The sequence below is a fragment of the Collimonas sp. OK607 genome (assembly GCF_900111995.1).
Lineage (GTDB): Bacteria > Pseudomonadota > Gammaproteobacteria > Burkholderiales > Burkholderiaceae_D > Collimonas.
This window is the reverse complement of the sequence record NZ_FOKF01000019.1, coordinates 1-102,101: the sequence shown is the minus strand read 5'-3', so window position 1 is coordinate 102,101 and position 102,101 is coordinate 1. Positions and strand designations below refer to the sequence as shown.

At 55.0% G+C, this 102,101-nt stretch carries 113 protein-coding genes, 1 tRNA gene and 3 pseudogenes; 48 read left to right on the top strand and 69 right to left on the bottom strand.

The genetic code is table 11. From position 1 onward, the window contains the following. The first annotated feature begins 480 nt into the window (after positions 1-480). The 4 genes from BM029_RS14575 to ada all read left to right on the top strand — a co-directional run bounded on the left by BM029_RS14575 (position 481) and on the right by ada (position 3,745). A complete protein-coding gene (locus BM029_RS14575; RefSeq protein WP_092437155.1) occupies positions 481-1,224 on the top strand; it encodes a 2OG-Fe(II) oxygenase in 744 nt (247 codons plus the stop codon). Positions 1,225-1,234: 10 nt separating this feature from the next. Next, positions 1,235-1,888: a DNA oxidative demethylase AlkB gene (gene alkB, locus BM029_RS14570; protein ID WP_092437154.1), complete on the top strand. Its 654-nt coding sequence runs from the start codon at positions 1,235-1,237 to the stop codon at positions 1,886-1,888. Positions 1,889-1,908: 20 nt separating this feature from the next. Beyond that, complete coding sequence (locus BM029_RS14565) at positions 1,909-2,568, top strand: DNA-3-methyladenine glycosylase family protein (RefSeq protein ID WP_092437176.1); 660 nt, start codon at positions 1,909-1,911, stop codon at positions 2,566-2,568. 97 nt (positions 2,569-2,665) lie between these two features. Continuing rightward, a complete protein-coding gene (gene ada, locus BM029_RS14560; protein WP_092437152.1) occupies positions 2,666-3,745 on the top strand; it encodes a bifunctional DNA-binding transcriptional regulator/O6-methylguanine-DNA methyltransferase Ada in 1,080 nt (359 codons plus the stop codon). A 63-nt stretch (positions 3,746-3,808) separates the two neighbouring features. On the opposite strand, the gene BM029_RS14555 is transcribed toward ada, so the two are convergent. From BM029_RS14555 to BM029_RS14530, 6 genes and pseudogenes are all read right to left on the bottom strand, one after another. Then, entirely contained in the window at positions 3,809-4,180 is a 372-nt protein-coding gene (locus tag BM029_RS14555; RefSeq protein ID WP_092437151.1) for a cupin domain-containing protein, read from the bottom strand. A gap of 48 nt (positions 4,181-4,228) precedes the next feature. Next, positions 4,229-4,636, bottom strand: a pseudogene (locus tag BM029_RS14550) (cupin-like domain-containing protein); the annotation flags it as partial. 63 nt (positions 4,637-4,699) lie between these two features. Beyond that, entirely contained in the window at positions 4,700-5,155 is a 456-nt protein-coding gene (locus BM029_RS14545) for a GNAT family N-acetyltransferase (RefSeq protein WP_244545054.1), read from the bottom strand. Positions 5,156-5,177: 22 nt separating this feature from the next. Then, positions 5,178-6,638: a metalloprotease TldD gene (tldD, locus tag BM029_RS14540; RefSeq protein WP_092437149.1), complete on the bottom strand. Its 1,461-nt coding sequence runs from the start codon at positions 6,636-6,638 to the stop codon at positions 5,178-5,180. Between the two features lie 113 nt (positions 6,639-6,751). Further along, entirely contained in the window at positions 6,752-7,585 is an 834-nt protein-coding gene (locus tag BM029_RS14535) for a carbon-nitrogen hydrolase family protein (RefSeq protein WP_092437147.1), read from the bottom strand. 77 nt (positions 7,586-7,662) lie between these two features. Continuing rightward, complete coding sequence (locus BM029_RS14530; protein WP_244545053.1) at positions 7,663-11,868, bottom strand: YhdP family protein; 4,206 nt, start codon at positions 11,866-11,868, stop codon at positions 7,663-7,665. Positions 11,869-12,252: 384 nt separating this feature from the next. Between BM029_RS14530 and glnE the strand changes: the two genes are divergently transcribed. Beyond that, a complete protein-coding gene (gene glnE, locus BM029_RS14525; RefSeq protein ID WP_092437144.1) occupies positions 12,253-15,015 on the top strand; it encodes a bifunctional [glutamate--ammonia ligase]-adenylyl-L-tyrosine phosphorylase/[glutamate--ammonia-ligase] adenylyltransferase in 2,763 nt (920 codons plus the stop codon). Positions 15,016-15,196: 181 nt separating this feature from the next. Here glnE and gap read toward each other — a convergent pair whose 3' ends face one another. The 3 genes from gap to tkt are packed head-to-tail and all read right to left on the bottom strand — an operon-like array spanning position 15,197 to position 18,834. Continuing rightward, on the bottom strand, positions 15,197-16,210 hold the full coding sequence (gap, locus tag BM029_RS14520) for a type I glyceraldehyde-3-phosphate dehydrogenase (protein ID WP_092437142.1): 1,014 nt from the start codon (positions 16,208-16,210) through the stop codon (positions 15,197-15,199). Positions 16,211-16,267: 57 nt separating this feature from the next. Next, positions 16,268-16,843 carry a GNAT family N-acetyltransferase gene (locus BM029_RS14515; RefSeq protein ID WP_092437140.1) on the bottom strand — a complete coding sequence of 192 codons (576 nt, stop codon included), beginning with the start codon at positions 16,841-16,843 and terminating at the stop codon, positions 16,268-16,270. Next, positions 16,840-18,834: a transketolase gene (gene tkt, locus BM029_RS14510; RefSeq protein ID WP_092437138.1), complete on the bottom strand. Its 1,995-nt coding sequence runs from the start codon at positions 18,832-18,834 to the stop codon at positions 16,840-16,842. Before tkt ends, BM029_RS14515 begins: the two co-directional genes overlap by 4 nt. Before the next feature lie 193 nt (positions 18,835-19,027). On the opposite strand from tkt, the gene BM029_RS14505 reads away from it, so the two are divergent. The 8 genes from BM029_RS14505 to BM029_RS14470 all read left to right on the top strand — a co-directional run bounded on the left by BM029_RS14505 (position 19,028) and on the right by BM029_RS14470 (position 28,370). Continuing rightward, a complete protein-coding gene (locus BM029_RS14505; RefSeq protein ID WP_092437136.1) occupies positions 19,028-19,753 on the top strand; it encodes a 16S rRNA (uracil(1498)-N(3))-methyltransferase in 726 nt (241 codons plus the stop codon). A gap of 275 nt (positions 19,754-20,028) precedes the next feature. Further along, positions 20,029-20,469 (top strand): YidB family protein, encoded by a 441-nt coding sequence (locus BM029_RS14500; RefSeq protein ID WP_092437135.1) that lies wholly within the window; start codon positions 20,029-20,031, stop codon positions 20,467-20,469. Between the two features lie 236 nt (positions 20,470-20,705). Beyond that, positions 20,706-21,683 (top strand): bifunctional riboflavin kinase/FAD synthetase, encoded by a 978-nt coding sequence (locus BM029_RS14495; RefSeq protein WP_092437133.1) that lies wholly within the window; start codon positions 20,706-20,708, stop codon positions 21,681-21,683. Positions 21,684-21,769: 86 nt separating this feature from the next. Next, positions 21,770-24,667: an isoleucine--tRNA ligase gene (ileS, locus tag BM029_RS14490; protein ID WP_092437131.1), complete on the top strand. Its 2,898-nt coding sequence runs from the start codon at positions 21,770-21,772 to the stop codon at positions 24,665-24,667. Between the two features lie 109 nt (positions 24,668-24,776). Then, positions 24,777-25,286 carry a signal peptidase II gene (lspA, locus tag BM029_RS14485; protein WP_092437129.1) on the top strand — a complete coding sequence of 170 codons (510 nt, stop codon included), beginning with the start codon at positions 24,777-24,779 and terminating at the stop codon, positions 25,284-25,286. A gap of 67 nt (positions 25,287-25,353) precedes the next feature. Next, positions 25,354-26,559: a bifunctional phosphopantothenoylcysteine decarboxylase/phosphopantothenate--cysteine ligase CoaBC gene (gene coaBC / locus BM029_RS14480; RefSeq protein ID WP_092437128.1), complete on the top strand. Its 1,206-nt coding sequence runs from the start codon at positions 25,354-25,356 to the stop codon at positions 26,557-26,559. Between the two features lie 249 nt (positions 26,560-26,808). Further along, complete coding sequence (gene dut / locus BM029_RS14475; protein ID WP_092416411.1) at positions 26,809-27,258, top strand: dUTP diphosphatase; 450 nt, start codon at positions 26,809-26,811, stop codon at positions 27,256-27,258. A gap of 11 nt (positions 27,259-27,269) precedes the next feature. Continuing rightward, positions 27,270-28,370: a M48 family metallopeptidase gene (locus BM029_RS14470; RefSeq protein ID WP_170851084.1), complete on the top strand. Its 1,101-nt coding sequence runs from the start codon at positions 27,270-27,272 to the stop codon at positions 28,368-28,370. A gap of 97 nt (positions 28,371-28,467) precedes the next feature. Here the strand turns inward: BM029_RS14470 and clpA are convergent, their stop codons facing one another. Both clpA and clpS read right to left on the bottom strand, forming a co-directional pair. Next, the gene (clpA, locus tag BM029_RS14465) at positions 28,468-30,768 is read right to left on the bottom strand and encodes an ATP-dependent Clp protease ATP-binding subunit ClpA (protein WP_092437125.1); all 2,301 of its coding nucleotides are present in this window, start codon (positions 30,766-30,768) and stop codon (positions 28,468-28,470) included. After that, positions 30,765-31,073, bottom strand: coding sequence for an ATP-dependent Clp protease adapter ClpS (gene clpS / locus BM029_RS14460; RefSeq protein WP_014007243.1), 309 nt, complete (start codon positions 31,071-31,073; stop codon positions 30,765-30,767). Before clpS ends, clpA begins: the two co-directional genes overlap by 4 nt. Before the next feature lie 338 nt (positions 31,074-31,411). Here clpS and BM029_RS14455 point away from each other — a divergent pair, with 338 nt between their 5' ends. Beyond that, complete coding sequence (locus BM029_RS14455) at positions 31,412-31,615, top strand: transcription antiterminator/RNA stability regulator CspE (protein ID WP_009665919.1); 204 nt, start codon at positions 31,412-31,414, stop codon at positions 31,613-31,615. Positions 31,616-31,742: 127 nt separating this feature from the next. On the opposite strand, the gene icd is transcribed toward BM029_RS14455, so the two are convergent. After that, positions 31,743-32,996, bottom strand: a complete 1,254-nt coding sequence (gene icd / locus BM029_RS14450) for an NADP-dependent isocitrate dehydrogenase (RefSeq protein WP_092437123.1) — start codon at positions 32,994-32,996, stop codon at positions 31,743-31,745. Positions 32,997-33,188: 192 nt separating this feature from the next. On the opposite strand from icd, the gene BM029_RS14445 reads away from it, so the two are divergent. The 3 genes from BM029_RS14445 to BM029_RS14435 all read left to right on the top strand — a co-directional run bounded on the left by BM029_RS14445 (position 33,189) and on the right by BM029_RS14435 (position 34,763). Then, entirely contained in the window at positions 33,189-33,758 is a 570-nt protein-coding gene (locus BM029_RS14445; RefSeq protein WP_092437121.1) for a pseudouridine synthase, read from the top strand. Positions 33,759-33,921: 163 nt separating this feature from the next. Beyond that, positions 33,922-34,155, top strand: a complete 234-nt coding sequence (locus BM029_RS14440; RefSeq protein ID WP_092437119.1) for a hypothetical protein — start codon at positions 33,922-33,924, stop codon at positions 34,153-34,155. A 146-nt stretch (positions 34,156-34,301) separates the two neighbouring features. Beyond that, a complete protein-coding gene (locus tag BM029_RS14435) occupies positions 34,302-34,763 on the top strand; it encodes a DUF192 domain-containing protein (RefSeq protein ID WP_170851085.1) in 462 nt (153 codons plus the stop codon). Between the two features lie 186 nt (positions 34,764-34,949). Here BM029_RS14435 and rpsT read toward each other — a convergent pair whose 3' ends face one another. Next, entirely contained in the window at positions 34,950-35,219 is a 270-nt protein-coding gene (rpsT, locus tag BM029_RS14430; protein WP_038486574.1) for a 30S ribosomal protein S20, read from the bottom strand. Between the two features lie 344 nt (positions 35,220-35,563). Here rpsT and murJ point away from each other — a divergent pair, with 344 nt between their 5' ends. Continuing rightward, positions 35,564-37,114 carry a murein biosynthesis integral membrane protein MurJ gene (gene murJ, locus BM029_RS14420; RefSeq protein ID WP_092437115.1) on the top strand — a complete coding sequence of 517 codons (1,551 nt, stop codon included), beginning with the start codon at positions 35,564-35,566 and terminating at the stop codon, positions 37,112-37,114. A gap of 41 nt (positions 37,115-37,155) precedes the next feature. Here murJ and BM029_RS14415 read toward each other — a convergent pair whose 3' ends face one another. Next, entirely contained in the window at positions 37,156-37,815 is a 660-nt protein-coding gene (locus BM029_RS14415; RefSeq protein WP_092437114.1) for a class I SAM-dependent methyltransferase, read from the bottom strand. Between the two features lie 71 nt (positions 37,816-37,886). Continuing rightward, the gene (locus BM029_RS14410; protein ID WP_092437112.1) at positions 37,887-38,627 is read right to left on the bottom strand and encodes a siderophore-interacting protein; all 741 of its coding nucleotides are present in this window, start codon (positions 38,625-38,627) and stop codon (positions 37,887-37,889) included. Between the two features lie 38 nt (positions 38,628-38,665). Here BM029_RS14410 and BM029_RS14405 point away from each other — a divergent pair, with 38 nt between their 5' ends. Both BM029_RS14405 and BM029_RS14400 read left to right on the top strand, forming a co-directional pair. Next, the gene (locus BM029_RS14405) at positions 38,666-39,130 is read left to right on the top strand and encodes a MarR family winged helix-turn-helix transcriptional regulator (protein ID WP_092437110.1); all 465 of its coding nucleotides are present in this window, start codon (positions 38,666-38,668) and stop codon (positions 39,128-39,130) included. Between the two features lie 120 nt (positions 39,131-39,250). Next, positions 39,251-40,102, top strand: a complete 852-nt coding sequence (locus BM029_RS14400; RefSeq protein ID WP_092437108.1) for a SirB1 family protein — start codon at positions 39,251-39,253, stop codon at positions 40,100-40,102. A gap of 9 nt (positions 40,103-40,111) precedes the next feature. On the opposite strand, the gene BM029_RS14395 is transcribed toward BM029_RS14400, so the two are convergent. Beyond that, complete coding sequence (locus BM029_RS14395; protein ID WP_092437106.1) at positions 40,112-40,699, bottom strand: GNAT family N-acetyltransferase; 588 nt, start codon at positions 40,697-40,699, stop codon at positions 40,112-40,114. An 87-nt stretch (positions 40,700-40,786) separates the two neighbouring features. Continuing rightward, on the bottom strand, positions 40,787-42,679 hold the full coding sequence (locus tag BM029_RS14390) for an ATP-binding cassette domain-containing protein (RefSeq protein WP_092437104.1): 1,893 nt from the start codon (positions 42,677-42,679) through the stop codon (positions 40,787-40,789). A 404-nt stretch (positions 42,680-43,083) separates the two neighbouring features. Here BM029_RS14390 and BM029_RS14385 point away from each other — a divergent pair, with 404 nt between their 5' ends. Further along, entirely contained in the window at positions 43,084-43,848 is a 765-nt protein-coding gene (locus BM029_RS14385; protein ID WP_092437102.1) for an MHYT domain-containing protein, read from the top strand. A gap of 42 nt (positions 43,849-43,890) precedes the next feature. Here BM029_RS14385 and BM029_RS14380 read toward each other — a convergent pair whose 3' ends face one another. Further along, on the bottom strand, positions 43,891-44,958 hold the full coding sequence (locus BM029_RS14380) for a hypothetical protein (protein ID WP_092437100.1): 1,068 nt from the start codon (positions 44,956-44,958) through the stop codon (positions 43,891-43,893). A 199-nt stretch (positions 44,959-45,157) separates the two neighbouring features. Further along, positions 45,158-45,232 (bottom strand) — tRNA-Arg (locus tag BM029_RS14375). A gap of 183 nt (positions 45,233-45,415) precedes the next feature. Here BM029_RS14375 and BM029_RS14370 point away from each other — a divergent pair. From BM029_RS14370 to BM029_RS14360, 3 genes are all read left to right on the top strand, one after another. After that, entirely contained in the window at positions 45,416-46,468 is a 1,053-nt protein-coding gene (locus BM029_RS14370; protein WP_092437098.1) for a tyrosine-type recombinase/integrase, read from the top strand. Positions 46,469-46,522: 54 nt separating this feature from the next. Next, the gene (locus BM029_RS14365; protein WP_139217252.1) at positions 46,523-47,407 is read left to right on the top strand and encodes a hypothetical protein; all 885 of its coding nucleotides are present in this window, start codon (positions 46,523-46,525) and stop codon (positions 47,405-47,407) included. A gap of 256 nt (positions 47,408-47,663) precedes the next feature. Further along, positions 47,664-48,701 carry a hypothetical protein gene (locus tag BM029_RS14360; protein ID WP_092437095.1) on the top strand — a complete coding sequence of 346 codons (1,038 nt, stop codon included), beginning with the start codon at positions 47,664-47,666 and terminating at the stop codon, positions 48,699-48,701. A 63-nt stretch (positions 48,702-48,764) separates the two neighbouring features. Here BM029_RS14360 and BM029_RS14355 read toward each other — a convergent pair whose 3' ends face one another. The 10 genes from BM029_RS14355 to BM029_RS25635 all read right to left on the bottom strand — a co-directional run bounded on the left by BM029_RS14355 (position 48,765) and on the right by BM029_RS25635 (position 53,182). Beyond that, a complete protein-coding gene (locus BM029_RS14355) occupies positions 48,765-49,031 on the bottom strand; it encodes a hypothetical protein (RefSeq protein ID WP_244545052.1) in 267 nt (88 codons plus the stop codon). Next, positions 49,028-49,354, bottom strand: a complete 327-nt coding sequence (locus tag BM029_RS14350; RefSeq protein ID WP_092437093.1) for a hypothetical protein — start codon at positions 49,352-49,354, stop codon at positions 49,028-49,030. The genes BM029_RS14355 and BM029_RS14350 overlap by 4 nt, the downstream gene beginning before the upstream one ends. Continuing rightward, entirely contained in the window at positions 49,347-49,523 is a 177-nt protein-coding gene (locus BM029_RS25925; RefSeq protein WP_170851083.1) for a hypothetical protein, read from the bottom strand. The genes BM029_RS14350 and BM029_RS25925 overlap by 8 nt, the downstream gene beginning before the upstream one ends. Before the next feature lie 8 nt (positions 49,524-49,531). Then, positions 49,532-51,499, bottom strand: coding sequence for a replication endonuclease (locus BM029_RS14345; RefSeq protein ID WP_092437092.1), 1,968 nt, complete (start codon positions 51,497-51,499; stop codon positions 49,532-49,534). Then, positions 51,496-51,834 (bottom strand): hypothetical protein, encoded by a 339-nt coding sequence (locus BM029_RS14340; protein WP_092437090.1) that lies wholly within the window; start codon positions 51,832-51,834, stop codon positions 51,496-51,498. Before BM029_RS14340 ends, BM029_RS14345 begins: the two co-directional genes overlap by 4 nt. A gap of 107 nt (positions 51,835-51,941) precedes the next feature. Beyond that, entirely contained in the window at positions 51,942-52,160 is a 219-nt protein-coding gene (locus BM029_RS14335) for a hypothetical protein (protein WP_092437088.1), read from the bottom strand. Between the two features lie 133 nt (positions 52,161-52,293). Further along, the gene (locus tag BM029_RS14330) at positions 52,294-52,545 is read right to left on the bottom strand and encodes an Ogr/Delta-like zinc finger protein (RefSeq protein WP_092437086.1); all 252 of its coding nucleotides are present in this window, start codon (positions 52,543-52,545) and stop codon (positions 52,294-52,296) included. Beyond that, complete coding sequence (locus BM029_RS14325) at positions 52,542-52,730, bottom strand: hypothetical protein (protein WP_092437085.1); 189 nt, start codon at positions 52,728-52,730, stop codon at positions 52,542-52,544. The genes BM029_RS14330 and BM029_RS14325 overlap by 4 nt, the downstream gene beginning before the upstream one ends. Positions 52,731-52,769: 39 nt before the next feature. Then, the gene (locus BM029_RS14320; RefSeq protein WP_092437083.1) at positions 52,770-52,967 is read right to left on the bottom strand and encodes a hypothetical protein; all 198 of its coding nucleotides are present in this window, start codon (positions 52,965-52,967) and stop codon (positions 52,770-52,772) included. Between the two features lie 17 nt (positions 52,968-52,984). Continuing rightward, positions 52,985-53,182, bottom strand: coding sequence for a hypothetical protein (locus BM029_RS25635; RefSeq protein ID WP_139217251.1), 198 nt, complete (start codon positions 53,180-53,182; stop codon positions 52,985-52,987). A gap of 85 nt (positions 53,183-53,267) precedes the next feature. Between BM029_RS25635 and BM029_RS14315 the strand changes: the two genes are divergently transcribed. Beyond that, positions 53,268-53,693 carry a helix-turn-helix domain-containing protein gene (locus tag BM029_RS14315; RefSeq protein ID WP_244545051.1) on the top strand — a complete coding sequence of 142 codons (426 nt, stop codon included), beginning with the start codon at positions 53,268-53,270 and terminating at the stop codon, positions 53,691-53,693. A 420-nt stretch (positions 53,694-54,113) separates the two neighbouring features. Next, positions 54,114-55,874: a P-loop NTPase fold protein gene (locus BM029_RS14305; protein ID WP_092437077.1), complete on the top strand. Its 1,761-nt coding sequence runs from the start codon at positions 54,114-54,116 to the stop codon at positions 55,872-55,874. A gap of 64 nt (positions 55,875-55,938) precedes the next feature. Here the strand turns inward: BM029_RS14305 and BM029_RS14300 are convergent, their stop codons facing one another. From BM029_RS14300 to BM029_RS14240, 13 genes are all read right to left on the bottom strand, one after another. After that, positions 55,939-57,213, bottom strand: a complete 1,275-nt coding sequence (locus tag BM029_RS14300) for a contractile injection system protein, VgrG/Pvc8 family (RefSeq protein ID WP_092437076.1) — start codon at positions 57,211-57,213, stop codon at positions 55,939-55,941. After that, positions 57,213-57,740, bottom strand: coding sequence for a phage tail protein (locus BM029_RS14295; protein ID WP_092437074.1), 528 nt, complete (start codon positions 57,738-57,740; stop codon positions 57,213-57,215). Before BM029_RS14295 ends, BM029_RS14300 begins: the two co-directional genes overlap by 1 nt. Positions 57,741-57,752: 12 nt before the next feature. Next, positions 57,753-60,473 carry a phage tail tape measure protein gene (locus BM029_RS14290; RefSeq protein ID WP_092437073.1) on the bottom strand — a complete coding sequence of 907 codons (2,721 nt, stop codon included), beginning with the start codon at positions 60,471-60,473 and terminating at the stop codon, positions 57,753-57,755. Positions 60,474-60,487: 14 nt separating this feature from the next. Next, positions 60,488-60,604 (bottom strand): GpE family phage tail protein, encoded by a 117-nt coding sequence (locus tag BM029_RS14285; RefSeq protein WP_092437071.1) that lies wholly within the window; start codon positions 60,602-60,604, stop codon positions 60,488-60,490. Between the two features lie 8 nt (positions 60,605-60,612). Continuing rightward, positions 60,613-60,948, bottom strand: coding sequence for a phage tail assembly protein (locus BM029_RS14280; protein ID WP_211482480.1), 336 nt, complete (start codon positions 60,946-60,948; stop codon positions 60,613-60,615). Between the two features lie 80 nt (positions 60,949-61,028). Next, positions 61,029-61,538, bottom strand: a complete 510-nt coding sequence (locus BM029_RS14275; protein ID WP_092437069.1) for a phage major tail tube protein — start codon at positions 61,536-61,538, stop codon at positions 61,029-61,031. A gap of 21 nt (positions 61,539-61,559) precedes the next feature. Beyond that, the gene (locus BM029_RS14270; protein ID WP_092437068.1) at positions 61,560-62,732 is read right to left on the bottom strand and encodes a phage tail sheath protein; all 1,173 of its coding nucleotides are present in this window, start codon (positions 62,730-62,732) and stop codon (positions 61,560-61,562) included. Positions 62,733-62,758: 26 nt separating this feature from the next. Continuing rightward, positions 62,759-63,322, bottom strand: a complete 564-nt coding sequence (locus tag BM029_RS14265) for a tail fiber assembly protein (RefSeq protein WP_092437066.1) — start codon at positions 63,320-63,322, stop codon at positions 62,759-62,761. Beyond that, positions 63,322-64,863: a hypothetical protein gene (locus tag BM029_RS14260; RefSeq protein WP_092437064.1), complete on the bottom strand. Its 1,542-nt coding sequence runs from the start codon at positions 64,861-64,863 to the stop codon at positions 63,322-63,324. The genes BM029_RS14265 and BM029_RS14260 overlap by 1 nt, the downstream gene beginning before the upstream one ends. 4 nt (positions 64,864-64,867) lie before the next feature. After that, the gene (locus BM029_RS14255; protein ID WP_092437062.1) at positions 64,868-65,422 is read right to left on the bottom strand and encodes a phage tail protein I; all 555 of its coding nucleotides are present in this window, start codon (positions 65,420-65,422) and stop codon (positions 64,868-64,870) included. Continuing rightward, positions 65,419-66,309 carry a baseplate assembly protein gene (locus tag BM029_RS14250; RefSeq protein WP_092437060.1) on the bottom strand — a complete coding sequence of 297 codons (891 nt, stop codon included), beginning with the start codon at positions 66,307-66,309 and terminating at the stop codon, positions 65,419-65,421. Before BM029_RS14250 ends, BM029_RS14255 begins: the two co-directional genes overlap by 4 nt. Beyond that, the gene (locus tag BM029_RS14245) at positions 66,306-66,650 is read right to left on the bottom strand and encodes a GPW/gp25 family protein (protein ID WP_092437058.1); all 345 of its coding nucleotides are present in this window, start codon (positions 66,648-66,650) and stop codon (positions 66,306-66,308) included. Before BM029_RS14245 ends, BM029_RS14250 begins: the two co-directional genes overlap by 4 nt. Beyond that, positions 66,647-67,321 (bottom strand): phage baseplate assembly protein V, encoded by a 675-nt coding sequence (locus BM029_RS14240; RefSeq protein ID WP_092437056.1) that lies wholly within the window; start codon positions 67,319-67,321, stop codon positions 66,647-66,649. The genes BM029_RS14245 and BM029_RS14240 overlap by 4 nt, the downstream gene beginning before the upstream one ends. A 248-nt stretch (positions 67,322-67,569) precedes the next feature. Here BM029_RS14240 and BM029_RS14235 point away from each other — a divergent pair, with 248 nt between their 5' ends. The 3 genes from BM029_RS14235 (at position 67,570) to BM029_RS14225 (ending at position 70,072) form a co-directional block, all read left to right on the top strand. Further along, positions 67,570-67,782, top strand: coding sequence for a Com family DNA-binding transcriptional regulator (locus tag BM029_RS14235; RefSeq protein WP_092437167.1), 213 nt, complete (start codon positions 67,570-67,572; stop codon positions 67,780-67,782). Then, positions 67,754-68,521, top strand: coding sequence for a DNA adenine methylase (locus tag BM029_RS14230; RefSeq protein ID WP_092437054.1), 768 nt, complete (start codon positions 67,754-67,756; stop codon positions 68,519-68,521). Before BM029_RS14235 ends, BM029_RS14230 begins: the two co-directional genes overlap by 29 nt. Positions 68,522-68,683: 162 nt before the next feature. Beyond that, on the top strand, positions 68,684-70,072 hold the full coding sequence (locus BM029_RS14225) for a phosphatidylinositol-specific phospholipase C domain-containing protein (protein ID WP_092437052.1): 1,389 nt from the start codon (positions 68,684-68,686) through the stop codon (positions 70,070-70,072). A 760-nt stretch (positions 70,073-70,832) separates the two neighbouring features. On the opposite strand, the pseudogene BM029_RS26500 reads toward BM029_RS14225, so the two are convergent. Next, positions 70,833-70,940, bottom strand: a pseudogene (locus tag BM029_RS26500) (hypothetical protein); the annotation flags it as partial. 387 nt (positions 70,941-71,327) lie between these two features. Beyond that, positions 71,328-71,612, bottom strand: coding sequence for a hypothetical protein (locus BM029_RS14205; protein WP_092437048.1), 285 nt, complete (start codon positions 71,610-71,612; stop codon positions 71,328-71,330). Between the two features lie 503 nt (positions 71,613-72,115). Here BM029_RS14205 and BM029_RS14200 point away from each other — a divergent pair. Together BM029_RS14200 and BM029_RS14195 are read left to right on the top strand one after the other, a co-directional pair. Beyond that, complete coding sequence (locus tag BM029_RS14200; RefSeq protein WP_092437046.1) at positions 72,116-72,577, top strand: Imm51 family immunity protein; 462 nt, start codon at positions 72,116-72,118, stop codon at positions 72,575-72,577. Between the two features lie 328 nt (positions 72,578-72,905). Further along, positions 72,906-73,184 carry a hypothetical protein gene (locus tag BM029_RS14195; protein ID WP_092437044.1) on the top strand — a complete coding sequence of 93 codons (279 nt, stop codon included), beginning with the start codon at positions 72,906-72,908 and terminating at the stop codon, positions 73,182-73,184. Positions 73,185-73,289: 105 nt separating this feature from the next. Here the strand turns inward: BM029_RS14195 and BM029_RS14190 are convergent, their stop codons facing one another. The 12 genes from BM029_RS14190 to BM029_RS14140 form a co-directional block, all read right to left on the bottom strand. Continuing rightward, the gene (locus BM029_RS14190) at positions 73,290-73,757 is read right to left on the bottom strand and encodes a phage virion morphogenesis protein (protein WP_092437042.1); all 468 of its coding nucleotides are present in this window, start codon (positions 73,755-73,757) and stop codon (positions 73,290-73,292) included. Continuing rightward, a complete protein-coding gene (locus tag BM029_RS14185; protein ID WP_092437040.1) occupies positions 73,754-74,242 on the bottom strand; it encodes a phage tail protein in 489 nt (162 codons plus the stop codon). Before BM029_RS14185 ends, BM029_RS14190 begins: the two co-directional genes overlap by 4 nt. Continuing rightward, on the bottom strand, positions 74,220-74,447 hold the full coding sequence (gene lysC / locus BM029_RS26290) for an Rz1-like lysis system protein LysC (protein ID WP_244545050.1): 228 nt from the start codon (positions 74,445-74,447) through the stop codon (positions 74,220-74,222). The genes BM029_RS14185 and lysC overlap by 23 nt, the downstream gene beginning before the upstream one ends. Next, entirely contained in the window at positions 74,341-74,763 is a 423-nt protein-coding gene (gene lysB, locus BM029_RS14180) for an Rz-like lysis system protein LysB (protein WP_092437038.1), read from the bottom strand. The genes lysC and lysB overlap by 107 nt, the downstream gene beginning before the upstream one ends. After that, entirely contained in the window at positions 74,754-75,221 is a 468-nt protein-coding gene (locus tag BM029_RS14175) for a D-Ala-D-Ala carboxypeptidase family metallohydrolase (protein ID WP_092437036.1), read from the bottom strand. The genes lysB and BM029_RS14175 overlap by 10 nt, the downstream gene beginning before the upstream one ends. Further along, entirely contained in the window at positions 75,218-75,487 is a 270-nt protein-coding gene (locus tag BM029_RS14170) for a phage holin family protein (RefSeq protein ID WP_092437034.1), read from the bottom strand. Before BM029_RS14170 ends, BM029_RS14175 begins: the two co-directional genes overlap by 4 nt. Then, positions 75,480-75,836: a putative holin gene (locus tag BM029_RS14165; RefSeq protein WP_092437032.1), complete on the bottom strand. Its 357-nt coding sequence runs from the start codon at positions 75,834-75,836 to the stop codon at positions 75,480-75,482. The genes BM029_RS14170 and BM029_RS14165 overlap by 8 nt, the downstream gene beginning before the upstream one ends. Positions 75,837-75,850: 14 nt before the next feature. Then, positions 75,851-76,060 (bottom strand): tail protein X, encoded by a 210-nt coding sequence (locus BM029_RS14160; protein ID WP_092437030.1) that lies wholly within the window; start codon positions 76,058-76,060, stop codon positions 75,851-75,853. Next, on the bottom strand, positions 76,060-76,554 hold the full coding sequence (locus BM029_RS14155; protein ID WP_092437028.1) for a head completion/stabilization protein: 495 nt from the start codon (positions 76,552-76,554) through the stop codon (positions 76,060-76,062). The genes BM029_RS14160 and BM029_RS14155 overlap by 1 nt, the downstream gene beginning before the upstream one ends. Before the next feature lie 113 nt (positions 76,555-76,667). Further along, complete coding sequence (gene gpM, locus BM029_RS14150) at positions 76,668-77,381, bottom strand: phage terminase small subunit (RefSeq protein ID WP_092437027.1); 714 nt, start codon at positions 77,379-77,381, stop codon at positions 76,668-76,670. A gap of 1 nt (position 77,382) precedes the next feature. Next, positions 77,383-78,390: a phage major capsid protein, P2 family gene (locus BM029_RS14145; RefSeq protein ID WP_092437025.1), complete on the bottom strand. Its 1,008-nt coding sequence runs from the start codon at positions 78,388-78,390 to the stop codon at positions 77,383-77,385. Between the two features lie 60 nt (positions 78,391-78,450). Further along, positions 78,451-79,305, bottom strand: coding sequence for a GPO family capsid scaffolding protein (locus BM029_RS14140; RefSeq protein ID WP_092437024.1), 855 nt, complete (start codon positions 79,303-79,305; stop codon positions 78,451-78,453). A gap of 239 nt (positions 79,306-79,544) precedes the next feature. Between BM029_RS14140 and BM029_RS14135 the strand changes: the two genes are divergently transcribed. From BM029_RS14135 to BM029_RS14120, 4 genes are all read left to right on the top strand, one after another. Further along, the gene (locus BM029_RS14135) at positions 79,545-81,278 is read left to right on the top strand and encodes a terminase ATPase subunit family protein (protein WP_092437165.1); all 1,734 of its coding nucleotides are present in this window, start codon (positions 79,545-79,547) and stop codon (positions 81,276-81,278) included. Next, positions 81,275-82,339, top strand: a complete 1,065-nt coding sequence (locus BM029_RS14130; RefSeq protein ID WP_092437022.1) for a phage portal protein — start codon at positions 81,275-81,277, stop codon at positions 82,337-82,339. The genes BM029_RS14135 and BM029_RS14130 overlap by 4 nt, the downstream gene beginning before the upstream one ends. Continuing rightward, positions 82,336-82,545, top strand: a complete 210-nt coding sequence (locus BM029_RS14125) for a hypothetical protein (RefSeq protein ID WP_092437020.1) — start codon at positions 82,336-82,338, stop codon at positions 82,543-82,545. Before BM029_RS14130 ends, BM029_RS14125 begins: the two co-directional genes overlap by 4 nt. Positions 82,546-82,884: 339 nt before the next feature. After that, entirely contained in the window at positions 82,885-83,196 is a 312-nt protein-coding gene (locus tag BM029_RS14120; RefSeq protein WP_139217250.1) for a DUF2471 family protein, read from the top strand. 28 nt (positions 83,197-83,224) lie between these two features. Here the strand turns inward: BM029_RS14120 and BM029_RS14115 are convergent, their stop codons facing one another. The 4 genes from BM029_RS14115 to merR form a co-directional block, all read right to left on the bottom strand. Then, on the bottom strand, positions 83,225-83,728 hold the full coding sequence (locus tag BM029_RS14115; protein ID WP_092437018.1) for a hypothetical protein: 504 nt from the start codon (positions 83,726-83,728) through the stop codon (positions 83,225-83,227). Beyond that, positions 83,712-84,029 carry an STAS-like domain-containing protein gene (locus BM029_RS14110; RefSeq protein ID WP_244545049.1) on the bottom strand — a complete coding sequence of 106 codons (318 nt, stop codon included), beginning with the start codon at positions 84,027-84,029 and terminating at the stop codon, positions 83,712-83,714. The genes BM029_RS14115 and BM029_RS14110 overlap by 17 nt, the downstream gene beginning before the upstream one ends. Next, positions 84,013-84,954: an ATP-binding protein gene (locus BM029_RS14105; protein ID WP_139217249.1), complete on the bottom strand. Its 942-nt coding sequence runs from the start codon at positions 84,952-84,954 to the stop codon at positions 84,013-84,015. Before BM029_RS14105 ends, BM029_RS14110 begins: the two co-directional genes overlap by 17 nt. 420 nt (positions 84,955-85,374) lie before the next feature. Next, positions 85,375-85,779 carry an Hg(II)-responsive transcriptional regulator gene (merR, locus tag BM029_RS14100; protein ID WP_092437015.1) on the bottom strand — a complete coding sequence of 135 codons (405 nt, stop codon included), beginning with the start codon at positions 85,777-85,779 and terminating at the stop codon, positions 85,375-85,377. 203 nt (positions 85,780-85,982) lie between these two features. Between merR and BM029_RS26285 the strand changes: the two genes are divergently transcribed. The 3 genes and pseudogenes from BM029_RS26285 to BM029_RS26100 form a co-directional block, all read left to right on the top strand. After that, the gene (locus tag BM029_RS26285; protein WP_092437013.1) at positions 85,983-86,195 is read left to right on the top strand and encodes a GDCCVxC domain-containing (seleno)protein; all 213 of its coding nucleotides are present in this window, start codon (positions 85,983-85,985) and stop codon (positions 86,193-86,195) included. Next, entirely contained in the window at positions 86,090-86,368 is a 279-nt protein-coding gene (locus tag BM029_RS25920) for a hypothetical protein (protein ID WP_170851081.1), read from the top strand. Before BM029_RS26285 ends, BM029_RS25920 begins: the two co-directional genes overlap by 106 nt. A 16-nt stretch (positions 86,369-86,384) precedes the next feature. Then, positions 86,385-86,687: pseudogene (locus BM029_RS26100) on the top strand (hypothetical protein); the annotation flags it as partial. Between the two features lie 650 nt (positions 86,688-87,337). Here the strand turns inward: BM029_RS26100 and BM029_RS14080 are convergent. Together BM029_RS14080 and BM029_RS14075 are read right to left on the bottom strand one after the other, a co-directional pair. Further along, positions 87,338-87,763: a surface-adhesin E family protein gene (locus BM029_RS14080; RefSeq protein WP_092416386.1), complete on the bottom strand. Its 426-nt coding sequence runs from the start codon at positions 87,761-87,763 to the stop codon at positions 87,338-87,340. Between the two features lie 150 nt (positions 87,764-87,913). Next, positions 87,914-88,210 (bottom strand): PsiF family protein, encoded by a 297-nt coding sequence (locus BM029_RS14075; RefSeq protein WP_092437011.1) that lies wholly within the window; start codon positions 88,208-88,210, stop codon positions 87,914-87,916. 282 nt (positions 88,211-88,492) lie between these two features. On the opposite strand from BM029_RS14075, the gene BM029_RS14070 reads away from it, so the two are divergent. Then, positions 88,493-88,672: a hypothetical protein gene (locus tag BM029_RS14070; protein WP_092437009.1), complete on the top strand. Its 180-nt coding sequence runs from the start codon at positions 88,493-88,495 to the stop codon at positions 88,670-88,672. A gap of 466 nt (positions 88,673-89,138) precedes the next feature. Here the strand turns inward: BM029_RS14070 and BM029_RS14065 are convergent, their stop codons facing one another. From BM029_RS14065 to BM029_RS14035, 7 genes are all read right to left on the bottom strand, one after another. Then, positions 89,139-89,399, bottom strand: coding sequence for a hypothetical protein (locus BM029_RS14065; protein ID WP_092437007.1), 261 nt, complete (start codon positions 89,397-89,399; stop codon positions 89,139-89,141). 276 nt (positions 89,400-89,675) lie between these two features. Further along, positions 89,676-90,677: a 2-dehydropantoate 2-reductase gene (locus tag BM029_RS14060; protein WP_092437159.1), complete on the bottom strand. Its 1,002-nt coding sequence runs from the start codon at positions 90,675-90,677 to the stop codon at positions 89,676-89,678. Between the two features lie 26 nt (positions 90,678-90,703). Beyond that, entirely contained in the window at positions 90,704-91,159 is a 456-nt protein-coding gene (locus BM029_RS14055; protein WP_092437005.1) for an Mpo1 family 2-hydroxy fatty acid dioxygenase, read from the bottom strand. A 129-nt stretch (positions 91,160-91,288) separates the two neighbouring features. Continuing rightward, positions 91,289-92,236 (bottom strand): cupin-like domain-containing protein, encoded by a 948-nt coding sequence (locus BM029_RS14050; RefSeq protein ID WP_092437003.1) that lies wholly within the window; start codon positions 92,234-92,236, stop codon positions 91,289-91,291. A 114-nt stretch (positions 92,237-92,350) separates the two neighbouring features. Continuing rightward, complete coding sequence (locus BM029_RS14045; protein ID WP_092437001.1) at positions 92,351-93,613, bottom strand: hypothetical protein; 1,263 nt, start codon at positions 93,611-93,613, stop codon at positions 92,351-92,353. A 388-nt stretch (positions 93,614-94,001) separates the two neighbouring features. Then, positions 94,002-94,394: an SRPBCC domain-containing protein gene (locus BM029_RS14040; RefSeq protein WP_092436999.1), complete on the bottom strand. Its 393-nt coding sequence runs from the start codon at positions 94,392-94,394 to the stop codon at positions 94,002-94,004. 180 nt (positions 94,395-94,574) lie between these two features. After that, on the bottom strand, positions 94,575-94,799 hold the full coding sequence (locus BM029_RS14035) for a VF530 family protein (protein WP_092416380.1): 225 nt from the start codon (positions 94,797-94,799) through the stop codon (positions 94,575-94,577). Positions 94,800-95,127: 328 nt separating this feature from the next. Between BM029_RS14035 and BM029_RS14030 the strand changes: the two genes are divergently transcribed. The 9 genes from BM029_RS14030 to BM029_RS13990 all read left to right on the top strand — a co-directional run bounded on the left by BM029_RS14030 (position 95,128) and on the right by BM029_RS13990 (position 101,801). Further along, positions 95,128-95,784, top strand: coding sequence for a response regulator (locus BM029_RS14030; RefSeq protein WP_092436997.1), 657 nt, complete (start codon positions 95,128-95,130; stop codon positions 95,782-95,784). A 26-nt stretch (positions 95,785-95,810) separates the two neighbouring features. Continuing rightward, complete coding sequence (locus tag BM029_RS14025; protein ID WP_092437157.1) at positions 95,811-97,115, top strand: sensor histidine kinase; 1,305 nt, start codon at positions 95,811-95,813, stop codon at positions 97,113-97,115. A 202-nt stretch (positions 97,116-97,317) separates the two neighbouring features. Next, the gene (locus BM029_RS14020; RefSeq protein WP_092436996.1) at positions 97,318-97,602 is read left to right on the top strand and encodes a BrnT family toxin; all 285 of its coding nucleotides are present in this window, start codon (positions 97,318-97,320) and stop codon (positions 97,600-97,602) included. Beyond that, on the top strand, positions 97,586-97,858 hold the full coding sequence (locus tag BM029_RS14015; protein ID WP_092436994.1) for a BrnA antitoxin family protein: 273 nt from the start codon (positions 97,586-97,588) through the stop codon (positions 97,856-97,858). The genes BM029_RS14020 and BM029_RS14015 overlap by 17 nt, the downstream gene beginning before the upstream one ends. 115 nt (positions 97,859-97,973) lie before the next feature. Beyond that, positions 97,974-99,461, top strand: a complete 1,488-nt coding sequence (locus tag BM029_RS14010) for a DegQ family serine endoprotease (RefSeq protein WP_092436992.1) — start codon at positions 97,974-97,976, stop codon at positions 99,459-99,461. Positions 99,462-99,489: 28 nt separating this feature from the next. Further along, on the top strand, positions 99,490-99,807 hold the full coding sequence (locus BM029_RS14005) for a hypothetical protein (protein WP_092436990.1): 318 nt from the start codon (positions 99,490-99,492) through the stop codon (positions 99,805-99,807). 514 nt (positions 99,808-100,321) lie between these two features. After that, entirely contained in the window at positions 100,322-100,765 is a 444-nt protein-coding gene (locus tag BM029_RS14000; RefSeq protein WP_092436988.1) for a YciI family protein, read from the top strand. 34 nt (positions 100,766-100,799) lie between these two features. Further along, a complete protein-coding gene (locus BM029_RS13995; RefSeq protein WP_092436986.1) occupies positions 100,800-101,324 on the top strand; it encodes an SRPBCC family protein in 525 nt (174 codons plus the stop codon). Between the two features lie 66 nt (positions 101,325-101,390). After that, a complete protein-coding gene (locus BM029_RS13990) occupies positions 101,391-101,801 on the top strand; it encodes a VOC family protein (RefSeq protein WP_092436984.1) in 411 nt (136 codons plus the stop codon). Positions 101,802-102,101 lie beyond the last annotated feature (300 nt).

Here is a 102,101-nt window from a genome sequence, read left to right as displayed (position 1 = left end):
AACTTCCTATTGCCCAGTAGGCGATCGCAGCGTTTGATACGATGACGTATCGGTGTGGCACTGTCCAAATGCCGGCTCAAGCCCATCAAACTTAACCCACCTTGTAGCGCTGCCTGAACCAACGCAGCCACGCTTTGTGCCCGTTTGGCGTGAACACCAGGACACCTTTCTTCCAACAATTTCTGTATGATTCTTCTTGCATGCATGAGTGCTCTTTCTCTGTCGCAGTTTGGTCGCTACGTAGGAGAAAGTTAACAGCTCATGCATGCAACTGACAATTCAAAATCATTAGCCCTTTGATTTTTATCGATTATTTGAGGGGAAGGGTCAGGGTCAGAGTAATTTACGACGATAAACCTGTCGTAAAAAAACTCTGACCCCATTTAACTGCTTTGTTGCTGAATTCGACCGCAAGAGTCGGGGTGCAGTAGCCAGGTAACGTGCCTAGAGTAAGTACTTTCAATCACTCAGGAGCAAATGATGAGCGCCGTCATCCGTAACGCCACCCAGGCCGTCGACACCATCACGGACCGACTCCAGCGCATCGACTGGGAAAATGTTTATCAAGATCTGGACAGCTACGGTAGCGCGCTGCTGCCTCGTTTGATAACACCCGAGGAATGCGCCGCACTGACCGCGCTTTATCCGTGCGATGATATCTTCCGCAGCCGGGTCGTAATGGAACGCCATGGCTTCGGCCGCGGCGAATACAAATATTTCAGCTATCCCCTGCCCGAGCTGATCGGCGACTTGCGCAACGCCCTCTACCCTTTGCTGGCCCCACTTGCAAACCGCTGGAACGAAATCATGAATATCGCCACCCGCTTTCCGCAACGACACGCCGATTTTATCGCTCGCTGCCACGCTGCAGGTCAATTGCGGCCGACGCCGCTCATGCTGAAGTATGGTCCGGGCGACTACAACTGCCTGCATCAAGACCTGTACGGCGAACATGTTTTCCCGCTCCAGGCAGCAATCCTGCTATCCACACCAGGACGCGATTTCAGCGGCGGCGAATTCGTGATGACAGAACAACGGCCGCGCATGCAATCCCGCCCCGAAGTAATCCTCCTGAACCAAGGCGACGCCGTGATATTCGCCGTCCATAATCGCCCGGCGCAAGGCCAACGCGGCGCATATAGGGTAAATTTACGACATGGCGTCAGTCGCATCCGCTCCGGATCGCGGCACACGCTAGGCGTGATTTTCCACGACGCATTATGAAGAGCATTACATGACTTTAGATTTGTTCGCCGCAGAAGAATTGTCCGATACGCGCCAGCAACAATTAGCGCAAGATGCATTCGTATTACGCGGTTTCGCGACGCCTTACGTAGCGCAATTGTTGCCGTCACTGACAGCAATTCAACAAGCATCGCCGTTCCGCCACCTGGTGACGCCCGGTGGCTTCCGCATGTCGGTGGCCATGACTTGTTGCGGCCCGCTCGGCTGGACCAGCGACCGCCGCGGCTATCGCTACAGCGCTGTCGATCCGGAGCACGGCCGCAACTGGCCACCCATGCCGGAGATTTTTTTACAGCTGGCGCAAGCCGCGGCAGCGCAAGCCGGTTTCGACGGTTTCCAGCCCGATGCCTGCCTGATCAACCGCTACGATCCAGGCACCAAATTGTCGCTGCATCAGGACAAGGATGAGCAGGACTATGCTGCACCCATCGTTTCGGTATCTCTGGGCATTCCCGCGATATTCCTGTTCGGCGGCCAGGAACGTAGCGACAAGAGCGTCCGCGTACCGCTGTTCCACGGCGACGTCGTGGTTTGGGGCGGCGCCGACCGGCTGCGTTATCACGGCGTGCTGCCGCTGAAGGAAGCCGAACATCCCCTGCTCGGCAGGCAAAGGATCAACCTGACTTTTCGCAAGGCAGCCTGATGTCGGGTTCGCCAGCTTCAATCATGATCGCAACGGATATATCCGAGAACGCATACCGTAAAGCAGAGAAATTCCTCGCAGCGCAGGACTCTGACTGGGCTCGCCACATTGCCCGCATCGGGCCGTGCCGCCACGCGTCAAAACCGGCACGTGAACCGTATGAAGCGCTGGTGCGAGCGATTGCTTACCAGCAGTTGCATGCCCGCGCAGGCGACGCCATCCTGGCCCGCATGCTGGCCCTGTTTGGCGACAGCGCCTTTCCGACTGCCCGGCAATTACTCGATACACCCGTCGACATATTGCGCGGCTGCGGCTTCTCCGCCAGTAAAATCGCGACGATGCATGGCATTGCGCAAGCTGCCCTGGATAACGTGGTTCCGCTACGTGCCGAAGCGCTGGCAATCAGCGACGACGCCCTCATCGAACGGCTGACAAGCCTGCGCGGCGTCGGCCGCTGGACCGTCGAGATGCTGTTGATCTATACATTGGAACGCTCTGACATTTTGCCGGCCGATGATTTCGGCGTTCGCGAAGGCTATCGGCGCCTGAAAAACCTGGAACAGACGCCGACCAGAAAACAGATCCGCGACATCGGCCTCGCGTGGAGTCCCTATCGAACCGTGGCCGCCTGGTATCTGTGGCGCTTGCCGAAGAATCCGCCGGCTGACGACACCGCCTGATACTGTCTGATATTGTCTGAATTCGAAAGCAAGACTCGGAGTGCCAGGCGTCCGGCGCATTGCTAAAGTACAGCTACGATACGCCATTGGAGCCGATATGCGAACACTGACACAACAGCAACAGATTGCCATGCAAAGCGCCGAACGCGATCCGCGCTGGGCTGCTGTGCTGGCCAGAGATCCTGCAGCCGACAAGCAATTTGTCTATGCCGTCAAAACTACCGGCGTGTATTGCCGCCCGAGTAGCCCGACACGCCTGCCGCGCCCGGAGAACGTCGAATTTTTCGATACCCCGGCGGCGGCCGAGGCGGCCGGCTATCGGCCAAGCAAGCGCGGCGCCGATCAAACCTCGGTAGCTGCCCATCATGCCGAACTGGTGGCCGTCGCCTGCCGCAGCATCGAGAGCGCGCTGGAGTTACCCAGCCTGGAGACGCTGGCTGCCGAGGCCGGTCTCAGCCTGTTTCATTTTCACCGTGTGTTCAAAGCTGTCACCGGACTCACGCCCAAGGCTTATGCCAATGCGCACCGGGCTAAAAAAGTGCGCGACCATCTCAGCCATAGCCATTCAGTTACCGAGGCGATCTACGACGCCGGCTTCAATTCGAACAGCCGGTTCTATGAAGCCTCAGGCAAGGTGCTGGGCATGACGCCGACCGACTATCGCGCCGGCGGCGCCAATACCGATATCCGTTTTGCGATCGGCGAATGTTCACTGGGCGCGATCCTGGTGGCACAGAGCGATCGCGGTGTATGCGCCATCTTTCTTGGCGATGATCCGAACGCGCTGGCGCACGATTTGCAGGACAAATTCCCGCGCGCCCATCTGATCGGCGCCGACCGCGATTTTGAACAACTGGTGGCGCAAGTAGTAGGTTTTATCGAAGCCCCGGCCCTCGGCCTGGATTTGCCGCTGGATGTACGCGGTACCGCTTTCCAGCAACGTGTGTGGCAAGCACTGCGTGACATACCGGCAGGCAGTACTACCAGCTACGCTGAAATTGCCGCCCGCATCGGTTCGCCCAAAGCGGTGCGCGCCGTGGCCCAGGCTTGCGCCGCCAACAGCCTGGCAGTGGCGATTCCCTGCCATCGCGTGATACGCAGCGATGGCAGCGCTTCAGGTTATCGCTGGGGCGTGGAACGCAAGCAGGCGCTGCTGGCGCGCGAAAGCAGGAAGTGAATATCGTTGCAAAAACAAGAAGTCGTGACTCAACCAGGCTATTTCAAACTAGCCTGCCGAGCATCACAGCGGGCGTAACTGCTCGTCCAGCGAACGGGTTTTTTCGCTGACGACGTCACCGGTATGTAGCGTCGTTTTGCGCTCGATCAGCATGAGATGACACTCTTCCTCCGCCACCGGGTTATGTCGCACACCTTTGGGGACGACATACATTTCACCCTCTCCCAGCTCGACATTACCTTGTTCCATTTCGATGCGCAGATGGCCTTTGAGTATCAGGAACAATTCATCTTCATGCTCGTGACTGTGCCAGGCCAGAGAACCTTTGACCTTGGCAACCTTGACATAAGAATCGTCGACTTCGGCTACCACACGCGGCGACCAGTGTTCTGTCAGTGATGCGGCTATTTGTTTAGGTGAGCTGACGTTTGACATGATTTTCCTTTGATCTGGTATTGAAGAATGTTGAACGCCGCGCGCCCATCACTGGCTTTTGAGTTTATTGGCCAGGTAGTTCCGCACCTGCTGCTCCTGCTCCGTTGACATGTCGCCCAGGACGCCATGCCGATGTGGCGGGATATGCGCAGTCAGATCCTCGTTTTCATCGAATACATAATGCTGGAAGACGGTGGCCCAGGCTTGCCGATAAGCTGGCGCACGCCGCTTCAGATTAATCAGCGCCAGCATCAGGCTGTCAAACCCGGAGTGGATCGAATCCGCGGTACCGACCGCACCGCCCCACCAATAATTGACCAGGATATTGCATGCCTGCAGCGACTCGACATGATGCCACCACAGCGGTGGTATGTAGAGCGCATCGCCCGGCTCCAGTTCAGCCGTTTGAGCTGCCTTCAACGCATCTTTAAACTTGGGAAACTTCTCGGGATGAGGAAATTCAAAATCCTGAGGCTAATGCGGCCCTAACCAAATGAATTGATCTTAAATCAACACAAATCATGCAGAACTCGACGGCGCAATCATATGGATGTGTGAAATGCCATCTTCGTCATACAATTCACCCACCGGCTTAAAGCCAAAGCTGCCATAAAAACGCTGCAGATGCGCTTGCGCGCCAATCTTGATGTCATGTCCAGGAAATAGTTTGGCGGTTTGCGCCATCGCTTGCTGCACCAGTTCGTTGCCGGCACCCTTGCCGCGCAATTCAGGTGCCGTCACTACCCGCCCTATCGACGGCAGGTGAAACGCCTTACCCGGCGGTACGATGCGCGCATACGCACCCAGTTCGCCGTTCGGCAGATAACCCAAACCGTGCCATGAATGCAGATCGATACCGTCGGCATCCTGGAACACGCAGGTTTGCTCCAGCACGAACACACGCTGCCGCAATTGCATCGCTGCATACAATTGCACAGTACTGAGCTCGTGGAATGGCAGCCAGTGCCATTCCATTATCGTTGCTTCTGCCATGCCGTTAAGCGGTGCCGCCGACAGTCACGCCGTCAATGCGCAAAGTTGGCTGGCCGACACCGACCGGAACGCTCTGTCCTTCCTTGCCGCAAACGCCGACACCAGGATCGAGCTGCATATCATTGCCGATCATGGAGACCCGGTGCAAGACGTCCGGACCGTTGCCGATCAGGGTTGCACCCTTGACCGGATAAGTGACCTTGCCGTTTTCGATCATGTAGGCTTCGCTTGCCGAGAACACGAACTTGCCGTTGGTGATATCGACCTGGCCGCCGCCGAAATTGACTGCATACAAACCGTTTTTCACCGAAGCCAGGATCTCCGCCGGATCCTTGTCGCCGGCCAGCATGTAGGTGTTGGTCATGCGCGGCATCGGCAGATGGGCGAACGATTCGCGCCGCGCATTGCCGGTCACCGGCATCTTCATCAGGCGCGCGTTCATGGTGTCTTGGATATAACCTTTCAGGATACCGTCTTCGATCAACGTAGTGCATTGGCTTGGATTGCCTTCGTCGTCGATATTCAACGAACCGCGACGATCGGCGATGGTGCCGTCATCGACCACGGTGACGCCTTTGGCTGCCACGCGCTCGCCGATGCGGCCGGAAAATGTGCTGGAGCCCTTGCGATTGAAATCGCCTTCCAGGCCGTGGCCGATCGCTTCGTGCAGCAGGATACCTGGCCAGCCAGGTCCAAGCACCACGGTCATCGGGCCAGCCGGGGCCGGCCGTGCATCCAGGTTCACCAGCGCCGAAGCAACCGCGTCGGCAGCATACTGTTCCAGTATGGCTTCATTGAAATAGGCGTAGCTATAACGTCCACCGCCACCGCTGCTGCCGGTTTCGCGGCGGCCATTCTGTTCGACGATGACTGTTACCGAGAGTCGTACCAGAGGCCGGATATCGGCGGCAATCACGCCGTCGCTACGTGCCACCAGCACCACATCGTATTCTCCGGCCAGGCCGGCCATCACTTGCACCACACGCGGATCCTTGGCGCGCGCCATGCGCTCTACCCGTTCCAACAGTTTGACCTTTTCGGTGGCGTCCAGCGACACCAGCGGATCGTGCGGCAAATACAGGGAGCGGCCGCCGTTTTGTTGCATGCCGCCGGCAATCTTGATCTTGCCGGCGCCTTGACGGGCGATGGTGCGGGTTGCTACCGCGGCATCGTGCAAGGCGCGTTCGGAGATTTCATCGGAATACGAAAAAGCGGTCTTGTCGCCGGAAATGGCGCGCACGCCTACACCCTGATCGATAGAGAAACTACCGGTCTTGACGATGCCTTCTTCCAGGCTCCAGCCTTCGCTCTTGGTGAACTGGAAGTACAGGTCGGCGTAATCGACCTTGTGCGTGAACATGGTCCCCAGCGCTTTCAGCAAGCTCGATTCGTCGAGGCCGAACGGAGTCAACAGAATATCGCGCGCAACGGCTAAAGTGCTCAGGTTTGGTTCAAATGGTTTCATTGGTATTCCGGTTTTACTGTGATGTTAAGTGGGATTGTAGAGCATCCCGGGCTGAGCTGGCCGAAGCGGTAAAAATAGCAATACTTTATAGTAATATTGTATTGCTATTAACCCTATAACTTGCGATGCAGCAATGCCGGCAAACTGGCCCGCACTCCCTTAAGGAAATGGGGGTCGATAGTGCCGCTGACAAGGCCCTCGCCTTCCGTCAGCACCGATTTAATTTCACCCCAAGGGTCGATCAGCATGCTGTGGCCCCAGGTACGGCGGCCGTTCGGATGTTTGCCGCCTTGTGCCGCCGCCAGCACATAACACTGGTTTTCGATGGCGCGGGCGCGCAACAGGGTTTCCCAATGGGCTTTGCCAGTGGTGTAGGTAAAAGCGGCCGGCACCACGATCAAGCTGCAATCGCCAAGTGCCCGGTACAACTCGGGAAAACGCAGGTCGTAACAGACCGACAAGCCCACCTTGCCAAACGGCGCCTCGAAACTGCCCACTTCCTTGCCGTAAACAATGGTGCGCGCTTCGTCATAGGATTCTTCTCCTTGACTGAAACTGAACAGATGGATCTTGTCATAGCGGCTGACACGCTGGCCGTCGGGACCGTAGACTAGCGTGGTGTTGAGCACTTTGCCAACCTCATCGGCAATCATCGGCAAGGTACCGCCGATCAGCCAGATGGCATGCTCTCTTGCCAGTTGCGCCATGAGAGTCTGGATCGGCCCTTGATCAAGGGCTTCGGCGCAGGTCAGCTTGTCGGCTTCATGCATGCCCATGATCGGCCAATATTCGGGCAATAACACCAGTTGCGCGCCCTGCCCGGCAGCATCGGCCACCAGGCGCCGCGCTGTATTGAAGTTTTCTTCCAGCACCGGCGTCGATACCATCTGGATAGCGGCAACTTTGAAACTGGCTGAGCTGTCTTGCTGCAATGGTGCCTGACTCATAGTGCTGAACTCCTGCGCTGGTGAGAGAAATTGACTGAGATAAATTGACTAATACAAATTGACTGATACAGATTGAATTAGCGGCCGGAAGACAGGTCCGGCGTATTCGCTGCCGGCGCTTCGGTCTTGTGATCCAGCTTGGTGACCACCGGATCGGTCCAGCCGCCACTGATATTATATTCAAAGGTGAAGGCGCGCATCAGCGGATCGCGCAAGAACAGTTGCGCCAGGAAAGTGCCAATGCCGATTACCGGATTGATCGCCAGCAGCGCCACCGAGGCTGTACCGGCATTAATTTCGGGCAGCACCGCAACATGCAAATCCTGGGTTTCATGCGCAATATCTGCGACGCCGTCTATCAATACCGTGGCGCTCACACCGCGCATCTTGAAATTATCGGTACGCGCCTTGCCCTGCGCGATGGAGGCTGTGCCGACTACGCTGTCGAAGGCGAAACCTTCAGAAAAAATATCGCGGAAATCCAGTGTCAGGCGACGCGGCAAGGATTGCAAACTCAACACCCCGAGCAACTTGGCGACGCCTGGATCGACCTTCAGGAACTGGCCTGACGCCATATCCAGATTCACCTGGCCGGACAGCGAAGGAATATCCATGGTGAACGGCAAACCCTTCCAGCTGACCTCGCCATCCATGCGTCCTTTGGCTGCACGCAACACATGCGCAAAACCGAAGCGGTCCAACAGCTTGCCGGCGTCGGTGATATCCATGGCATAGGTCAGGCTGGTAGTGTTGTCACCGTTGACAGTGGTCCATTTGCCGTCTGCCTTCAATTCTGCATCTGGATTCTTGATCGATAATTTATGGATGCGCCACTCGTTACCGACATTCGCGCGTACATTGTTGGCGGTCAGTTCGAGGCGTCCAAGTTTCTTGCCAAGCAACTGGAAATCCTCGGCAATAATGTCCAGCCCCGGGATTTGGGTCGAGCTTCCTTTGCCTTCGAGTACCTCGCCAACGTCCGACTCGCCACCCTGCGGAATGATCAGCGAGGACAGGCGCGCCGTGACTTTACCGAGGCCGCGTCCGGACGGCGATGCATTCCAGGTGACATAGCCCGAAGCCTGCTTGGAATCGACGTTGACTTGCCACGCATTCTTTTGATACGAAGCGCCAAGCACCACGTTGTCCAGCGTCTTGCCGAGCAAGATCAGCTGGTTGGCCCTGACCGAGACCAGATTCGGCTCCGCGTACTGCGCCAGGCCAGACAACGCTGCTTCCTCCCCGGCTTTGGCAGTGGCCTGGTCGTTCAAGGCGCCGGTCAGACTGTTCCAGGCATCGATATTCAAGGACTTGGCATTCATATTGACCGCCACGCCGCTATCCGGTTCAGGCGCAGGGGCATTGATGCCGATGCCGCCGCGCAGTATTTTCCAGTCAGCAGCCTTATTGGGACTGTTAGTATTGTTGAGAGGTTTTTGCCGCTGATAGCGGGCGACGATGGCCGTCCCCAACGTCAGCTTGAGCTCATCACGCAACATTGCCGCATCGTCGGAAGCCACGCCCAGCCATTCGAATTTGAGCGGCATGGCCTCACTGGCGCTCTTGCGCAATGGTTCCGGAAAATCCAGGCCCATGCCTTGCAGGCTGGACTCGACCACCAGCTCGGTATGATGATCGCGGATCGCGATGTTGGCGGTGTAACGGCTGCTGCCGCTGGCATGCGACAGCAGTTTTTGCATCGACGCGGCTGGATACATGGCCCGCACGCCGTCTATAGCGGCGCTACCTTCCACTTTGACCAGGGTCTGGTGATCTGCCTGGGTGCCGCCGCTGACCTGTGCCGCCCCGCCCAGCATATTGCCTTTGATGCCGTTCAGGTTGAAGCCTTTTTCATTGAACTCAAGCTGGCCGGTGGCATTGGCGATAGGCGGGATGGCTTTTTGCAGGATCACGTCATTGTTCTGGAACTGCAATGCACCGGTGACCTTGCTATCGATAAGATGGGCCAGCGGTAATTGCAGGTTCAATTCCAGCTTGGCGTTGCCTTTGGCTTGCGATTCGTCGGTAAACCCGCCGATCCAGTGCTGCACCGGACTATTCCTGGTGAACTGCACAAAATTCTGCAAAGCACCCGCTGCACTGCCATCGATCAGCAACATCTCGTCGTGCGATGACAGATCAGGTATCGTCGCCGTCACATCGCTCACCGTCACACCTGAAGTTTGTGCACTGGCGGCCTTGATCTGCAAACGCGTGCGGTCCAGCGCGATGGTACCGTCTATCTTTTCCAGCAAAGGCCACAAGGGCTGCTTGCCATCCTGGCCGAAATGACCGGGATCGTATTCCAACGTGCCGTTTTCTATTTTTCCGGCAATGCTGAATTCCCCCTGCGCTTTGGGGTTGGCTTTGGGGTTGGCTGGATCGGTGCGGAACGGGAAATCGGCGAGATCGCCCTTGAGTCGGATCGTGACATCTTTTGCCTTGCCGTCTTTAAGCGCGCCGACCAGCCAGCTGCGTAAATGTTCAGGAGTATGCAGCGGCAGATAGTTGCCGATCTTCTTGACGTCGAATTCGCTGATGCGGCCGGTCATGTCAATCACTCCCAGCGCCGCACCATGCCGGTCTTGCAGAGGCAACAGGTGACTACCAGACAGCGATCCAATCAAACCGTCCTGCACAAAACTCATGCTATCGATTTGCAACAGCACATTATTTTGCTGAAAACTCCAACGCGCCTGCATATCGAGTTTGTCGAAGGCCTGTAGCGACGCCCCAAAAAAACCTGGCAGATCCAGCTGCGTCTTTTCCGATTTCAGGGTCAGGCTGCCGCCGTCCTGGCTGGCGTTGATGCTGCCGGTTAGATTGTCGACGCCGGGAATCCCTGGCACCGCGGCTTGCGCCGGCTGGCTGGCCGTCTTCGGCTGCGCTGCATGCGGCGCCTGGGCATTGATGGTCAAACCCTCGAAGCTGCCTTTTGCGCTGTATGTTGCAATCGCCGGGTAAGCGCCCTGCCATTGCGCGGAAAAATCCCGCAGCTGGCCGCGCGGCGCGAAATCGTCGATCATCTTGATCTGCGCGGCACTCAGGGGCAAACGCTGGACAAAACTTGCTATGGTTTGTAAATCCAGCAACTTGGCCTGCAAGCTGTATTTCTCTGCCTGCTTGCCTTGCGCCGGCACATAAGATTCGCTGATGGAGGTACGCGGCAAACTCAGGCCATCCGCGGTTTTCAATGAAAAATCAGTGAGCGTTACCGCATGGCCGTTGGCGCCGAAAGTCGGCGTGCCATCTTGCGGCGCCTGCCCTGATTCTTCATGCCCGGAAATCCGCCCGCTGACATTTGCCAAAGCCAATGGCTGCAAGTCGGGCCGCAACCGCATGGTCAGATCATTCAGGTCAAGATCGGCGGTAAAGTTGGTCACCTTGGCGTGATCCAGGTCAAGCCACGCTTGTACCGCGCCCTTGCCTTGACTGACCTCGAAGGGATAATCGAAATATGGTTTCCACACGGTCACATCGGCATCGTGCAGATTGGCGTAGAGGGTGCCGGTCCAGCGTTTGAAGTCGGCGGTCTTTTCGGCAAATGCAGGATGGACAAAATTGGCCCGCAGATCCAGCGGTGCCGCAAAAGAAGCAGGTGGCGTTGCACGCGCCGAGAACTGATGGCGGCGCCAGCGATTTTGCAGCACCAGATCGATATTGGTCAGGATCAGATCCGGCGCCTTGCGCAGATCGTCGCGCCAGCGCACCTGGCCGTCGCGAATCACGATCTTGCGTTGGGCCAGCAGCCATTCGGCGCCGGCGCCATCGTTTTCCTGTTTGGAGTTGACCAGAATGCCGGCGACGAACAGGTTGCCCTGGGCATCGCGCTCGACTTGCAGATCGGGTTTATTGATTTCCAGTGATGTCAGCCGGACCCCGCCCACCAGCGCGGAACGCCAGGAAATGGTGGCAGCTACCTGCGGCAAGGTCAGCGCAGACTGGCCCTCTTTATCGTGAACCACGACGTTGTCCAGCACCAGGCGCGGCTGCAATCCATGCCAGGATGCCTGGATCGCGCCTATCGTAATCGGATTGCCCACCGTTTTACTAACGATATGCTCGACCTCTGCCTTGTAGTAACCGACATTCGGCAACACTACATAACGCAAACCCAGGAACAGTCCGCAAAACAGGAAATACGCCACGATCAACAACGTCAACAAGGCTCCCAGCAGATGATGGGTCACCAGGTTAATGTGTTTGTAGGTGGCAATTCCGGCGCGCCAGCAGATGGCAAGTTTGCTAGCCGGAGGCGGAATTTTTGCTTGTTCTTCCAACATCAATCAGAATGGGTAAAATTAATCATTGTGAGACAGGGTAAGGCACAGTTAACAGAGCCGCCAGGAAACTTGCGGCGAGTCACCCTACACACTGTCCCCCAACTGACCGGGGATAGGAAGTAAAATAAATCGACTGCATCTGATCGATTCCAGATTGGCAAGTTATTGATGTTCGACAAGCTGCCAGCCTATATGTTCGCATGGATCAGCGTGCATATAGCTAAAAAAACAGAAAGGTCGAAAAAAGGCTGAAATCTGGCCGTGGATAAGCTGTAAAACAAGCCGTAAAACAAACCGCAAACAGACCGTAAATCCAGCTAGTGATCGCTGCCCGTTTTTTTGAATTTTGCGCCATCTACCCTTTAAATCTGCGACTCTATTCCTGTGACTCCATCCTTATTAAGCAGCACCGCCGCCTCTCGTTTTTTTTCCCGCTGGGTCAATGCCGAAACCGGACGCGCCGAACAGATCGCTGAATTGGCCAAGCCGGTAACAAGATTAACCGTCAGCCCGATGCTGCTTGATCAACTGTTACAAAGAGAAACAGATTCCGGCATGCCGTTACCGCGCGCCATGCGCCGCCTGCGCAACCTGCTGGTATGTACCCTGATCGAACGCGATTTACGCGGCGTCGCCGATCTGGATGAGGTGGTGAGCGCGGTCACCACATTTGCCGAATTTGCGGTGCAAACCCACCTGGCGGCGTTGACTGTCGACATGGTGGCGCTGCATGGCGCCCCGGTCGGCGAAGAATCGGGCCAACCGCAGGAGCTGATTGTCTTAGGCATGGGCAAGCTGGGCGGCTGCGAACTCAATGTTTCTTCCGATATCGACCTGATTTTCACCTATGCGGAAGATGGCGACACCCAGACCACCAGCGCTGAACAGCGCTCACTGTCGAATCACGAGTTCTTTACCCGCCTCGGCAAAAAACTGATTGGCGCGCTGTCCGAAATCACCGAAGACGGCTTCACGTTCCGGGTCGACATGGCGCTGCGGCCGAATGGCGCCTCGGGACCGCTGGTCGCCAGCTTCAACATGGTTGAGGCTTATCTGGTGACCCAGGGCCGGGAATGGGAGCGCTATGCCTGGTGCAAAGCCCGCGCGCTGACAGGCCGGCCGGAAGATATCGCCACCCTGGAGAACATCAGCCGCCCGTTCGTGTTCCGGCGCTACCTGGATTACGGCTCGATCGACGCCATGCGCTCCATGCACGCGCAAATCCGTACAGAAGTACAGCGCCTGGAAGCATTGCATCCGGAACGCAGCAACAACGTCAAGCTGGGGCGCGGCGGGATTCGCGAAATCGAATTCCTGGCGCAGGTGTTCCAGCTCATCCGCGGTGGCCGCGATGGCGACTTGCGCGACCGCTCCACTCGCGCCACGCTGCGTACTCTGGCCGCCAAAAACCTGCTGGATGCCGAAGTCGTCGATAAATTGCTAGCCGCCTATGATTTCCTGCGCAACCTGGAACACCGGCTGCAATACCTGGACGATGCGCAAACCCACACCTTCCCCACCAACGAGGCGGATTGCCAGATCATTGCCCAGGCCATGGGTTTTGCCGATGTGGCGTCGTTGATGCCGGTGCTCGAACAGCACCGGACCCTGGTCGACACCCAGTTCGGCGACATATTCAAGGACAAGCTCAAGGACAAGCAGCAGGGACGCGCCAGCCAGAAAGACTGGGACGACAGCGAAAATGTGCTGCATACCCTGAGCGAAACCGATAGCCGCGAAACGATTGCCCTGGTATTGACCCATTGTGGATTCTCCGACGCATCGGCGGCAGCGCAGCGACTGGTCACGACCTGGCAATCGACGCGCGTGCAGAACCTGCCGGTCGCCAGCCGCACGCGCCTGCTGGCCCTGGTCAATGCGGCATTGCCGGTGGTGGCAGCGATCCCCGAACCTGAACGCCATCTGCCTACTCTTAGCCGCCTGCTGGATTTCCTGGAGGCGATCGCGCGCCGCGCCGCCTATCTGGCGTTGCTGACTGAATATCCCGCCACCCTGCACCGCGTGATCCGCATGATCAGCGCCAGCGACTGGGCCGCCAAATACCTGACCCAGCACCCTATCCTGCTGGATGAACTGCTAGATCCGCGTAGCCTGAATGCAGCGCCCGACTGGCCGGTATTTGCCCAGGAATGCCGGCGCCAGCTCGAAACCGCTCCCGGCGACACCGAGCGGCAGATGGATATCCTGCGCGAAATGCACCATGCCCAACAGTTCCGCCTGCTGGCGCAGGATCTGGAGGGCATGCTCAGCGTCGAAGCGCTGGCAGATCATCTATCGATCCTGGCCGACATCCTGGTGGCTGCCACCGTGCAAGCCATCTGGAACATGATGCCAGGCCGCCATCGCGAGAAGCCGCTGTTCACTGTCATCGCCTACGGCAAACTGGGCGGCAAGGAACTTGGCTATGTCTCCGACCTGGACGTAGTATTCCTCTATGACGATGAAGACCAGGACGGCCCGGCCCTCTACGCGAAGCTGGCGCAGCGCTTCATTACCTGGATGACCAGCCATACGCCGGCCGGCATCCTGTTCGATATCGATATCGCGTTGCGCCCCGACGGCGCTAGCGGATTGCTGGTGTCTTCGTTTGGCAAATTTGAAAAATACCAGCGCGAGTCGGCTTGGCCGTGGGAGCACCAGGCCCTGACCCGAGCCCGCTTCTGCGCCGGCGACGCAGCGATAGGCGAGCGCTTCGAAACCTTGCGTGTGGAAGTATTACGCCAGACGCGCGACGCCAAACTGCTGCAAAGTGAAGTACAGGATATGCGCCAGAAAATGCGCGATGCCCATCCGAACCGCAGCGATCGTTTCGATCTCAAGCACGACGCCGGCGGCATGATCGACATCGAATTCCTGGTGCAATTCCTGATCTTGCGCCATGCCGCGGATTATCCGCAACTGACCGCGGACATCGGCAATATCGCCTTGTTGAAACTGTGCGGCGAGCTGGGATTGATTGATACGGGATTGGCGCATGCGGTGGCCGACGCTTACCGGACTTTCCGTAAATTGCAACATCAGGGCCGTTTGCAGGGGGAAGAAAGGGCACGTGTGGTGGCAACCCGTATTGCAGCCGAAATATCGGTGGTAAAACAATTGTGGGCTGAAATTTTTACAGTCGCGTAGGGTGGGCACATCGTGCCCACGCGTGAACTCACTCCACCTATATATCTATTTCTATATCGCGTGAAGCCGCACTCCGTTTATCACAGCCACGCGTGGGCACGATGTGCCCACCCTACGTAAAAACGCCCCGATCAACGGGGCGTTTTGTCATGCAAGCAAGGAAAGCTCTAAGGGTGAACTCTTATTTCGCGCTCATCAGTGCAATCGTGGTATCCAGCATGCGGTTCGAGAAACCCCACTCATTGTCGTACCAGCTCGATACTTTAACCAGACGACCGGAAACCTTGGTCAGGGTAGCGTCAAAGTTCGACGACGCCGGATTGTGGTTGAAATCGACCGAAACCAGCGGCTCTACGTTATACGTCAAGATGCCCTTCAACACGCCGTTGTCCGAAGCGTCTTTCATGATCGCGTTGACTTCGTCGACTGTGGTGTCTCGCGCAGCAACGAACGACAGGTCGACCAGCGAGACGTTGATGGTAGGAACGCGAATCGCGAAACCGTCCAGCTTGCCGTTCAGTTCAGGCAACACCAGGCCAACCGCAGCAGCAGCACCGGTCTTGGCCGGGATCATGCTCATCGTGGCGGAACGGGCGCGGCGCAGATCTTCATGATAAACGTCGGTCAGCACCTGGTCGTTGGTGTAGGAGTGGATAGTGGTCATCAGGCCGTTCAACACGCCGATCTTGTCGTTCAGCGGCTTGACCAGCGGCGCCAGGCAGTTGGTGGTGCAAGATGCGTTGGAAATCACGGTGTCGCTGGCTTTCAGTACGCCGTGGTTTACGCCGAAAACGACAGTCGCGTCGACATCCTTGCCGCCTGGTGCGGAGATGATGACTTTCTTGGCGCCGCCTTTGATGTGGGCGCTGGCTTTTTCCTTGGTGGTGAAGAAACCGGTGCATTCCAGCACGACGTCAACACCCAGCTCGCCCCACGGCAGTTCAGCCGGATTACGTTGCGCCAATACCTTGATGCGATCGCCATTGACGACGATGAAGTCGCCGTCGACTGTCACAGTACCTGGGAACTTGCCGTGGGCAGTATCGTACTGGGTCAGGTGAGCATTGGTTTTTGGATCGCCGAGGTCATTGATGGCAACGATCTCGATGTCATGCTTTTTGCCGCCTTCATAATGGGCGCGAAGGATGTTGCGGCCGATACGGCCATAGCCATTGATGGCGACGCGGATAGTCATGGTTTTCTCCTAAGGTATTAACAATAATAAATATGTTGCAACTTCATCACTAACGTTTCAATTGACTCTGATAGTGCGCCAGCCGTAGCCGGCTTCCTGCAATTCGAGTCCGTCCCAGCTGAAAGGTTGCTCGGCCAGCAGTTCGGCGCCCAGCATCTCGTAAAACTGCCGTGCCGGGCGATTGTTCGCCAACACCCATACCAGCATATTATTGGCGCCGGCGCTGGCCAGGGCCGCAGCTACGTGCGCCACCAGCTTGCGGCCGATGCCCGCGCGCTGCACCGACGGCTCCAGATAGATCGCCGTCAGTTCGGAATCGAAACCGAGCTTGGCTTGCGCCAGCGTCATGCCAGCCGCAAAACCCAGCACCTCGCCATCAACCTCGGCCACGAAGACATTGGCGGCATTCGAGGTCGCCGACAGGATGCGGCTCCAGATTGCCGTGCTTTCTTCGATCTTCATGCCATCCAGGTAGTCGTCCGGAATGATGCCTCGGTAAGTGGTGCGCCAGCTATCGATACGCACCGCCGCAATCACTCCCGCATCAGCGATGGTGGCGCGACGGATGACGACATCACCGACGATGTTGGTGATGTCCATCTTGCCGATAGCTCTGGCAGCTCTCAGATTCATGCCAGTACCAGTTTGGTCTTGGCTACGACGTTTTCAACAGTGAAGCCGAAATGCTTGAACAGCACAGGAGCCGGAGCCGATTCGCCGAATGTATCGATACCGACTACAGCGCCTTCCAGGCCGACATACTTGTGCCAGAACGCCGTCACGCCGGCTTCGATCGCCACGCGTGGCAAACCGCGTTGCAGTACGCTGGCTTTGTAGGACGCTTCCTGGCGGTCGAACACATCGGCGCAAGGCATCGACACCACGCGTACTGCAATACCTTCTTGCGCCAGTGCTGCAGCAGCCTGCATGGCCAGTTCCACTTCGGAACCGGTAGCGATCAGGATTGCCTTGGCGTCAGGTGCATCTTTCAGGATGTAAGCACCGCGCTGGATGGCGGCGATTTGCGCCGCATCGCGCTCTTGGTATTGCAAGTTCTGACGCGAGAAAATCAGTGTGCTCGGGCCGTTCTTGCGCTGCACTGCCTGTTGCCATGCCACTGCCGATTCGACCGTGTCGCATGGACGCCAGTTATCCAGTTGCGGAATCAAACGCAAGCTCGATACATGTTCCACCGACTGGTGAGTCGGGCCATCTTCGCCCAGACCGATGGAGTCATGGGTGAATACGAAGATCGAACGAATTTTCATCAGCGCTGCCATGCGCAAGGCATTGCGGCTGTAATCGGAGAAGGTCAGGAAAGTGGCGCCAAACGGGATGTAGCCGCCATGCAGGGCGATACCGTTCATCATCGCGCTCATGCCGAATTCGCGCACGCCGTAATTGATGTGGTTGCCTGGCTGGTCGGCACGTACTGCCACGGACTCTTTCCAGTTGGTCAGGTTAGAACCGGTCAGGTCGGCCGAACCGCCGAGGAATTCCGGCAGCACCTGCGCCAGTGCCTGGATCGCGTTCTGGCTGGCTTTACGGGTGGCGATGGTTTCTTTCTTTTCGACGCAGCTGGCGATATAGTCGCTCACGGTCTTTTCGAAATTGCCTGGCAGCTCGCCTTTCATGCGACGCGTGAATTCGCTGGCCAGCTGCGGATACTCAGCAGCGTAAGCGGCGAACAACGCATTCCAGTCGCCTTCGAATTGCTTGCCTTGCGGTTTGGCATCCCACGCTTCATAAACGTCGGCAGGGATTTCAAACGGCGGGTAATTCCAGCCAAGGGCTTCGCGTACTGCGGCGATTTCCTTGTCGCCCAAAGCCGCGCCGTGCACCTTGTCGGTGCCGGCCAGGTTTGGCGAACCTTTGCCGATGACTGTCTTGCAGCAGATCAGGGTTGGCTTGTCAGACAATTTGGCTTGATGGATAGCGGCGTTGACGGCTTCCACACTGTGGCCGTCGACGGCGCGAATCACGTTCCAGCCATAAGCTTCGAAACGCTTCGGGGTATCGTCCTTGAACCAGCCTTCGACATGGCCGTCGATCGAGATACCGTTATCATCGTAGAGCACGACCAGTTTCGACAAGCGCAGTGTGCCGGCCAGCGAGCATGCTTCGTGCGAAATGCCTTCCATCAGGCAGCCGTCGCCGACGAAAGTGTAAGTGTGATGATCCACAACCGGGAAATTGGCGCGGTTGAATTCCGCCGCCAGCAGTTTTTCAGCCAGCGCCATGCCGACCGCATTGGTCAAACCCTGGCCGAGTGGACCAGTGGTGGTTTCAATCCCTGGCGTGACATCGACTTCAGGATGGCCCGGGGTCTTCGAATGCATTTGACGGAAATTGCGGATCTCGTCCATCGACAAATCGTAGCCGGTCAGGTGCAGCAAGGCGTATTGCAACATCGAACCATGACCGTTTGACAACACGAACCGGTCACGGTTAGCCCAATGCGGATTGGCTGGATTGTGACGGTAGTGCTTGGCCCACAAAGCGACTGCAATTTCCGCCATGCCCATTGGCATGCCGGGATGGCCGGAGTTGGCTTTTTGTACAGCGTCCATTGCCAGCGCACGGATTGCATTGGCCATCTTGGTAGTCGGGAGAGTGGAAGTCATGGTGTGAGCAGGTAGGCAACGATTGAAAATTGGTTGGTGGGCGCGAAGCGTCGGAACAGCCCACAAAGGCCGATATTTTACCAAAATGCGGCCGATTCCGGTTCAAATCCGCGTTTCCCTCACATGCGGGGCAGTAAAATGCTGCCGCGCCATATAATATTAATGCCAGATCAAATAAGAAATTATCAACCCCATGCCTCGTTTCTACGTTTCTACCCCGCTCGAAATCGGCCAGGTGCTGGTCTTGCCGGAAGCAGTCGCCCATCACTTGCTGGTGCTGCGCCTGGGGTTGGCAGCGCCTGTTACCTTGTTCAACGGCACCGGCGGCGAATACACCGCCACCATCAGCAGTATCGAAAAAAAACGCGTCTGCGCCGAGATCAAGACCTTTTCGCCGCGCGAGGTTGAGCTGCCTTACGCCATCACGCTGGCCCAGGCTTTGCCGGAATCGTCGAAACTGGACTGGATAATCGAAAAGGCTGTCGAGCTTGGCGTCGCCGCGATCCAGCCGCTGGCGGCGCAACGCTGCGTGGTGCGCCTCAATAGCGAGCGCGCCGAGAAAAAACAAAGCCATTGGCAGGCTGTGATCGTCGCCGCCGCTGAACAAAGCGGGCGCAACCGCATGCCCACCTTGTCTACGCTCAGCCCCTTTACCGACTGGGTCCAGCAGCAGGATCTGCACAAACGCATCCTGCTGTCGCCGCGCGGTGAGCAATCACTGTCGGACTGGGCGCGCCATCAGCCGCCGCAAGCGCTGGCGTTGCTGATCGGCCCGGAAGGCGGTTTCACTGAAGCCGAAGAAAACCTGGCCTGTAGCCAGGGCGCGCTGATGTTGTCGATGGGACCACGGATCCTGCGTACCGAAACCGCCGGCCTGGCGGCGCTGGCAGCGATCAATGCAATCTGGGGCGAAATGTGACAACTGGAAAATGTAACGCAGGTGAAATATAACCAGCGTAACCTGCGCCTATCGTTTCTACAATTTGTTCTAAGCAAAAACAAAAATGCTGACTAGAATGACTAGTGGTTGCAAGAAACGGTCGCAAAAAACGGTCTCAAGACACAATCGTTTTCAGTTGTATAACTACTCAAATTTCTTGCTGCGTTGTAATATTAATCTTCTTAATGCTTTGTCTTTATTTGCAAAGTAACAACCCGCCTTGATGGCTGACGTTTTTTACTCAGGAGAATATTATGGGACTACTGGATTCGGTACTTGGCGCAATCGGTGGCGGCCAACAGCAAGCGAACGATCCGAAAGCCCTGTTGATCCAGGCTGCGATCGGCATGCTGACAAAACAAGGCGGTGCCGGTGGCGCAGCGGGCGGCCTGGGCGGCTTGCTTAGCGCATTTGAAGGCGCCGGCCTGGGCCAGGTTGCCCAATCGTGGATCAGCAATGGTCAGAACCAGGCGATTTCGCCGGATCAGGTGCAACAGGCGCTGGGCGGCGACAAATTGCAAGAATTGGCACAAGCGGCAGGTATTTCACCTACCGACGCGGCCGGCCACCTGTCGGAAATCTTGCCAGGCCTGGTGGACAAGCTGACACCACATGGCGAAGCGACCGCAGCTCCTGGCGGCCTGGACCTGGGCGGCTTGCTGGGCGGTCTGCTGGGTGGCAACAAGCAGGCCTGAACTGGCTAACGCTGATTGACCAACGCAAACCGTTCGACAAAAATCGCCCTCAGGGGCGATTTTTTTTGGCGATTACAATCTTCGCTGCATCACAATTAGTATCCAAAATTCAATAAAATAGCCGTTTTATCAATTAAAAATCGTGCAATCCGACGCAGTTCGACTTCTTCACAAGGGGAAAACGTCGAAAGCATTTATAATCCAAGGTTTTTGCAATAAATATTCCGGTCACTTCAATGAAGGTATTTCGCGGACTTCCCAACGCCGAATCGCGCGCGCCTTGCGCGCTCACTATCGGCAACTTTGATGGCGTACATCGCGGCCATCAGGTATTGCTCGCGCACGTCCGCAAAGCCGCCACCGAACTGGGGCTGGATGCTGCGGTGATGACGTTCGAGCCGCACCCGCGCGAATTTTTTGCGCAACGGTCGGGCCAGCCGGGCAATATGCCGACCCGCGTCGCCAACCTGCGCGACAAGCTGCAGTCGCTGTCGGCGGCGGGAATAGATCGTGTGATTGTCGAACATTTCAACGCCAGCTTTGCGGCCATGTCGCCCCAGGATTTTATTGAAAAAGTACTGGTTGAAGGCTTGCACGTGAAATGGCTGATGGTGGGCGAAGATTTCTGCTTCGGCTCCCGCCGCGCCGGCAATATCGCCACCTTGATCGAAGCCGGCAAAAAATATGGCTTCCATGTCGAAACCTTGCCGACCGTAATGAACGAAGGCGCGCGGGTATCCTCATCGGCGGTGCGCGCGGCGCTGGCAGCCGGCGATTTCAGCCATGCGCGAGCCCTGCTCGGCCATCCCTATTCGATCTCCGGGCACGTGGTGCATGGCAAGAAACTCGGCCGCACCATCGGCTTCCCCACTTTGAACCTGCGTGTCAGCCATAAACTACCGGCCTTGTCGGGTATTTTTACCGTTAAAGTACATGGCCTGGCCGAACAGCCGTTGCCGGCGGTGGCCAGCATCGGCGTCCGCCCTACCGTGGACGATAGCGGGCGGGTGCTGCTGGAGAGTTATATTCTCGATTTCGCCGGCGATTGCTACGGCAAACTGATACAGGTCGAATTTTTGCAAAAACTGCGCGACGAAGAAAAATATGTCGACTTGCCTACCCTGACTGCCGCGATTGCGCGCGATGTCACCAATGCACGCGCATATTTCCGCCAGCATGATACGGCTGCAGTTTCGGCCACAGATCGAATTTGACGCTGTTCTCACGGTTGTCTTGACTATGCCCCAGCTCAACGCGCTCTGCCTGCGCGTAGCCCCACTGAATTCCATTGAAGAAAATTATGTCCGATCAGACCAGCAAACCAGAAAATAATAAAGCAGCGAAGCCACAAGGCAAGCCGCAAAGCAAATACCCGGTCAACATGACCGAGACGCCATTCCCGATGCGCGGCGACCTGGCCAAGCGCGAGCCGCAATGGGTCAAGCAATGGCAAGAAAAGAAAGTCTACGAACGGATCCGCAAAGCCTCCAAGGGCCGCCCGAAATTCATCCTGCATGACGGTCCGCCATATGCCAACGGCGAAATCCACCTGGGTCACGCCGTCAACAAGATCCTCAAGGACATGATCGTCAAGGCCCGCAACATGGCCGGTTTCGATGCACCTTACGTGCCGGGCTGGGATTGCCACGGCATGCCGATTGAAATCCAGATCGAGAAAAAATACGGCAAGAATTTGCCGGTAGCGGAAGTGCAAGCCAAGGCGCGTGCCTACGCCAACGAACAGATCGACCTGCAAAGAAAAGACTTCATCCGCCTCGGTGTATTGGGCGAATGGGACAATCCGTACCTGACCATGGCCTTCGGTAACGAGGCCGACGAACTGCGCGCGCTTGGCACCATCCTGGAAAAGGGTTATGTCTATCGTGGCCTGAAGCCGGTCAACTGGTGTTTCGATTGCGGCTCTGCTCTGGCCGAGGCCGAAGTCGAATACCAGGACAAGCGCGACCCGTCGATCGATGTCGGCTTCCCGTTTGCCGAACCGGAAAAGATCGCCGCCGCATTTGGTTTGCCAGCGCTGCCGACCGATCAAGGTTATGTGGTGATCTGGACCACCACCCCGTGGACCATCCCTTCCAACCAGGCCCTCAACGTCCACCCTGAAATCGACTACGCGCTGGTGCAGACCACCCGCAACGGCGCACCCTTGCTACTGATCCTGGCGCAAGACCTGGTCGAAGATTGCCTGCAACGTTTCGGCCTCGAAGGCAAAGCGATCGCTACCTGTAAGGGCGAAGCGCTGGCGTCGATCAATTTCAAACACCCGCTGGCCACAGCCGATGCCGGCTACGATCGCCTGTCGCCGGTCTACCTGGGCGACTACGTCACCACCGACAGCGGCACCGGCATTGTCCACTCGGCGCCAGCCTACGGTATCGAAGACTTTATCTCATGCAAAGCGCATGGCATGAAGGACGACGACATCATCAGCCCGGTCATGGGCGACGGCAAGTTCGCATCCTGGCTGCCGTTCTTTGCTGGCATGACTATCTGGGAAGCTTCCAAGCCGATCTGCGGCAAGCTGGAAGAAGTCGGCGCGCTGTTCAAGCTGGTGATGTTCGATCACAGCTACATGCATTGCTGGCGCCATAAAACTCCGATCATCTATCGCGCCACTTCGCAATGGTTCGCCAGCATGGACAACCTGCCGAAGGATGGCCACCCGAGCCTGCGCGCAACCGCCATGCAAGCGATCGAAGATACCGCGTTCTTCCCTGGCTGGGGCAAGGCGCGCCTGCATGGCATGATCGCCAACCGTCCCGACTGGACACTGTCGCGCCAACGCCAATGGGGCGTGCCGATGGCGTTCTTCGTACACAAGGAAACCGGCCAGCTGCATCCACGTACGCCGGAACTGCTGGAACAGATCGCGCAGCGCGTCGAGCAAAGCGGGATCGAAGCCTGGCAGGCGCTGGATCCGAAGGAATTGCTGGGCGACGACGCCGTCAATTACATCAAGAACAAGGACACCCTGGATGTCTGGTTCGACTCCGGCTCCACTCATCAGACCGTATTGCGCGGCTCGCATGCGAGCCAGCTGCAATTCCCGGCCGACCTGTATCTGGAAGGTTCGGACCAGCATCGAGGCTGGTTCCACTCTTCCTTGCTGACTTCGGCCATGTTGAATGGCCGTGCGCCATACAACGCTTTGCTGACGCACGGTTTCGTGGTCGACGGCGAGGGCCGCAAGATGTCGAAGTCGCTCAAAAACGGCGTCGAGCCGCAAAAAGTGGCGGACTCTCTGGGCGCGGAAATCCTGCGCTTGTGGGTGGCTGCCAGCGACTACTCAGGTGAAATCACGATCTCGGACGAGATCCTGAAACGCGTCACCGAATCGTATCGCCGCATCCGCAACACCCTGCGCTTCCTGCTGGCGAATACTTCCGACTTTGATCCTTTGAAGGATGCGGTGCCGATCGCCGACCTGCTGGAAATCGACCGTTATGCGATCGCCAGCATGACGCAGCTACAAGCCGATATCCTGCAACATTACGAGACTTACGAATTCCATCCGGTGATCTCGAAATTGCAGATGTACTGCTCGGAAGACCTCGGCGGTTTCTATCTCGATATCCTGAAAGATCGCCTGTACACCAGCGGTGTCAGTTCGGCGGCTCGCCGTTCCGCGCAAACTGCGATCTGGCACATCACCCAGGCGTTATTGCGCGTGATGGCGCCGACGCTGTCGTTCACTGCGGAGGAAGCCTGGTCCTTCTTCGCCAGCCCGGAAGCTTTTGCCGCCAGCGATGAAACCATTTTCACCCAAACCTACTACACGCTGCCGGAAATCAGCGATGCCGCGGCCCTGATCGAAAAATTCAGCGCCGTGCGTGCTGTGCGCGCCGACGTCACCAAGCAACTGGAAGAAGTCCGGGTCGCAGGCGGCATCGGTTCTTCACTGCAGGCGGAAGTTGAAATCAAGGCGGCTCCGGCGAAATATGCGCTGCTCAACAGCCTGGGCGACGACCTGAAGTTTGTCCTGATCACTTCCAGCGCAACTGTGTCGGAAGTGGCGACAGAGGCCGAAGAAACGATTCTGGTAACGCCGTCAGCGCAGCAGAAATGCGAACGTTGCTGGCATTACCGGGCCGATGTCGGCAGCCACCCGGAGCATCCTGGTTTGTGCGGACGCTGTGTTGCCAATTTGTTCGGCAACGGTGAAGATCGGCATTTTGCTTAACTCTTAAATTAAGTCGCTGAATTAAATCAAGCGCAGTTTGCAATCGTCCTGGTACGGTCTTGCAAGCTGCGCATTTTTTGCCACACAGCTGAGAACCTACGCAATTCATATGGCCACAAAAAAACGCACGTCCATTTCTTCATCTTCCTCCAAATTCGGTCTGGCGCCATGGCTTGCCATCGCTGCGCTGGTGTTGGTGATCGATCAACTCACCAAGATCACGATTGTGCGGCTGTTCAGCTACGGCGAATCGCTAGCGGTAACTTCATTCTTCAATCTGGTGCTGGTGTACAACAAGGGCGCTGCGTTCAGTTTCCTTTCCACCGAATCCGGATGGCAGCGCTACTTTTTCACCGCGCTCGGTATCGCAGCTGCGCTGTTCATCACTTTCCTGCTGAAACGCCATGCCGGACAACGTATGTTTTGCACCGCGCTGGCATTGATCCTGGGCGGCGCCGTCGGCAATGTGATCGACCGCATCGCCTACGGCCATGTGATCGACTTTCTCGACATCTACGTGCGCAACTGGCACTGGCCGGCTTTCAACATCGCCGATAGCGCGATCTGCGTCGGTGCGGTATTGTTTGTTATTGATGAATTGCGTCGCGTAAATAAATAATTGAATCAATAATTGATCCAATTATTTATTGAGTAACCGATAAGCGTTCTACCATCCAGGAGTAAATATGGATCTCGCTGGTAAAAAAATCGTGCTGGGACTGACCGGCGGCATCGCCTGCTACAAGGCGGCGGAATTCACGCGCGCCATGATCAAGGCCGGCGCTTCAGTGCAGGTCGTCATGACTGCGGCCGCGATGCACTTCATCACGCCGGTCACCATGCAAGGCTTGTCCGGCAAGCCTGTATTCACCGATCAATGGGATGCGCGCATCGGCAACAACATGCCGCATATCGACCTGACGCGTGATGCAGATGCCATCGTGATTGCACCCTGCTCCGCCGATTTCATCTTCAAGCTGGCGCACGGCGCCTGCGACGACTTGCTGTCGACGCTATGCGTGGCGCGTCCCGCTACCGTGCCCTTGCTGGTCGCGCCCGCGATGAATGTCGAGATGTGGCAAAACCCGGCAACCCAACGCAACCTGACACAACTGCTGGCAGACGGTATCCAGCTGCTCGGCCCCGATGCCGGCGAGCAGGCTTGCGGCGAAGTCGGCATGGGCCGCATGCTGGAAGCAAATCAATTGCTGGAAGAAGTGATCGCCTCGTTCCAGCCCAAGCTGCTCAAAGGTAAGCGCTTGCTGCTGACTGCCGGCCCGACTTTCGAACCGATCGATCCGGTACGCGGCATCACCAATCTTTCATCCGGAAAAATGGGTTATGCGGTAGCCCGCGCGGCTTATGAAGCCGGCGCGGAAGTCACCTTGGTGTCAGGCCCGACAGCACTCACGACACCTTACGGCGTGCGCCGCATCAGCGTCCAGACCGCGCAGCAAATGCACGATATCGTGATGGCGCAGCTGGCCGGCGCCGACAGCCGCACTGACGTCTTCGTCGCAGTAGCGGCAGTCGCAGACTGGCGCGTAGCCAACGCCAGTGCGCAAAAACTGAAAAAGAACGCCGACGGCAGCGCGCCCGAATTGGTGTTCGAACAAAACCCAGACATTCTGGCAACAGTTGCGGCATTGCCGAAACCGCCTTACTGTGTCGGTTTTGCTGCCGAGTCAGAGAACTTGCTGCAATACGGCGAAGTCAAACGCATCAGGAAAAATGTGCCGCTGCTGGTCGGTAATATCGGCCATGACACGTTTGGCAAGGACGATAATCAATTAGTATTGTTTGATGCCGACGGCCACACCAGCTTGCCACGCGCCGGCAAACAACAGCTGGCGCGCCAGCTGATTGCCGCAATTGCCAGTCGTCTTACGTAGTGAACTGTAACAGCCAATTCAAGAGTGCCTGTCACGTATCGACTGTTACAGTCCACTGAATCTCGAATTTCTATATTGCTGCCTGTTTCACCGCCAGCGGTTTGCATCAAAAATCAGAGGTAGTTTCATGAATACCTGGCAGGATTAATCCTGCCATGCTTGTTGTACCTGCAATTATTGCTTCACCCTTTTCTTCATTTTTCGTTTTTCATTTTTCATTTTTCATTTAATAGATTGTTACAAAATTCCATGAATATCATCGACGTCAAAATTCTCGACCCACGCATGCAAGATCAATTGCCGGCTTACGCCACCGAAGGCAGTGCGGGCCTGGACCTGCGCGCCTGCCTGGACGCCGCGCTGACGATCAAACCCGGTGAAACCCACCTGATTCCGACCGGCCTGGCGATTCACATCGGCGACCCTGCTTATGCCGCCATGATCCTGCCGCGCAGCGGCCTAGGCCATAAACATGGCATCGTGCTGGGGAACCTGGTGGGCCTGATCGACTCTGATTACCAGGGTCAGTTAATGGTTTCTACCTGGAACCGCGGAACGACCGAATTTACCCTCAACCCGATGGAACGGCTGGCGCAATTGATTATTGTGCCTGTTGCACGTGTCCGTTTTAATGTTGTATCAGATTTCGAGAGCAGCGAACGCGGCGCAGGCGGCTTCGGCAGCACCGGAAAACATTGATGGAGAAATTAATGAGATTGACGAATTTGACGCGCGGCGCCGGATGGCAAGGCGCCAAACGTTATGCGGCACTGACGTTGCCGGTGCTGTTTCTGGCAGCCTGTGCCACGCAGGAGCCTGGTACAGGCACCGCGCCGCCACGGACTGCGTCGACAGTCTCTCCCAAATCTGTAGCGCCGGCACTGTCGCCACAGCAAACAGAGCTGAAAGCGTTAATCGGCTTGCAAGACCGTTTGTACGACGTCGCCGCTCCTTTGCTGGTGAATAACGCGGTATTGTGCAGAAACAATGCACGTAACCTGCTTGGTTTCACCGCCAAGACAAAATACTCCTATACGCCAGAATTCGTTGATGCGGCAGCTGCCCTGGGCCTGAGCGATCAACTGCAAGTGACCGGCGTGCTGGCCGGCAGCGGCGCCGCCAAGGTCGGCCTGCAACGTGGCGACAAGCTGGTAACGATCCAGGACAAGCCGGTGCCGGTCGGCGCCGATGCTGAACGCCAGACCGCCCTGCTGCTGGGCCCGCTGGTGAATGGCCGCAACAGCATCAAGCTGACGGTCGCGCGCAACGGCAACAACCAGACCATGAACATCCCGCTGACCCGCGCCTGCGCCTTTGGCATCGAACTCGGCAATACCGAGAACGTGATCAGTTATGCCGATGGCCGACGCGTGCTGATCAGCAGCGGCATGATGAAATTCACCAAGAACGACGATGAACTGGCCCTGGTGATTGCCAAGGAAATGGCGCACAACACGCTGACCCATCCGGCGCGCCAACGCAGCACTGCCACCATGACCGGTGTGATCGACAACCTGATCCGCTTGCGGCCTGATACAGCAGCATTGAACGGTATGGCTGGCGTCAAGCCTTACCCGCAACAGATGGATGCGGCAGCCGACAAGCTGGCGTTGTACATGGTTGCGCGTGCCGGCTACAAGGTCGACAATGCTGCAGCTTTCTGGCAACGGCTGGCGACTACCTATCCGGCCAGCGCGCTGAATGGCTACACAGCGATTCATCCGGGCACCGACTATCGGTTATCGGCGATCCAGCAAGCCGTGACGGATATCCAGGCCAAGCGGGCCACCGACACTGCGATACTGCCGTAGGAATGTAGGGTGGGCATTTTGCCCACGCTACAAAAAAGCCTGAATCACTTGCGTGAATTCAGGCTTTTTTAACGAGCGGATTCGGATTAATCCGAAATTATTCCACTTCCACCGTTTCCTCCGGCGCCGCAGGCGAGGACGAATCCTTTTCTGCGAAATCCAGGCTGATCTGATCCTTGTCGTCCAGATCGACGGTCACCCGGCCGCCAGTCACCAGCTTGCCGAACAACAGTTCGTCTGCCAGCGCCTTGCGTATCATGTCCTGGATCAGACGTGACATCGGACGCGCACCCATCAACGGATCGAAACCCTTCTTGGCCAGGAATTTCCGTAAATTCTCGGTGAAGACCGCTTCCACTTTTTTCTCATGCAACTGCTCTTCCAGCTGCATCAGGAACTTGTCGACCACGCGCAAGATGACTTCTTCATCCAGTGCACGGAAGCTGATGATGGAATCGATGCGGTTGCGGAATTCCGGCGTAAACATACGCTTGATATCCGCCATCTCGTCGCCGGCTTCTTTCTTCTCGGTGAAGCCGATCGAACGTTTTTGCAGACTCTCTGCACCGGCATTGGTGGTCATGATAATGATCACATTGCGGAAATCCGCCTTGCGTCCATTATTGTCGGTCAATGCACCGTGATCCATCACCTGCAACAGGATATTGAAAATGTCCGGATGGGCTTTTTCAATTTCATCCAGCAGCAATACCGCATGCGGTTTCTTGGTCACGGCCTCGGTCAGCAAACCGCCCTGGTCGAAACCGACATAACCCGGAGGCGCGCCAATCAGGCGGCTCACCGCGTGACGCTCCATGTATTCGGACATGTCGAAACGGATCAGGTCGATGCCCATGATAAATGCCAGCTGCTTGGCCACCTCGGTCTTGCCGACGCCGGTCGGACCGGAGAACAGGAAAGAACCAATCGGCCGGTCGGTCTTGCCCAAACCGGCACGCGCCATCTTGATCGCCGACGCCAAGGCATCGATCGCCGGATCCTGGCCGAACACCACATTGCGCAAATCGCGGTCGATGGTTTGCAGTTTACTGCGATCGTCCTGGTTGACCGACTGCGGCGGAATCCGCGCAATCTTGGCGATGATGTCTTCGATCTCGCCCTTGCCTATGGTTTTTTTCTGCTTCGACTTAGGCAGGATGCGTTGCGCCGCACCGGCTTCATCGATCACGTCGATTGCCTTGTCGGGCAGATGACGGTCGTTGATGAAACGCGCCGCAAGTTCGGCCGCACTGGTCAGTGCGGAGGCCGAGTACTTGACGCCGTGATGTTCTTCAAAGCGCGATTTCAAGCCGCGCAGGATCTGCACGGTTTGTTCTACCGTCGGTTCGTTGACGTCGATCTTCTGGAAGCGACGCGACAACGCGTGGTCCTTTTCAAAGACGCCGCGGAATTCCGTATAAGTGGTCGCACCGATGCATTTCAGCTGGCCGCTGGACAAAGCCGGTTTCAGCAGATTGGACGCATCGAGCGTGCCGCCGGAAGCCGAACCGGCGCCGATGATCGTATGGATCTCGTCGATAAACAAGATACCGTGCGGACTGTCTTTCAATTGCTTGAGCACCGCTTTCAGGCGCTGCTCGAAATCGCCGCGGTATTTGGTACCGGCCAGCAGCGAACCCATGTCGAGCGAGTAGACAATCGCATTTTGCAAAATTTCAGGGACTTCACCCTGAGTGATGCGCCATGCCAGTCCCTCTGCAATCGCAGTCTTGCCGACACCGGCTTCGCCGACCAGCAAAGGATTATTCTTGCGACGACGGCACAAGGTCTGGATCACGCGTTCGACCTCGTACTCACGGCCGATCAGCGGATCGATTTTTCCTTCGGTCGCCAGCTTGTTCAGGTTTTGCGTAAACTGATCGAGCGGGCTCTCTTTAGCCTGGCCTTCGGCTTGCACTTCTTCCGCGCCTTCCGAAGATTTCTGCGTATCGGCTTGCTGATCTTTGCGCACACCGTGCGAAATGAAGTTGACCACGTCGAGACGCGTCACGCCTTGCTGATGCAGGTAATACACAGCATGCGAATCCTTCTCGCCGAAGATGGCGACCAGCACGTTAGCGCCGGTCACTTCCTTCTTGCCGTTGGAGGCCGATTGCACATGCATGATGGCGCGTTGGATAACGCGCTGGAAACCCAGGGTAGGTTGGGTATCCACTTCATTCGAACCCGGCACCGTCGGCGTGTTGTCGCCAATGAAGATAGCCAATGTCTTGCGCATATCGTCAATATTGACCGCACACGCACGCAGCACTTCTGCCGCGGACGGGTTGTCGAGCAATGCCAGCAGCAGGTGTTCAACCGTGATGAACTCGTGCCTTGCTTGTCGTGCTTCGACAAACGCCATGTGCAAACTTACTTCCAGTTCCTGCGCAATCATGCTTCCTCCATCATGCATTGCAGGGGGTGCCCTGCTTTGCGTGCGTGCGTTAATACCAGTTCAACCTTGGTGGATGCAATATCTTTAGGATACACACCACACATACCTTTGCCATCGCGATGCACCTTCAACATTATCTGCGTTGCGGCTTCGCGATCCTTGTTGAAGTATTCCTGCAAAATGGCAACCACGAACTCCATTGGCGTGTAGTCATCATTAAGCAAAAATACCTGATACATGGGAGGCGGCTTGAGCTTTTGCTCTTGCCGCGTCGCTACTGTCCCGTCTTCGTGCTTGGTTACCATGCGCCTATTCTAAAACCTTCCGCCAAATGCGCAACGCGCAACTCTGAATAATTAGTGTTTATATCGATACTGATGTTGATATTACGCGTTTTCCGATTGCTATGCAGATGACGATAGAAGAGATTAAATCAAGAGCAGAAAACGATGCGTATGCACAAATTTAATTGCATAATGGAAATTACTTGACTTTTTTATTTTTAACGCGAACAATGACATTCATTAATAAGCATGTTTCGGCTTGTTAATAGAAGTGAGCAAGTTCTAGGAGGGGCAGCGTTACGCGAGGCTTCTTGCTTTTACGGCTCGTGTGATTGTTATTATTTGAAAGACGCTATTTTATGGCAACAGGTACAGTCAAGTGGTTCAACGATTCTAAGGGCTTCGGCTTTATCACTCCGGATGACGGCGGTGAAGATTTGTTTGCACACTTTTCCGCAATCCAGATGAACGGCTTCAAGACCCTCAAAGAAGGTCAAAAAGTCCAGTTCGAAGTCACGCAAGGCCCTAAAGGCAAGCAAGCTTCTAACATCCAGGCTCCTTAATTCAGTTATTGAGTTAAGTGGTCTTTGTAAAAAACCTCACTGCGGTGAGGTTTTTTTATTTGTAGCAATCAATGCACGAAAAAAAAAGCCAGAACACGTTCTGGCTTTTTTTGTAAAAACGGCAAACTTACATGTTTTCAATCAATACTTCGCCGAAACCGGAGCAAGAAACCTGCGTTGCACCTTCCATCAAGCGTGCGAAGTCGTAGGTGACCTTTTTCGAAGTGATCGATTTTTGCATCGATTCAATGATCAGGTCTGCAGCTTCGAGCCAGCCCATATGGCGCAACATCATTTCCGCCGACAGGATCAGCGAACCTGGATTGACGTAGTCTTTGCCAGCATACTTTGGCGCAGTACCGTGGGTTGCCTCAAACATGGCCACTGAATCCGACAGATTGGCGCCAGGAGCGATGCCGATACCGCCGACTTGTGCTGCCAGGGCGTCGGAGATGTAGTCGCCGTTCAGGTTCAGGGTGGCGATGACGCTGTATTCATTCGGACGCAACAGGATTTGTTGCAAGAATGCATCAGCAATCGAATCCTTGACGATGATTTCGCGGCCAGTCTTCGGGTTCTTGAATTTCGCCCATGGACCGCCATCGATCAATTCAGCGCCGAATTCTTTTTGCGCCAGTGCGTATGCCCAGTCACGGAAGCCACCTTCGGTGAACTTCATGATATTGCCCTTGTGGACAATGGTGACGGATGGTTTGTCGTTGTCGATAGCGTATTGGATCGCCTTGCGAACCAGACGCTCGGTGCCTTCACGCGAAACCGGCTTGATGCCGATACCGGAAGTATTCGGGAAACGGATCTTCTTGACGCCCATTTCCTTGATCAGGAAGTCGATCAGCTTCTTGGCGCCGTCGCTACCCTCTTGCCATTCGATACCAGCATAGATGTCTTCCGAATTTTCGCGGAAAATCACCATATCGGTCTTCTCTGGCTCACGCACCGGCGAAGGCACGCCCTTGAAGTAACGCACCGGGCGCAGGCAGACATACAAGTCCAGCTCTTGGCGCAGGGCCACGTTGAGCGAACGGATACCGCCGCCAACTGGTGTCGTCAACGGGCCTTTGATCGATACAACATAATCCTTGATCGCGGCCAGGGTTTCTTCCGGCAGCCAGACGTCGGGACCATATACCTTGGTCGATTTTTCGCCTGCAAACACTTCCATCCAGCTGATCTTGCGCTTGCCTGCGTATGCCTTGGCTACAGCGGCGTCCACTACCTTGATCATGACCGGGCTGATATCTACACCAGTGCCATCGCCTTCGATGTAAGGAATGATTGGATTGTCAGGAACGTTGATCGAAAAATCGGCGTTGACGGTGATTTTTTGGCCTTCAGCAGGCACTTTGATATGTTGGGACATCAGTGTATCTCCGGAGTTGAGGAGGTAAAAGCTACCAGTGCAGTTGGATTTGAAACACAGTTAGTCTTATATAAGACATAAGACAGGCATTTCGTATTATGCACTAGTATTTTACTAGACGCTATGCTTTTGCGACGCCGGCGCCGTGGCTGACACGATGGCTAAGCTGCATTCAAGCTGTATACTAGGCGCATGTCTCTGATTTTATTCAACAAACCATTTCAAGTGATGTGCCAGTTTTCAGCACACCCCGGCCGCCCTACGCTCGCCGACTATATCAAGATTCCCGATATCTATCCGGCCGGACGCCTGGATGCCGATAGTGAAGGATTATTGTTACTCACCGATGACGGCAAGCTGCAGCACAACATCAGCCACCCCGCGCTGAAACAGCCAAAAACTTATATGGTGCAGGTCGAAGGCGCTCCGACCCAGGCTATGCTGGCGCACTTGCGGAACGGCGTCGATCTCGGCGACTTCCGCAGCAAGCCGTGCCAGGCGCGCCAAATCGAGGAACCTGACTGGCTATGGCCGCGCGATCCGCCGATACGCCAGCGCCAGGACAAACCCACCAGCTGGCTGGCGCTCACCCTGACCGAAGGAAAAAACCGCCAGGTGCGGCGCATGACAGCGGCGGTGGGATTACCCACCTTACGGCTAGTGCGAGTCTCGATCGGCCAGGTATCGCTGCAAAGCCATCCGTTGTGGCCGGGTGAGTCGGTTGAGATCAACCCGGCCGATCTGACTGACTTAAAAAAATAGCGGAGACGCGGTGAACACAATGGAATACAGCGCAGATACAATTTGAAACAGGTTTCTGATTTTTTCAAAAAAAAATGTCAACCATCTGTTTCCGAGCGTCGTTAATTGCAGTGATTCAAGTGAATCATAGATTGATTAACTCGCTAACTGAATGGATTTTAAAATGAAAAAACTGATCGCTGTTCTGATTGCCGGCCTGTTCGCTTCCTCCGTTTTCGCTGCTGACGCCGCACCTGCAGCACCTGCCGCACCTGCTGCTGCTGCCACTGCAGCTTCGACTCCTGCTCCTGCAGCCAAGAAGGCAACACACAAAGTCAAGAAGGCTAAAAAAGCAGCTAAAGCTAAAGCTGCGAAAGCTGAAGCTCCAGCAGCTGAAGCCGCTCCTGCTGCGAAGTAATTCCAGCATCAGCTTCGATAAAGGCAGGCGCGTCCTGCCTTTTTTTACGTCCTGAAACAATTAATATCCACCGCGGACACTCCGCTGTCGAATTACCTCTCTGTATAATCTCCGCATCCTAAAGGAGCTTCTACAACATGAATAACATGAGAAAAATTCGCGCTAATTACCTCTCCGCAGCCTTTGCAGCCATCGCAATCTTCTCCTTTGCCGTATTGCCGGCAGCAGCGCAAGAAAGCCAGCAGCTCCCGACCACCCCCCTGAATATCGGTATCCACGTGATCAAAGCCGAGGTTGCGCACACAGATGCGCAACGCGAACAAGGCCTCATGTTCCGCAAGAAAATGGGGAGCAACGAAGGGATGGTATTTGTATTCGATAATCCGGCAGGCATCTGCATGTGGATGAAAAACACCCTGATCCCGCTGTCAGTCGCATTCATCGATGCCAAGGGCACCATCCTGAATGTCGAGGAAATGAAAGCGCAGACGCTGGACTCGCATTGCGCCCAGGGCGCCGCATCTTATGCGCTGGAGATGAACAAGAGCTGGTTCAAGGACAAGAATATCAAAGCCGGCGCCGTGATCCAAGGTTTGCCGCAGCTATAAGCGACACACTACCGGCGGCAACTCCCTGAGCACTTGCCGCCGGGATGATTGAAAAATCAAACAAAACCAAGTCAAACAAAAACAAGCCAAACAGAAAAACCCTGCATAACGCATGTTATGCAGGGTTTTTCTTATTCCAACAACAATTTAGTACAACCGGCAGCCGGGGCTGCCCGTCAAATACTATTAAGCAGCCAGCGCTTTCAGAGCAGCGTTCAAACGGCTCTTATGGCGTGCAGCCTTGTTCTTGTGAATGATTTTCTTGTCCGCGATACGGTCGATAACCGATACGGATTTTTGCAGAACCAGCGCTGCAGCAGCTTTGTCGCCACCAGCATCGATTGCCTTGCGAGCAGCTTTGATAGCTGTACGCAGGGTCGAACGCTGACTGGAGTTGTGCAGGTTTTGCTGAACTGCTTGACGAGCACGCTTACGTGCTTGTGCGGTATTTGCCATTTATATTTCCTAAAACGAGGTCGGGAATGCTTACGCGGCATAAACAAACCAGACCGCGACGCAGAATTCTGTAAAGCCACGGATTATAACCAGTTTTTCTCAAACAGGCAAACTCCCCTTGCTTTGGAAACAATTCTGTCGCAAGAAAGCACTGTTGCCATGATGCAACCAACCTTCCTGGTATATCGTACTTGCTGCGGGAACAATCCGGCCCAGACTTTATCACAGTCAACAGACTGCGCCGACAGCAAGCAAACTCTTGCAAACGCGGCAAAAATTAACCTTATTTTCCAAATCCTGAGAAAGCTGCGGCAGGCGATCTGCTACAGCTATAATGCCGCTCCATGAACTTGCATAAAACGCTTGCCACCGTCTCTGGCATGACCATGGTGTCACGTGTGACGGGCCTGATTCGCGAAATCCTGTACGCGCGCGCATTCGGTGCCGACGGCTACACAGACGCCTTCGCCATCGCTTTCCGTATTCCCAATCTGTTGCGCCGGCTGTTTGCCGAAGGCGCCTTTTCACAAGCCTTCGTGCCCATCCTGGGTGAATACAAAAACCAGAAAGGCGAGGCCGCGACCAAGGAACTGGTCGATCATGTCGCCACCGTGCTGACCTGGGCCATGTTGTTTACCTGCATCATCGGTATCCTGGCCACGCCGGTGCTGGTGTATTTCATCGCCACCGGCCTGAAAGACAACAAAGAAGTATTCGGTGCCTCGGTGTTCATGACCAGGATCATGTTCCCCTACATCGGCTTCATGTCTTTTGTCGCCCTGGCCGGCGGGATTCTGAATACGTGGCATGAATTCAAGATTCCGGCTTTCACCTCGGTACTGCTTAACCTGGCTTTCATTGTCGCCTCGCTATTTGTCGCCCCCTATCTGGAACATCCCATCTATGCGATGGCATTTGCGGTGCTGGTTGGTGGCGTATTGCAGGTTGCGCTTCAGGTGCCGGCGCTGATCAAGGTCGGCATGCTGCCGCGGATTGCCCTCAATCCCATGATCGGCATGCGCGATCTCGGCGTACAGCGAGTGTTGAAAAAAATGGGGCCTGCGGTATTTGCCGTATCTGCCGCTCAACTCAGTTTGCTGATCAATACCAATATCGCTTCGCGCCTGGGGCATGGCAGCGTTTCTCTATTGACCTATGGCGACCGCTTGATGGAATTCCCGACGGCGTTGCTGGGCGTTGCCCTCGGCACCATCTTGTTGCCTAGCTTGTCGAAAGCCAATGCGGACAAAGACCACGGCGAATACTCGTCGCTGCTGGACTGGGGTCTGCGACTCACCTTTTTGCTGGCGCTGCCGTCTGCAGTCGGCCTGGCTACCCTGGCGGTGCCGCTGACGTCAACGTTGTTCCAGCACGGTAAATTCGATGCGGCCTCGGTCGCGGTCACCAGCCAGGTCCTGATTGCCTATGGCGTCGGCTTGATCGGCCTGATTGTGGTGAAAATCCTGGCGCCGGGCTTTTACGCCAAACAAGACATCAGGACCCCGGTCAAGATTGCGATCGGCGTATTGATCGCCACGCAATTGATGAATTACATCTTTGTGCCGATTTTTGCAGTGGCCGGCCTGGCGCTGTCGATCAGCGTCGGCGCCTGCCTGAACGCCGGCTTCCTGCTGTGGAGCCTGATGCGACGCGGCATATACAAACCTGAGGCTGGCTGGATCCGCTATTTCATGCGTCTGCTCGGCGCCCTGTTCCTGATGGCGGCCGTAGCTCTGTGGTGTAGCCAGCAATTCGACTGGACCGGACCGCATACCAGCTCGCTGGCGCGCATCGCCGCCTTGTGCGCTGTGCTGGCGGCTTGCGGCGTTACCTATTTTGGCGCACTGCTGGCGATGGGATTCCGTTTCCGCGATTTCAAACGTATTGCGCGTTAAATTAAACGCAATGAGCAAGCGCAAGGGTCAACGCAAGATCATCAGCGTTTGCGTGCCAGCGTCAGTCCGTCGCCGATCGGCAACAGCGACAGGTCGATGCGGTCATCCTGATGCAGTTTGATGTTCAGCGCTTGCAAAGCGAGCGTATCGGCGCTGGTATCGTGCGTCGCCACTTTGCCACTCCATAAAGTATTATCGATGGCGATCAACCCTCCGCGCCGCAGCAACTGCAGGCAACGTTCGTAATAGCCGTCATAGCTGGTCTTGTCGGCATCGATGAAAGCAAAATCGTATTGACCGGCTTCACCTGCGGCCAAACGCGCATCGAGCGTCTCCAGCGCTGGCCGCAGCTGCAAATCGATCTTGTGCCTGACTTGCGCCTGCTCCCAAAATGGTTGGCCGATCTGCGTATATTCGTTACTGATATCGCAAGCCAGCAGCTTGCCGTCATCGGGCAGAGCCAACGCCACTGACAGCGCGCTGTACCCGGTGAAGACACCGATTTCAATGGTGCGCTTCGCCCCCATCAGCTTGATCAGGAGTCCCATGAATTGTCCCTGCTCGGGCGAAATCTGCATGCCCGCATATGGATGGCTGCGCGTAGCGGCACGCAAAGCCTCTTGCGCCGGATGTTCGCGGATCGAATGATCTAATACATATTGGTAGAGCTTATCGTCGAGATTGAGTGTGCGGTCAGACATGTCTTAGTTCTCCTGAATAAGGATATCAAGCGTGAGGAATAAGTGTTAGGAACAAACGTAAAACCACGCCCTTATTCGCCCAGGTTCTCATGATGCGCGACGGCGCCGCGCTTCCAGTAGGCTGCAGCGCGAATCGCGTGGCGGCCAACACCTTTTTCTTCCACCAGCACACGGCGTAGTGTCGCAATGGCGCCCGCTTCTCCCGCGCACCACGTATAGCCTTCGCCGCCCGGCAGAGTCAACGTGCGAACTGCGTCTATCCATTGTGCCGCGTCGCTGACCCAATGTATATCGACGGTCGCCGCACTTTGCAAGACACGGCGGTCGCTGACATCGGGCACCAGCATCACCACGATGGCGTAGGTATTGGCAGGAAGCTCTTCCAGTCGCCGCGCAACTGCCGGCAAAGCCGTCTCGTCGCCGCACAGAAGATGCCAGTCGTAGTCTAGCGGAATCACAAACGAGCCGCGCGGCCCGGCAATGGTGGCAAGCTGGCCCACGCTCGCCTGCGCCGCCCAGCTGGCGGCGGGGCCGTCGCCGTGCAGCGCGAATTCCAGCGTCAGTTCGCCGGCGGCGGCATCGTAGTGCCGTGGCGTATAGTCGCGCCAATCTTTGGTATCGCCGTCTGGGTTCAGAATCAGTTTGACGTGGTCGTCGAACGACGCGCTGATGAAATCGCCCAGGGACTCGCCGGCGAATGTGACACTGCGAAAATGCGGACTGACAGATGCGACCCGCACTACTTGCAGGTCACGTCGCTTGATCTCATGGCGTAGTCGTTGTACGCGGCTGACGGGCGGGTCTATAATCATGTGACCATCCTTAGAATTGATTGATAATGTCTCCTATAATGCGCAAATCAAATGACAAAGTCAACCATTTAGAAAAAAATCCGGAAGAAGGCGTGCTGGATCTGATTCACACCGTCATGCATCAATACCGTTCGCAACAGTTCCAGACGCTACGCGACGGTCCGCACGACGTCACTCACATGGAATGGAAGGTATTGAGCTATTTCGGCCATCACCCCGGAGCAACGCAAAGTGATCTGGCACGCAAGACTGGACGCGACAAGGCACAGTTGGCGCGGCTGATAAAGGGCTTGCGCGACCGTGGGCTACTCGATGGCGAGGCCGACGAAACCGACCGGCGCAACACCAGGCTGACGCTTTCCGATGCCGGACAGTCGGTACAACGCGCTCTGCAACAGCAAGCCAGGCGGCTCAATGCTAAAGCGGTACAAGGCATGCAGCAGGAAGAACAGCGCGAACTGCTGGCGCTCTTGAATCGTTTGAAAAACAATCTGGACGCCTGAGTTTTTCTAGGACGATGTCAAAATAATTCCGCATGACAACATGCAAAATCGGAACGAGTGGAACAGCCGGCCACGGTTTCTCCTATCGCACTGGAGAAAATAGTTTGCTAGGATAGAGTCATGACGACCACATCCTTAGATTACTTTACTGCGCTGGTGCAACAAGCCAATGATGTTCCTTTGTTCGAAGCAGCACTGGCGATCGCGCAGGATGCCTATCCCAAACTGGATTTCAACGCGCCCCAGGATGAGCTGGACCGGCTGGCCAAGACCTTGCGCCAGCGCTTGCCGTCGGACGCTTCGGCAATCCAGAAACTACGTCAGCTGAATCAGTTCTTCTACCAGGAGCTGGGATTCGCGATCAACGTCAATCATTATTACGACACTGACAACAGCTATCTGCACCGGGTTATCGCCAAGCGACGCGGTATTCCGATTTCGCTGGCAGTGATTTACTTGGAACTGGCGCAGCAGATCGGCTTGCCGGTAAAAGGCGTATCCTTCCCTGGCCATTTCCTGATGAAACTCACGGTGCCTTCCGGCGACATCATGATCGATCCGAGCAATGGCGCCAGCCTGTCGCGCGAAGAACTGGAAGAACGGCTGGAGCCATATCTGCCTACGGAAAACGAGGAAGAAAGAGCGGCCAGCCGGCTCTCGCTGATCAGCTATCTGCAGATCGCCCACCCGCACGACATCCTGGTCCGCATGTTGCGTAATCTGAAAGCTATCTACCAGCAAAGCAATCACTGGCAACGGCTGTTGGAAGTACAGCAACGGATCTTGATCCTGTTGCCCGGCGATGCCGTAGAACGGCGCGACCGCGGACTAGCGTTCGCGCAGCTGGATTGCCCGCAAGCAGCATTGGAAGATCTGGAAAATTATCTGGCGCAACGGCCGCACGCATCTGATGCGGCTGCTCTGTACCAGCAAGCCATCGAATTGCGCGAGGCGTGCCGGCGTTTGAATTAGTTGTTCGAATTAGTAGTTTGAATTAGTTACCTGGGCATTGGCGGCCGGCCACTCGCTGCGTAGGAGCGATAGCTGCAGCATGTCATGGTATTGGCCGCCCCAGTAACCAACCTGGCGCAGGCGGCCTTCATCGACAAAACCGAGTTGGCGCAGCAGCTTGAGAGAAGCCAGGTTATCCGGATGCACCATGGCTTCAATGCGATTCAGCGCCATATGTGCGAAACCCCAGGTCATGACTGCCGCCAATGTCTCCCGCATGAATCCCTGTTTCTGGGCATGTGCAGAGAGTTCATAGCCGATCATGCATTTGCGCCAGTTCCTGTCCCACTTGAACAAACCACATGTGCCTAGCAACTGGTCCCGTTCACGGGCTTGAATTCCCCAGCGCGCGCCCGGATTTTCATCCAGGCGCCAGCTGGAAAATCGCTTGATCAAGCCCTGCGCAGCTGCCAGGTCTTTTAATGGATCGTTGCCGAACCAACGCATCAGATCAGGGTCGCCGTGCATGGCGAATATCTGCTCTGCATCGCGTTCGACTATCTCGCGTAACAGCAGGCGTTCGGTCTGGATAAAGGGGAAAGCTGTTGTTTCGCTCATTAAAACTACGCCCTTGAATAAAAGGTTACCTAGAAATCCTGATTGAATGCGTCACTGCCTTCCCGCCTGCCGCCACGGCTTGTCGGGTTAGCCCTTGGTACGCGCCTCGATCACTTCCCACTTTTCCAGGCTCTCTAGCAGCAAGCCGTCGATTTCAGCGAACCTGTCGTTGAGGCGCTTCACTTCGTCCGGTTTTTGCTTGTACAGATCAGGATCGGCCAGTTGGCTTGAAATGGCTTTTTGTTCCGCTTCCAGCTTGGCGATCAGCAACGGCAATTCTTCCAGCTCACGCTGCTCTTTATAACTGAGTTTTTTCTGCTTGGCTGCAGCTTGAACCGGTTCAGCTTTCGCTTCGGCCTTGGCTTTGGCAATCACTGCCGATTGGGTCGGACGCACACGTTCCCAATCGGTATAGCCACCGACATATTCACGCCACATACCATCGCCTTCAGCGGCAATCACCTGGGTCACCACGTTGTCGAGGAAGGTACGGTCATGGCTGACCAGGAACACGGTGCCGTTGTAGTCTTCCAGTAACTCTTCCAGCAATTCCAGCGTATCGATATCCAGATCGTTGGTCGGCTCGTCCAGCACCAGCACGTTGGCCGGCTTGGCAAACAAACGCGCCAGCAGCAGACGATTACGCTCGCCACCGGACAGCGATTTCACCGGCGAACGCGCACGTTCCGGCGCAAACAGGAAATCGTTCAGATAAGTCATTACATGCTTGCGCTGGCCGTTGATCTCAACCCAGTCGCTACCCGGCGCGATGGTGTCGGCCAGGCTGGCGTCTTCGTTCAGCTGCGCGCGCATCTGGTCGAAATACGCGATCTGCAATTTGGTGCCCTGCTTGATCGCGCCGCTATCCGGCTGATCTTCGCCAAGAATCAGCTTCAGCAAAGTGGTCTTGCCGGCGCCGTTCTGGCCGATCAGACCAACCTTGTCGCCACGCAAAATGGTGGCGGTAAAGTCGCGTACGATCGCTCTTTCACCATAGGATTTGTTGACATCGGTCAGCTCGGCGACGATCTTGCCGGAGCGCTCGCCCGACGACACATCCAGCTTGACCTGGCCTTGTTGATCGCGCCGTACACTACGCGCAACCCGCAAAGCTTCCAGGCGCCTGACGCGGCCTTCGTCGCGTGTGCGGCGCGCTTGCACGCCCTTACGGATCCAGATTTCTTCTTGCGCCAGGAATTTGTCGAACTTGGCGTTCTCGACTTCTTCGTTTTCCAGCTGCTCAGCCTTACGCACCTGATACGCCGTGAAATTGCCGGGGAAAGACAGGATGCGGCCGCGATCCAGTTCGATGATGCGCGTCGCGACGTTGTCCAGGAAACTACGATCATGGGTAATAAACAGCACGCTACCTTTATAGTCGCGCAGCAAACCCTCGAGCCACATGATCGAGCTGAAATCCAGATGGTTGGTCGGTTCGTCAAGCAGCAAGACATCGGGCGCGCTCACCAGGGCGCAGGCCAGCGCGACGCGCTTTTGCATACCGCCCGAGAGTTGCCCCATCAGCAGATTCTTATCCAGGTTCAAGCGATCCAGCGTGGTCTCGACCTTGTTGCTCAGGCTCCAGGCGTCGGCGGCATCGAGCTTGCTCTGTATCTCGTGCATGCGCTCCAAAAGGGCGTCGTCGTTATCGCCGCCGAACTGGCCGGTCAGTGAATCGTATTCGTTCAGCAATGCCTGCATTTCGCCCATGCCGGATGCAACTGCGTCGAACACCGACATCTCGGATTCGAAATGCGGTTCCTGATCGACATAGGCGATCTTGATACCTTGCTGCATCACCATCAAGCCATCGTCCAGCTTGGACACACCCGCGATGGTTTTCAGCAACGACGATTTGCCGGTGCCATTACGGCCGATCAGGCCGACCCGCTCCCCCGATTCGAGGGAAAATTCCGCGCGATCCAGCAATGCAACGTGACCAAAGGCGAGTTGCGCATTGGAGATAGAAATGACAGCCATAATTTGGATGAAACCAGAAAAAGAAAGATCTGCGGAGCGCTACGCCAGATGGCTACATAAGCGGCATCACGCAGTCAATTGGATGAATGAACCGCACATTGTACCTAACCTCGGAGATCTGGTCGTATATTTGTCAAACCCGACACCCTCACCGGGCTGCTGCTCCCTGCTCACGGGCCTTTTTGTCCTGCAATGTGGCGTTACAAAATATTTATGAAAATACATTGCCAAAAAGAAATTTGAGACCTATATTATTTCCACCTGGAAACATCCATCTTCGAGCTGGCGCTGTGCCATGGCGTAGGTAATCTGACCTGATTTTAGAAAAATAATATCACTGTAAAGACAAGGGCAAAGCGCACGCAGCCTTTTGCCTCTCACATGCATATAACAGGGAGAAAACCATGGACCCACTACTAGGGCAGCTACTGATACCAAAATATGACGCGCCATTGGTTTTACTGTCATACATGATCTCATTCTGGGGCGCATTGCTAGCCCTGCAATGCGCCAAATCCATGTTTCGCAAAGATGGTACGCTGGATTTCGGCATGACTATCTGCGCCGCCGCCTCGCTTGGCGGTATCGGCATCTGGTCGATGCATTTCCTCGCCATGCAAGCGTATCGCCTGACCGTGCCGATCGCCTACGATGTGGTGCTCACCGCGGCATCGTTGCTGGCTGCGATCATAATTTCCGGCATCGCGCTTTACCTGGCCGGCGGCCATGGCAAGTTCAAGGTATCCGGCTGGCTGGCGGGAAGCATGCTTGCAGGAGTAGGGGTATGCGTGATGCATTACATGGGCATGTATGCGATGAACCTGCGCGCCACCATGCTGCTCAATCCGCGCATCGTCGTGATTTCGATAGTCATAGCGATTGCCGCCGCCTCTGCTGCGTTATGGCTGGCTTTCAATCTGACCCGGCTGTTGCATAGGGTGATAGCGGCGCTGGTGATGGCGCTGGCGGTCTGCAGCATGCACTACGTCGGCATGTTTGCCGCCAACATGATCTGCACCAGCGACGCCCCGCTGATCCCGCTGAAAATCGGCGGCAATTACCTCGACGTTTCGGTCTATGCGGTCGCCGGCTTGCTGTCCCTGTGCATTTTCTGGGTGGTGCTGGGGCGCAGCATGGACGAAAACAAGCTGGCGGAAACCTTGCGTTGAGCGAGGCCGTAGTCGTGACGCTTCGCCATTCGCGGCGTCACGCTACATGTCAAAACGCTTCATGATGCCGATCGTCATCAGATCGGCGTCATTCTTGTTCTTGAAAGTGACCACCCGGCCGAAGTCGGCGAAACCTCTCATGCCGTGGCCCAGATCACGACCAACCTGCAAGCTGATCAAGCCATTTACTTTCCAGTTGTCCGAATCGCGTTTATTGACTGCCAGATAGGGTCCGGCGCCGGCACTGATATTCCAATGTTCGGCAATCGGCTGCACATACCAGCCTTCTGCGGCAATCCCGTGCCGATTCACGCGCACGCCATCATCCCCTTCTTCTATCGCGGAAACCGAAGCGGCCCATGGTCCGTAATATTTTTTAGCTTCCAATGCGTAGCTAAACCGTTTGCCTGGCCCCGATTGATTGGTCTGGGCAAAACCGCCCAGCGCCGCCAGCCATAATCCGCGATCGCCTCCCTCATCTGGCGCGCTCACGTGCGTTGCGCCGAGTTCCTTGCCGATGCCGACCAGAAAGCCATCCGACGACGGCGCGCCAGGCGTCAGCACGTGGTTGTACGCCAGCCGGATGCTGAGACCGGGTGAGAACTGATCCAGACGCGCCAGCAGCGCCACGGAAAACAAACCGCCCAGGCGCCTGTCGTCTATTTCCGTGCCATTGACGGTGGTTCTGTTCATGCTGAAATACGGACCGGCGCCCAGTTCAAGATCAAAACTTGGCTGCAGTTTTTGGCGGTAGACCATCTGGGCTGCGTAACCATCGCGATGATTGTTATCGGGATGGCCCTCGTTGTAGTACACGTAGTCAAGCCGTGTGCTGCCGCCGGCCGGCAGATGTCCGCCGGCAGACAGTCCAAACAGATCGATAACCGGCCCGAACCTGATTTCCGCGGCACGCCAACGCATCGGCTTCTGGGTGTCCAGGCTGGTGCCGTAAAGTATGCCGTTACCGAGCGCGGCCGAGACGTAGCTGTTGTCAGGCGCTGGTGCTAACGGTGGTAAAGCCTTGGCGTCATCTGCCTGAGCGAGGGGATGCCAGCAAAGAAACGTGCATGCCAGCGCGAAACTGCAAATTGCTTCGTTTTTCTTAGACATAGCCGCTTTCTGTTGGTGGCTGATTCTATTGGATCGATGCGAAGTGATTTTGTTTCATTTTTTGATTTGAGAAACAAACATTCCCATAATCAATATATACCACATACCTCCCGTAGCCGCGGCCGGCTTCTGCGGCTTGGCTTGGCATTGAAGAGAAATACGGGGCTTACGGTGACTTACTGGTTTTTTATAGGGGATTTGGTCCCGCCAACAGGAATCGGACCTGTATCTAGCGCTTAGGAGGCACTCGTTCTATCCATTGAACTATGGCGAGACGGGGTAAATCAATGGGAGGAATAAGTCTTTGATTTTATGGGATATACCCAGCAAATTCAATAACTTACGAGCGATTTAGAATCCCTCCCCTATCATTCCCGTTAACGCGAAATCATGCGAGTAAACGTTCTGACTGCTACAGATTTGCTACAATCCCCGGAGACAAAACAGAGGGAATTACATGGCATCCATACTAGCAATCGGCAAACGCTGGCGCGCTCAAGTTCGCACTAAAGGCAGGAGTATAACAAAAACCTTCCGGACAAAGTCAGAAGCTGAAAGATGGGCACGTGCCACCGAAATTGACGTCGAGTCCGGGAATGCCAGCGCGCTGAAAACGGACCTCGCAACGCTCATTGCTGATTATCAACTCGTCCGACAAAAATCAGCACGCCCTGTCAGCCCAACGTCGAACGAACATTACATGATGAAGCGCTTGACGCTTAAGTTGGGCGACAAGATCGCTGCCGAACTGACAACACAAGACATTGTGGGTTATGCCCAGGCCCGGCGCACGGAAGACGGCGTGGGCGGCTACACCGTGGAGATGGAGCTATCGAAGCTCGGTACAATCCTTCGTCACATGGCCGGTATGCTGGACGTCAATATTCCGGACGCAGTTACAAAGGCCCGCCCTATGCTGAAGCATCTACACCTGGTCGAAGCTGGAAAAACCAGGGAGCGTCGGCCAACTAGCACTGAGCTCACGGCGATCTTGAGCTGGTTCGCCGAAAATCCGCAATACGGACTACCAATGATCGACATCGTGACGGTATTGCTACGGTCGGGATTTCGGCGAGGTGAGATTTTTAGAATCACTTGGGACGATCTGGACGAAGCATCGCGCATGGTAATGGTACGGGATAGAAAACATCCTCGCATGAAAAAGGGAAATGACGAATGGGTGCCTCTTATCGCTGATGCGTTCGAAGTTGTAATGCGCCAGCCGCGGAGCGACAAGCGAATTTTCCCCTATGAAGCAGGAACCGCCAGCAAGTATTTTAAATGGGCGTGTGACGCATCAAAAATTGTTGACCTTCATATGCACGATCTGCGCCATGAAGCTGCCAGCGCATTGTTTGAAGCCGGATGGGAGATACCGGAAGTGGCAGCTGTTACCGGGCACAAAGATTGGCGCAACCTAAAACGTTACACTAATCTTAAGCCCGAAGATATTGCGGAAAAAGGTCGAGTGATCATCTTTCCAAACAAAGCCGCCTGGGCGTCATCATAATAGCTATCCGCCCTTAAACCACCGCTCGCAATAAAAATCAGCCCTGGGGTCTATGTGAACATTGCCGAAATATTTAATGCATTTTCTGACAAGATGACTCAAATTTCGTTATATCAAAGGGCTGTGAAAGACTTACATACCCGCGAACGAAAAAAACTCTATGCAGACGCAAGAGAGCTTGAAGAAAACCCAGACCTCACAGGATTGGCCGTGAATATGGACAACATGGTCTTGCGTGACGCCAAAACAGGAACTCTTGTACTTTTTGGACAGACAAGCAGGTCCATCAAAGAAATGGAATTAGCTGTCGCGCTTCACCAAAACAAACAATATCAATGGCTATTGGCCGAGGCATATGAGGAGTTCTCAGACTTCGTCGAGATGGCATACGCAAGCGTTGCCCTGGATGATCCAAATTTCTGGCCGCTAGCTGACTATGGAAACATTTCGCTAGCGGATCTGGGCTCCAAAGATTGGGCATGGCATTTGGAGCGCGCACGAAATAAGAAAGAAGTTCCACATAGTATTCTTGCTCAATTCAAAAGAAAATTTCCAGAGATCGGCGAACTAGCATTTAATAACGCATGCAACGCCAATCTCGACTTTGCACTTACTCTCATAGAACATTTGAGGCATCTTATCGTTCATAAAGGCGGAGTAGCCAGTGACAGAGTCAAATTTTCGAAACAAGTATTGGAGAAAGCCGGGTTGTTCAGGAACGGAAAACCTAGCGCTGAACACACAGCAATTATCGATGGCTCCTTTGGGGCAGGCGAATACAAAAATACGATTGCCTTACTCGAAACTAGACAAAAATCCCTACTGCCGTTGGTCATTGAACACAGCCCTTTTGACACATTGACTGGTCTTTTAATGACGTATGCCCATCTCATTTTTGTGACGTTGAATGCGATCACACAACAAAAGCAAAATGTCTAGCTAGTGAACGACCGACGCCCCTCCCTTCAAGCCAAGTCGCGACGGCACTTACAAATCCTCAAATGCTGACTATCCAAATATTGTGACACCGCGTTGAAACTGACAAAGCGACGCATTCCCTCGATATAGGTAGTGATTGAAAAGGCGCCGACTCTGAACTGACTACGGATATAGTGATCGTGCTTCGCCGACCAGTTGTAACGGAACATGATCCCCTTACCAATTTAACGCCCGCTTACAACCGAAGGAAATAATCATGGATTTGTTCAGTCCGCTCGTTGCAACAGAAAAACAGCATCCGAATTTCCGATCAATAATGCATCCTCTTCTGCTGCCCGAACGCACCGAGCTTGCTCGGTGGGCATCGGGGTTCCCAGATCGAGATAATAAATTCGCCATAGAATTTCAAACGACCTTCAACTCATCCTTTTGGGAAATCTATCTTTACGCGGTTTTTTGTGAGTATGGATTTGAGATGAATTGGTCGCATGCAATGCCCGATTTCCATGTAAATGGAAATGGGAGAGATTTCGTCGTTGAAGCAGTCACCGCCAACTCAGCCAGCGGCAACTTGGAGGAGTGGAGGAAACCGGAACTCATCAGCCAAGATGTTCGATATAAACGATTTGGCAAAATCAATCGTGAGGCGATGATTCGTCTCTCCAATGCCTTTAGCGCAAAATTCAGGAAATTCAACGATTCCTATTCTAAGCTTCCCCACACGAATCAAAAGCCGTTCGTGCTGGCCATCGCACCATTTGAACAACCAGACTTCCAATACCAATATGATCGCGCAATCATGGCCCTCCTATACGACTACTACGTCGACGAAGATGCGTACCATGAAAATCCAACACAATATCCGGACGGCCCACCAGGCATTAAATTGGGTGAAATCACCAAAAGTAATGGAACTAGCGTTCCGCTTGGCCTTTTCTGTAACGAGAAATATCGAGCAATAAGCGCAGTGATTTTTTCCTGCGCCGCGACATGGGGAAAAGTTGAGGCACTAACTCAAGATTCACCGAGACCATGCACCATTTCTTCCTCTTGGGGCGGACCCGGCGGAAAGCCTCGTCGCCAACAAGTTAGCAGAGCGCGCCACAACGAAACGCTGGAAGACGGATTGCAGATATTTCACAACCCTTTCGCTGCCAACCCTCTTGATCTCAACACGTTTCGGCGACCAGGAGTAGTACAGCATTTTAGAGACACATTAACGGGTGAATGGATGCAAGAAGAGCGAGATCGTTGTTTGCACTTCCGCTTACCAATGTCAATACTCACGTTCTGACTTTCAAAGCCATGAGGTGGAACAAATGTGATTTTCAAGCATGATGTCTCATAATGATCAACATTACATATTTGCTGGAGCACTGGCGCGTCCTGCCGCGACCGCCTGATTGCTGCGCGCAATGAGATGTTGGCTATCGAGGTACTCTGATACCGCTTGATAGCTGGCAAAACGGCGCGCGCCTTCAGTATAGGTGATTATCGGAAAGGAACCGGCGCTGATCTGATTGCGGATTGTCCCCTCTTTAATATCAAGCAACTTTGCCAACTGCGGAAGGTTCAGCCGAAGTCCGAAATTTTCTAATATGTATGCTTGTGTTAGAAGACTCACTGTGCGCCCTCCCCCGTACAGTTTGCCAATGTTTCAAAATTACAGGAATATAAGCACTCAAACTCCCTGACACCTTTCCTCGGGTCTAATCCAAAGTACACTGCCAACGGTGGTTCCACTTCGTCGGATGTGAGGATGTCTGATAAAGGCACGGCGCGGAAGCAGCCAGGCAATTGGTGTTCCACCTCAATCCAGGCGTGCAACTCGCCGTTGCCAAGGTCGCGCCGCAGGTCGTTGACGTAACCGGCCTGGATGCCTTCGTCGGTGTCGAATGTGACGCGATCGCGCACCTTCACGCTGAGTGGTTGATCTACCTTATTCACGGAAAGCCTCCAGGAGTAAGCCGACTACCAGGCTGATGACAATGACCAGGGCCACGAAGGCCGACAGTGCGCCGTGGTAGCGGATTTGGAAGCGCTTAAACACCGGTTGGATTGTTTCGGCGATGCCAAGAATGGCGAACGCCATTAGCGAATTTAGGCATGCGTGCATGAGTATTTTCATAGGTCTATCTCAGTAATAAAAATTCGTGGATAAGGGCAGGCGCCAATAGCTGCCCAGGTCGTGACAAGGCGTTTGCGTGCAGCCATATCGTGGTTTTCATACGCGGCCACTTCCTGCCGGCGCGTGTTTTCGCATTGCATGTTCATCGCATCTGCAAAATCTTTGGTATTCCGCTCCAGGTCTCTGGATTTTTGTTCTATCGTCGACCAGTCGGTGGGCTGATATGCCGGCTGTGGATTTTTTTCGATGAAATCCGCAAGCCGAACTGCAATTGCTGCTGATTCCTCGGGAGTCAAAACAGAAGTGGGAACCTTCTTTTTAGATTTTTGCGTACAGTTATTTACACCAGTCCAAGGAAGATCAAAAGCCACAGCCTTGGCGGCGCCGACGACCGTCCACTGATAACGGACGGATTCGTAGACTGCGCGTGGATTCCATGCGTGATAGATGCCGCATGGCTTTTCCGTCTCATAGGTCGCGTACTTGCCTTCGACCAGGGTGCTGCGCGTGGCGATCTTGACCAGCCCCTTGCGTCCGACCAGCGGGCCGCCCTGCGCCCGTAGGTAGTCGCTGTAGGACGCTTGTTTGATCGTCTTGACGGTTTCGACGCGCTTACCGTCTACGATGTTGGTTTCCGTTGCCCTGATGGTCTGGGCAGCTTGCCAAGCAGTTTTAACGGCATCCGGCGCGTTGACGATGCTTTCGCTCTTGACGCGACGCAATTCGCGCCACGGACCAATAGGTGCGCCACCGACCTGCTGGAATTGCCGGATGCCCCAGGTCTGCGCCCAGTAGCACACGCGTTGACTAGGCGTCAGCAATTCGTCGCCGGCCAGATCGTCGGTCACGATATAGGTACGACCGTCTTCTCGCATGTGGTGATCGCCAACATGTTCGCCGTCGATGTTCTTGGCGATGTACTTAGCGATGTAGCCTGCGGCAGTGCCTTTGTCGGCTTCAATGCGGACCAGTTTGACCCGATTCTTATCGGCACCGCGTTCGTCGCCGTCTTCGATCAGTGCATAAGCCGTGATGATCGCCTCGTAGCGCTCCTGGTGCTCAGGCGGCACAAACATCAGCATGTGCCAGTGGGGACAGCCATCGTGATGCGGTTCAGCAATGCGGAAGCCGTAAGCGTGGATGCCGTCGCGGTGCAGCTTGGAGCGGATCCGTTTCCATACGTCGCACAGATACAACTGGGCATCGCGTGGCGTGGGTTCTCCAAACTCGATATATTTTGGGTTCGATTCACCGCTCTTGCTCAGTACAGCGTGATACTTACTTGGCGCCGTGATCGTCGCAAACAGACCGACATGGCCCAGGTCAAATGCGATTTCCTCAAAGCCGCGTATTCGCGTCATCAGTTCGCCGCGCCGATTGGATTTGTTCGCCAGGCCAAGTGCGGCCAAGGCGTCCAAGCTGTAGATCTGGCCGTTTTCGTTCTGTAGCTCGATGGAGGCCAACAGCTTGGCGTTCTGCTTATTGCGGCGTTGCTGACGATAAGCCGTTTCGTTGCTGACATAGGGGCCGGTATTGTAGCTGGTGAACCCCAGGCGGATCGCCATATGTTCGCAGCGACGTGCATGCGCCTTGCGGATGCCACGCAGCCACCAGGCTTTGTCCAAGGCGCGACGGATGATTTCATTATCTTCTTCGCCTGCTGGTGGCGCGACGGTAAGGCGTTCACAGAGATGGTGAATTGCGGACAGGATCGCATCCAGGGATTGCAAGTCGGCACAGAACTGATAGCACTCGCGGGCGGCACTGTCGGCGGCGCGATAGAGCGCTTCATCAGGGGCATCAAGCGGCAGCAAATAATGATCGGCTGACCAGATTTCGTCGATGACGTCGATCTTGTGTTCGTGCTTGTCCATGCCTTCGCGGGTGAACAGATCGCGCAGGGCGCGGCCCATGCGTTTCGGTAGACTGGTGATGGCGTCGGTGGAGTAGAAGTGGTAGCTCATGCGGCGATCCCGTCCGATTCGTGACTGGCAGCCGGAAACTGGCTAGGTAGTTCGCCGCCTTGCGCACAGCGCAGGACGGTTTGCAGTTGCTTGAGCAACCGGCGGGCTTCGCAGTGCATCTTGCCGCGCTCCAAGGCGTTCAGTGATTGCAGAGGGACGTCACCTTTCTTGCTGCCGATGCCTGACATGTGGGCCAGCATTTGCCGATCACGCGGCGGGATGCCATTCCAGCGGGCGGCGCGCACGCTTTCCTTGTCGCCGGCCAGCACGATGTAGGCGTGTTCCAGATGCATCTGTGCGATGTCCTGGTGCGCGTGTTGAGATTGACTAGCCATGGCTTATCCTCCAATGATGCCCGTGGCTTGCAACAACGGACCTGCCATCATTAGGAGACAGCCGAGCGTCATTACGGCGAAATCAAACAGGAAATTTTTCAATCGTTTCATATTGTCACCTGCTCGTTAGTGACCAAGTCGCCCAACGCGAGAGCGTGCACGCCAGCTTCCAGCCCCAGCGTCAATTCTTGTTTACTGCCACCCTCACAATGGAACACGATTTCCTGAGTGTAGAAAATTCCAATAGATGCGTCTGGATGGCGGTGCGCTTTTACAGGCTTCACAGTGATCCGTTTTAGTTGGTCCAAATACATGCGGTTTGACATGATTTACCTTTCTTCAGGGTGAGCGAATCCCGCACGTCTGAAAACAGACGTTGCAGGTAACAACGGGAATGGATGCAAACTAGCTGGAGACTACGGCGGCGCTAGGTTGTGAAGTGTCATCGTCATGTGCAGCTCACAGTTTTAGCGCAAGCTGATTTGCACAAGCGTTGCGGACATGTTGGGACACGTGGATACGTACTTCGGGATTAGGCAGTGCCGACATCGACAACGTGCGCAACACTTCCAAGCTGGCGACAAAAACGTGACCGCAATCGGGGTTCTGGCACATGTAGGTGATCTCTTTCATCATGTGCGACATGGTGCGGCTCTTCGCGGCGCGCACACGATGATGACAATGTGGACAAGGAATACTGATGACTCTCATGCTGGCTTCCTGTCTACTGGATACAAGGCACGGCCTCTGCCGGATATTTGACGCGACTGCTTGCGCAAACGCGATTTTGCAAGCCATTCCGCTGCCTGTTGCACCGAATCCAGACCTTGCTGCTGGCGCACGCGCTCCAGTAAGTCGTTTTCTGCATCGGTTAGGGTGATTTCTTGGACTGGCATCTTTTCGTCGGCTCTTAATCTGCTTATTGCGGTCTAGGCTTATGCAGCTTTTGAGTCTACTATTTCACTGTCGCTGACGCCCAACGCTGCTGCCGCTTCCCGCAGCACCAATTGACGCAACAGCGTTGACGGTTGTTCGCCTTGATAGTTAGCCAGCGCCTTGATCAGATCGTGTTCGTAGTCGTCAAACCGGAGAGTCAGGCGATTAGTGCGGATACGCTTGGTGTCGGGATACATGGTGGCGTCCTTAACTGTTATTGATGAGAGGCAAGTTCGCGTTTGTAGTCGGCAAGGCCACGCAAAATCAAAAAGCGTAGAAACCAGGCGCGGGACCGTTGTAATCGGAAGGCGTACCGCTCGACCTCATCTTTTTCAGCGGGCATGAGGCGGGCGCCAAGCGGCTGCGAGGTCGCTCCCTTGGAGATACGCCTGACTTTGGGCAATGTTTCCATGATGTTATGATGTGTAATCGCTATGGGATGGCGTAACTATAGTGCTCAAAAACGCACTAGTCAACATATAAATGTGAATATGGACATGTTTGGAGCACGCTTAAAGAAGGAACGCCAGCGCCTTGGAATGAATCAGGACGATTTTGCTGAGGTTGGCGGAGTGAAGAAACGCGCTCAAATTTCCTATGAGAAAGACGAAAGATCGCCCGATGCCGCTTATTTATGTGCGCTATTGGAAATTGGTGTCGACGTCTGGTACGTAATGACCGGTCAGGTGTCTGCGACAGCGCTAACGCTGGAAGAAAGCGAACTATTAGCTAGCTACCGCAACCTCGATGTTCGCGGAAAGGCTGGCGTATTAGGCTTGATAGATGGCATGAGCACGACCGTAAAGGCTGCCAGTGGCACGAAATTTAGCGGCAATGTCAGTCAGGTTGTGGATGGAGATCAAACGGTTAATGCCCCGATGACCTTCCACATGACTGACAAGAAAAAGAAAAAAAGTATCTAGGAATAAAGCGAGATTGGTGGCGAAAAGCGAATACAGAATTTGAAGGGAGCATAGGGCAAGTTGTCATGGGCGATGTGCATCAGGCCCGCAGCCTTCACAAGCAGTTATCCGTCGCTCTGCTTGCCATGACCAGCGTATGCGGCTGGTCGTTGTATCAGATACCACCAGACGTTAGCGCGTCAACGATGAAGGAGCAATTGCATTGTTATGCGGACGATAAAATGTATTCCGTCGGCAGTGCGAAGAGGATGCTAACAGGCGAGATTCGCGAGTGCCTAAGCCAAAGCAGTGGCGCCGCGCCGTATTGGCACGAGATCGAAAGGTCACGCCTTCACTAAATTGTAATAGCACAACGACGGGGCATGTTTTCTTGCACCGTCACCATCTGCGGACCGTTGTTGGCCGCTCACCTCAACCGTTATGACTCTCCCTTCGCTCATGCATCCATCCATAAAATCACTCGATTCTTTTTTCAATAGCGATGATCAGGTTATCGTCATCAAAGGCGCTTGGGGAGTTGGCAAGACATATCTTTGGAATTCGTACATTAAAGATCGAATCGCGAAGAAAGATATCAAGCAAGTTGCATACAGCTACGTTTCTCTCTTTGGTAAGACATCCCTTGCGGACGTACGCGCGTCGATATTTCAATCAGCAAAGGCAATATCCTCAAATGCGAAAATCGATGCTCACTTTGATCAACAGCTTGAGGACAGTACAAGTCTCTTGAGTAGAGCACCTTGGGTGCGCGGAGCCATGAACATAGCAAAAGAAAAGGCACCATTCGTTAAGTGGTTTACGAATTTTGCACGTTCCGCACCCTACACAGATAAATTTGCAGGAATTATTGCGTCGATGGAATATAGTTTGGTTGCAAACTATGTCATATGTTTTGATGATATGGAGCGAAAAGGCGGCTCATTGTCGGTTCGAGAAATAATGGGCTTGACTGATGAACTGGCCCGTCGAAAGAACTGCAAGGTTGTTCTTATATTTAATGACAACTCATTTTCAGAAGAAAAAGACAAACAAGAGTTCGAGTCATATCGGGAGAAAGTTGTTGATGCCGAGCTGGATCACAATCCGACCCATAAACAAAATCTAGAATGTGTATTCTCTTCCAATCATCGCCTATTCGCAACAATCGAAACTGTTATTGTTGCCTTGGATTTGAAAAATATCCGAGTCATAAAGAAACTAAAGGGCGTGATTGACACGTTCTGGTCCGAACTGGAAAACTCAAGTGATCTGATAGTTAGCGAGTTCATTAACCATGCAGCAGTGCTATGTTGGTCCTATTATTTGAGGGGCACTGCAGTGTCGTTTGATTTCCTGAAAGTACGGTTGGAAGATAGTTATTGGTCTTCTTACTTCGGCGAAAAAGATAAAGAGGTTTCCTCAGATGAGAAACGATACCGTTCAATAGCATCAACACTGCGACTGTCTCCATCAATATTTGATAAATATATAATTCACTATCTCGTCCGGGGTTATGTGGACGTCTCGGAAGCCAAGACGGCAATTCAAGAACTCTCCAAGAAAATAGATGTCAATCGTGCTCAAAAGGCGCTAAGTGACGTTTGGTCTCTGTATTCGGAATCATTCGCCGACAATCAGGTTGAAATCGTTCGTACGTTTAAATCTGTTCTCTCGAAGGAGGCCGACAAACTCAATTTAAGTGAGTATGCATCCGCACTCGAAATGCTGTCTGAACTGGGAGAGGACGTTGACGAATTGATGGAAAACTATGTAACACTTCATGAAACACAATTCGTAAATATGGATCGGCATGACACGTCGGTTGCGCGCAGAGTTTCCTATAAACCGCTCATAGACCGTATTAAAACAATTCAAGCGCCTCGGAACGATCAAGACATTGACCAAGTGTGTATGAAGATCGCTACTACTCAAGGCTGGAATCCGGAGGACATCGATTTTCTGTGTTCAGTCACTCAAGATGAGTTTGTGGCGTGGATAAAAACAAATCCAACTGATTTGTCTACTAAACTTCGATCTGGACTCCTGTTTTTTGGCGACCTTCAAAGCAGTGACCCCGACGCTACAAAGAAACATAAACTGATCTATGGGAACGTGCGTGCCGCTATAAGAAAGATTGCATCTGAAAGTAGCATAAATCAGAAACGTGCCAAAGTAATGTATGGCATTGACGTAGATTCATAACCATATACTCCACGAATCCTGCGTTAGAACCCGCGCAGGATTCAAATATTAATTTTTCAGCTGGTTAGTTCGACAGCCCTAAGCCGCTATTCTCTTTGATGATTTCTCGACGCTCCCGTATCTTTTCCCATTCCAGTTTTGCAGCGCGTGCGGCGGTTTGTTTGTTGGCGTAGACGTGCTGGAGTGTTTTTGTAGTGGCCGTCGCGCCGGCCGCCGGCGTGGCATGTTTGACCTTGCCCGTCGATGGCGCGAACTCCTGGCCGGTCTTCTTCGTGACAACGTTGCGCCACTTGGCGAACACGCCCGTTATGCCCGGATCTGGGTCGACCTCATCCTTGCGCTCAACCTCTGCCTCCTCGGTCCGCGTCTCCAGCTCGATGCCGCTGGTAAAGCCGGCGTCGCTAATGCTGTGCGTAACCTTGGCGGTCAACCAATCCTGGTGATCGATTTCGGATTTGAATCCGTCGACCATCACGGGTGATTGCGGCATCAATGCAGGATTACCGAGCGCCAGCGACAATTCCAGCGTAGCGGCGCCGCGTTGTATTCGTTGCCACTCTGCGACAGCGGCAGCGCGGGCGTCGGCCTCGCCGGCGTAGGTCGTGCGCAGCCGCTTGCTGTTGCCAGGCATGCCGGCCACGACGCTGCGACGTATGCCGTGCCGATCGTCATGCCAGAACACGCGCACGCCGCTGTAGCTGTCGCGCTCGGCGCTATGGTAGCGGTGCCGGTCACCCAGATTGCGTGCTATGCGGATCACGGGCAGGTTGCGACCCGACGCGGTCTTGCTGCGACCTGCTGGCATAAAAAGCAGCGTGTCATTTTTCACAGTCGCGGTAGCGTCGTATTTCTTTCCAAGACGGCGCAGGAACGCTGCACTGCTCTCGCGGGTCTGGTCCAAATGCGCAATCTTTACACCCTGTAGCGCCTCGGCAATGCCAACTTTCAGCTCGTGCTGAAACGCGATCACCTCAATCACCGCCCCGAGCGTGGTGTCGTGGAAACTACGTTCCACCGGCTGCCGGAAAGTATCGATCAGGCTGGCGGTCCTGGCCCGCAAGGTCAGTACGTCCGGCGCACCGCTATGCTCGATTTCATCGACCGTAAACACGCCCTTATCTATCAAACCTGATTCTTGCCACCCGATCTGCACGTTGATCCTGGCGCCTTTGGCAGGCAGCGCGAGTTGGCCATCCGTATCCGACAGGGTAATGCTCAGCTCGTCGGCGTTGTCGCTGCGGCACTCGGTTAGATTGAGACTAATCAGGCGTGGCGCAAATTTTCCGGTAATGTCGTGGCCGTCCAGCGTAATCTTGAAAGCAGGAATAGGGTAATACATCAGAACAGGCTTCCCACGCTGTTGGCGACATTGTTAAACGTCGATACGCTGGTATTGATGGCATTGTTGACACTATTGCTGATTCCCTCCAGGCTCAGCATGTTCTTGATGTTGCCCAGGTCACCCAGGGTATTCAATAAGCCCAGCACGGATTCGTCGGTACGTTCCAGCGTGATGGAGAAATCGAGCTTGCCGGCATCGCCATCCTGCCCAAGCACCGTACGGCCCTCGGTCATGCCTGTAATGATGTAAGACCCCAGGATGCGCCCTGTACCAGCGATGAGTATCCACGACTTGCCGGTATCGGCCATCAGACGCAATGCATCCAGCGAATACACGCTGCCTGTCAATTCCGGCGCGATCCAGCCTGACAGCGTAATCGTGTCGTCGCCCTTGCCGGTGAACTGACGGGCATTGCGGGCGCCGACCCGTGACGTACTCGGATGCTTCCACTCGGTTTTGCGTTGTAACTCCTGGTAAGCCAGGGTTGGCAGGCTGAAGACAAACATGCCCAGGGCCATCATCATGATAAAAAATCCTTAGTAGTGATTGTCGGACAGGCTGGAACGCATCCGTGCCGCCTTCTGCCTGTCGCGCTGCTCGATCGCCAGCATCACAGCGCGGGCAATGGCTTGCTCATCCATGCCGGGCGCCGCAGTGACGGAGATCGTGATCGTGTCGCCTTGGACAACGATGCCACCGCCGGCGGCACGTGGTGCTATCGGTGACCGCGTGTCGAAGGCCAGCGCCGGCATGGTGGCCGCGCCGATGGCGATGCCGACGCCAAGCCCTGTTAGCCGCTTGGCAAGGCCACCGACCTGCTGGATAGGGCTGTCCTGGCTGCGCTGCAAACCAATCGCCAGCCCTTGCATCGTGAAATCGCCCAGCTCGGCAAATACTCGGCTTGGGCTATGGATGCCCAGCTTTTCCTTAAACCAGCCAACGACACTATCACTGGCGCCGCCGATAGCCATCTTGACTGTCCCGAGGGCACCAGTGATGCCGTTCGCCAGCCCTTGCATGATGTTCAGGCCGAAATCGCTAAATTTGGCAGGTAGCTTGATGCCGAGCCAATTCATCACGCCGGCGAACACTTGGTAGAACAAGCCGAGCGGGGACCAGTTCAGCAACAGCGCCGTGACACCGCTGATACCCCCGGCGAATGCCTGCTGCACGTCCGCCCATAGCCCGCCGGCGAATCCCTTGATAGCTGCCCAGGCACGAGTAAACACGTTGCCAACACCGTCCCAAAGGTCGGTAAAAAACCCTTTGATCGGTTCCCAATATTGGTAGATCAGGTATGCGGCCAGCGCAATGGCGGCCACCACCAGCCCGATTGGATTCATCAGGAAGGCCCGACCGACAAACAGTAGGATGCGCCCCAGCCACAAAAAGGCGGTGCCAACGCCCCGCAGAATCGGTGTCAGCACGCCGCCGCTGACGCCCATCTTGGCAAACAACACATGCAACATGGCATAGGGACCGATCAAGGCTGCTAGGCCCAACATCAGCGGACCCAGCACCACCAGGATGGCCGCCAGGCTGCCGAATCCGATAATCATGGCTTTTGCCGTGACCGGATTGCGCTCCATGAAGCCGTTCAACCACTCCAGGGCAGTGGTCGCGGACTCGATGGCACGGGAATACAGCGGCAGGATCCTCTCGCCCATGGTTAACTTGAGATCCGCCAGTTTGGCCAATGTTTCCATTTCTTTGCCGCCGGCCTGTTCCCGGCCCAGCGGTTCAAGCTGGTCCACATCGTAAGCGCCTTCGTTCAATTTCCGGTTCTTATGGATCTGCTGGCGTTGCAAGTACATGTTCGCCATCAGGTCGCCGGCCTTGCGGTTGGTGTACAGGCTCCCGATGGTGTCGAGGATCTTGTCCTTGCTGGCAATGCCATTCTTCGCCAACTGCGGCAACAGGATCTGTTCCATCCACTCAAACTGGCTTTTCTTGAACAGATCAGCGCCCAGCAGCGCACCAGGATCCAGCTGGGCAGTCTGCCCGACTTTGTCGTGTTTCACTTTGGTGTGATCGCCAATCAGGCCCAGCTTGTCCAGATTCATCGCGGCCCGCTTGCTGGTGCGTCCCTGGTAGAGATTGTTATAGCTCGACATCAAACCGTTACCGACGCCAAAGCCGCCCAGCTCCTGCACCAGCGGTTCCAGCTCGTAGTAGAAGGATTTTTCGTCCATGCCCTTGGCCGCGATGCCGCCGGTCTTGATCAGGTTCAGCCACTCGGTGGGACCGACGCGGCCGCCCGTGGCGGAAATGACCTTCTGCACCATGTTGGCCTGTTCGTGGAATTTGGCCGAACTGGTGGTGCCGCCGCGCACCTCGATGACTTTCAGCATGTCCATGAACTTGCGCTCATTCTCGCCGCCGGCTTCTTCCCCATAGAACGCCTTGTTGGCGAATTTCATCTTAGCCAGCATGGGCGCCACCATCTGCGCATGCGGAAGATCCCCGAAAACGGACATGCTGTCGCGCACCAGTTCCAGGTTCTCGGCGTGGCTGGTGCCGTAGGTTTTCATGCTGCGGGCGTAGCTCTCGGCGTCGGCGCTGATCTTGGGACCAAGACCCAGGGCGGTAACACGCGCTTGCTCGGTTTGGTAATGCTTCGCCTCCTGCAATCCTTTGACGATAGGCGCGCCGACAGCTGCGCCGGCGACGGTCGAACCGATGCCGGCGGCGGCCACGTTGCCGGCGGTGGTGCGCAGCTTGTCGGCATGTTGGCGGGCAGCGCTGACCCTCAACTGCTGCGCACCGACCGCCGCCAGTTTCTTCTGCTGGGCTGTCAATTCGGCATTGGTAAAGGCGATGCTGTCTTTCAACCAGGTTTGTGCCGAACCCAGCTTTCGCGTATCGATACCGGCGCCGGACAAGCGTGTGCGCAGAATCTGCATTTGTTCGCCTTGCTGCTGGCTGGCCTGTTTCAGCGCACCGGCGGATTTGACGGCAGCATTGAATTCGCGGGCCATGGCCCGCGTAGGCTGGGTCGTCTGCTGCATCCTTTGCGCCAGGGCGGCAATCTGCTGCTGCGTCTCGCGCAATTTACTGGCGCTGGCTTGCAGGCCGGCACCCAACTCGCGGAAGCGCCCCACATCCTTCTGTTGGGCGTTCAATTCCTTCAGCCGGTCGCTATTGGATTTGATGGCTTTACCCAGGGTGGACGATTCGCCTGTGATCTTCTTGAGCGGGCCGGTCAGCTTGTCCAGCGCCGCAAAGACCACCTGTAACCGCAATTGCTTGTCGCTCATTTTTTATTGTCATCCTATTCTTCCGCGCCACTGCGCACCCTGGCGCGTTCGCGCCAGGCCATCAATTCCGCTATGGGTAAATCGTCCATGGCCTGCGGCGGCCAGTGAAACACCGTCGCAATATCGGCCATGGGATCTTCTACGAATTCGGGTAGACCACTGGGCGATCCGCTTTCTTCAGCAAAAAAACGGCCACCTCGGCGCCCAGGGACATCAGATCCGCGAGATCCAACTTCGCCACATCATGGGGCGTCAAGGTCGGCAGGGTGATACGCGGCAGGACGCGCTGCAAGGCAACCACGTCCAGATTGCCCAGATCCATCAAGGACACGCCGCGCAGTTCTCCCGCCACGGGCTTTCTGATCTGCACCTCGGTGATCAGGGTGTCGCCACGGGTCAGGGGTTCGTCCAGGGGAACGGTTTTATACATGCCGGAATCGGTGGCGTCCGGGGAGGTGTTTTCTTGCTTGTTCATGGTGGCGTTTTTCATAAGAGTGTGAAGTCAGGGTTGTACAAGTAAAAAAAGAAAGGGGTTAGGGTTGTTCGTGATCTTGCTTACAGACCGATAGCGCGTCGGATCGATGCGTTACGATCCTGGCCGCCAATGTTCTCGACGCCATTAATGAAATCGAATTCGTAAATCGTCCGGTTATCGACAGTCAGCTTGTAGTAGCTGCAAGCGGTCGTATATTTTTGTTTGGTGTCTTCGGTGGCCTTGGCGTTGCCCATGTCGATTTCCTTGTGGCGGCCACGTACGACAATTTCCACTGTGGACACGGTGCCATCGTCGTCGTTTTCATACGCACCGGAAAAGCGCAACTGCGTCGCGTTGTGGCTTCTGGCGCCGTACTGCAGCAAGGCTTCCAGGATGAGGCCGCCGGCAGTCCATTCCAGTGTGATGGCTTCGTTGCCGAAATCCACCGATACCGGACCGGTCATGCCGCCGGCGCGGTATTCCTCCATCTTGCGGGAGAGTTTCGGCAAGGTGATTTCGTCCACCTCACCGTGATACGAATTGCCGTTATCGAAAAGATTAAAGGCCTTGAGTTTCTTTGGCATGCCCATGCGGGAGGCTCCTATAAATGGTTAAGCGTTGACGGCGGTAGCGAAATCGGTCAGGTAGCGGTCGGTAATGCGTTGCTGGAAGACGAGATTTTCCAGCGGCGGAACCGGTGTGTAGTCGTAATCGATTGCCAGCTTGCCGGCCTTCAATGTTTCCTTGCTGTTGAATGCTTCGTCATACCAGGCACTGCCGTCGATGATGTAGCCTTGCGCCTTCAATTCACGGAACTTGGAATTGATGCTTTCAATCAGATCCTTGACCAGGGACGGGTGCAACGGCTTATCGACATACGTAAAATGCGCCTCGGCGATGGTGTCGGCCAGCACCTGGGCGGTGCGCGTGTAGTTCTCGAAAAAGAAAAATTCCGGCACTTCGCAAGTGCGGGAGCCCCAGAAACGGAAGCCGCCGTTGTTAATCAAGGTCGTGACCTCCTTCCCGTTCAGAAAGCCGGCGTCGGTAGCCGGATCTTGCAGATCCCAGAACACGTCGCTGGAGATGCCGGTCGGGCCGTTCACCGGCATGTTCGACAGCGTCTTGTGCCAACCGATTTCCTCATCGATCTTGGCACGCAGGCCCAAGGCATAGGCGACAGCTGGGATGCTGGCCTCGGCATTGGTGGCGATATTCCAATTGACGAAATCCGGCCAGATCAGCATCAGCTCGCGCTGCCCGAAATCCTTGCGATACAGGACGGCGTCTTCTTTCGTCAGGCAACCGGTCGCCGACGCATAGACAAAGCCGCGCAACTGCTGCGCCACGCTCACCAGCGCGTTCGTCACTGCCTTGGTGTCCAACCCTGGCGCGCCCAGGATCCGCGGCTTGATGCCAAGCTTGCCTTGCGCCGCCAACAAGGCTTTGATGCCGGTGTATTTGCCGCTGGCGGTGGTGGTGCCAATCACGTTAGACGTGGTTTCGTCTTCGTCGGCACCTTCGGCTACGCGCACCACAATCGTAAATGGCTTGGTTTGGGCGCCGATGGCTTCCAACGTCCGGCGCAACGTTCCCGTCGTTCCGGCTTTACCCAAGGCGGCGATCACATTGGTCAGCAATACCGGTGTGTCCAGCGGGAAGGTGAGCGGGTCGGCATCCTCAGCGGTGGCGACCAGCCCGATGACGGCGGTGCTAACGGTACGAATTGGGCGTGTTCCCTCGTTAATTTCAATGACGCGCACGCCATGGTGGTAATCAGTTGCCATTTGGCCTCCTGTTGATTGGTGATGGATTAAAGAGCCGACCTGTCGGGTGCGACTGGCCACGTGAGGTGATGCGGATAGTCCACCTGGTCCGGTAGGCGGTTGAGGCCGGCGCGGTAGGTTTTCCAGGCGCGTAACATGGCGATATCGGCTTCGCTGGCGTCGTCAATATCGACGCGGTCCTGGTATTTGGTCACTTCGCTAGTGGCGCGCCGCAGTTCGCGGCTGGCGCGGTCCTGTACCGCCTCCAATAGTTCGGCATCGGTCGGAAAATAGTCCGGCACACCATCCGATGCCCGGGCAACGCATGCCGCATGGATGGCCCGGCCATGCTCTTCCACGTCCTCGGCGCAAGCCAGATAGGCAAGATAGTCATCATGGTGATTAAATTTCACTGCGCACTGAAAACCGGCCGCCACCCGGACGACGTCCTTGATATCGGAAAAGGCAAATGGGTTGGCAGACTTCGGCGGTGCCGGCGGAATCGGAGTCGGATCGATAATGATTGGCAACACCTGAGTGGTCTCTCCTGACTCCCCGATGGGATTCTCAGCTACCGGTTCGATTGCCTGCTTTGTTTTAATTTTTGCCATTAGGCTACCCTTTGCCATAAGGCTGTTCGTGTACCGATACCGCCGTCGCCACCCGACCCGTAGTCGTAGGCGTGCCCGCGTAATTCCCACGCACCCGCGATCTCGGGGGAGGTGTGGTTCTTGTTCAAGATGTAGCCCCCGATGCCGCCGTGCCACAAGCCTTGGCCCGATAGCTGATTGGCATACATCGCGCTCGTGCAAGAGCCGACTGCAACCTGGGTGCGGCTAAACAGCGTCATCTCCTGATTGCCGGCAACGACGCCGTACAAGTAGTAAGGCTGTACCCCAGGATTTTCCGCCCATCGCATCGGGACGCCGCCGACTTTGTCGGCGTTGCCGGCATTTGTTGCATAGCTGGCGCTGTTGGCATAATTGACGCTGAAGTTGGAGGGGTTGTAGACGTTGACGGCGTCGGGCGAATTGCCGCCAAACAGCCACGACGGCTGACCGCCAAAACCGCTCCAGTTCAAACGCATAGCTCTGTCCCCGAAAACGACAGTGCCTAGATCTAAGGAATCTACAGTGACCTTCAGCCCGTTGCCTGACCAGCCCATCCGTACCGTGTTGTTCGTCTGCCCAATACCGCCGCCCTGCTGAACCGGCGTAAAGCCAAGCTTGTTTTGCTTCGATGCGGGATCAAACGTCACCGAATCCCACAGCAGCTTCCAGACACGGGCTTTGAACGGCGGCGTTTGGTCTATGTAGCCGGAACGCTCCCAAGTGCGTTGGGTGACACCGCCTTCGGTATAGACCTGACGCACAAAGCCTCCGCCGTTAAATGTCAGCAAGCTACCGTAGCCGTCACCACCAGCCGGCAAATGCGTTGCTTCTGTAATGCCGCGATCATTGGCGACAGAGACATCACGCACGCCCGTTTCCAGCAAGGTGTCGCAGTCGGTGTCGCTGCTGGCATATGCCGGGAGCCTGCGGAAATACAGCGCGTTTGCGCGGTCCGATGTCAAATATTGCTTATGCGGGTCAGCGTCCGCCCTGTGATTGGCGATGGCCTGATCCATGGCCGGCACCAAACCTGCCGGCGTGATCGCCAGCGTAGCGTCTTTCCCGGCCTTGGTTTCTTCGACGGTTGCAAGTTCAACGACCCCCTGGCGATCCACCGTTGCCGGCGGATTGGTAAAGTTGGCATCGCCAAATGTTAGGGAGCTGGCTTTGATATTGGCAAACACCACGTCAGCGGCCAGCAGCATCATCGACTGCGTGGACTTTTGTAAAATCGGATCTGGCTGACTGTAGACGCCCAGCAAGACGCCATTGCTTAGCCAATAACCAATGCCGCGCATCGTATAGGTGTCGGTGCCATCGTCGCGGATAGTGACGTGCAATGTATCGGGCGCCACAACTTCGCCGGAAATGGTCTTGATGCGTTTTATCTCGCCTGGCAAGGCGGTCGTGTCTTCATTGGCCGTAAAGACGGCTGCAGTAATGCCGATCTCCGATATCTTGAGCGGCGCCGTACCGTTGTGTTCGGCATTGACCAAGGCGGCGCGGCCGGCCTTGGTGATGATGATTTGGAGTCCAGGCATAGGGTTAGGCTTCAGTCAAATTTAAGCGGGCATAAATCACAGGTCGGGCAGTCGCTGCCACGGCAATCGCGGCTTGCGTTTCGACTCCCTGGGTAAACGTAAAATGGCTACGAATCGATTTCGTACGATTGACCTCGGCGATCACATCGTCGACAAATTCAGCGGTCGCGGATTGGCCGCCGGCGCCGGACAGCGTCATCACCAGGTCGAACGTGTACGGCTCGCCCATCGGCGTTTTTTGCCACCACTCACGCAGCAGGATGGCGCCGCCAAAGGCGGCCACCACGTCCTTGACCGCCTTGGCGGTTCCCTTCTGCCGGTGGATCTTCATGGCATTGCGCACGCGGGCGCGTTTGACCTCTTCCGTCCAATAGGATTTCCAACTGTCGACCGACCAGTGCCAGGCTAACCAGGGCAATAGTTCAATATCGATGGCGTCCGGATTGTGGAGCGTGCGAAGCGGGACCGGCACATCGGAGATTCGTGCTGTAGCCGCTTCTAGCGCCCGCTCCAGCGGCGTGGAGTTCGGCGGCAACAGGGATTTGATTTTCTTGTTCATGACTTGCCCCAAATGCCGGCGTACTCGATCTGTACGTCATCGCAGTAATACGCCACCAGCTTGGAGATTTCTGGATCCTCGGTCGGTGTAACCAGGATGACGCGCTCGACGCCAGGCACATGGACCGCTGCATCGATACCGGAATGGGTAGGCACGCGACCCAGCTGGTGCGCGTCCTTCGCATAGTTCTGCATGCGTTTGGTCGCTTCGGCTAGCACCACCGTCGGGTCTGGGCCGGAGAAGCTATACAGCTTGGCATGCACCTGATAGTGGATGACTTGCGCAGGGTTAATCAGGACATAGTCGGTCAGCGGACGAATGCCATCTTCCGCCATGCGCTCGGCAACAATATCCAGCAGCTCCTGTGAGGGGGTGCCGTCGCCTTCATGCGACAAGATGGTGACCACTACCTGACCAGGTGATGGGCTGGTCGCTGTCGCGTTGCGCACGCGTCCGTCGCTACTTAAGGCATGGAAAATATAGGCGCCTTCTGGACCCGCGACGGACATGCCTTGTGGCGCCAGCTGGATGCGCCGGCGGTAGTCGTCATCGGCCTCCATGACGGCAGCAATTCCCTTGTCGGGATCTGCCGGCCAGATCTGTAAACGCGGGACATCCATGTTGGCGCCGATCTGATCCAGGTCGGTGCCGAGCGCGTAAGCCAGCATCAGGGCACGGGCGGCTTCGTTGATGCGCTGGCGCAACTTCAATTCACGGTAGGCGCTCAACTGCACCACCTTGATCGCCGGGTCAGATTCCGTCAGCTCGTCAAGATCGACACCTTCCGCATCCAGGTCAACCAGGTGGGCAGCCAGGATGATCTCGTAGTCCAGTGGTTCGATGACATTTGGCGCAGGCAATTGCGACAGGTCGATAGCGGCGCTCATCCTGCCGCCCCGGAGCCAACAGGTACTTCCAATTGGACGCTCTGCTCATTGGTGATGCCGTCTAGGATCAACGTGGCCTGTCCGTCAGCACCGCGTTGCAGTTGGACGCCGGTCAAGGCAATGCGATGCTCCCAGCGCAGCACAGCGTAAGCCGTGGCGGCATAGATGCGCAGGACCGTAGCGCCGTTCAAGGGCTGGTCGATCAATTCCGGCACTTCCGATCCATACGCACGGCGCATGACGCGGGAACCGATAGGCGTGGTGAGGATGTCAGCCAGAGACTGGCGGATGTGTGCCAGGCGGGACATGGCGCGGCCCGTACGGGCATTCATGCCGCTCATTTCGGGCCACCGGTGTCGTCGTCGCCCTGCTTTACGCCGCCGTGCGGATGTTTTACCAAGCTGATGCCGGCAGCGACCACGTCCATGGTAGCTTGGATGATGCCTTGCACCACGGCGGCGGGGCCGCCAGTCTTGCCTGCTTGGACGTTCATGCCGGAATTTAAAGCCGAAAGACCGTTGACCGTCAGGTTCTGGTTGACGACCAGATTCTTTTGCACCAGCAGGTTGCCGGTGCATTCTGTGTCTTCAGCGTTCGAGGTCACTTTGCCAGGCGCGAGCGTGACGCTGGTGCCATCTTGCAGTGTCGCCGTCAAGGTGCGCGCCGCGCTGTCGTACTGGACCACGGTCCCGTCCACATAGCGGGTGGTGTGGTGTGCTGGGTTAGTGGACGGCGATTTAAATTTGTCGGAATAGATTGCCGGCAGAATCGCAGCATTGGCGAAATCGCCCTCGGGTGACAGCACAATGACTTGTTCGCCCATGGAGGGTGGAAACCAGGTCTGCGCATCGCCAGCCCGTAACGTGATCCACGGGCGCCATGTGGTGACGTTCTCACCGACCTTGACGCGCACGCGGTGGGTGTCGTGATTGATGTCGGCAATGGTACCGAATCGAATCAGATTCAGGATTAAACGCAGCAGGTCGGAGTAGTCGGCAGTCATGCGTTGCATGTTGCCGCGTCACCTGAATCGGCGCACCTGGTAGCGGGTTGATATCCGCGTTACCAACTGCCAAGGGATGTTTTGTTGCGAGGTGGCGTACTACAGTGCCGGTCTGGAAAAAGAACGCGGCGACGCAATCAGTGATTGAGGCACTGACCACGCCACCGTGCCAGCAGAATACGGCTGCAAGCAAGGCCAAGGCCGCGCCACCTGTACAGGTAGGCCGAAGGCTATCATATTCGCGCAGGTATACCCAAATGCAAGATATTCGTTGTGGAAGTTGTTCCCGCAAACTCGGGCAAGGTGAATACATCACCCTGTCCATAAAATGCCCCCGTTGCGGCACATTAAATCATCTGAGAGCCACGCGCCCCGTACCAGCATGCCATCGAGCATCTGACAGTGGAGCAGTACGTGCAAGCAAGTCCGATCATTCCCTGGATGGGTGGCAAACGCCGCCTGGCCGATAAACTCATCCCTTTATTCCCGCCGCATGAATGCTATGTCGAGGTATTCTGCGGCGGCGCCGCGCTGTATTTCCTGCGACGTGTGCCAGCACGCACCGAGGTCATCAACGACATTAACGGTGAACTGGTCAACCTGTACAGGGTCGTGCAACACCACATGGCCGAATTCGTGCGGCAGTTCGAGTGGGCGTTCAGCAGCCGGGATCTATTCAAATGGCATCAGGATGCCCGACCGGAGATATTGACCGACATTCAGCGAGCCGCCCGGTTTTACTACCTACAGCAGCACGCCTTCAGCGGCAAGGTCGCCGGGCAAAATTTCGGCACCGCCACCACCGGGCCGGCCATCGATCTGACCCGGATTGAAGAAAATCTGCGAGCTGCCCGCTTGCGCTTGGCTGGTACCTATGTGGAAAACCTGCCCTGGTTGGAATGCATGAAGCGCTACGACCGGGAGCACACGTTCTTTTACCTGGATCCGCCGTATTGGCAGATGGCGGGCTATGGCGTGGATTTTGGGATCGAACAATACGAGCAGATGGCGGAATTCATGCGGACCTGTAAGGGCCGCGTGATGGTCAGCATCAACGACCATCCCGACATTCGCAGGGTGTTTGATGGATTTACGATGATGGGACTGGACATCAAATACAGCATCGGGAGCACGCATGGACAGCCAGGCGTGAGCCGCGAGCTGGTGATTACCAATTGGAATGCGGACGTGATGACACAGCTTTTCTAGGTCTACGTGCTTATCACCTGGGGCATAGCTCCAAGTGAATACCCCACGATAGGGCAGAGATGGCATACGAGCTTATTCAAGTGAATAAGCTGAGTTCTTCGAAATTTGCTAATATTGCCATGCGGAAATTTCCGCCTTCGCATTCAATAGGAGAAAGCTATCATGTTGCCAGAGGAAGTGTTTTCCCATCTGAAACTGTTACGCCGATTTCAACACTATTCTACCGGCGACTATTTCTATACAACTACAACGCATACTGAAGGCTTCGGTCCGGAATACGTAGAGTTGACACCAATTGGATACATATTCAGTTCGCCTGCGCCGGGCTTGAAGCCGCTGCTACGATATCGGCGAGAGAAGCCGTATCTTCTCCACCTCTATACATCTAATGAGGCCGAAGACGCGGCGAAAGCGGGGTACGTGTTTGAGAGGATCGAAGGGTACGTCTTCGCACCGGACCATAAACCGCGAGATGCCGTTCACCTATCTCGATGGTACAAGCATGCAACTGGTGTGCATTTGCTTACCACCACTCCGGCCATGGACCACCCCGGTACTTTCGGGTTCGTCAATGAAGATAACAAGGAAAATGGATTCATCTACCCTTATAGCGGCAAGAACTGGATGCATTATGTTAACGAGAATAAGCTCCTGTCCGCCTTAACGATCCCTGGAACACATGACACGGCAACGTATCTGACGGACATGTCACTGGCGCAATGTCAACAGATCGACATCCAGCAGCAACTCGAACGCGGGGTCCGATTTCTCGACTTCCGCCTTCACGTAGGCCTTTTTTTCGAAGGAACACAAAGCCTTTGGTTCAGTCACGGGGCGGATCCCCTGGGGGTTCACCTGAATCTGACCTTCAGCCAGGCATTGCAGATGTGTTCAGATTTTCTGGCTGCGAACCCGTCCGAATGCATAATCATGTCTGTGAAAGATGAAAATGACGATAGAGAAAAACTTGAGAGATTGATTCTGCCCACCCTGCAGCCGTTTGCCGATGCAGGCAGGATTTCGACAGGCACATCGATACCACATTTGCGTGATGTGCGCGGCAAGATCGTCCTTCTACGACGATTTGAACATTATCCAGGGAACGCGGATGTCGGAGGGATTGACGCCAGTGGTGCACTTTGGCCACAAAATTCTACTGAAACGCACACGAACCATTGGGGTGTGACCCTACGAATCCAAGACGAGTATAAGTCCTATTCCGGGTTCAACGTCGACACAAAATTCGATGTATACATGAAGCCCGTATTGGACGAGGCACGAGCAGACCCCGACATGGAGAAGTTGTACATCAACTTCTCGAGCGGTACTGGCTTCATGGCTCCCATTGTCGTTTCCCGGTATATTAACCCCAAACTCCATGACTACCTGTTGAAGAGTCCCCCCGCACGTTACGGCATCTTACCAATGGACGTTCCAGACGAAATGGGTGACCGTCTTCTGAATGTAATCATCGCCACCAATACATTCACGGATCCCAATGCTGCGTTCATCCCTGCGGGACAAGTCACTGAATCCGCCACTCTAAGCTGAAATCAGCCGTGCTTCGGGAATGCCTGCGGCGCGGCACTTTTTCCCTGTAGTTCGTTTAAGCCAAACCACCATCTTGGCTCAGCTTGATAAAGCCGCCGATGACGTAGCGTGAAGTAAGGTTAACCATCGACGAGACATGGTGAAGGTATGGCCTGCTGCCCGCCATGCACGACGCGGTCACTGATTAGACGTCATGCTAGTCGGCTAATCGCTCCAGATATTCGCCGGGTGTTCGACGGTTTTACGGACATGGGGTTAGACATTAAGTACAGTATCGGCAGGACGTATGGTCAACTTGGCGTGAGCCGCGAACTAGTGATTCGGCTTCGCCCCAGTCCTCGCCCGGTCCCTCCCTTCGGTCGGGCTGCGGCCTGGCCCTTGACCCTTGCCCACCCCCTACTTGGTAAAAAAACCGCCAGGATGCTGGCGGCGGGAGATGTCATTCAGGTGCAGTCAGAGACGTCACAATGGCAATCATCAGGCCCTCGCGCGCCACACAAACTGCACCATGGAGATACACGAGGCATTAAATTTTTCTTTGGCACAAGTTTATATTTCATGTAGACCTGTCATCTTAAATTTTTGACGTCAACGTTAAATAACGTTGATCCGTGCATCAAGTATATCGGCATATATTCCCTCGCGTTAAATTTTTCCAGCGCCTCATCAACCCCAATCACCCCAATGTGTGTGTTGTCCTGGATTCGCTTCGGATCCGCCGTCGAATCGAGACATTCACGTTCGAGCATGTCATGTCAGATCAAGTCGTGATTACTACATCGAAATGCCGCAGTAGAGATTCACGAATCAATGATTGATCAGAGACGCCAAAGCCGAGTAAAGGCCGGGCCGGATAGTGATATGCCGGTCCTTTTTTGCGACCTTATCCGTTAACCCCTCCTGGTGCACGCGAGCGATGCGTGCCACTCGCCCGAAGAAACCGACCGACAGCTGATTTTCGTTCTGCAGGGTCTTGAGATTTATTTTTTGTGCGAATTTTCTCAAACACCGCAGCCTTCCGATTTTGGGAGTACAAACGCGTGGCAGGCGTGCGGCCCTAGGCGTGACGACGCGAGCTACCGTTTCGCAATGGGTACGCTGGCCGACCGCAATCAAGCTTGCTTGAGACGTGTAATCAGTTCTTTACTTCATCCGTCGCGGGAGTTGCGGCACGAGTTGCGGCGAAAACGAATAAGCATAAACAGCGATCCATGCCTGATCGTTTGCGCCGCATGAAACCCATGCGAGTCTGAGGTCAGGCTCCGCCTCGGTAAGAACTCAGATCTGGTGCGCGCCGCTGCGGTACTGGCGTTTGTGAGGACAGTTTTGGTCTCTGCGATTCGGCGACACTTTCTACGCCGTCGACGGTAATGGCTTCGAGGAAGGTCAGAATATTGCAGTAATAATCGACTCGCATTTGCGCTTCCAGCAACTGCCGTTCTGATTGATACAAGGCCAAGCGTGTATCGCGTAATTCATTTTCCGCCAGCTTTTCCGGGGTCAGAATATATTTGGCCGCCAATTTGTTAAACCATCCCATGTCGTCACCTCTTTTTTTTTGTATGGAGACGATTTGATATTAAATCGTCTATGGCAAATAAACTAGTAAAAAAGCTAACAATTGAGACCATTTAACTATGCTGTTGCGCAATTCCCACGTGAGTATTTACGTATAACAACAACGCATCATTAGTCAGAAAATACAAGGTGATTAAAAACAAAATGTGCTTCGAACAGGCCACGGTAACGGCTGTCCAACGTGAGTTGGTGAGCCGTCGATGGTACGCAACTGATAACGACGGCAGCCAATGTGTGAGCCGCAAACTCGTGATTACAACCTGGAATGCGAATGTCGTGACGCAACTTTTTAACCTTTCCGGGAAAACGCTATGGCGCGATTTTACAAAGTTGCGATCCATTATCTATTTCTGCTTGAGGTCGAAATATTTTCCTCAAAGTTGTATTTTATTAATGTATTGCACTGTCAGATTTCCTATTATTTAGATGCTTCGGTATGCGTCTAATTAAATCACACGGCGACGCATGAGCAAGTTTTTGCGTCCAACCGCGTTGAAAGAGAGGCATTCAATGAAGGTCGACCCAATAGCAAGCTTGGCCTCTAGCTCACCGAGAGCTGATACTCCACGAGGAAAAAATGAGTCAGTCGACATTACAACGTTTTGGCCGTTCATACTTATTGACGGCGACTTCAAAGTATTAGTTTTATTCGACTCACATTTTGAGGAAAAAGCACACATATTTAAGGAGCGGGCTGAAGAAGGTTGGACCGGCAACGGCTGCGACTGGAACGCCGTTGCGCAAGCAGTCATCGCGGAACGATTTCCGCAACTGGCCAATGAAGTCATTTTCGAGTCAAACACCAACCTATTTTTAATTTCCGGAACGACTACGAGTTTGACGGTGTTGGGCCACGCGTTAAAAATCGTTTTCGATGACGACCACATTTTGAGAGATATTCTATTTCGTGCCAAGCTGCAACACTAGCAGTCAAGATAACGTAACAAAGAATCTCGAATCAACGCTTCATGGCGGGGGGAAAGCGAGTAAGGGCCGGACTGGATAGTAATCTTCCGGCCCTTTTTTCCATCTTGTATGGAATGCCTGCGCTCGCGGGACCGGACCTGTACCTATCAATATTTAGGTGACCATGATGCAATCCATCAAATATACGCAATGATTATTTTATGCGGGAACTATCCAAAATCGAGTCACTCTCGTGCCAAATGACGTAACCCAGATGTGGGTTATTCCGATGATTCGACCGCCTGTTGAGGGCTGTCATTCAACGTCGGAACAGATCGAGGAAATCAACATGCACAAGACATATCTCATCGAAACCACTTATGTCATTTTTACGTTCCTGGTCACAGAAAAACAACAGGGCGGTGCTTACAGCGCCTCATACATTGGCACAGCGCTACGCGTTGGACACTCTGGGACAATTAGCCCCGAGTGGATAAAAGATAATCTTGATGGTGCGGCAGAAGGTGTAGATTTCAATGCACTCGTCGCCATGTGTCATCGAGAAATGACAAAGCGTGGGGGCGACATCGTCAGCATTCAAGACATCACTGGCGATGCCCGGCTGTAATTTTTTATTGAAATTATTCAAAACTGTATTTCACTGTCTTTGCGGACATTGTTCAACGTCAGAACAGGTCAAGGAAAACGTTGGAAAAGACATTAGACCATCACATTAAAATCCATCCAGATGACGCAATAGCGAATCTCGAATCAATGTTTGATCGGTAGCGCTGAAACCAAGTAGAGGCCGGGCCGGATAGCGATATTCCGGCCCTTTTTTTGCGACCTTGTCGGTTAATCCTTCCTGGTGCACACGGGCAATGCGCGCCACGCGCCCAAAGAACCCAACCGATAACTGGTTTTCGTCCTGCTCGATTTTCAGATTTTTTTGCGTGCGGATCCTCTCAAACATCGAGGCTTTCTGCCGTTTGATTCTTCCTTTTTTACCGCGTAGGCTCTTGCGTTGCTTGCGTGCCGCGAAGGGCGCGCCATCCGGCGCCTGCTGGCTGGCGATACGTTGCACCTGGCTGCGGCGCAAGTCTTGCGCAATGCGGCGTGTGATGACGCGACGCTGACCCGGTTGAAGCTGGGCCAGCAGTGCGCCGGCCCAGGCTTCCAGGGTAGAGAGATCGTCGCTCATTGCGGGTTGGCCGGTGTATGCCATTCGGCCAGCAACGCGTCGCCCGCATAGGCTTGCCAGAACTCGTCGGTATAGGCCGGCGTCGGTTGCGGCTCGGCCAGGTGTACAACTTCCAGTCGACCGGCGCCGGCGGGCTTCACCACCACGCGCTCAGTGAGCGCTAGCGTGATCGCCAGATCGATCGAGGTGTGATTGTTGTAATCCACATCAAAGCCGATACCGGTTTTGCGCAACTCCGGATGGTCCAGCAAGTCGCGCTGATGCAATTGCACCCAGGCCAGTAACGGGACCATCATCGCATCTTCGCTGCCGCTGTAATCGGTAATGATGATATTGAGCTTATATCGGTATTCAAACGACAGCGAGGCGGTGCCGGTCGCCACGGTGTTGCCGCTCTCCGCAAAGATCAGCAACTTATCGGGATTCTGCCGCAACTCGGCGCTGACGGCAGTCAGATGCGCTCTAAGGCTTTTTGGTTTGTACATGCTCGGCATCCCCCTGACAATCCACAACGGCGTCCACCTTGGCCGCGCATATCGCCCACGCGGCTTCGGAGCGTTCCAGGGCAAGCAGCAAGGCGCCGTTAGTCCTGGGCGCCGTCGCCGGCAGGCTGCAACGGGTGATCGCTGGGCAGGCGTTGGCGGTAATCATCGGCGCCGGTGGCGGCGGGATGCTCCCGCAGGCGGGCAACAGCGTCAGGCAAAGCAGTGTCGGCCCAGTTGCGTAGCGTAGGATCGTCATGTAGCAGGCTTTCAATCAGGTTTTCTCGTTCGGTAAGGGTGGCGCTAATGCGATCATGGGCGGTTTGCAGCTTGGCAGCCGCTTTGCCGTTCCTGGTCGCGGCGTCCGTCAGTGCGGTGATGACGGTGTCGCGCTGGCCGATCTCCTGCTCGGCCCGCTCGGCGCGTTCCCTGGCAGCGGCTAGACCGTCGCGCTGGACGTAAATCACCACGCACAACGCGCCGACTGCCAAGGAAGCTATCAGGCTTTTGACGATCAATTCCATAGGCCGATCCGGGTGCCGCGGCTGTCGATGGTCAATACCTGGCGGCGCGGCGTCTTGCCTTCAACCGCAATGCCCAGGTGAACCCATACCGCGCCGTTGGCGCGCTCATAGATCAACTGGTCGAATTGCAGATAGGATTTTTCCAGTGCCTGGCAGATGGCCATCGACGTGCCGAATGCCGGTGCTGTGAAGTCGCAGGCCAGGCCGTCCACGTGGGCGCTATTGGCGGCGCCGCCGACCACGCGGTTCAATGACTGGCAGCGATAGCCGCTGGAAATGAGCATGGCCGCGCCGCTCAGTTCCAGGCGCACCAGTTCGTTAAATTTCGCCAGGCGCCGCAGGTTGGCGACGATGGCCGGCGTCGGCGTGTTGTCGATGGAGAGGATCCGCGCCTTGTCGCTGCGGGTGAATTCTTCCAGGGTGAAATGCGCGGTCAGTGGTGTGGTGATGGTGGTCATTGAAATCCTCGGATGATGTTGGCGACGTTGCCCTGGGCGCGATGCACCAGGACACACAAAGTAAGGGCGATACAGGTTTGCCCGATGGAGGGGCTACCGTGGCCCAGAGCGATCTTCAGGGCGCTGGTGCCGGTAGCGACAATCAGCAGCCATGCCACCAGGGAAACATGCAAGCGGTGATTTGCCAGGCCACGCCGGTAACACAGCAGCCGCAGGCAGGTGTTGGCGTAGGAGAGCAAAGCGAGCATGGTCAGGGTTTTAGTCATGGCTGCCGCCTTTGCGCAGCCAGGCCGGCAGTTCGATGGTTTTAATCAGGTCGATGCCGTGCAGCGTCAACGCAATGGCCGCCGCCGACGCAAAGAAGGCCGCCACGCCCGATTGTTTCAGCGGCGTGTTGCTGATGACCTCCGGCGCGGCCAGGTAGCCAATCGCCAGGGAAATGACCATATAGGCCAGGCGTTGCAGGACTGGCAGGTTCTTGCTGGAGATCGCCACCAGTGTGGCGCCGGCAAAGGCGCCGATCAGTGCGTTACCGTCAATACCAGGGAACAACGACGACAGACCGATGCCGGCGGCTGTGGTGACGACCAGGGTAGTGGTGCTGGGTTCTGCCATAGGTGATTCTCCAATTAGTCCCACAGGCTCACGACCTGGGCGGTTTTAGTAGGGGTTGCGGTAGGTTCCGGCAGGTTGATCAGGAGGCCGTGCGGCAGAATCGGCCCGTAGTCAGCCAGGCCTGGATTAAGTTCAAGCGCCGCCTCGACCACGTTGGCGGTGGCGCCCAAGTGACGCCAGCACAGCAGGTCCAGCGTGTCATGCTGTTGGGCGCGCACCTGCATCAGATCAGTTCCACCGTGACGTGCGGTCGTCCAATGATGTCGGCGATGGCCCAATGGGCATTACGACGCTGTTCTGCCGGGGCGTTATCCAGCGCTTCCATCATCTTTTTGTCGGACATGGACGAGGCTGTGCTGTCGTAGTCGCGGTAATGCTCGATGAGATCCGCCTTGGCCCAGCAGTAGACGGCGCGCCGATAGTGAGCATTGAGGATGCTTTCCCGATTGACCCGGTCCGCCGGCACGGCGGCCACGGACGCGAAGCCGGCGGCAATTTGCCCTAGCTTCCAGTCGCGCAGCTCCGCATTGACATGCAGCACTGCGGCAACAATTGCCTGTATCAGTCGCGGACTGGTGACGGTGCCGTCCAGGCGCATGGTGTCACGCATGGCCTGCAGCACGATATCGGGATAAAAGCCGTCGTTTTCGACGCACCCGACTTCCGGCAATGGAGCGCCGGCGCCGGCGGAAGGTGGCGCGATAGCAATAAAGCTCATTGGGTTAACAGTGAAAAGTCATCCGTAAATAAATCGGCGGTGGGCGGGCGTCAGAAAGAAATCGCAATGAGTCAGTCATCGACCCGCGCCGCCGTGCGCCAGGGGGTGCTTGTTTAGCCAGGGACGGCTTTTACTATGCGAGTGCGCAGACGTTCCATCGTCGGTTTAACGCCCACGCCGGGAAATAACTGAACTGCGCGTTCCATGAGCTGGTGGGCAGCCTCCGCCTGGGGTAGCTGCGACGCTTTCAGCAGCTCGGAACCATCCTGCTCAAGGAGGGCCAGCATCGCGTAAGCGATCGCCTTCAACAGCTTGGCGCGTGCCTGGTCCGGGGCGTCGCAGTGTTCAGTCATTTGCTGCACCTGGGCCAAAATGGCGACGGCGCCGACCGGGTCGCCGGCCAGCTTGCCCTTCAGGAAAGCGGCGGAAAACTCATCCAGCAGCATCGTCGGAATATCGCGGTTGAACTGGTCCGGCAAGGTCAGCTTGTGGGCAACGGCATAGCGCGCCATATCGACCGCTCTCACATACTCGCCGCAGTCGATATGCCACACCAGGAGCGCGGTAAACACATCGTCCTGGCCGCCTTGACCTTTGGACAGCACACCGTCAATCCAGTCCTGATACTCAGGCAGCAATGTGGCCTTGACCTCGATCTTGCGTTCCATCGACTGGATGCTGCTCAAGCTGCGGCGGTCGTTGGCCAACTTGTAGAGCATCATTTCGTAGGCACTGCCGCCAGTAATGCCGCCAGGGGCAGCGTCGGCGGCAGCGCGTTCGGCCAGGATGCGGGTTTTATGGCGCTGAGCGGGGGAAAGATCCGCCATGTCAGGCAGCCAGCGCAATATTTTCGATCAGGGCGCCGAGACCCAGATCCTCGATCACATACGCGTCGTTAGACGATTCGTAGTTTTCGATACGGTCGCGCTTGGCTTCGTCGACCACGCGGCGCCGGCGGGCCGACTCTTGCCAGTAGATCGACAGGTTATCCAGTCGGGTAATCAGGATCGTATTGTCCGGGAAGAACGGCACGGCAATCGCTTGCAGGCCGCCGATCCGTTTCTGGCTAATGACGATGTCGGTGGCCAGCGTCTCGGTCGGTGCCTGCTTGGTATTGACCAATGGGAAATACTTGTCGTGCAACAGGTTGCGACTGACGATCACCACCAGGCCGGCATCTTTCTGATACCAGGGATCCAGCAAGGTGATGGCGTCAAATACAACTGCATCCAGATTCTCGTAGTCGCCACCAGCGCCGACCAATACCTTGCCGGAATCCTTCACACCTTCATGCATGACGCGTTCCGGCGCCTGTTCCCGGTAGTGCTGCAACCAGCCCTTATTGACGTCTTGTAGTAGCGGATTTTTTTCGATGTCGGTGTCCGCCGCCACGGAACGGCCATTAAAGCCGATCATCATCCGGTCCAGCGCCTGGCGGGCGAGGATGGCGTTCGCAATGCGTTGCTGGAAATCGGCAAACTTGGCCCAGGCATCCAGCGTCTGATACTTGATGTGCGTATCGAAATTCGTTTTTTCGCAGCGATAGCCACGGTTATCGAGAGCCGTCAGATCGCGGGTCTTGCGATCGCCCTTGTCGGTATTGGTGCGACCGGCAATCGGGCCGGAAATGCCCAGGCCAATCTTTTCGCCTTCTTGCTCTGTGACGCCGTAAATATTGATCTTGCTCAGAAAATCGCTGGATTCCTGAATCTTGGTTTCCAGCTTTTGCTGCACACTCGGCGTCACGCTGAACATGCTGGCCACGTTGCCGGTGTCGTTCAGTTGCGCCAGGCGGGCCGTGTATTTATCGAAGGCGACGCGGGTGATTTTTTTCATACGGGTGACTCCTGGTTGTATGGGGCGGTAATCGTGTTAGGGCGGGACGGCCGGCGCCGATTAAAAATCGGTTTCCGCCAGGCCATCGCCACCGGCAGCCGTTGGCCGGTGCGAAGGGTTCGCATCGGTCGTTTCGACCTGCTGACGGAATGCTGCGAATTCCTCATTCGACTTTTGCAAAGCTGCTTCCAACGTGTCGACGCGTTTCTTTTCTTCCGCAAATTCATCCGCGCTCAGATTCGCATGCGTTGCCAGGGTCTCGACGGCGTCGACCAGTTCACCGAAGCGCGCATCGTCGCCGGCAGTCTTGGTAGAGAAGCGTTTCAACAGATTTTTGATGGTGTCGGACAATTTGATTCCTTCGGATTCAGGTTGAGGGGCATCCTCGAATTCCAGCGCGGTTTCCTCTGCTGCGGTGAACAGGTTGTCGGGCGATTGCTTGCGGGCTGCAAACGGATTCGATTCAGGGTGTTGGGCGGCGAACGATAAAACCTCGGTGCCGAGGCTGGCGGGGCTGTCGGTGACGGCCAGGCCGACCAGGTAGGCTTCGCCGGTATCGGCAAACTTCGGATTGATTTCGATGCTGGTGTAGATCTTTTGGCGCGCCTTGTTCATGGCCACCAGTTCCGGCGTGGGCGAGATCTGGGCGAACAAGGCCAATTTCTTGACGCCGCCCAGCTCGACCTCCTCGGCTTTGACGGCAGTTACGTCGCCATAGGCTTTAAATTCGCCTGCCGACCAGGTGCTGCGCAGATGTTCCATCCAGATGCGGGCGCCATATACCTGCGGATCGAAGTTAGCGGCCATTTGCGCAATGAAGGCGCGGTCGATGACGCGGCCATCGGTGGTGGCGCCTTCGACGGCAACACGGAAGAATTTCGATTTTGTTGGAGCGGTTGGGGTCGGCTTTGCCATGGTGTCGGTATTGGGGAAGTTCGAATACCGTCATGGTGGGCGGTGCTGCGCGTGGAAACAATCGGCAGCGGGTTGATAACAACTTTACTGACTTCTTGCCAAGGGCTTTTGCAAGCGTTGCCCTCTACGCTGGCGGCATGTTAATAAAACCCGTCCAATCCAAACCAGCCAAGCGCAGCGCCACGCGCGCGCCAGGCACGCTTGCAAAGCTGGCCGCCGTTGCGAATGATCCTGCTGCCATGCGCGACGCCGCCCGCAGCCTGTACTGGCAGGGTTGGCGTATCTCCTCGATTGCCAAGCATCTAAAAATCAAACGCAGCACCGTCGCCAGCTGGAAAGAGCGCGACAAATGGCATTTGTCGACGGCGATCGATCGCGTGGAAGGTCAGATAGAAGCACGCATGGTCCAGTTGGTCAGCAAGGAAGTGAAGACCGGCAGCGACTTTAAGGAAATCGATCTACTCACACGCTCCCTGGTGCAAATGTCACGCAAGCGCCGGTACGACGGCGGAGGCAATGAGGCGGACCTCAATCCGAACCTGGACAACCGTAACGCCGGGCCGAAGAAGAAACCGACCCGTAACGAATTCAGCGAAGAGCAGCAAAGCCAGTTACTCGATGCCTTCCGCGATTCGTTGTTCGACTACCAGAAGGTCTGGTATCGCAACGGCCATGAACGCACCCGGATCATTCTGAAATCGCGTCAGATCGGCGCGACCTGGTACTTCGCCCGCGAGGCGCTGGCCGATGCGCTGGCAACCGGCCGCAATCAGATTTTCCTGTCGGCGTCTAAGGCGCAAGCGCATGTGTTCAAACAATACATCGTGCAATTCGCCAAGGACGCGGCCGGCGTCGAATTGGCGGGCGACCCGATTGTGCTGCCGAACGGCGCGCACCTGTACTTCTTGGGAACCAGCGCCAGAACCGCCCAGGGCTATCACGGCAATTTCTACTTTGACGAATTCTTCTGGACCCATAATTTTACCGAGCTGAACAAAGTGGCGTCCGGGATGGCGATTCAGAAGAAATGGCGCAAGACCTATTTTTCGACGCCGTCATCGGTCAATCACCAGGCGTACCCGTTCTGGACCGGCAAGGACTTTAGTGACCGTCTGCAAAAGGCGCAAAAGGCAAAAATCGATATCTCGCATTTGCGGCTGTCGAGCGGCTTTACGGGTGAGGACAAGATCTGGCGACAGATCGTCACGATCCTAGATGCCGAGGCCGGCGGCTGCAACCTGTTCGACCTGGATCAACTACGCGACTACGAATACGGCCCCGACCAATTCGACAACCTCTTAATGTGTAATTTTATCGACGACACCAAGTCGATATTTCCGCAGGCGGAATTACAGCGCTGCATGGTCGATGCCTGGGACGCTTGGGAGGATGTGAAACCGTTTGCGGCGCGCCCGTTCGGTTATCGACCTGTCTGGATTGGCTACGACCCGTCATTGTCAGGCGACAGCGCCGGCTGCGTGGTCCTGGCGCCACCGTTGGTCGCCGGTGGCAAGTTCCGCGTGCTGGAGCGTCACCAATGGCGCGGCATGGACTTTGCCGCCCAGGCCGAAGCTATCCGGCAAATGACATTGCGCTATCACGTCGAGTACATCGGCATCGACACCACCGGCATGGGGATCGGCGTGTTTCCGATTGTCAGGCAGTTTTTCCCTGGCGCCACCGCGATCAACTATTCGCCCGAGGTCAAAACCCGCATGGTTTTAAAAGCCAAGGACGTCATCAGCAAGGGCCGGCTCGAATTCGACGCCGGCGCTACGGACCTGTCGGCGGCTTTCATGGCAATCCGTAAAACCATCACCGCCAGCGGGCGGCAAGTCACGTTCGACGCTGGACGTACCGCCGAGACAGGTCACGCCGACTTGGCCTGGGCCTGTATGCACGCGCTCGATCACGAACCGATAGAAGGCGTATCGGAAAGCACCACCTCATTTATGGAGATTTTTACAGCATGAAGAAACAGCGTTTTAAACAGGCACGACAGCACGCGACGGCGCCGCCGGCGGCCATCGTGCCAGCACCACAGGCCACGCCATCCGTCGAAGCGTTTTCGTTTGGCGACCCGACGCCGGTGTTGGATCACGCCGACATCATGGAAAGCCTGGAGTGCTGGCTCAATGGCAAGTGGTACGAACCGCCTGTCAGTTGGCAAGGGCTGGCAAAGTCGTTTAACGCCAGCGTCCACCACAGCAGTGCGATCCACTTCAAGGCCAACATTCTGACCTCGACCTTAGCACCCAACAAATACCTGTCGCGGGATGCCTTTAAGCGGTTCGCGCTGGACTTCCTGACCTTTGGTAACGCCTATCTGGAAAAACGCGCCAGCCGGACCGGCAAGACATTGCAACTGGCGCATGCCTTAGCCAAGTACATGCGGCGCGGGAAGGATCTCGACACCTATTACTTTGTGTCCGGCTGGCAGCAAGAGCATGAGTTTGCCAAGGGCGCCGTATTTCACTTGATGGACCCGGATGTGAACCAAGAAGTGTACGGCCTGCCGCAATACCTGTCTGCCTTGCAGTCGGCCTGGCTCAATGAGTCGGCCACGCTGTTCCGGCGCAAGTATTACAAGAACGGCTCTCACGCGGGCTTCATCCTGTACATGACCGACGCCGCCCAGAACATCAAGGACGTGGACAACCTGCGCACGGCGCTGCGCGACAGCAAAGGGCCGGGTAATTTTCGGAACGTCTTCATGTACGCCCCAGGGGGCAAGAAAGATGGCATCCAGATCCTGCCGGTTTCCGAGGTCGCCGCCAAGGACGAATTTTTCAACATCAAGGGCGTGACCAGGGACGACCTGCTGGCTGCGCACCGCGTGCCACCGCAACTTATGGGGATCATGCCGAGCAATGCCGGCGGCTTCGGCGCGGTCGAGCCGGCGGCCCGCGTATTCGCCCGCAACGAACTGGTGCCGCTGCAATCACAATTTTTAATGATCAACGAATGGATGGGAGAAGAAGTCGTGAGATTTGATGAATACACGTTAGGGAACATGGAAGGGACGGCAGCATGAGCGACGTAGCCGACCGTGCCGACTGGCGCATTGCCCACGACATCCAAGTCAGCAGGGCGCATGCAAGTCGAACGCTACAGCTTGAGGCGGACGGGCATTGCCACTATTGCGATGAGCATGTCGCCCATGGAGTGCTGTTCTGCAATACGGATTGCCGGGATGACTACGAAAAGGAACAGGCGGCGCTCAGGCGCGCCGGACGCTGACGGTATACCTGCCCCGCTACCATGTTATTACGGCAGCGCCTGCATCGTCTCAAGCCGCTGTACGCGGCTTTTTTTACGCCCTGGAAATGTTGTCTTGTCATTAAAAAGGCTGTCGACTCCGACCTTTCAATCGCAGTCCCCCCACGCCTGCCCGCCCCGTTAAATGCACTGCTTTTAACGCAGTTGGCAAAAACGCCAGGCGTCCAGACCTCGCGGGGTTCACAAGGGAAATGGTTGCATCGCCGTAACGCAAAATGACGCACTTTGCGCGGAATTTCAGCAGAAATCCAATAAGCGTTTATACTGTATATACATACAGTATATTTGCCTTTGGAGATCATGATGCGCCTCACCGACATTAACGAATTTGACGCGGTAATTGCCCGCGCAGAGCCAATTATCCACACGATAGTCGCCCGCCATCGGACCTCAGGATTGCCGCTCACCTGGCGGCTAATCCATTCGATTGAAAGTGAAGTTTTGACCGAATTGACTCGTTCGAACGACCTACAGCCGGCTTATATCAATTTGATTAAGCATTCTGGCGTTTTCAAATACCCGTTGAACGACGACCCCGTGGATTTTGGAAAATCAGGTGCCATTGCTTGTGCGTTTTCGATGATCTACGAGGCATTCCACAGGGCTCATTGATTATCCTGCAATCTAAAATCATGGTAGCTCAAGATTTTATTTTTAGATACCGCGCAAAAAATGCCTTATCCAATGCGTCTGCCAGTGCATTCGTTGACGCCGATATTCTTCCTAGCAATGGATCTGATGGTTTTATCGTTTTTCTTTGTGGGCCTTGAATTGCCTTTGTGGTGATGGCTTGTCGGAGGGCAATGCATGACATTTGCGCATCTATTCCGTGAGTCTGTTTTAATCCAGAGACTGCGGAAGTAAGGCGCGCCAATTTGGAAACGACGAGCCAATAAGAAGGGACATTCTTTTCTTCCGTTGCTTCAGCAAGATATGCGATGCACAATTCTTCGATAGCCCACGCTTCTTGTATCAAATTATCGATTCGCTCACGAAGCTCTTTTCGCTCATCTCGCTTTGCATTCTGTCGGTTGTTTACAAACCAACCACCAAATACCAATGTCCAAGTAATAATCGTTCCTGCCACTTGAACTATGAGTTTCTCGTCTCCCTCGGAGAACCCCCAGTTAGCTGGCAGCAGCATCGCGAATGTATGTTTGAATCTCCATAACTAGCGACTCGTCGCTGCTCTTGAATTTAATGGCTGCTGAAGCCGCTGCCACGGAAAGTTTCATGAGTCGTACAGCCCCGCCAAACGCCTCTTCCAAGAAAGAAGAACCGTAGCCAGCAGTCCCATCCAGATCAATTAGGACTGACTCGTATTCCCGTATTGCCGGTACCAGGATCTCGTCACGAAATTTTGCCCCAGGAAATGGGCCGTCATCGTAGAAGCGACCAGCTGGCGCCTCAGAAAAATCCGTAGCAATTTTAATCATTTTGGACATTGTCCATCTCTAGGTTTAATACAGTGTGTAAGGGTACGGCCCACTCTATCAGAGTTCCGCATAACGAATCTTCAAATGTTGAAATTACTTCCTTTTGGCCATTAGTATATTTGTACTCCCCGCGATTACTCAAGATTCGGAGAGTTCCAGAGCCACATAAATCAATGATTTTCCGCAAATCGTTCAATCCTTTGCCACGATTTGAAGCATTCATACGGGACCGCCCAATCATCATGGCTGCACTAATTAAGTCCCCGTCGGTTGGCTTAATTACACCGAATAGGGACAATAATTCTTGTACAAACTCGGCCGGGTACTTTAGCGGCAAACTGCGCGGTATCCCAATACCTTGGTCAACGATAATAATCTTCAGTTCTTTTTTGGGCTTGTTAATATGCCCAATCATCCACCAACCCTTAGCTATAGGTTTCACTTTATGGAATCTATGGCCTTCTGGGTAGGCATGCTGCGCTACATTAGTCATGGCCTCCGACAGTCCGCGAAAAAAAGCTTCCGGCGTCTGAGGTTTCATCTCATCAGCATATTGTCCCAATAGCTTCTTACGGAGCTCAATGGCAAGCTGCCCTTGTGCGCCAACGCCTGCCATTACTTTAATATACTCCAACGGGTAAATTCTTTCCGTCGGCCCCTCCATATTTGAAGGGACGCCAAGCACATCGAAAAAGCCGCTATCACGCATCTGCTTATGAAGGGCTTTGTCTTTAGGGTAAGTCCCTGTAACACTTCTCTTCCCACCTATTTCACGGCAACGATAAATTTCAGCTGCAAGATACAGGATAGCAGTTGAGGAAATCCGCCTTGTATTTTCAAAATTCAGTATCAATCTCCTGAACGTTGAGAACGTATTAACTCGGCATTGCCGCGCTAAAGCGAGAACCTCGCCGCGATGATCTTCAAGGTCCAAGACTTCCGGGACCGCAATTTCGTCATCGTGTGTGTATTGGTTGTGTAGGCCCAACCTTGGGGTAAGGGCGAACAACTTACGTGTCTTCCCTCTCTTGAGAAAGCGACGACGGCGTTCCAATTCATATCGAGAGCGTTTATGCCGAATCTTCTGGTAAGTGGCAAATTTAGAGCTTTGGTATTTCAGAAAGTTTCCTTGTCTTTAAAACGTGCCACTATTTCCGTTGGATAATTGTTGACTTCCAGAAATATGAGCCCAATGCATGCAATGCGGCAAATATTACCTAATTTTCAATAAAATATCCGCTAAAAATTTTTATGATGGCGAGCGCCACCAATCCGACGCTGTTTGTAACAGTGTTCCCTACTCAAAGTTCGCTCTGTCCATTACACAGATAGCTACGGCTTTTTTATTTAGTCATTATTCCCCCGCCAGCACGTCAATGATTGGACAGTTAGCCCCTCCGTGGCGGACATCGCACTGTTGTACTAATCCCGCCAACACCTGATGCATGGCGGCAAGGTCGATCATTTTTTGTTCGATTAACGCCAGCTTGCCAGCGGCCAGCGCCCGCGTCTTCGTACAGGTACAGGCACACGCCTCATCCAGTGCTAGTAGCCCTCCTACCTCGGACAAGGTGAAGCCCAATGCCTGCGCTCGTTTGACGAAGCGCAGGCGCTTGGCTTCTTCATCCGAGTAGCGCCGATGGCCCCCCGCCGGCTTTAACGGCTCATCCAGCAGACCAAGCCGCTGATAATATCGGATTGTCTCAATGCTCACCCCGGCCTCTTTCGCCAACTTACCGATGGTCAGTTCTGCCGCCATCAAATTCTCCTTGATTCCGTACTCAGGTACAGGATGTAGAGTAACACTTTGGCAAATAGAGTCCAGGAGGCAGGTATGGCGCAGATCACAGGAAAACACATGCTGATCGCGGGCGTATTGGCTGCTATCGGCGTGTCAGCGTGCTGTGTCGGCCCGCTCGTGCCACTGGCTCTATCCGCCCACTACGCAGAAGATATGCCACGATGAGCGCTGTCGTTCTTGAATCCGTTCTAACCTGTCCGCATTGCGGCTTTTCCAAGCGGGAAACCATGCCCACGGACGCGTGCCAGTTCTACTATGAGTGCGGAAAATGCAAGACGTTACTGCGGGCGAATCCCGGCGACTGCTGTGTGTTTTGTTCGTTCGGTTCGGCGAAGTGTCCACCGATTCAGCAGCAGCGTGGGTGCTGCGGATAGCAGAGCCGCTAAATGGATTGAGAAATCTCAATTGCGATGTCGCATTTGTACCGACGCCTTTGGAATTTATTACGAATCGCCATGTGACATTAGCCACTGAGGCTTATGCTGCTGCGTTAATTTATAGCATCTTTGTTTCTGATAATAGTGACCACCAAAACTTCCGCATATAATCCCAAGGGCAAAAAAATCGATGAGCAGGTGACTCTGGCGAAGCTAGGGTTGACCTACGACCCTAATCGATTGCTTGATGCTCTCATTGAAAAATTTCACTTGAGCAACGATGCCGAACTGTGCCGTCTGCTCGAAATTTCACCACCAATAATTAGTAAAATTCGTCATCGTCGAATCCCGGTAAGTGCGCCACTGCTCATCGTAATACATGAGGCCAGCGGTATTTCCATCAAAGAATTACGCGCCTTGATGGGCGATTATGGCGAAAAATTCCGTATCGACGATAAAGCTCTCAAGCCAATAAAGATTAGCGCCCCCATAGACGCGGAGGAAAAGCTTGAAGACTTGGTGCCCTACGGCGCTAACCAATTGATTGATGCAGTGATCAATAAATTGCGATTGAAGAATGATGTAGCACTGTGTCGCCTGATGGGAATTAGCCCCCCAGAGATTAGCAACATTCGCCGTGGACGTAGGAAGGTAGGCGCAACGTTGTTAGTTCGATTGCATGAGGCCAGCGGCATTTCTATCGAAGAATTACGCGCCTTGATCGGCGACCACGGCGAAAAATTCCGTATCGGTGATAAAACCTCCCAAGCCACCAAATATTAACGCCCCCGTAGAAGTGGCGGAAACACCCATGCGCAATGGGTGGATTTTTCAGCGTTGAGCATTCAGAGACTATGGGGAATCATATCCGCGCTCACTAAACGTGAGTGCTACGTATTTGCTACAGCAAATAGTGAGAGGCAGAACTGGTGCGGGGTTTCAGTCTCATTCCACGCCGTGAACTATGGCGAGGACTGGAACAGGAATGCAGCGCTTGCAATACTGACGCAAGGCTTTCACAACATTCCATATCAATCAGGTGTGCGGAGATCAGCTCCGACAGTCTGGGCGAGAGTATAGCAAAGACTGGTGCAGCATAGCGGACCAAAGTCCGCTATGCTGCTGATTTGATGCTGCAGTTACTTGGCAGCGATAGGGAATGCGCAAACGAAATTCATCATGACCTCGGCGATCGAATCGGCCGCCGGTTTGACATAAGTCGAGTTTTTCAAGGCGTCGCTGTGATCCACCTTGGCGCCGGCGCCGTCAAGCCCGGCAAACAGAATCTCTTTCGTCAGTCGCACAGTCTTGGCTTTGCAATCGTATAAAGTGAAATCCTGATACGACTGGAAGGTCGGCAATACTTTAGCGTCGCCATCGTTCTTGCGCGGTTCCTTGAAATTCCACATCGACCAGGCTTCCCGGATACCTTTGTTTTCCTTGATCGATGCCTGGTCCAGCTTGAGCTCGGCGGTATCGCTGGATCCGACCGGTTGCCAGTCAGCTGCAGCCTGTGCCACGACGCAAGCCAGCCCCAGAGTAAGGGTGAGCGCTAATTTTTTCATGTGAATTTCCTTATAGAGTGCGAGCTTTGTTTCGACTCTGCATAGTAAACATTAATTCCGGTAGCGAGTATGCAATTTGGTAACAAAATGAAAAAAGCCCCGACTGAGACGGGGCTTTTGGCTACGGCAACGATGTGCCGCAGGATTTTCTTATGCTTTAGGTTTTGACAAGCATTGCTTCATGAATGCCTTGCGGTCGTCGCCCTTTTTATCGGTGGCGTTGGCATTACAGGATTTCATTTTCTCTTGCTGTGTCATTGGGGCGGCAGGAGCGGCAGCCGGTTTCGCGCTCAGGCAATCCTTCATGAACGCTTTGCGGTCATCCCCGGTTTTACCGGTTGCATCCTTGTTGCACGATGCCATTTTGCCTTGCTGCGAATTTGCGGCAAAGGCCGGGTTAAAAATAAAGCAGCAAGCGAGCAATGCAAGACCTGTCAGTTTTTTCATGATTTTCTCCGTTTCCACATTGGGGTTACCGCTTTAGTTACCGCATCAATTACAACATTAATTAACAATTATGCGGCCTGATGCATTACAGCACGAAAATTGTCAGCTGCCAATATGTGAGCTATATGCTTATGCGGTGCCGACATACGAGTGCAGTCGCATAAGAGGATCGACTTGATATTCATGAATCGTATGACGTGTATGTGAAAGCGAAATTGGATTAGTCATTCCAGATTACATATACTGCATTGCAACATAAACGATCAACTGAAAGGGAATATCATGTCTAGCATCTCACCTCCACTGCCGCTGTCAACACTTTCGATGCAAGCACAGGCGCGCGCTGATATGCATTCCCATGACAAGAACCTGACCAAGTCGCAGCCCGGTCTGCTGGACAAGCTGCTGGGTGCCTGGATCGCCCCTTACGAAGGAATGAGTGACTGTTACCTGCGCTTCTGAAAACGGACCGCAGCAAGAACCGCTCACCAGCCCCGCCGCTTGCGGGGCTTTTTTTTGCCCGCGAAACAGTTTTTTACGCTCCACTGCCAAGTTACCCACAGAAAATGTGCGCAAGCCTGTTGATAACTCCACAGTAAAAAATCCAAGCCATTGATTTATATCGTTTTTTAAACGATGCTCGCAGCAGGATCAAATTCCCTCCTGGATAAGTGCAATTAGCCGATACGCGATTTGTACAGGCAAAAAAAAGCCCGCTCACCTTGCGGTTGCGGGCTGAATCCAAACCTTAGGAGGTGTTGGAGGAGACAGGTGTAACTATATGGCGACGCAGCATGCATGTCTGCTTTATTTAACTGATAACAGATATTCAATATTTATATATCTTGGCCGTGTGCTTATCGCCTGTAGTATTTCTCGACGAACGTGCCTGCAAATCTGAGAATGCGTTTGTCAGTAAAGCGAGTTTTCATTTTGGCTCGTGATCATGACCGCGGCATGCATCGGCACGCGCCTTGTGCATCGTGCCATCCTTGCAACGCATCACGCTGTGCGTTCCCATGTTGTGATTACCTCCACCGTAAAACGATTCTGGATGCCGATCGTTTTTGGCGTCGGGATGCCCTTCCAGCACTGCTCCCGTGTATGGTCGCGGCATCGGTTCGCTTTGCGCTTGAGCCAAAGAGGAGAATGCAAGTGATAGCGTCAGCAAGCCTAGAAGCTTCTTCATATCAGACCTTTCGTAATAAATTTATCAGCAAGGACGATCTCTGACGCGAATCGATAACGTAGTGATGTGGAGGCGGAGCAAGGCAGTTCACTTATCGCTTGTTTGCTTCTTTAGGTTTTACTGCTTCTGCTCCGTGGTCCACTAAGCGGGGGCAGAGTGAAGTTTCGCGATAGGGCCTGCGAAAGTTCACTCTGCCCCCGGTTAGTTCGTACTTCTCTTCGTATTTACCGTAAAAAAACTTCGGTATTGCCAACGGCATTTCGAATAACTTCTTAGTCAGTCGCTTAAGGCCCGGTACAGCGCCGCGCCGGACCAGAGTTGCAGGTTGCCCTGTTCGGCGGCGTGGATCAGCGTTGTTACGCGCCGGTTGGCGGGCGCGTCGCGTGCCAGCGATTCGGCCAGGCGGACAATTGCACCGTTCAAATAATCCACTTCCGTCAAGCGCCCTGCTTGCAAGTCTTGCCACATGGATGAGCGCGCCTCGGGATCTATTTTCAGCATGGTCGCTGCAATTCGCTTGAAAAGTACATCAGGTAAACGCAATATGACCGGCAGCAGTTGCGGCCCGACCTTGGCGATCCTGGCTGGCCGGATTCCGGCGGTGCGCAGCACATCCAATGCCTCTGCAATCAGCAAGGCCAGGCAACGTCGGTAGGCCCTCTGCGACAACTGGCTCTTGAGCGCCAGGCCGGACAGCGCATTCACTGCGTTATTCAAATTCAACAACAGCTTGCCCCACTGGATTGCCGCGAAATCCTCGCATTGCTGCAGCGGCAAATGGGCCTGGCGAAAGAACGCCAGCCAGGGTTCCAGCGCGGCGCATGTCTCAATCATCAACTCACCGCCGCTGGCGCGATGAAAACGATTGCCTTCCATCTGCACCACATTGAACGGCACCATGGCCGCCAGCACCTGCCAGCCGGGCATCAGACCGCGCAAGGTATCGACATTGCCAACGCCATTTTGCAAACTGACGATCAGCGCCGACGGCTTGGCATGTTCTGCAATGGCGCTCGCCGCAGCGGCACTATCGGCACTCTTGACGGTAACCAGGATCAGATCGGCCTCGGCCAACGCGGCGGCACTTTCCTGATACGGCACATGCTCGCCCTCTAGGTGTTGCCGACGACCTTCCAGATCGCTCAGCAGCACGCCCTGGCTGGCAATCTGGCGCCCCATGCGGGGCCGCCCTACCAGCACCACATCGGCGCCCGCAGCCAGCAGCGACGCGCCGATATAAACACCGATCGAACCGGCGCCGAAAACGGCGATTTTCATTGCATCATTTTGTACATCGCCGGCCATCAATAGGAGATATGCAGGCGTCGATACAAGAAGCCCAGGACAAACAACGGGCCGATCAGCAGGAAGCGCAAATCGTCAAAGAACGACGGCTTCTTACCCTCGATCTTGTGCCCGATAAACTGCCCAATCCAGGCGATTACAAACACGCTGACCGAGAGCGGCAGCACCAGGCCCGGCGGCAAGATATAGAGCAACGCCAGCATCGCGCCCGACATCAGCAACATGCCGATTGCCAGCGGCGTCGACAGTGAAAAATAGTAAAACATGGCGGCCAGCGCAGCCGCCAGCGCCACCCAGGGATGGATCACCCACAGCAAACCCAACAACGTGAAAACGATCACCGGCACGCAAATGAAATGGATCACTTCATTCACCGGATTCAGATGGCTTTCAGAGTATTTGTCCAGCAGCGTGTCTATAGAACGGCCCGCTGCCGGTTGCGAATGCTGGTTCATGAAGGTCTCCGTCTTTTTTTGTATGCGACTATCTTAGACCATCATTCTTCCTCGCGCTTGAGCGCAGCCTCCATTTTTTCAGTTCGGGCGACGCCGTGCCAGGGCGGCTAAACAGGCTAGATAAGCAGGCTAGAATTTATGACAAGTGCAGTTGCCCCAGCGGTACAAATGCATTTTGTGGAAAACGTTTTTAATCTCGTTCGGTACGCCGCCAAACAACACTTCGGGCGCGGTCAGGCCAAACACGCCCAGGCTGATCGACGGCTCCAGCGCCACCACCGCGTGCCAGGTGCGTTTGGGAATGAACAGTGCATCGCCCGCCTCCACCCGCGCATATAAGCCTTGCGTCTTTTCAAATTCCTTGAGCTGGTCCGGCTGTTGGTCGAGGCGAGAGATATTGATATCGCTCAGGATCGCACCCCAGTCGTATTTCTCGGAAATACACATGTGCGGCGTTTGTTCCGGCGGGAACAGGATGAATTCCTTGCTGCCGCGTACCTGGCAAAACCAGTTATTCGGAAAATCGTAGTGCAGGCCGGTCACCGTATTTGCCGGGCCCATGAAGACATACTCCCAGGTCCAGCGCAGACCCGGCCACAGATCCTTAATCGAAAAGTCATGGCGCAGCGCGGGGAATTCATCAAGGATATTCCATTGCGCCAGATACATGCGATCTGGTTGAAACGATTGCATGTGCGACCAGTCGAGAAAAAATCGCTCACCGGCCGCCAGTTGATGACGGCGCCGGTCTGGCAGCAAGCCAACGTCGTCCGGCAGGCCTTGCCGGCCCAGCGTCGCCAGCTCTTGCAGATAAGGGCTGACCGGCATCACCGGCCGATGCCGGGTCTGCCCCTGTTCCACCAGGCCGTTCTGGAATTTCACCTGCGGTTCAGAACCATCCTTGTGGCGCAGCGCCGCCATCTGCTCGAACGACCAGCTTTTCTGGGCCGGCCAGTTACGCAGCGCGCCCTTGACCAGCAAAGGCCGGTTACGGTCGCCGAAACCGCCCTCGCGTTGCAGCTGCTCGGCATCGATCTGGTCGACTAACTGGAAGGAAGGCCCGCGAATCGAAGTCATAGGTGAATATCTGAGATAAAAAATCGAAAAAAACGGATTGCACTGACAGCAATCCGTTAGTTTAGCAGGATGGCTTGAGAATTTTTCTACCGCGATTGTCTCTGAAAATTGTGCCTAGAAATTCCGTATGTCGTCCTGAATCATCCTGATCCGGTTGTCACCGTTGAGGCGGTTGATCAACTGTGCTTGCGCCGCGCGCCAAAGTTGATCCCGGTCCATCAGATAACCTTCGGTTCGATAGCCATAGCGGCCGTTACCCGGTACGTCGCCATAGTAGCTGATGGTGGTGCGGCGGCTTTCGGCAACTTCGTCATAACGCAGATCAAGGGGCGGCGCCCTGGTGACGGACAGATCCAGCACGATCTGCATCGAATTTACTTCCTCCACGACTTTACGGTTGAAACGATAGGTGCGCACCGCCGTCGAGCCGTCCTGTTTCTTGAATTCGACGTTTTCGCTCATCGCCTCTACGTATTGCCTGGATTTGGGTGGGTAGTATATGTAGGAGGTATTCAGATACATGCCTAGGTCGGCTTTGGCGCCGCCTTGATATTGAAACCGGGTGAAACCGAGATCAAACAATCCCAGCACGCTTCTGGTGATATCGCCCTCCGGTTCGTTGCTGCTGATTTGCAGCACGACAGTACCCATGGCGTGATATTTTTCCGACAACGGCTGCGCATCCTTATAAGCACCGTGATCGCGGTACACGTCAGAGGCGTTATAAAAAGCCTGGCTGGCGTCGCGATACATGGCTCTGCTGCGTTGCGCATTGCGCGCTACCAGATCCTGCCCTTGCTGGTAATACGCTGCAGCGTCCTTGTTATCAGCTGCAAATTTATATTTTCCGGCTTGCTTCCTGGCGTCTTTATAGTCGCCGTACTTTTGATAAACATCGGCAGCGGCTGCGAAGCTGATGGCTGCCTGGCGGTCATCCTTGTAGACAACGGCAGACGTAGCTTTCAGGTAGTACTGCCCGGCCAGTTTTTCCCGCAATACCGCATCGGAATAGCGATCCGGCAAATCGGTATACCTTGCGTAATAGCGCCTTTCGGCCAGCATGGTCCTGATTTCCAGCAAGGCCGAACAGGCAGCTATTTTCTTGTCGTACTCCAGAGGGTTGGCGCTGTTGATTGCGGTTTCGTAGTTGCTTTCAATAATCCGCATGCGTTCGCGGATGCCATTTCTTTCATCGCTATCGTCGTAATCCGCTTTCTTGTATTTTTCATCGAGATAGACGAGTGTCGACTTTACGCTGGCGACATAGTTGCCACCTTCGAATTGCGAAATCGATGTGGATAAAGATGCACACCCCGCGAGCAATAACGCGCAGCCAAACAACAAAAAAACAGATAGGACGGTTTTAATTTTTTGCATTCTTTTCCCTGTAGCGATTTGCCGCGCTTTAGCAATTCGGGCAATGGCAGATCTTAAGCGGAAGTGCAAGGAGGATGCAATCTCGACAACCGTCATAAAAAAACCGCGCTCTCATGGCGAGATCGCGGTTAACCGGTGCGGGGGGCACTGGAGGGAGACCGGAAAAAAAAAGCCCGCCGCCATACGGCGGCGGGCTAAATATCAACATAGGAGAGGATAGGCTCCGATAGACAGCTTTATTCTAGTGACAAACAGAAGCTGCCACACCTGTCAGATTTAACAGGTTTACAAATCAGGTACCTTGACCGCCATATCATTTATGACAACATTTAAATTCATGCTTTTTTATTAATCGTCGGTGGCAAATGCAGTGCCGCCGGCTGACAGTTCAATTCGCCAAAAACTCGCGCCACGGCTCAAAGTATTTTTCACGCCAGCCAATCTTGACCTGCTCGTAATCCTGGTCTGGCACGTCCAGATGCACAAGCTCTATGCGCCCATGCTCACCTTGGGAATGAAACGACAGGATCAGGACCGAATCCGGATCGTCTGCGGCAAACGCCGTCGAACGCCAGGTCTGAACGATCAGCCTGGGCTTGGCCACCTGCAGCATGACGCCGGTCAGGGCGCCATCGAACGCCGAAAACTCAGCGCCGGCTTCGCCACCAATGGTGACCGGCAGCCCGGTGATTGCCTGATGCATCACCGGATCCATATACATATCGAACAACGCCTCGGGGGGCGCCTTCAAGACCACCGTTTTATAAATTACATTGCGCATGCTGGTTCTTCCTGCTGTTAGCAAATCATCAGGTCAAGCATCAAGTCAGCAAGCGCCAGGGATTCTACTTAGGAATGGCGCACTGAGAAAATTTCCGGGCCGGGGCCAGGGTAAATACGATTACGAATGCGAGTGCAAATACAGCCACCGCCACAAAACTTTACCTCATTTTTCAAAAACTCATTTCATTGCGCGCCGCATACCCACGTACATGGCTTCTACCTTCTCGCGCGCCCATTCTGTCTTGCGCAGAAATGTCAGGCTGGATTTGATGCTGGGATCGCTCTTGAAACAACGGATGTCGATCCGCTGCCCCAATCCATCCCAGCCGTAATGGGCTACCAGTTCGGTCAGCATCGCTTCCAGCGTAACGCCGTGCAAATGATGATGTGTGTTCTGTGTCATGCGTTTCTCGATCAAGGTTCAGGCTGACATTCTACGGCCACATGAACCTGCAGCACTGTACACGGCACAGTATTCAAGTTTTCGGCAGTTCTGTCATTATCTAAATTACAACTATACAGGTTACCCACAGAAATTGTGGACAGTCCTGTTGATAACTACCGAGCGTTTTAGTTATGTCGTTGATATATATGAATTTTTTATCACTGCACAGAGTTGCCGCGGGGCCAGCCTGAGAATGTTTAAAAATCGTTTAAGAATCCTTTAATTCAATCCGGCTAAACTGTGACGGTTTTCGATCTTTGTTTGCCGTTGCTAAGGAGCTGGTGCCATGCGTTTGCTGTTGGTAGAAGACGATCTGATGGTTGGCGAAGCCGTGCGCAAGGGATTGCGCCAGGACGGTTTTGCCGTCGACTGGGTGCAGGACGGCGCTGCGGCGCTGAGTGCGCTGGCCCAAGAGGATTACCAGTTACTGCTGCTCGATCTCGGCTTACCGAAAAAAAACGGCCTGGAGGTCCTGAAGTCGCTGCGCGCCGGCGGCAACCGGATTCCGGTGCTGATACTGACTGCGCGCGATGCCGTATCGGACCGGGTGGCCGGCCTGGATGGCGGCGCCGACGACTACCTGGTCAAGCCGTTTGACCTGGAAGAACTGGCGGCCCGGATTCGCGCCCTGCTGCGGCGCCAGTCCGGACGTGCCGAACCGTTGATCGAGCTGGGCCAGTTGACGCTCAATCCGGCTACCCATGAGGTGCTGCTGGAAGGCCGCCAGGTCAATCTCTCGGCGCGCGAATTCGCGTTGCTTCGCGCCTTCCTGGATCGTCCTGGCGTGGTGCTGTCGCGAGCGCAACTGGAAGAAAAAATGTACGGATGGGATGACAGCATTGAAAGTAATGCGGTGGAGGTCTACATCCACGCCTTGCGTAAAAAACTCGGCAGCAATTTCATCAAGAATGTACGCGGCATCGGTTATATGGTGGCCAAATGACGTCGACATCATCGTCAAGACTATCAATCCCATCCATACGGAAGAGTTTGCTGCTATGGCTGGCAGTCGGTTTGAGCGGCGCCATCCTGGTGGCCGGCGGCGCCCTGTATTTCCAGGCGCGCGGCGAGGCCAACGAATTATTCGATTATCAAATGCGGCAGATCGTCGCCTCCCTGCCGCGCCAGGCGTTTTCTCCGATGATAGAAAATGGCGATAGCGGGCCGGAACTGGATGATCAGATCATGATCCAGATCTGGGACAACACCGGCGTCGTCATTTATCATTCGCATGGGCAGGCAAACTTGCCGTTGCAAGCCGAACTGGGCTTTACCAATGTCCGCCAGAGCAATGGCGTGTGGCGCGTGTACAGTGCACAGATCGGCAATACCGTGGTGCAGATCGCGCAACCGCAAAGCGCGCGCAATCAGATTGCGGCACAGATGGCGATCAAGACCGTCACTCCACTGCTGCTGCTGTTTCCCTTGCTGGGCATATTGATCTGGGTGGCCGTCGGCCGCGGGCTGGCGCCGATCAGGCGCGCTGCGGCAGAAGTCCAGTCACGGGACATGCACGCCTTGTCGCCGATTCCCGATGCCACGCTGCCGCGCGAAATCCGGCCGCTCACCCAGGCGCTCAACGATTTACTGGCGCGCCTCGGTCAATCCATCAATGCGCAACGCGCGTTCGTTGCCGACGCCGCGCACGAACTGCGCACACCGCTGACCGCCCTGCGCCTGCAAGTCCAGCTGGCTGAACGCGCCACCGACGACGGTGAACGGCAAGCAGCTTTCGGCGATCTGAAACAAGGACTGGAACGCGCCACGCATTTGCTGCAACAATTGCTGACGCTGGCACGCCAGGAACCCGGCGCCTTTGAACAAGCCCACGTCGAACTCGATTTGCGCGCCCTTCTGCATAGCGTAATCGGCGACTTCGCCCTGAGCGCCCATGAGCGCCAGATCGATCTGGGCATCGGCACCGAGATGCCGGCCAGCCTGACCGGCAACGCCGATGCCTTGCGCATTCTGTTCAATAATTTGATCGACAACGCCCTGCGGCACAGCCCGCCTGGTAGCAGCATCGATGTCTCGCTTGCCGCAGATGCCGCCGGTGTTACGGTTTCTGTGGAAGATCACGGCCCCGGTATTCCAGATGCCGATTTGCAGCGCGTATTCGATCGCTTCTACCGCGCTGCCGACAGCCAGACGCAGTCGCATGGCAGTGGCCTGGGGCTGGCGATCGTCAAGCAGATTGCCGATGCCCACCGCGCCAGCGTCAATTTGGAAAATACCGGGCACGGGCTGCGTGTCAGTGTGCACTTTGCGGCCTGATGCATTATTCGAGGCGCTCTTTAAGGGCATCTCTGATGAACTTGTAATTTGCCGCGCATAAACGCGGATTGTGACGTTCCCCGCCTTTGCCGCCTCCCTTTGTCATTAATGCGCTGCAAAAAAACATCGAAATGCTCCAATTACTTACTATTTTATTAACAATTTAAAACTACAATAATGTAACTACATATTTGGAGTTACAATGTTTTCATGGGATGACCTCAAGAACCAGGGTAATCAGCGTAAACATGGCGTCAGCTTTGAGACCGCAGCGCTCGTCTTTGACGACCCCCTGCACATCACCAGGCGAGAGCGTGTTGAAAACTACGAACATCGGTGGCAAACAGTTGGCATGGTCGGCGGCATCGCCTTGCTTTTGGTAGCCCACACCTGGCATGAAGCAGAGAGCGGTTCAGAATATATTCGAATCATCTCAGCGCGGCGTGCAACAAAGTTGGAAAGGAAAATCTATGAGCAAGGTACCTGAATCAATCCGCAAGGAACTGGCAGCATTAGCCGCCACGTCGGAGAACGATATCGATTTCTCCGACCTCCCGGCTACAACCCGACAAGACTGGCAAGGTGCGGTCCGCGGAAAATTCTATCGCCCTCTCAAACAACAATTGACGGTACGGATTGACGCTGATGTCGTGGAATGGCTTAAGGAAGAAGGAAAAGGTTATCAAAGCCGCTTGAACGACATCTTACGGGCTGCAATGCTAGATAAAGTCCGCCACCGGTAGAGCGGATGATTTAAAAATAAGCACTTGGTTTTCTTCTTTTTTATTCTTAAGTCTGCTTTAATTTTTAGTATTTATGCTGTGTGCTAGTTCTAGTCCATCTGCAAAGGAGCACAGCATGAATAGTCAGACCTTTACCCGCAGCATCATCGCCGCCGCCGTTCTGGTGTTGGCCGGCGGCGCCTACCTGCATTCGAAGAACGGCGATATCGGTATCGACAACGCCAATGCGGCGATCGTGGCACCAGCGCAGGCTGTGGCGCCGGTAAGCAATACTGCGCCGGCCGTGGCTGTGGCCACCGATTTTTCCGGCATAGTTGAACGCTCCGGACCTGCCGTGGTGAACATCAGCGTCACCGGCAAAGCGAAACAGAGTGCGGTTGCCGACCAGGACGACTCCGGCGAACTCGACCCTAACGATCCGTTCTCACAATTTTTCAAGCGTTTCGGCCCGCAGCTGCAAATCCCTAGCCATCCGCAAATCATGCGCGGCGAAGGCTCTGGCTTCATCATCAGCACCGACGGCCTGATACTGACCAACGCCCACGTGGTCGACGGCGCCCAGGAAGTGACAGTCAAGCTAACCGACCGCCGCGAATTCAAGGCCAAAGTGCTGGGCTCCGACAAACAGAGCGATATCGCGGTGATACGGATCGACGCAAAAAACCTGCCGACGGTGCAGATCGGCAATCCGGCGCTGACCAAGGTTGGCGAACCGGTACTGGCGATCGGCTCGCCTTACGGCTTTGAAAACACCGCTACCGCCGGCATCGTCAGCGCCAAGTCGCGCTCCCTGCCGGACGATAATTACGTGCCGTTCATCCAGACCGATGTCGCCGTCAATCCTGGCAACTCGGGTGGACCGCTGTTCAATATCAGAGGCGAAGTGATCGGCATCAATTCGCAGATCTATAGCCAGACCGGCGGCTATCAGGGGCTGTCTTTTGCGATTCCGATCGATGTCGCCACCAAGGTTGAGCAGCAACTGGTCAAGCATGGCAAGGTCATCCGCAGCCATCTGGGCGTCAGCGTGCAAGAAGTCAACCAGGCACTGGCGGAATCTTTCGGCTTGAAGACTGCCGCCGGCGCGCTGGTAAGCTCGGTTGACAAAGGCAGCCCGGCCGACAAGGGCGGCCTCCAAACCGGCGATGTGATCCTGCGTTTCAATGGCCAGCCGATCAATCATTCGTCCGACTTGCCGAGCCTGGTGGCCGACACGGCACCCGGCACCAGCAGCACGATCGAGGTGATGCGCAACGGCCAGGCCAAGACGCTGACCGTCAAGCCGACCGAAGCGGAAGCGCTCAAAACTGCCAGCAACGACACTGGCGCCGGTTCGCAAGCACGGCTCGGGCTGGCGCTGCGCCAGCTCACCCCGGACGAACAGCAACAGGTCGGCACACACGGCGGGCTGGTGGTGGAAGATGCAACCGGACCGTCGGCACTGGCCGGCATCCAGCGTGGCGACGTGATCCTGTCGCTCAACGGCAAGCCGGTCAACAGCGTCGAGCAGTTGCGTCAATTGGTAAGCAAGGCCGGCAAGAACGTGGCGCTACTGGTGCAACGCGACAAGGATAAGATCTTTGTGCCTTTGAATCTGGGCTAACGCGCCAACACAGCAGGATGGGGTTACGATGACTGAACTGTTAAACAAACCGGTCAAAAACAACAATCTATCGCAACACATCCTGCCCTCTTCCGCCACGATGATCGGGGTTTGCATTACCGCCCTGTCGATCATCAAACTCGCCAGGTTCAGCGGACTGGCAATCTGGCTGAGCCATCTGCTGGCGCTGAACAGCCTGGTATTCCTGACCAGCGGCATACTCTCGTATGCCGCCATGCGTTCAAGCCGTAGCGCACGGCTGGAGCAATACGCTGACATCGCCTTCATCTTTGGCTTGATTCTGCTGAGCCTGTCCACCGTCTTCATGGCGGTTGTGATTGACTAAACCCTCCCTGATTGAATTTTCATTCCAGTCAAAGTTACCCACAGAAACTGTGGATAGTCCTGTTGATAACTCCAATGTGTTTTAGCTATGTTGTTGATATATATGGATTTTTTTATCCTGCTTAATGTTGTGCGAGCAACGGCGTTCAAATAACATCGGATACGTCTGCCCACTGTACATATCCACACTGCAAAAAGGTGTCGCTTGAACGAGCGCTCGGTTTGTAATTTGCGCCAGGCTTGCCTAAGCTAGTTAAGCTTTACTATGAGGCTCACATTAAGTTTCACCATCCGTCCCGGCAGATTCAGTACCGGCAGCCATCACGCCCGTCAGATGACAGCAAATGAAATTGCGATTTCAACAAGCAAAGTCCGCCTATCAAATATAATTTCAAAAAAAATCTGTGGTTTGTCGATCTCTCTGCCGCCCGTTCGACTAATTAGCAGATCCCGGATTTAACCCGGCTGCAGCCGGTCCCCTGTACAAACCATTGAAACCAGACGGAGATATCACGATGCGATTCATGATCATACGCAAGGCAGACAAGAACACCGAGGCGGGTACCATGCCCAGCACAGAGCTGATCGCCGCCATGATGAAATACAACGAAGAAATGGTACAAGCCGGCGTCATGGTGGCCGGCGAAGGCCTGCAACCTAGCGTCAAAGGCGCGCGCATCAAATTCTCGGGCGGCAAACCGACCGTGTTCGATGGTCCTTTCGCCGAAACCAAGGAATTGATCGCCGGCTTTACCATGATCCAGGTGCAATCGCGGCAGGAGGCCATTGAATGGGTCAAGCGCTGGCCAGCGCTTGACGGTGACGGCGCGGTCGAACTGGAGCTGCGCCAGGTATTCGAGGCGGAAGATTTCGGCGACGAATTCACGCCTGAACTGAGAGAGACCGAAGAACGCTTACGCCAGCAAAGCGCCGGCCAGCACAACAACGCCAACTCCTGATCCACGTCATATCGCTGGCAACACAGAGGAAACCATGATCAAAACCATCGTTATCATCGTCGTCGTTGTACTGGCCGGCATCTTCGGCTATGCCGCCACCCGGCCCGACACTTTCCGCGTGCAGCGCACGATTTCGATCAAGGCGCCGCCGGAAAAGATTTTCGCCCGCGTCAACGATTTTCATGAATGGGGAAGCTGGTCGCCTTACGAAAAACTGGATCCGGCGATGAAAAGAACCTTCAGCGGCGCCGCCAGCGGCAAGGGTGCTGCGTATGCATGGGAAGGTTCGGACAAAGTCGGCGCCGGGCGCATGGAGATCAGCGACACATCGCCATCGAAAACCCTCATCAAGCTAGATTTCAGCAAGCCGTTCAAAAGCAGCAACACTGCCGAATTTAGCGTCGACGCCCAAGGCGGCAGCAGCAACGTTACCTGGTCCATGTATGGCCCCTCGCCTTATATCAGCAAGGTGATGGGATTATTTTTCAGCATGGACAGCATGATCGGCAAGGATTTTGAAACAGGCCTTGCCAACCTGAAGACCGCCGTCGAAAAATAAGACGGACACTATTGCGCCAAGCCCGGCGCGGTTTCATCCCTAATCGCAGTAATAAAGGAGAACATTATGCTATTGAATGCCTATCTTAATTTCGACGGCCAGTGCGACGCCGCGTTCAAGTTATACCAACAAGTCCTGGGCGGGAAAATCGCCTTCAGATTAACCAACGCCGAATCACCGATGGCAGAACAAACGCCACCTGATCGACAAGACAAAATCGTGCACATGCGGCTGGAAATGGATGGTGGAGTCTTGATGGGTTCAGACTGCCCACCGGAATATTTTGAGAAAATGCAAGGCATGGTCCTGTCGATTAATGTCGACACGATTGCGGAGGGAAAACGTATCTTTGATGCACTGTCGAAGAACGGCAAGGTCAAAATGCCGTACGAAAAAACGTTTTGGGCCGCCGGTTTCGGCATGCTGGAAGATCAGTTTGGTACGCCTTGGATGGTTAACTGCGAGAAGGATAGCTGACCGGCGTTGAAACCGGGCGGCTGCGTCGCTTTTGACGTTGCAGCTGCTTTTGACGTTGCAGTTGTTTTTGACGTGCATTCCGCATTGGGACGCTGCCAAATGTGGTGCGTGTCAGTCGGGAATTGTGGGAAGACATGTTTGAGCGCAGCGAGTTGGTCTTTCCACACGACTGATACGCGCCACATTTGGGGACCTGACCGGAGGGAAGGCAGTGGCTTTGCGGTCGCCTTCTTTTTGGTTACTTTTTCTTGGCGAAGCAAGAAAAAGTGACTAGCTGCCGGGCTACCCCCGGCGCACGTA

Excerpts from the sequence above, each read along its gene's own strand:
- BM029_RS14275 (WP_092437069.1), bottom strand. The coding sequence starts at position 61,538 with ATGGGCATGCCAAAGAAACTCAAGGCCTTTAATCTTTTCGATAACGGC.
- BM029_RS25635 (WP_139217251.1), bottom strand. The coding sequence starts at position 53,182 with ATGGAAACATTGCCCAAAGTCAGGCGTATCTCCAAGGGAGCGACCTCG.
- BM029_RS25925 (WP_170851083.1), bottom strand. The coding sequence starts at position 49,523 with ATGCACGCATGCCTAAATTCGCTAATGGCGTTCGCCATTCTTGGCATC.
- BM029_RS14155 (WP_092437028.1), bottom strand. The coding sequence starts at position 76,554 with ATGAGCTTTATTGCTATCGCGCCACCTTCCGCCGGCGCCGGCGCTCCA.
- BM029_RS14130 (WP_092437022.1), top strand. The coding sequence starts at position 81,275 with ATGAAGAAACAGCGTTTTAAACAGGCACGACAGCACGCGACGGCGCCG.
- murJ (WP_092437115.1), top strand. The coding sequence starts at position 35,564 with ATGAACTTGCATAAAACGCTTGCCACCGTCTCTGGCATGACCATGGTG.
- BM029_RS14205 (WP_092437048.1), bottom strand. The coding sequence starts at position 71,612 with ATGGGATGGTTTAACAAATTGGCGGCCAAATATATTCTGACCCCGGAA.
- BM029_RS14010 (WP_092436992.1), top strand. The coding sequence starts at position 97,974 with ATGAATAGTCAGACCTTTACCCGCAGCATCATCGCCGCCGCCGTTCTG.
- BM029_RS14335 (WP_092437088.1), bottom strand. The coding sequence starts at position 52,160 with ATGTCAAACCGCATGTATTTGGACCAACTAAAACGGATCACTGTGAAG.
- BM029_RS14235 (WP_092437167.1), top strand. The coding sequence starts at position 67,570 with ATGCAAGATATTCGTTGTGGAAGTTGTTCCCGCAAACTCGGGCAAGGT.
- BM029_RS14440 (WP_092437119.1), top strand. The coding sequence starts at position 33,922 with ATGAAAAAACTGATCGCTGTTCTGATTGCCGGCCTGTTCGCTTCCTCC.
- BM029_RS14230 (WP_092437054.1), top strand. The coding sequence starts at position 67,754 with ATGGGTGGCAAACGCCGCCTGGCCGATAAACTCATCCCTTTATTCCCG.
- BM029_RS14500 (WP_092437135.1), top strand. The coding sequence starts at position 20,029 with ATGGGACTACTGGATTCGGTACTTGGCGCAATCGGTGGCGGCCAACAG.
- BM029_RS14435 (WP_170851085.1), top strand. The coding sequence starts at position 34,302 with ATGAGAAAAATTCGCGCTAATTACCTCTCCGCAGCCTTTGCAGCCATC.
- BM029_RS14115 (WP_092437018.1), bottom strand. The coding sequence starts at position 83,728 with ATGCTGCTGCCAGCTAACTGGGGGTTCTCCGAGGGAGACGAGAAACTC.
- BM029_RS14285 (WP_092437071.1), bottom strand. The coding sequence starts at position 60,604 with ATGGCCGATATTGCGACGGTGTTTCACTGGCCGCCGCAGGCCATGGAC.
- BM029_RS14035 (WP_092416380.1), bottom strand. The coding sequence starts at position 94,799 with ATGACACAGAACACACATCATCATTTGCACGGCGTTACGCTGGAAGCG.
- BM029_RS14015 (WP_092436994.1), top strand. The coding sequence starts at position 97,586 with ATGAGCAAGGTACCTGAATCAATCCGCAAGGAACTGGCAGCATTAGCC.
- BM029_RS14390 (WP_092437104.1), bottom strand. The coding sequence starts at position 42,679 with ATGGCTGTCATTTCTATCTCCAATGCGCAACTCGCCTTTGGTCACGTT.
- BM029_RS14545 (WP_244545054.1), bottom strand. The coding sequence starts at position 5,155 with ATGGAATGGCACTGGCTGCCATTCCACGAGCTCAGTACTGTGCAATTG.
- lysB (WP_092437038.1), bottom strand. The coding sequence starts at position 74,763 with ATGGAATTGATCGTCAAAAGCCTGATAGCTTCCTTGGCAGTCGGCGCG.
- BM029_RS14555 (WP_092437151.1), bottom strand. The coding sequence starts at position 4,180 with ATGTCAAACGTCAGCTCACCTAAACAAATAGCCGCATCACTGACAGAA.
- BM029_RS14410 (WP_092437112.1), bottom strand. The coding sequence starts at position 38,627 with ATGATTATAGACCCGCCCGTCAGCCGCGTACAACGACTACGCCATGAG.
- BM029_RS14280 (WP_211482480.1), bottom strand. The coding sequence starts at position 60,948 with ATGAACAAGCAAGAAAACACCTCCCCGGACGCCACCGATTCCGGCATG.
- BM029_RS14330 (WP_092437086.1), bottom strand. The coding sequence starts at position 52,545 with ATGAGAGTCATCAGTATTCCTTGTCCACATTGTCATCATCGTGTGCGC.
- BM029_RS14455 (WP_009665919.1), top strand. The coding sequence starts at position 31,412 with ATGGCAACAGGTACAGTCAAGTGGTTCAACGATTCTAAGGGCTTCGGC.
- BM029_RS14295 (WP_092437074.1), bottom strand. The coding sequence starts at position 57,740 with ATGATGATGGCCCTGGGCATGTTTGTCTTCAGCCTGCCAACCCTGGCT.
- BM029_RS13995 (WP_092436986.1), top strand. The coding sequence starts at position 100,800 with ATGATCAAAACCATCGTTATCATCGTCGTCGTTGTACTGGCCGGCATC.
- BM029_RS14515 (WP_092437140.1), bottom strand. The coding sequence starts at position 16,843 with ATGAATCTGAGAGCTGCCAGAGCTATCGGCAAGATGGACATCACCAAC.
- ileS (WP_092437131.1), top strand. The coding sequence starts at position 21,770 with ATGTCCGATCAGACCAGCAAACCAGAAAATAATAAAGCAGCGAAGCCA.
- BM029_RS14395 (WP_092437106.1), bottom strand. The coding sequence starts at position 40,699 with ATGAGCGAAACAACAGCTTTCCCCTTTATCCAGACCGAACGCCTGCTG.
- BM029_RS14345 (WP_092437092.1), bottom strand. The coding sequence starts at position 51,499 with ATGAGCTACCACTTCTACTCCACCGACGCCATCACCAGTCTACCGAAA.
- BM029_RS14075 (WP_092437011.1), bottom strand. The coding sequence starts at position 88,210 with ATGAAAAAACTGACAGGTCTTGCATTGCTCGCTTGCTGCTTTATTTTT.
- BM029_RS14305 (WP_092437077.1), top strand. The coding sequence starts at position 54,114 with ATGACTCTCCCTTCGCTCATGCATCCATCCATAAAATCACTCGATTCT.
- BM029_RS14470 (WP_170851084.1), top strand. The coding sequence starts at position 27,270 with ATGAGATTGACGAATTTGACGCGCGGCGCCGGATGGCAAGGCGCCAAA.
- BM029_RS14225 (WP_092437052.1), top strand. The coding sequence starts at position 68,684 with ATGTTGCCAGAGGAAGTGTTTTCCCATCTGAAACTGTTACGCCGATTT.
- lspA (WP_092437129.1), top strand. The coding sequence starts at position 24,777 with ATGGCCACAAAAAAACGCACGTCCATTTCTTCATCTTCCTCCAAATTC.
- BM029_RS14020 (WP_092436996.1), top strand. The coding sequence starts at position 97,318 with ATGTTTTCATGGGATGACCTCAAGAACCAGGGTAATCAGCGTAAACAT.
- BM029_RS14535 (WP_092437147.1), bottom strand. The coding sequence starts at position 7,585 with ATGAGTCAGGCACCATTGCAGCAAGACAGCTCAGCCAGTTTCAAAGTT.
- BM029_RS14060 (WP_092437159.1), bottom strand. The coding sequence starts at position 90,677 with ATGAAAATCGCCGTTTTCGGCGCCGGTTCGATCGGTGTTTATATCGGC.
- BM029_RS14040 (WP_092436999.1), bottom strand. The coding sequence starts at position 94,394 with ATGCGCAATGTAATTTATAAAACGGTGGTCTTGAAGGCGCCCCCCGAG.
- BM029_RS14110 (WP_244545049.1), bottom strand. The coding sequence starts at position 84,029 with ATGTCCAAAATGATTAAAATTGCTACGGATTTTTCTGAGGCGCCAGCT.
- BM029_RS14175 (WP_092437036.1), bottom strand. The coding sequence starts at position 75,221 with ATGACCACCATCACCACACCACTGACCGCGCATTTCACCCTGGAAGAA.
- BM029_RS14400 (WP_092437108.1), top strand. The coding sequence starts at position 39,251 with ATGACGACCACATCCTTAGATTACTTTACTGCGCTGGTGCAACAAGCC.
- BM029_RS14165 (WP_092437032.1), bottom strand. The coding sequence starts at position 75,836 with ATGGCAGAACCCAGCACCACTACCCTGGTCGTCACCACAGCCGCCGGC.
- BM029_RS14315 (WP_244545051.1), top strand. The coding sequence starts at position 53,268 with ATGTTTGGAGCACGCTTAAAGAAGGAACGCCAGCGCCTTGGAATGAAT.
- ada (WP_092437152.1), top strand. The coding sequence starts at position 2,666 with ATGCGAACACTGACACAACAGCAACAGATTGCCATGCAAAGCGCCGAA.
- BM029_RS14380 (WP_092437100.1), bottom strand. The coding sequence starts at position 44,958 with ATGTCTAAGAAAAACGAAGCAATTTGCAGTTTCGCGCTGGCATGCACG.
- BM029_RS14070 (WP_092437009.1), top strand. The coding sequence starts at position 88,493 with ATGTCTAGCATCTCACCTCCACTGCCGCTGTCAACACTTTCGATGCAA.
- tkt (WP_092437138.1), bottom strand. The coding sequence starts at position 18,834 with ATGACTTCCACTCTCCCGACTACCAAGATGGCCAATGCAATCCGTGCG.
- BM029_RS14575 (WP_092437155.1), top strand. The coding sequence starts at position 481 with ATGAGCGCCGTCATCCGTAACGCCACCCAGGCCGTCGACACCATCACG.
- BM029_RS14050 (WP_092437003.1), bottom strand. The coding sequence starts at position 92,236 with ATGACTTCGATTCGCGGGCCTTCCTTCCAGTTAGTCGACCAGATCGAT.
- BM029_RS14495 (WP_092437133.1), top strand. The coding sequence starts at position 20,706 with ATGAAGGTATTTCGCGGACTTCCCAACGCCGAATCGCGCGCGCCTTGC.
- BM029_RS14140 (WP_092437024.1), bottom strand. The coding sequence starts at position 79,305 with ATGGCAAAGCCGACCCCAACCGCTCCAACAAAATCGAAATTCTTCCGT.
- BM029_RS14320 (WP_092437083.1), bottom strand. The coding sequence starts at position 52,967 with ATGTATCCCGACACCAAGCGTATCCGCACTAATCGCCTGACTCTCCGG.
- BM029_RS14030 (WP_092436997.1), top strand. The coding sequence starts at position 95,128 with ATGCGTTTGCTGTTGGTAGAAGACGATCTGATGGTTGGCGAAGCCGTG.
- BM029_RS14120 (WP_139217250.1), top strand. The coding sequence starts at position 82,885 with ATGATGCGCCTCACCGACATTAACGAATTTGACGCGGTAATTGCCCGC.
- BM029_RS14135 (WP_092437165.1), top strand. The coding sequence starts at position 79,545 with ATGCGCGACGCCGCCCGCAGCCTGTACTGGCAGGGTTGGCGTATCTCC.
- merR (WP_092437015.1), bottom strand. The coding sequence starts at position 85,779 with ATGGCGGCAGAACTGACCATCGGTAAGTTGGCGAAAGAGGCCGGGGTG.
- BM029_RS14405 (WP_092437110.1), top strand. The coding sequence starts at position 38,666 with ATGCGCAAATCAAATGACAAAGTCAACCATTTAGAAAAAAATCCGGAA.
- gap (WP_092437142.1), bottom strand. The coding sequence starts at position 16,210 with ATGACTATCCGCGTCGCCATCAATGGCTATGGCCGTATCGGCCGCAAC.
- BM029_RS26285 (WP_092437013.1), top strand. The coding sequence starts at position 85,983 with ATGAGCGCTGTCGTTCTTGAATCCGTTCTAACCTGTCCGCATTGCGGC.
- gpM (WP_092437027.1), bottom strand. The coding sequence starts at position 77,381 with ATGGCGGATCTTTCCCCCGCTCAGCGCCATAAAACCCGCATCCTGGCC.
- BM029_RS14125 (WP_092437020.1), top strand. The coding sequence starts at position 82,336 with ATGAGCGACGTAGCCGACCGTGCCGACTGGCGCATTGCCCACGACATC.
- alkB (WP_092437154.1), top strand. The coding sequence starts at position 1,235 with ATGACTTTAGATTTGTTCGCCGCAGAAGAATTGTCCGATACGCGCCAG.
- BM029_RS14185 (WP_092437040.1), bottom strand. The coding sequence starts at position 74,242 with ATGTACAAACCAAAAAGCCTTAGAGCGCATCTGACTGCCGTCAGCGCC.
- BM029_RS14385 (WP_092437102.1), top strand. The coding sequence starts at position 43,084 with ATGGACCCACTACTAGGGCAGCTACTGATACCAAAATATGACGCGCCA.
- BM029_RS25920 (WP_170851081.1), top strand. The coding sequence starts at position 86,090 with ATGCAAGACGTTACTGCGGGCGAATCCCGGCGACTGCTGTGTGTTTTG.
- BM029_RS14530 (WP_244545053.1), bottom strand. The coding sequence starts at position 11,868 with ATGTTGGAAGAACAAGCAAAAATTCCGCCTCCGGCTAGCAAACTTGCC.
- icd (WP_092437123.1), bottom strand. The coding sequence starts at position 32,996 with ATGTCCCAACATATCAAAGTGCCTGCTGAAGGCCAAAAAATCACCGTC.
- BM029_RS14065 (WP_092437007.1), bottom strand. The coding sequence starts at position 89,399 with ATGAAGAAGCTTCTAGGCTTGCTGACGCTATCACTTGCATTCTCCTCT.
- BM029_RS14200 (WP_092437046.1), top strand. The coding sequence starts at position 72,116 with ATGAGCAAGTTTTTGCGTCCAACCGCGTTGAAAGAGAGGCATTCAATG.
- dut (WP_092416411.1), top strand. The coding sequence starts at position 26,809 with ATGAATATCATCGACGTCAAAATTCTCGACCCACGCATGCAAGATCAA.
- rpsT (WP_038486574.1), bottom strand. The coding sequence starts at position 35,219 with ATGGCAAATACCGCACAAGCACGTAAGCGTGCTCGTCAAGCAGTTCAG.
- BM029_RS14270 (WP_092437068.1), bottom strand. The coding sequence starts at position 62,732 with ATGGCAACTGATTACCACCATGGCGTGCGCGTCATTGAAATTAACGAG.
- BM029_RS14160 (WP_092437030.1), bottom strand. The coding sequence starts at position 76,060 with ATGCAGGTGCGCGCCCAACAGCATGACACGCTGGACCTGCTGTGCTGG.
- coaBC (WP_092437128.1), top strand. The coding sequence starts at position 25,354 with ATGGATCTCGCTGGTAAAAAAATCGTGCTGGGACTGACCGGCGGCATC.
- BM029_RS14080 (WP_092416386.1), bottom strand. The coding sequence starts at position 87,763 with ATGAAAAAATTAGCGCTCACCCTTACTCTGGGGCTGGCTTGCGTCGTG.
- BM029_RS14255 (WP_092437062.1), bottom strand. The coding sequence starts at position 65,422 with ATGAACAAGAAAATCAAATCCCTGTTGCCGCCGAACTCCACGCCGCTG.
- BM029_RS14340 (WP_092437090.1), bottom strand. The coding sequence starts at position 51,834 with ATGGCTAGTCAATCTCAACACGCGCACCAGGACATCGCACAGATGCAT.
- BM029_RS14190 (WP_092437042.1), bottom strand. The coding sequence starts at position 73,757 with ATGAGCGACGATCTCTCTACCCTGGAAGCCTGGGCCGGCGCACTGCTG.
- BM029_RS14240 (WP_092437056.1), bottom strand. The coding sequence starts at position 67,321 with ATGCAACGCATGACTGCCGACTACTCCGACCTGCTGCGTTTAATCCTG.
- BM029_RS14360 (WP_092437095.1), top strand. The coding sequence starts at position 47,664 with ATGGATTTGTTCAGTCCGCTCGTTGCAACAGAAAAACAGCATCCGAAT.
- BM029_RS14170 (WP_092437034.1), bottom strand. The coding sequence starts at position 75,487 with ATGACTAAAACCCTGACCATGCTCGCTTTGCTCTCCTACGCCAACACC.
- BM029_RS14195 (WP_092437044.1), top strand. The coding sequence starts at position 72,906 with ATGCACAAGACATATCTCATCGAAACCACTTATGTCATTTTTACGTTC.
- BM029_RS14505 (WP_092437136.1), top strand. The coding sequence starts at position 19,028 with ATGCCTCGTTTCTACGTTTCTACCCCGCTCGAAATCGGCCAGGTGCTG.
- tldD (WP_092437149.1), bottom strand. The coding sequence starts at position 6,638 with ATGAAACCATTTGAACCAAACCTGAGCACTTTAGCCGTTGCGCGCGAT.
- BM029_RS14260 (WP_092437064.1), bottom strand. The coding sequence starts at position 64,863 with ATGCCTGGACTCCAAATCATCATCACCAAGGCCGGCCGCGCCGCCTTG.
- BM029_RS14250 (WP_092437060.1), bottom strand. The coding sequence starts at position 66,309 with ATGAGCGCCGCTATCGACCTGTCGCAATTGCCTGCGCCAAATGTCATC.
- BM029_RS14000 (WP_092436988.1), top strand. The coding sequence starts at position 100,322 with ATGCGATTCATGATCATACGCAAGGCAGACAAGAACACCGAGGCGGGT.
- BM029_RS14265 (WP_092437066.1), bottom strand. The coding sequence starts at position 63,322 with ATGGCAAAAATTAAAACAAAGCAGGCAATCGAACCGGTAGCTGAGAAT.
- BM029_RS14370 (WP_092437098.1), top strand. The coding sequence starts at position 45,416 with ATGGCATCCATACTAGCAATCGGCAAACGCTGGCGCGCTCAAGTTCGC.
- BM029_RS13990 (WP_092436984.1), top strand. The coding sequence starts at position 101,391 with ATGCTATTGAATGCCTATCTTAATTTCGACGGCCAGTGCGACGCCGCG.
- BM029_RS14005 (WP_092436990.1), top strand. The coding sequence starts at position 99,490 with ATGACTGAACTGTTAAACAAACCGGTCAAAAACAACAATCTATCGCAA.
- BM029_RS14290 (WP_092437073.1), bottom strand. The coding sequence starts at position 60,473 with ATGAGCGACAAGCAATTGCGGTTACAGGTGGTCTTTGCGGCGCTGGAC.
- clpS (WP_014007243.1), bottom strand. The coding sequence starts at position 31,073 with ATGGTAACCAAGCACGAAGACGGGACAGTAGCGACGCGGCAAGAGCAA.
- BM029_RS14145 (WP_092437025.1), bottom strand. The coding sequence starts at position 78,390 with ATGAAAAAAATCACCCGCGTCGCCTTCGATAAATACACGGCCCGCCTG.
- BM029_RS14445 (WP_092437121.1), top strand. The coding sequence starts at position 33,189 with ATGTCTCTGATTTTATTCAACAAACCATTTCAAGTGATGTGCCAGTTT.
- BM029_RS14055 (WP_092437005.1), bottom strand. The coding sequence starts at position 91,159 with ATGAACCAGCATTCGCAACCGGCAGCGGGCCGTTCTATAGACACGCTG.
- clpA (WP_092437125.1), bottom strand. The coding sequence starts at position 30,768 with ATGATTGCGCAGGAACTGGAAGTAAGTTTGCACATGGCGTTTGTCGAA.
- BM029_RS14415 (WP_092437114.1), bottom strand. The coding sequence starts at position 37,815 with ATGTCTGACCGCACACTCAATCTCGACGATAAGCTCTACCAATATGTA.
- BM029_RS14325 (WP_092437085.1), bottom strand. The coding sequence starts at position 52,730 with ATGCCAGTCCAAGAAATCACCCTAACCGATGCAGAAAACGACTTACTG.
- BM029_RS14045 (WP_092437001.1), bottom strand. The coding sequence starts at position 93,613 with ATGCAAAAAATTAAAACCGTCCTATCTGTTTTTTTGTTGTTTGGCTGC.
- BM029_RS14245 (WP_092437058.1), bottom strand. The coding sequence starts at position 66,650 with ATGAGCGGCATGAATGCCCGTACGGGCCGCGCCATGTCCCGCCTGGCA.
- BM029_RS14300 (WP_092437076.1), bottom strand. The coding sequence starts at position 57,213 with ATGTATTACCCTATTCCTGCTTTCAAGATTACGCTGGACGGCCACGAC.